Raw genomic sequence first — 115,343 nt, 5'->3', positions numbered from 1 at the left:
ATGATATGTTGCTAATTTCACATCTTTGAGATAGTCTTTCAATTCTCCTGTTTTGATGTTATAATGCCAAAAATGCAATGGACATTCTACTATGTCTCCATCTAATTTACCTGGTGCAATAGATCCGTCTTGATGAACACAAAGATCATCAATAGCATGATATCCATCTTGATTGAAAATTGCAATTTGTTTTCCATCAATTTTAAAGGCTTTTCCTTTGCCAATAGCTATGTCTCCTTTTTCTGCAATCTTTTTCCAAGTCATACTGTTAATTCGATAATTTGTCATTTATTTATATTCGCATGATAGAATTTTATACTCTTTTTTAACGTCAAAATACATGAGCAAGGTAAAATCTAGTGCAAAATTGATTCAAGATGGTAAACTGTCCTATGAATGGGCTAGATCTCATATGCAAATTCTTGATAACACAATAAATCGATTTAAAAAATCTCAACCACTCAAAGGTGTTACTTTAGGATTTTGTTTACATATTACAAAAGAGACATCTGTACTTTTAATGGGTGCAAAGGAACTTGGCGCAACTGTTGCATGCTGCGGTGGAAATCCACTTACCACCCAAGATGACATTGCAGCATTTTTGGCATCAAAAGGAATCCATGTTTATGCATGGCATGGTCAATCTGTAAAAGAATATGATTGGTGTATTGATCAAGTCTTGAATCACAAGCCAACTATCTTAACTGATGATGGTGCTGATATGAATGTCAAGGCACATTTTGATAATAGATATAAGAATATGAAAATTCTTGGTGCAACTGAAGAGACTACTGCTGGTGTTACTAGAATAAGAGCAGTTGAAAACCAAGGAAAACTCCGATATCCAGTAATTTTAGTAAATGAAGCATACACAAAACATATGTTTGATAATCGTTATGGAACAGGACAAAGTACAATCGATGGCTATCTACGCGCAATGAATCTTTTGATGGCCTCTAAGCGAGTTGTAGTTGTTGGTTATGGTTGGGTAGGACGTGGTGTTGCATCTAGATGTCAAGGAATGGGTTCTAAAGTAATTGTAACTGAAATTGATCCTATCAAAGCATTAGAAGCTCATATGGATGGTTTTGAAGTAATGCAAATGGCACAAGCCTGTAAAGTTGGTGACATATTTATCACGTGTACTGGAATGACAAGTGTAATTAGAAAAGAACACATCATAAAAATGAAAAATGGTGCAATCATGGGTAACGTTGGACATTTTGATGTTGAAATCGATAGTAAATTTTTGCTAAAAGAATCGAAATCAGTAAAACGAGTAAGAGCAAATCTTGATGAATGTACTCTCAAAAATGGTAAACATGTTTATTTAATTGGTGAAGGGCGCCTAGCAAATCTTGTAGCTGCGGAAGGGCATCCTCCAGAAGTAATGGCTCAATCATTCTCTAATCAAATTCTATCCGTCTTGTATATTCTCAAGAATCATGCAAAGATTGGTAACAAAATTATTAATGTTCCAGAAGAGATTGATAAACAAGTTGCAGTTGATGCACTAAAAGCCATGGATGTAAAAATCGATAAACTTACTCCACAACAAGTCAAATATGCTAATAGCTGGTAAAACTTCTTAACCTCAATTAGGTTCCAAATATCATTAATGAAAAACAAAGCAATCATTACTAGTGCATTACCTTATGCTAATGGAGAAATCCATCTAGGTCATGTTGCGTCAACATACTTGCCAGCTGATGTGACTACTAGGTTTCTGAAATTAAATGGTGTTGAGGCATACTATGTTTGTGCGTCTGATGATTTTGGTACTCCTATTTTGATACAATCTGAAAAAGAGGGAAAAACACCGTCAGAATATGTTGCTCATTGGAATAAACGAGACTATGACGATTTCACATCATTTGGTATTGATTTTGATTTTTTTTACAAAACTAGCTCATCAGAAAACATATCATTTGTTCAAGATGTATTTAACAAACTAAATGCCGCCGGTCACGTTTACGAAAAAGAAATCATTCAATTTTATTGTAATAACGATAAAAAATTCTTACCTGATAGATATGTGAAAGGAACCTGTCCTTATTGTAAAGCAGTTGATCAATATTCTGATCTATGTGAAAGTTGTGGCCGAGTACCTGAAGAGATATCTGATCCAAAATGTTCTATTTGTGGACAAACTCCAACTAAAGAAAAGACAACACATTTCTTTTTCAAACTAAAAAATTTTGGTGACTCATTATACAAATGGCTAGATGAAAATGAGAATCTGCAAAAAGATGTTAAAAAATATGTTCAAAATTGGATAAAGTCTGGTTTAATTGATTGGGATATTACGCGTGATATCTCTTGGGGCGTACATATCCCTCTTGAAAAATACAAAGACAAGGTGTTTTATGGCTGGTTTGATAATCATCTTGCCTACATTTCTACTGCTGTAAAATTCCTTAACGATAAAGGAATTGATGGAAAAGAATTTTGGAATTCTGCTGATATCTATCATTTTATTGGAAAAGACATTGTTTATCATCATTATCTGTTCTTACCTGCAATGCGTTTGGGAATAAACAGTGAATACAAATTGCCTGATTATATTCCAACTAGGGGCCACCTTACTTTACAATCAAAGAAAATCTCAAAGAGTAGAAACTGGTACATTGGATTGAAGCAGTTCTTAGAATATTACCCTGCTGACTATTTACGATACTATCTAGTTGCAATCAATCCCTACTCCCAAGATGATTTGAATTTTGATTGGAATGAATTTACAAATAGAATTAACTCTGAATTAATTGGCAATCTTGGAAACTTTGTTAATCGTGCATTAGGATTTACAAAAAAAGCGTTTTATGGAATAATTCCTGAAACTGAAAAGTATGATGATAAAGACATAGAGGCTGAAAATAAGATCAAGTCTCTATCTTCAGAACTGGGAGTTTTGATGGAACAAAATCATTTGGATAGGGCTCTCAAGAAAATCATGGAGTTTTCAACATTTTTCAATCAATACTTTCAACATAAAGAACCTTGGAAGAAAGAACCTGGAACTACGACCTGTGTATTCTTATCAGTAAATGCTGCACGTAGTATGGCAATTGCATTGTTTCCATTTATTCCGGAATCCTCACAAAAAATATGGAATCAGATTGGACTAGATGGTAAAGTAAATGAAAACAAATGGGAGTCAATCTCTGATATTGGAATTAAATCCGGACATGTCTTAGGTGAAGTATCACCGCTATTTGTTAAAGTAGAAGATGAAGATATTGCAAAATATAAAAAACAACTAGGCCCAATAGAATGAAAAAAATAATCCCAAGAATCTCTACTCGAGGATATTATGATTTGATGTATGGTAAAACTATAAAAAATAACCCGTATTTTTTGTATCCAAAAAAAGCATTTGATGACCTTGTGGGTTCAAAAGAACTTGTAATAATGATTCATGGGTTACGTAACGATAATGCAGGAGCTATTGCAAAAGTTGTTCTCGCAAAAAATAGATTGTCAAAATTAGGATATCGTCATCCTGTGATTGGATTTAGCTATGATTCTAACACCACTGGTGCTCACCTACTAAAACATGTCCGACGATCTCTCTCTACTGGTCAAATCATTGCAAAGAAAAATGGCCGAAACTTGGCAATGTTTATTGAAGATTTCAAATCTTCTAGTCCTAAAACAAAGATTCGTTTAATGGGTCATTCTTTGGGCTCACAGGTAATTCTTAGTACTGTTGAATACTTGGCAAAAAAATCTCAAAATACTGGCATTGTTGAAGGTGTATATTTTTTTGGAGCATCAATTACAAGCGATGTGCCATCATCAAAAAAATATGGTAAACTACTTGATAAAATAATTCGAAGTAAGATTGTGAATTATTTTAGCCCTACTGATGAAGTTCTAAAGTATGCTAATGTGAAAAAACTTGTCAAATGTCCTCTTGGACTAAACGGAGCAGTTGGTAAACCTATCTCTAAATATCATCAAAAATCTGTCAGACCTAAAAATCATAGATTTGCAAGCTATGTTGCAGTCTTGTCATCCTTTCCTTAAGTATTACACTAGTATGATTCCTCAGTCTTCTTTTTATATTTCAAAACAGGTTGTTTGATTAGATAAAGTATGACGCAATACCATAAACTAATCCTATACCATTTGAACGTGATTGATCAAAAGACTGATGATTCAGAAGATCTATCTGAGTATTCATGCTGATAAAATTTTTGTACTATCGTTGATTCCAAACTCTTTTAGTTTCTGGTCCATTGTACATTTACAAAAGGTTTGAATGATTTTTTCATTTACGAATTCTAAATAATGTTTATTATCTTGTAGTATAATCGACAATCTCGGAGGCAATTGTCTTGGATAAAAAGAAAAAGTAATCCGAAAACAAATCTAATCTAAAAAACCTCAATCAAACTAAATCTATAACCTCATAAACAAAATATTTCTTTTTTTATTTTTCCAACCTCCTACTTAATTCATAAAACCCGATTTTCACTCTCAACGTATGGTGAAGTCAATCAATTTTGTAGTCTTGGGAAAACAAGACATTGCCCTAGAATTTGGAAAAAAAGGAACTGTAACGGATCTTTCTCTTTATGATAGAAAAGAAGCAGATGTTATCAAAACTTGGGTGACTCCTAGCGGATTTCCTGATAAGATACAGCCACTTTTACAATCAATCAATTTGGCAGAATTTGTCATATTTCTTGTTGATAAACTTGACAAATTCACTGGGGAGCAAATTATTGCACTTGATACACTAAAAAAAACTCAAGGAATCTTATCCCATACTTTTGATGTTGATGAATCAAAATTAAATTCAATGATAAAAGGTACTGTAGTTGAAAAATACCTCAAAGTTGAACAGGACAAACTTAAAGAAGAGATGGACAAGATTCAGCCAACTTCAAACATTGACCCTCCTAAAATGGTAGTTGATCACTGCTTTGATGTTAAAGGCGTTGGGACAGTAATTCTTGGTAAAGTAACATGTGGAACAATCAAACAATATGATAACCTCAAACTATATCCTGCAGGAATTGATGTAATGATAAAATCAATTCAAATGCACGATGATCCTGTTGAGGAATCTGTATGTCCTGCAAGAGTTGGTCTTGCAGTAAAGGGTGCAAAACCAGATGAGATTGGACGAGGCGATGTCATTGCAAAGGAAGGAACTGTGATTGTTAAATCTGAAATTGAGCTTGATTTTACTAAAAGCCCATTTTATAAAACTGACATTGCTGAAAATCAAGGGTGTCTAGTTAGCGTAGGTTTACAAATAAAGGCTGCCAAGTTTTCGTCAATTATTCCTTTGAAACTAAAATTTGAAAAACCAATAGTTTACAATCCTGGAGATATTGCCGTCATTTTAAAACCAGAATCAACCACAATTAGAATTCTTGGTAGTGGTCCAATCAAATAGACTCATTTAATTAAATCAAAATTTATCGTATTTTATGCGTGGATTGATGATGGGTAGGTTTCAGCCTTTCCATTTGGGGCATTTAGATTTAGTAAAACAAATTCTTGAACAATGTGATGAAGTGGTAATTGCAGTAACTAGCTCTCAATTCAATTATTTAGAAAAGGATCCTTTCACAGCTGGTGAGAGAATCGAAATGATTCATGACTCGTTAAAAGAATCTAAAATTAATTTATCTCGATGTTTTATTGTTGCAATTGAAAATCAGTTCAATATTGCAACGTGGTCTTCTTTTCTAAAGTCAGCATTACCCCACTTTGATAAAGTATACAGTGGAAATGAATATGTCAAAATGTTATTGGCAGATTCTTCAATTGATGTAATTGAGCCCAAATTTCTAGATAAACCCCAATACAACGCATCTCATATCCGCCAAATGATAATATCTGATAATAATTGGCAAGCTTTAGTTCCTGGAGCAGTTGTTAAATTTTTGCAAAAGATCAATGGCAAAAAAAGATTAGAAGTTATAGCAAAATCCGATACAAAACCAACTGAATACTAATGGAACCAATACGTGCTTGCCCAATTTGCCCTAATTGTGGCTCAAAGAGATTTCAACGTCTGCCTGGTGATAAAGTCACAGTAAAGTGTCGTGGTTGCGACAAAATTATTGAAATCTGAAATTCTATAGTTAATATTTGCAATATTTTGAGTAATTATATGGCAAAAACATGGAAAGATAAAGATATCAGCTTAGATCCATTAAAAGATCAAACTATTGCCGTAATTGGTTATGGGATTCAAGGAGATGCTCAAGCAAATAACATGAAAGATTCTGGTCTTAACGTAATTGTTGGCCTAAAGAAAGGTGGAAACAGCTGGAAAAAAGCAGAATCTGATGGTCATAAAGTAATGTCTGTATCTGATGCATGCAAAAAAGCCGATATAATTCACATTTTACTTCCAGACATGATCCAATCAGAAGTTTACAAAGCTGAAATTGGACCAAATCTCTCTAAAGGAAAAGCATTATCGTTTTCACATGCAGCTGCAATTCATTGGAAATGGATTGATGCTCCAAAAGATATTGACATTATCATGGTTGCACCAAAAGGACCTGGTTCCAAAGTACGCGAAACATATCTTGAAAATTTTGGTACTCCGTCAATTGTTGCAGTACATCAAGATTTCACAGGAAAAGCTTGGGACCGAACACTAGGAATTGCAAAGGCAATTGGTAGTGCACGTGCAGGATTGATTCAAACCACGTTCAAAGAAGAAGTTGAAACTGATTGGTTTGGAGAACAAGCAGATCTTTGTGGCGGTGCTGCATCAATGATACAAGCTTCATTTGAAACGCTAGTTGAGGCAGGCTATCAGCCCGAAATTGCGTATTTTGAGGTATTACACGAACTAAAATTAATTGTAGATATGATTCAAAGATACGGAATCAATGGAATGTGGAGACGTGTAAGTGAGACTGCAAGATATGGTGGTTTAACACGTGGTCCGATGGTAATTACTAGTGAAAGTAAAGACAACATGAAAAAAGTTCTAAAAATGATTCAGGATGGAACTTTCAATAAAGAATGGATTAATGAATATCAGAAACATGGTAAAGATTCATTTGATAAATACATGAAAGAGACTGAAGCACATCAAATTGAGAAAGTTGGAAAGCAAATGCGTAAGATGATGTGGCCTGACTCTACTGAGTAATTTATTATAATTTTCTTAATTTTGAAACTCCATTGGTGATATGTTCAATTATTTCATTTAATGGTGTACCTGGACCAAACACCTCATCGACACCTGATTTTTTAAGATCTTTTTTATCTACTTCAGGTATTACGCCGCCTCCTACTACTAGTACATCTTTGATTCCTTTTTTGTTTAATGCCTGAACTACTCTTGGAAATAATGTTCCATGTGCACCATTAAGTAAACTCATTGCAATTGCATCGACATCTTCGTCTTCAGCAATTTGTGCAATTCTGTCCGGGGTTGCAAATAGACCTGAGTAAATTACTTCCATCCCTGCATCTCTAAATGCTCTACATAATACTAGGGCTCCTCTATCGTGGCCATCCAAGCCCAACTTAGCAACTAGAATCTTGACACGTCTTGAAGCCGTTTTTTGTTTCATATCTTGTGGTTGTTATTCATTATTTTAAAGGCTTTATTTGATTTTCGAAACCTCAAAACAATGCAGGAAATTACCTTTGGATCTTTGATTAAGTTTTTTTAAAATAACATTAGATATGTATCTAAAAATTAAATGGCTGTAATGCTTGCCATCACGTTTTGTCTTATGGCCTTTAAATGATTTTTTTGTTTTTCAGTTAACTCTTGTTTCTGTAATAGCATATCCACATGAACTAGTAAAGGTACAAGGGAATTTGTATTCACTACGGGTAATTGTGCATCATCAGCCTGTTTTTTACGCTCTCTTTCTAATTCCTCTAAAAGTGCTTTTTCTTGCCTTGCCTCTTTATCTTTAAACAATTTATCTTCTTCAAGAATTTTGATTTTATCTAATAATATCTGATTCATCTCAATAGCTAACATTGCAAGCTGTGCTTTTTCTTTTAGATTATGTTCTTGATTTTTTTCTCTAATTTTTTCCACGTTAATTTTTGGCTTATTTCCTGCCATTGATTGGAATTGTTTTACTCTTATCTCGTTGAGTTTTTTTTGATTCAATACAACTCGATTATGAAACTGGACACTGATTTTTTCTAAAGATTCATAATCGTCAATCATATTTTTTACAACAGAATATTGCATAAAATGATATCGTTTAAGATTTTTTGAAAGTTATAGTTCATGCAGATGTATTTTTAATCAATACTTGCATTTGATTTATTTTTACTATGGATAAATATCTGGAAACATTGTAAATGCACTGTTCACTTTTTTTATTACTTTTTCCACATCTATGTCTCTTTGCGCTGAAATTAATACTAGATATTCCTCAGTTGGGATGCTAATCATTGTAACCTTTCCTCTTCTAGAGGCAATATAGTCAATAGGACCTAACTCCTTATCAAAATCTTTTCTCATTAGATATTCTAATGTTAATTGAATATACATTCTACTGTCATTAGGATGAGTCAAATATGATTTGACATTTTTTTTAAAACCTCCAGCTATTCTCTTTCCCATTTTGTCTAATACTCCGACAAATCTAATCATGGGTAATTCCATTACCTTGTTACATGATTCATCTAATGCCTTAATTATTTCCGGGCTTGTCACATCTATTTTCAAAAATGCTCAGTTAAAAACATGAGTTATAATTTGTGCTTATGGATAATACTAAATTTTCCTTTTTATGTCAACATTTTTGCTTTTTAGAAATTTAGATAAAGCGCTAGAAAACTACTTCTTCTGTGAATGTAATTCCATCAAATTATGCCCTTGAATTTGAGCCTATTTTCAAAAATTTTACCTTCCATGGCAAGGAAACCATTACTGTAGGCTGCAAAACTCCTGTAAATTCTATAATCCTTCACTGTGCTGAGATCAAAATCAAATCATGCACTGTACGACAAAATGGAATGTCTCAGAAAGCAACTACTAAAATAAATTCAAAAAATGAAGAATTAACAATTATAATTAAAAATAAACTTAAAGGTACTTTTTTTATTGATATTGAATTTATTGGTCAGTTAAATGATCGTTTGCTTGGATTCTATCGAAGTCAATACAGACAAAATGGTAAAACAAAATATCTTGCAACTACACAGTTTGAGGCAGCTGACGCAAGAAGGGCGTTTCCATGTTGGGATGAACCTGAGGTAAAAGCAACATTTGAGATTTCTATAATTGCTGAAAATAAATTTACTGCCATTTCAAACATGCCAGTAACATCTAAAAAAAGACTAAAAAATAAAACTGTTTACACATTTGCAAAAACTCCAATAATGTCTACATACCTTATTTATCTTGGTGTTGGTGAATTTGAATATCTTACAGGTAAGATTGGTAAAGTTCAAGTTCGTGTAATTACAACAAAAGGAAATAAATCTAAAGGAAAATATTCGTTGGAATTAGGAAAGAAACTCCTTTCATCTTATGAGAAATATTTTGGAATAAAATATCCATTGCCTAAATTAGATTTGATTGCAATACCGGACTTTGCAGCAGGTGCGATGGAAAACTGGGGTGCTATAACATTTAGAGAAACAATTCTTCTTTATGATCCAAAGACATCATCAACTAGAACAAAACAATACATTGCTGAAGTTATCTCTCATGAAATTGCACATCAGTGGTTTGGAAATTTAGTTACTATGAAATGGTGGAATGATCTGTGGCTAAATGAAAGTTTTGCAACCTTTATGGCAACAAAATTTGTAGACAAATTTTATCCTGAATGGGATTTATGGGATCAATTTGTTGATGATGCGATGAACAATGCAATGGCTCTAGATTCGCTCAAAAATACTCATCCAATTGATGTTAAAGTTAATTCTACATCTGAAATTCGTGAAATATTTGATGCCATTTCTTATGATAAAGGTGGATGTGTTCTAAGAATGCTAGAACACTATGTTGGCGAATCAAATTTTCAAAAGGGATTGAAGCAATACCTTGCTAATTTCAAATACAAAAATGCTGAAGGTAAAGATCTTTGGGATGCAATAGGAAAAATTTCTAAAATGCCAGTTCGTGCAATGGTTCAGACATGGTTAAAGCAACCTGGATTCCCTGTAGTTGAGATAGAAAAACAAGATTCTACATTACATCTCAAACAGAGACGTTATGTTTTAGAATCTGATAAAAAATCAAACAAAGGTTTGTGGTCAATTCCACTCTCTGTAGGTTTACAAGATGAATTATTTCAAAAACTATTTACAAAAAAATCAATGTCTGTAAAATTACCGAAGAATAATCTAGGCTTTGTAGCTAATTTTGGAAGAAAAGGGTTCTATCGTGTAAAATATGATGAAGGTACTTTGATAGACCTTAAGATGCTAGTAGACCAAAAACAAATTCCTGCAATCGATAGATGGGCAATTCAAAATGATCTGTTCTCATTATGTGTTTCTGGTGACGAGACAGTACGTAACTATCTTGATTTCTCTGATGCGTATTATGATGAAGACAGCTATTTAGCAACAGTAAATGTAGCACATAATCTGTCCTCTTTGTATTTTAGAGCATTTGATGAAGACTTTTCTGATCAAATTAGAAATTATACGGTAAAATACCTAAAGAAAATTTTACATAATCTTGGATGGGATCCTAAAAAAACTGATAAACACACAGATGCTCTCATGCGTGGGTTTGTAATTTTTACATTGGGTAAATTAGATGACGAAGAAGTAACAATTGAATCTGAAAATCGATATAAACAATTCATGAAAAACCAAAACTCTCTTTCTCCTGACTTAGTTGAGCCTGTATGTTCTGTAATGGCATGGAACGGTAATTCTAAAACACATGATGAATTAACGCGTCTTTATAGAAATGCAAAATCTACTGAAGAGAAACTTCGCTTCCTTGGAGCAATGTGTAGTTTTAAGGATCCGAAATTACTTCTTAAATCATTGAATTTCTCTCAAACATCTGAGGTACGTTCTCAAAACATGCAGCTCCCAATCATGAAAGTTGCAGGAAATCCTTATGGTAAAAAGATACTTTGGCCTTGGTTAAAGAGTAACTGGCCAAAACTAAGTAAAAAAGTTGGTCGTGGTAATCCTCTGTTTAATAGAATTGTTGCAAGTATTTCATCAATTGCTGATGATTCTATGGAAAAAGAGATTCGTCAGTTCTTCAAAATGAATCCTACTCCGGGAACTGAAAGAACTCAAGAACAAACTCTTGAGAGAATTAGAATTAGTTCTAAATTCTTACGAAATATGAGAAAAGAATTTTCATGATTAATATGGCGAAAATTATTCCTTTGATTTCTATTGCGATAATTACTGTATTGGGTTTGTTTTTTATTTTTGATTCTGGTTCTAATCATGATGTTTTAGAATCTACATTTGAAATTGATGCTACCTATTATGACGGAGGATACGTTGAAATTTCATATCTTGATAAAACTTCAAAGACAAATCATGTGGTGCTTGAAGTTTTGGGAATGGATGAGTCTTTTCAAAAAACTCTATCTAGTTCTAAATTTGTAGAGATAGTTCCTTTTCCAATACTCCCAAAACATGGTTGGCAAGTTCACCCTGTTACTTTTTTAATAGATCATCAAGACCTGGGTAAAGTTTCTCTAAAAACTGAAATTCACTCATTTGGAGAAGATGCACCTCAGATTATCTACGGTTCTCCCTAAGATCACACACAAGATTTTATTGCAGCTAACAAAAATTATCTTATATTGGATATTTCTGATTTAAAAAAAGGTAAGAGAGGCGCAATTGCTAAAGCCATTAGTATAGTTGAAAATAATCCCTCAGAGGCAAAAAAATTACTTAAAAAAATATACAAAGATACTGGTAATGCATCTATAATTGGTATTACAGGACCTGCCGGTGCTGGAAAAAGTTCACTAATTAACAAAACATCTGTTGCGTTAAAGAAACTAAAAACAAAACCTGCAGTTCTTGCAATAGACCCTACAAGTCATGTGACTGGTGGTGCAATACTTGGAGATAGAGTTAGAATGACTGAATCTACTGACTCTGGAACTTATATCCGTAGTATTGCTTCAAGAGGTGCAACTGGCGCAGTTTCAAGATCACTTAGAAATAGTATTAGAATTTTAGAATATGCCGGATTTAATCCAATAATAATTGAAAGTGTTGGAGCAGGCCAAACTGAAGTCGAAATTTCAAACATTGCAGATATCACAGTTGTTGTCTTTAATCCAAATACCGGTGATAGCATTCAAACGATAAAAGCTGGTCTGACTGAAATCGGAGATGTCTATATTGTTAACAAGAGTGACCTTGATGGCGCCAATCAACTCTTTGATGCAATTCGTGAGTATATCGGCTCTACCAATTTGAATCCTGTATTTTTGAAGACATCGGTCAAAAAAAACTCTGGAATATCTGAATTTGCTAAGACTCTAAAAGAAATGATGAATGCAAAAAATAAAAATAAACATGATAAAGATATGCTTAGACTAGAAACCGAATTAAAAGATATTATTTTAAATAATATGAGTGAAAAGATCGAAGTGATGTTAAGTTCTGATAAAACATTCTCAAAGTATCTTAAAAAAATACAATCAAAAAAGATGGATCCTTTTGAAGCTGCTGATAAAATTACAAAATCATTGGTAAAGTGAAAAAGATGATAAAAAAACAAACTAGTAAAAAGACACCAAAGAATTTTGTTACTGATTCTAATTTTCCAGTAAAACGAATCTATCAAAGATCCTCTAAAAAATATGTTAAAGAAGACTCTGGAGTATATCCATACACTCGTGGAATTCATACCGAAATGTTCCGTGAACGATTTTGGACGATGAGGCAGTATTCTGGTTTTGGAGATGCAAAATTAACTAACGAACGATTCAAGTTCATGCTTGAAAAAGGACAAACTGGACTCAGTATGGCTTTTGATCTTCCGACTCAAATAGGACATGATCCAGATTCTGCTCCTGCTGAAGGTGAAGTAGGAAAGGTTGGCGTTTCTATTGCTTCACTTAAAGATATGATGATTGCATTTGATGGAATTCCTTTGGGTAAAGTTAGTTCTTCTATGACAATTAATTCTACTGCATCAACTTTACTTGCATACTATATCGTTGTAGGTGAATCACAAGGATTCAAAAGTAATGAGCTAAGAGGTACAACACAAAATGATATTTTGAAAGAATACATTGCAAGAAACACATACATCTATCCACCTAAACCGTCGATGAGACTAATTGGTGATATGATTGGTTACTGTGCTGAAAAAGTTCCACAATGGTATCCTGTTTCAATTTCTGGATATCACATGAGAGAAGCTGGATGCACAGCTACTCAGGAAATTGCATTCACAATTGCAAATGCTATTGCATATATCCAAACATGCATTGATAGAGGATTAAAAATTGATGACTTTGCTCCAAGACTATCATTTTTCTTTTGTTGTACAATTGAGTTCTTTGAAGAGATTGCAAAGTTTAGAGTTGCAAGAAAAGTATATGCAAAAATTCTCAAAGAAAAATTCCATGCAAAAGATCCTCGTTCATTACAACTAAAATTCCATACTCAGACAAGTGGAGAATCATTAACTGCTCAACAACCTGACAATAACATTGTACGTGTTGCCATACAGACAATGGCTGCCGTAATTGGTGGCACGCAATCACTTCATACTAATTCTAGAGATGAGGCACTAGCATTACCTACACAAGAATCCGCAAAGATTGCTCTTAGAACGCAACAAATTGTTGCACATGAAAGTGGAGTGACTAAGACTGTTGACCCCATGGCAGGCTCGTATTACCTTGAGGAATTATGTGACCAGATAGAAGAAAATGTTTGGAAGTATCTGAAACAAATTGAAAAAATGGGCGGTTCTATTAAGGCAATCGAAAAAGGCTTCTTCCAGTCAGAAATCAGACAAAATGCATATCGTCTTAAAAAAGAAGCAGATACTGGAGACCGAGTAATCGTAGGAGTAAACAAATACTCTGAGATAGAAGAAAAACCTCCTGAATTACTAAGAATTGATGATAGAATTGAAATCCAACAAAAGAAAGCACTCAAAGAACTTAGAGCAACTAGGGACAACAAGAAACTCGAAAAAGCATTATCTGCAATGAAGAGTGCAGCTGATTCTGATGAAAATCTAATGCCATACATTATTGCCTCTGCAAGAGCATTTGCTACAACCGGAGAAATCAGTAATACGTTTAGAGAAGTATTTGGCGAATATCGTCCAAAAGAAGTATTTTGATAAACAAATTGATTTTGCCTGATATATCCTTATTTTGTCACAATTTTAATCTAATATTGTGATGACATGAACAATACATTCGGTCTAGTAATTAACAGGCTGTCTGTGGGTTTTTTATTTGCAGTTGTTTATCAAATAGTTGTAGCTTCTGCAACATATCTTTTATCAATTCCACTGTCTGGGAATATTTCGGATCTATTTTTAGGAATCAAAAAGGCTGATTCTGAAGGAATTTTGTTGATTGCATGGTGGATAATATCTACCATAATTATTACTCTGATCTCTCTGATTATTGTAAAACATAAAAATTATTTTTCAGTTTACAAAAATGAAAAAAATATAGATATCCCACCAAAAATTTCAATTCTTACAATTATTGTTATTGGTTCAATAATATCTTTCATGTTTTTTTTGATGGATTCTGCTATTGGTATTTTTGTACCTTCTAACTCAGCTGCAGATGTTCAGGCAATTTACGAATCTGCACTTGATGGCAACTTCATCCCATTTTATTTCAGTGTTTTGTTTTCTCTTTTAACTGGATTTATCATAGTTGGAGTTGCAGCTAAAACATCCAATGTCTCAAAAATAACCGGTGATTTTGGAGTTAATAATTTCTCTTATCTTTCTAAATTTCTAACTAAGAAAAAATTAAATCGAATTACCATGACTGATACAATCGGTTTTCGTCCAGGTGCATTAATTCACATTGGAGAAAAAAAGGTAGAAAACATACGAATTGATCTTTTTGAATACGATGAAAAAAATGTGCTAGAAATACAAAATGCCACCATTGAAGCCTGTCTAGAATCTAAAAATAAACAAAATGTAACTTGGATAAATATAATTGGAATACATGATCCTAAAATAATTGAACAATTTGGTAATGCATTTGGTGTACATTCTTTACATCAATCAAATATCATGAATACTGAACTTAGACCGTCAATTGATATTCATGAAAACTATATTTTTTTGATGCTAAAAATGCCTCATTTTAACGAACAAAGTGGGAAGATTGACCTAGAACAAATTTCATTTGTAATATCAAAATATCATCTATTAACATTTCAAGAAATTGAAGCAGATTTTTTTGATCAAATTCGTAAAAGATTACGAGAAAATATTGGTAAAATCAGAACACTACAAACTGACTATCTTGGTTATGTGTTGCTTGATGCAATTATTGATAGTTATTTTTTAGTTTTAGAGAAAATAAGTGATATTTCAGAAAATTTAGAAGATGAGCTTATGACTAATCCAAGTACAAACACATTACATACGCTACAATTTCTGAAACGTCAGATGATCTTATTGAGAAAGTCTGTTTGGCCTGCTAGAGAGGTTTTGGATAATCTACAACGTAGTTCCACTTCTCTTATTTACGATGAAACTAAAACATACTTGCGTGATGTTTACAATCATGCTGTTCAAGTGATTGATACTACTGAAGGATTAAGAGATGTAGTGGGTAGTCTTTTGGATACATATCTTTCTAGTGTGAGCAATAAGATGAATGAAGTTATGAAAACACTAACTGTGATTGCAAGTATTTTCATTCCAATCACTTTTATTGCAAGTATCTATGGAACTAACTTTGAATATATTCCTGAATTACAATGGTATGGAAGCTACTTTGTAATGATTGCAGGTATGGGAGTTACCGTTCTTATAATGCTGATTTGGTTTAAGAAGAAAAAGTGGGTCTTTACAAAATGAATCAATTTTGCATTTTAAATCTCAAATAAATCTAAATACTCTGAATTGTAGATATGTTTTAGATGAAAATTGATCATATTGCAATTGCAGTAAATGATGTAGAAGAATCTGCTAAAATATACAAAGAAGCATTGGGAGTACATGAAGTTGAATTTGAGACGGTAGAAACTGAAGGTGTTAAGATTGCAATAATTCATCTTGAGAATGGACGAATCGAATTGATGCAACCGACTAACGATGCTAGTCCAATTAAGAAATTCCTTGATAAAAAAGGACCCGGCCTTCATCATATGGCTTTAGAGACTGATAATATTGAAGGTGAAGTTTCAAGAATGGAAGGATGTGGAATTCAATTTCTAGGAAAAATTCGACCTGGTTCTGCTGGAACTAAAGTCACATTCATTCATCCAAAATCACTTAATGGCGTTCTTGCCGAACTATGTTCTCATCCAAATTAATTTTAATTTTTAAATAAATAATAAAAATAAAAAATAAATTTATCAAGAATTATCTGATTCTTGAATTTGTTTTAAGATGTTATTCATGTCGTGTATCATCTTTTTTTGTTCAATAATGTTCTTTGAACTTACAAAGTCTTTTTGAATCTCGGAAAGCTTATTTTTTAGATTCACAATTTGGTCTGACTGTGAAATTGGCTTTAATTTTTCAGCAGTTATTGGTGATGTCTCAGTTGCAGTCACCTTTACTTTTGTGATGATTGCTTCACAATTATAACAAGGTGCATTTAGATCATTTTCTACTCTTGATAGTTTTCCATTTACATCAAAATATGACTGTGTTTTTTTGTCTGTGAAGTTATGTTTGATATTCAAATCTTTTATGACATTTAACATTTCTATTTTGGTCATCTTTGCATATCTTGAATATTCTTTCATTGCATCAAAATACGTACCGCCATTTTTAAGAACTGTATCTCTGGCATCTTTTGCAAGAGTTATTTTGGCATTGAGATAATCAAATTGGTCCCAGTAAATTCCTTGATAAGTGGCATTAAATCCTGATACATATTTTGCAAAAGCGTTTCTTGGTGTAAACTCTTCATATGTTTCATTCATTCTATCCACAGCTTGGTTTAAACTGGTTTGAGCGGCTATTCTTTGCTCTTTGATGTGTTTTTGATATTCATCCTCTTTCTGTTCTTTTTCTTTTATGGCTGCAAATTGTTTTCTTGCAATTTCAATATTCTTTAGGATGTTTTTTGTAATTGGGTTGTTTTCTAAGTCATTTCCTTGTATTTTTGTGAACTTTGTGTCTGTTTCAGCATAGGATTGGCTCGATGAAATCGAGACTGTAATCATTATGCTCAAAAGCATTACGAACAGTGTTTTTCTAAGCATTGATTTTACAACTATGTTTTTAGAATATCTAGTCTGCTGAGAATTCCTACTGATGATTGATACTAATTGTTTTAATAGTGATTTTTTAGAAAATTTTTGAAATTTAGATTTATTCCATCATCTTTAACGTATCTGATGCAGTAATTATCCCAATTATCTTTGATTTTTTTGATACTAGAATACACTTTGAATATCTGATTAATGGAACTAGAATGTTTGCTGGTGTATCATAATCTACAATTGGTGGAACCGGCTCCATCGTATCCGCTAGTTTTGCATTTTTTAGTTCAGATTCCCCTACATCTGCAAGATGTTTGACAATTCCATCTTCTGATATTACACCAACAAGTTCAGTTCCATTGAAAATAGGAATCTGACTGATGGATGATTCATGCATTTTTTTAATTGCATCATGTAAAGTATTGGTTGGTTTCAATTTTACAACATCTTTACTACAAAAGTCTCCCGCTTTATGAGATGATGATTTTCCTTCTAAATTTGCAAGACTGTCAAAAACTTTTTTTGCAGTGTCATAACTTGGCTGACTTCTACCTGATTCTATTTGATTAATCATTGATGTACTTACTCCAACCATTGTTGCAAGTTGTTTTTGTGTAATCCCTATTTTTAATCTCATTTGTTTAATTGAATCAATTCTTGGTAGCAATTCGTATTGTACTATGGTTAACTAGTTTTAAAATGTGTTTTATGCAATTATCTTCTTTTAGATTTGTTTTTTCTTACTGCTTTCTTTACTGGTTTTTTAGCTGCTTTCTTTACTGGTTTTTTAGCTGCTTTCTTTACTGGTTTTTTAGCTGCTTTCTTTGGTTGTTCAATTGCTGCCTGGGCAGCTGCTATTATTGCAATTGGAATTCTATGTGGTGATGCACTGACATAGCTCAGCTTTGCATTGTGGCAGAATTTAATTGAATTTGGGTCTCCACCATGTTCTCCGCAAATTCCTATCTCCATGTCTGGTTTGATGCTTCTGCCAGCTGAAATGCCTATTTTCATTAAACTTCCAACTCCGTTTACATCAATTGATTGGAATGGATTTCTCTCTAGGATCTCTTTATCCATATATTCTGGTAAGAATTTTCCTTCGACATCTTCCCGACTAAAGCTAAATGTTCCTTGTGTAAGATCATTTGTGCCAAAACTAAAGAATTCTGCAGTACTGGCAAGTTCATTTGCAGTCAAAGCTGCTCTGACAACTTCAATCATTGTTCCAAAGTTAATCTTTAATTTCATATTATATTTTGTTTCCATTTCCTTTTTGATATTGTCGTAGATTTTTTTAATATGATTTAATTCTGCAATACTGCTAATCTGTGGAATCATGATTTGTGGATGGGCGTCCACTTTATTCTTTGCTAATTCTGCTGCTGCTTCAAACACTGCTCTAATTTGCATCTCATAAATTTCTGGGTATGTAATTCCCACTCTTACTCCTCTATGGCCCATCATTGGATTAATTTCCGCAAGTTCTTTTGCTCTTTTTAGTAGGGTTTTTGTTTTCTCTAATTCTACTGTTTCATTTTTCTGTTCTAGCTTGTGGATTTTTTGATTCAACTCTTCTGGATTTGGTAAAAATTCATGCAATGGCGGATCCAATAATCTAATTGTAACTGCATATCCTTCCATCGCTTTTAGTATTTCAATGAAATCACTTTTTTGTAATTCTCCCAATTTGGTCAAAACTTTTTTTCTTTCTTCAATGTTTTCTGCCATGATCATATCTACAAATAATCCAATTCTGTCACTTCCGTTGAACATTCTTTCTGTTCTGCATAGGCCGATACCTTGACCTCCAAACTCTCTTGCTAATTTAGCTCCTTCTGGAGTGTCTGCATTTGCTCTAATACCTATTTGTTTTACTTTTTGGGCCCATTCTAGTATTGTTTTAAAATCTTCTGTAATTTTTGGTTCTGTTGTTGGAATTTCTCCTAAATAAACTGAACCAGTGCTACCGTCAATCGTAATTGCATCTCCTTCGTGAACTATTTTATCATCTACACTGAATTGTTTATTATCGTAATCAATTCTCAAATCTGAGCAACCTACAATACATGGTTTGCCCATGCCTCTTGCTACTACTGCGGCATGGGATGTTTTTCCACCTCTACTTGTAAGAATTCCTACTGATTCAAAAAATGCTGGAACGTCTTCTGGCTTTGTTTCTTCTCTGACTAGAATTACTTTGGCTCCATTTTCGCCCATCGCTGTTGCCCTTTTTACATCTAGTACTGCTATCCCACTAGCCGCTCCTGGTGATGCCGCTATTCCTTTTACCAATAATGTGTAATTTTTAATAGATTTTGAATCAATTGTTCTATGGAGCAGTTGTTCTAATTGTTCAGCGTGTAATCTGGTAAGTGCTCTATTTTTATCAATTAATTTTTCATTAACCATATCTACTGAAGTCTTTACCATTCCAACTGCATTCATCTTTGCATTTCTTGTTTGTAATAAATAAAACACACCGCGTTCAATTGTAAACTCTATGTCTTGTGGTTCTTTGTAATGTCTTTCTAATTTTTCACATGTCTGTTCTAACTGCTTGTATGATGCTGGCATCTCGATTTTCATTTCATCTACTGGTTTCCCAGTTCTGACCCCTGCGACAACATCTTCTCCTTGAGCATTCACTAAATATTCACCAAAAAGATGTCTAGTTCCATCTCCTGGGTTTCTTGTAAAAACAACTCCTGTAGCACTATCATTGCCCATATTTCCAAATGCCATTGAAACTACATTTACCGCAGTTCCATTTGCAATATCTTTTGTAATGTTATTTCTTTCTCTGTAAACAATTGCTCGTTCTCCCATCCAACTTCCAAACACTGCTTTGATTGCTAATTCCAATTGCTCAGAAGGATCAGAGGGAAATGAAATACCTGTATGTTTTTCACAAATCTTTTTGTACTCGGTAACTACTAATTTCAACGATTTTTCATTTAATGCACTATCTGCTTGTACTGCTTGATTTAATTTTGCATTTTCTAAAACTACATCAAATTTTTTATCATCGACACCAAATACCACTTTGCCAAACAGCTGAACAAATCTTCTGTAAGAATCCCACGCAAATCTTGGGTTGTTGCTCTTCTTTGCTAATCCCTCAACTGTCTCATCATTTAATCCTAAATTTAAAATAGTATCCATCATTCCTGGCATGGATATTGCAGCACCTGATCTTACTGAAACTAATAATGGGTTTTCTTTAGAATTCCATTTTTTTCCAGTTCTTTTTTCAATTTTTGTAATGTTCTTTTTTACTTCTGCCATCAATGTTTTTGGCAATTTTTTTCCATTTTGGTAATACTCATTACAGACTTGAGTAGTAATCGTAAATCCTGGTGGTACTGGTAACTTGAGTTGGGTCATTTCACACAGACCAGCTCCTTTTCCACCTAGAAGCTTCTTATTTTTCCCGTCTCCTTCATCATAAAAGTAAACTTGTTTCATTTTATCTAGATTATCAAATCAAAATCAGGGGTTTTTAAAGCATTGCCTTAGCAGATTTTCTAAACTATGCCTCTTCGAAACACAAGCCTTAGATCGTTTTTTAGATTATGGGATTATAATAAAAAAAATGTAAGATAAAAAATATCTTATACTGTTACTTTTTCTTTGTTGCTGATTTTTTTGCTGCTGCTTTTTTCTTTGCTGCCATGACTGACAAGTTATTTACTTTGATTTCTATATGGCACATCAAACAAATTACACCATATTTACAATATCTGAAAAATATTTTTTCTCTAAAAAAATATCTGATCGATAAAAAGATAAATTGATTCAGTTCCATTATCTTTCATGGTAAAACCAATTCCGGATGGATATCATTCTGTTACCCCTACTTTGACTATTCGTGGAGCATCTGACGCAATAGAATTTTACAAAAAAGCATTTGATGCCAAAGAGGTTTATAGATTTCCAGGCCCTGATGGCAAATCCATAATGCATGCTGAAATAAGAATTGGTGATTCCGCCATTATGCTTTGTGACGAAATGCCTGAAATGGGATGTCTATCCCCCAAATCTACAGGCGGTCCTAGTGGAGCAATTTACCTGTATGTGGATGATGCTGATTCTGTTTTTAGTAAAGCTGTTTCAGTGGGTGCCCAATCTATGTTGCCTCTTATGGATGGATTTTGGGGAGACAGAATTGGGATGCTGGTAGATCCATTTGGTCATAGATGGACTGTTGCTACCAGAAAAAAAGAAATGTCCATTGAGGAGATTCAAAAAGCTGGCGCCGAATTTATGAAAGGTAATCTTAAATAAATTTTAAATTAAATTTGTTTGAAAATTACTTGTAATTGATACAAATTTTCATGAAGTAATATTTTGTCTTAAATAATAATCGTGATTAGATATACCGTTATGGCAGTGGCTTATGTTTTGATTAATTGTGATCTTGGGCAAGAGGAGTTTGTCATTGAAAATCTCAAGCATATAGATTCTGTCAAAGAAGTTCAAGGTACTTTTGGAGCTTATGATATTCTTGCAAAAATGGAACATGCTGAAAAAGAAAAATTACGTGAAATGATTATTTGGAGTATTAGAAAAATGGAACACATACGATCAACACTTACCCTTGTGGGAATTGAGGGGCAAAACTAGAGTATGTCTAAAGCATATGTTTTGCTATCTAATGAATCTGGAACTGAAGATTCTATTTTATCTTATTTGAATCATATTGAGAGTGTAAAAGAGGCACATGGCACTTTTGGTTCTTATGATATTTTGACAAAACTTGAATCGAGTAACGAGCAAAAAATTCAAAATGATATTTCCAATGGAATTAGAAAAATCAAAAAAATTTCCTCTACATTAACATTGTTGGTAAATGAAAAATTTAGTTTTAAAAAAATAACAAAAAGTGAAAAAGAGATTTTAGATAAATACATGGCACAAGCTTTTGTAATTATACACTGTAACAGATCCAATGAATCATCCATTTTACAGGAGTTAGAAAAAATACCTGAGATATTGGAAGCTGACAATTTAATTGGTTCTTTTGAAATAATTTGCAAACTAGCAGCTCCTACTTATAACGAGATTTCAGATATCATTGGTAAAAAAATACGAAAAATTCCAAACATAAAATCTACAATTACTCTTAATGTAGTTGGAGATCAAGGTTTTACTAAATAATTTTAATGATAAATCAAGTATGGCATTTTATCTTTGGTGTCTGGGGTTGGATTTGAACGCTGTCCACATTTTGGACGAATGATCTCAGCATCAAAATTAACTTCCCAAATCGCTTTGTCGTATGTAATACACTTAATTGTTTTAGTGTAGTGGATATTCACCTTCTAACCTCCTGTAACTGTATCAAATAATGCATGTTCGTGTTCATCACAATTTCCACAATAAGGATACATGCAATGACAATGTGGTAGTGGTATGTGGCAATTATTGCAATTAGTATATGGTTCAATTTTTTCTAGAACTGCTTTTGAGTTCGTTTCTATAACTCCCTTCGTCATCCACAAGAAACACAAATTTGCATTCCGTCATTACACTCATAACTTTCTAAATCTGGTGTATGCTCACATTTTAGAATCTCACGCATGCTATAATTATTAATTCATAATGTTATAATTTATTTTCAAAATTCTTAAAAAATGTTTGTTTTTTTCAATAATTTTTGTATATTTATTCATATTTTATACAATGAATATAAATTCCAATAATTCCAATATTTTACATGAAAGACAAAAAAGAACGAGATAAAGAAAAGCTAAAAGAAAAAATGGATAAAAACGAAGTATTGGCATTTACTTGATAATATGTTTGGAATCTATCAAGACATTCATAAAGCCAGTTTCAATAGAAGATTTGAAACTCTATTCTTGAATAACAACATTTTTGTAAGGAGTTTCTAACAGGAACTTACCGTAAGTGACATGTTATAATGTAATATACTTATCAGGATGTTTGGAATCAATTTAGAAAATGTAATTAATTTGATATGGCATTTGACTGTTATTATCAATATGCAAAAAATAAATGTGCGTTATTGATTCATTATTAAATAATTTAAATTTTGTAGTGGGGTGTGATCATTTACAAAACAATTTATTATTAATGATGAAAGATGAGGTTACATTTTAAAATTAGATAAAATTTATCATCCGATTGTGTTGTTATTTTAAAAATAACACTAGCGCAGCTATTACACTAACTATCCCAGTAAAGATTAATGTATTCCGTATTCCATGATGTATGGTAATTAATTCACTCGTGCTTTTTTATTACATTTCTTGAATTTAAAATATTTTTAATCTATTCTTAAAATTTATTTAGAATTTGATTTTAAATTAAAATTATTTACATCCTATGATAGTCGAAAATCTTCTTTAACACTGTTTAATACAATATGTGTTTCTGTATTTTCTACATTTGCTATGGTTGATAGACTTTTTACAAATTTACTTAGATCATTCCTGTTTTTGAATTTACTTATGACTAAAATATCTGCTGGACCTGTAACATCATACACGGCACACACATTTTCATTTTCTGCAATTTTATTTTCTATCTCTAACATTTTCCCCTTTGTTGTTTTAACTTCTATTATTGCTGTAAGGTCGTATCCAAGTATTTGATGATCTAAACGTGCAGTGTATCCTGTGATTATCTTTTTTTGCTCTAGTTTTTTAATTCTACTAAGTACTGTGACAGTTGATAATCCAATTTTATGTGCAAGCTGTCTTGCTGATAATCTTGCGTCCACAAGTAGATTGTTGATGATTTTTGTATCTGTCTCATCAAATTCCATGTATCATATATTGTGAATAAATATTTAAGATTATGCTTAATATCTTAATGAATCTAAAGAAATATCAATATATTCCTTATATTTATCTAATATAATATGAATATAATGACTATGTTAATTACTGTCGATCCAGAAATTGTGATATTTTTTGTCTACACGTTGAATTTTTGCCCACGAGATTAAGATGTCTATCTCAAAATTTGAAAAAAATGATACTTTCCTGAAAAAAATTCTTGATGCTCCATTAGGACAAGTTGTTACCGTACTTGGCGAGAACCTAAATTGTAAAATCTGTATCGATTTAATTGAACAAAATACTCCCAAACCTGGTACAAAATTTGAGAGAAAAATTGTTGTATCTGCAGATGAATTACCAATAATCCGAGCAATAATAAAATTTGATAGAAATCACCTCCCTGATTACGTTGTTAATGAATTACTACAGAAACGCAGTCTTGTAGGCACGATTCTTAATAGATATTCTATTACAAATGACAAAAAAGTGATCTCTACAAATTTTGATAAAAATGGGAAAAAATTTTATCGAATTTATGAAATACAAAGTTATGGAAAAGTATTGTTTGAAATCGATGAAGAAATTAAATTGGACCATTTAGCTCTAATTAGAAAAAAGTATCATTTGTAAATACAGTTTATGTGATTATTTAATTAGTCGTTAATTCATTATGTTTCTTCATTGTGTTTGAAAATTCTTCAATTATTTTTGTCCAATTTTTTGCTTTAATTATCCCACTTGCAACCAAGATCCCTTCAGAACCTAATTCTAATGCTTTTGAAACATCTTTGCCTGATACAATGCCTGCACCACAAAGTAACTTTGTATTGTTATTTGCACTTTTTACTGCTTTAGCAGCTTTAACAATTATTTCTGGTTTCTCATTTGATACTGCTTTTCCTGAACCGATTAATTCTGGTGGCTCAATTGCAATATAATCTGGATTTAATTTTAAATATTTTTTTACTTCTGCAACATCTTTTACACACACTACTGACATCATTTTTAATTCCTGTAGCTTCCAGACAAGTTTTGAAACATCATCACTAGAAATCCTATGTTCACTGTGATTAATCAGAGAACCTCTCACTTTTGATTTTTTTAATAATTCTGGAATAACATATCCTGTGGTGCTACCAATTTTTGAATTATCAACGTGTTGCGATATGATTGGAATTTTGCTATTTGATACTAATCCAATTAGATGTTGAGGGGGTGCAATTACAATTTTTAACTTGTATTTTTTTGAGATCTTTTCAGCAATTTTTACAAACTTCAGTATTTTATCTCCTGAAATCTCTTCATAGTTTTTACAATTTATTATGAACACTCTAAATTGTAATAATAGTTATTTTATAATCTATTGTAAGTAATTTTGAGGCTAATTTGTGTGTTGAATACAGTTATTTTTCATATGGCCATCTGGAATTTTATAGTAAATAAAAAATGAATTTTGGGTAAATTTCTCAATAATTTATTTCAAATATGTTAACTTATTTGACTGTCCCAGCATTATAAGGCAAATTTACCTGATAACAGAGATGAATATTGAAAAAATATGGATACGCTACTTAATTTTCATATCTATTGGTCTTATCATTCTATCAATCATACTTTTTAGTTATATCCAATATTTAGAAACAAAATATCAATTTGTTGAAGATGATAAAGCACTTACAATAGAAAGAATTCGATATAATTTAGATAATCAAGAACAACGGATTCATTTAGTAGGAGAATCTATACGTAGTATTTATCTTGATTCAGAATATGATCCAGATAGCAATCATGAGCAATTTATGATTGGTATTCTTAGAACTTTTCCTGATATAAAAAATATTTTTATCCTGAATAATAGCCGAATAATCGAATCATACCCTGTTCAAAGTTTTAAAAATTCAAACGTTGAAGATATTTTTCAAACTTATTCGGAAGATAATAATTCCGGCAGTCTTGATATGTTGGAATTTCCAATAAATCATGAACTTACAGCTGTAATTGACATCCCTTTTGAATATCTAAACATAGAACAAACAATACATCAAAAAAATTTTAAATTGATTGTATATGCCCAAGACAAAAAAATTATCCCGTTTCAGCTAGAAAGAAATGATAATGAGATTTACACAGAAGATGTTGAATTTACCTATGAACAGCTTGATGATGTAATTCATATCAAAAAAGATACGACTCTATTTGCCTTTATAGATCACAGACCAATCAGTTTAGAATATGCTTTATGGTATCCGTCTCTTGCACAATCTTTCTTATATTTTGAAATAATTGCAATTGTCGTTGGAATATTCCTTTCTGCAATTTTTCCAATTTTATTTATTCGGGCTGAAAGATTAAGTAACTTCCTACAACACAAAACTATCCAATTACAGGATATCAATAATGACATGAAAATGTCAAATGACATTTTAAAACAAACCCAAAAACTACTCTTAAAATCAAAAGAAAAATTCCAGAATTTCTACAATGTATCTCCGTACGCAACATTCATTATTGATAATGATAAAAAAATAGAGTCATATAATGAAAAATTTCAATATATGTTTCAATATCGAAGTGAAGAACTTATTGGTCATCCCTTTTTATCTATAGTTTCAGATAAAGGTCAAAAAGATGCTGAAAAATATTTTGATGATTTAGAAAACATTGGTAAGATTATCGACCAAGAAAATTGGTTAAAGAGAAAAGATGGGACTGAGTTTCCTGTGCTTTTTAGTAGCGTGCGTATTCAGGATAGTTCTGATAAACAAAATGGATATCTGTGCATTATTCTTGATCAATCTGAATTTTATCAAATAAAAGAACTAGAACAAAAATATAATGCGTTATTACAAGAACAGCTAGTTACGCTAAAAGAAACTGAAAAACAAAAAGATGAATTTGCATCAATGGTTTCTCATGAGCTAAAAACTCCATTATTTCCAATTAAATTCCACGCAAAAATGATACGTGATCCAGATTTTGGAGAATTAAATGAACAACAAAAAGAATCTCTAAATCAAATTTACTTTAATGCAGAACGTCTTGAAACAATTATTGATGATCTTTTGGATTCTCAAAGAATTGAATTACATACTATGAAATTCAAATTTGCTGAAATTCATTTATCTAAAATTATGGATGAAATTTATCGTCAAAATGAAATCTATATGCATGACAAAAATATTTTATTTACAAATGCTACTTCTGATGATCTAATATTCAAAAGTGATCTTGGCAGATTAAATCAAGTTATCACAAATCTAATTAAAAATTCAGTAGATTTTGTGCCTGATATAGGTGGAAAAATTGAGATTGGTGCTTCCACGGAAAATAATTCTATTTTGTTTTATGTAAAAGATAACGGTATTGGAATTCCAAAAGAAGAGCAAAAACATCTATTTCACAAATTTTATCAAACAGATACATCTGTTACACGAAAACACGGTGGTACTGGCTTAGGATTGTCTATCTGTAAAGGAATCGTTGATAATTTAGGAGGAAAAATTTGGATTGAAAGTACGCCAAAAGTAGGGACCACCTTTTTTATTAGTCTCCCAATTATTAAGTAAAAACTATTCACTTACACTTAAAAAGCATAATACTTCATATGATGTAAATTGAATGTTATTGTAATAGAGGATAACAAAAGTATTCGTGACATGCTTTGTGCATATATCAACGCAAAAAATCATAATGCAGTCTGTGCTGAAAATGGAAAAACCGGTTTGGAACTAATTACACAAAAAAGTTTTGATGTATTATTACTTGATCTTGCTATGCCTGTTTATTCTGGATATGACGTCATCAATGATATGATAAAGCATCAACTTATGGATAAAATTAAAGTGGTCGTTTTAACTGCCTCATCAATTTCAAATGATGAAGAAAAAAATCTTTTTCAAAAGGGAGTTAAACAAATTTGGAGAAAACCTATTGAACCAAATGATCTAATTTCTGGTTTAGAAAGTTTGAATTCTGTTTAATATTTTAAATTTTTTTAAACTTGTTATTTTATTGATTTGTATTTGCAGCTTTTTCATATCTTTTTTTCATAAATAATACTGTCATCATAAGAAAAATTGCTGTTATGTTTGTGCCAATGATAAATACATCAGAAACAATCAATCCGTAAATTAGCCACAAAATTGAGCCTCCTGAGATAAATAACATCAAATATTTTGAAACATCTTTGAGGCTCTTAGTTTTATAACCTTTGATGATTTGGTCTAACCAGCCAGTTAAAATCAATATCCCTGCAGATATTCCCAATATTGTAAGTAAAGTTCCGTCAATTTCCACTATTATTCACTAATTCCAGAAAAACTCATCTAATCCTGTTTGCTTTGGTTTTCCTAACATAGTTGAAAAATCCAAATCCATCGAAGATGTAATTTGATCCAATGTTGATTCCATAAATTCCATGTATTTCTTTGAATCTATTTCTTCTTTTTTAGCCAGCTCTACTGGTTTGACCCCTGGTTTGTTTATGATTTTAACATATGATATTTTGTCTCCTTTTTTTACCTCTCTGATTGATTCAAGCAATTTGGCAGCCCGTATGTGTTGTGGAACTGTCTTAGTATATTCAGATGGTGCTTTGCTAATCATCACATTAAATGTCAAGTCTTGGAGTGGAATCTCCTTTGACTCGACTTTTTTTGCACATGTTGCAATCTTGTCTGTGATGGCTAATTTTGCTTTTTCAAAATCTTCTATTGTTTGTACAGTTGACAATACGTCTAGTAATTCATAAAATAATTTTCTGATAAACGGCGGTGTGTGAGATTTTTTTCCAGTTAAACCTTTTACATCTACTATTCCTGATTTAGTTACGCCAAGATAGTTTTTCTTTCTGTTGCTTAGGACGCAGTATCTATACACTTTGTCTATTTCTAGATCAACCCCGTGATCTTTTTTTGCCTGTTCTATTACTTTATGAACTTGTTCATCTGTAGGTTTTTTGATAAATAATGAATCTGTGTCGCCGTATAGTACATCGATTCCAATCTCTTCGCATTTTTTGATTGTTTCTAAAATAGTGAATCTTCCAATTGCCGTTGTTGCTTCTGCCGCAGGAAGAAAATACAATGGAAATATCTCGGCACCCATCACACCATAGCTTGCATTTAAAATGACTTTGAGTGCTTGACTGACTACTGTGTACTGCTGTCTTTGTTCATCAGTTAGCGTCTCTTTTTTTGAGAGGCTCTTATAGTAATTTACTCTTAAATCTCGCAATGAGCCAATGATTATTGCTGTTAACCCATTTCTTTTGGTACATGCCCAATGATTAGTTTGAGGAATGGTATTTTTTTTACATTCACTATGAGAACACCTTACTGTTTCATATGATATGTTTCTCACTTTGATTATGCTTGGATATAGACTTGCAAAATCCATTACCACCACATCAAAATGAATTCCTTCTTTTGGATCAATAACTAGACCTCCACGATATTTTTTATCTTTGATTACTGCATCAGATGTTACCCCTTCTGATCTTCTTTCTAATTCCTCTCTTTTTGGAATTAACGCATTTCTTTGTCTGTGTTCGTAATACAATAAACTTCTAATCCATTGTGATACCCCCATTCGTGCAATATCGTCAATTGGCATCCTACCAATTCTTGATATGATTACAAGCAAGTCCATCAAAAGATCTTTGTTGAAACTTGACAGCTCATATGTTAGTAATGCATCATTGTAACAATAATTTGCAGTTTGATATAGTGTGAGTTGATCAAAATCTAATCCGTAATCAATTTTTTCTTTGTTTAATAGCGCTTTTGCTACACTGTTTAATGAAAAATCTGTGTACTTTTGACTAAATGCGTAAATCTGAAACGATCTATTTGATAAAGTTCTATACAAATCAAGATGAACTCCATGTTTTAATGTTGCAGAATCTTTCATCATGTATAATGGATTATCTTCTTTTTTAATTCCAAGTCTTTCTGCTCTGTTAAACAAATATGGTAAATCAAAATCATCTCCGTTGTATGTTAGTACAAAAGGAAACTCTTCAATTATCTTAAAAGCGTCTAAAATCATCTCTTTTTCTTTATCTGGTTCATAAAATACAATTTTGATATTTTTATCGAGTTCGTTTACGCCTTCTTCAGTTCCTTCAGTTCTTAATACAAAAATTTTATCAAACCCATCTGTTCCTTTTAGGCCAACAGCGGTGACTTTTTTTTCTGCAATTTTTGGGTCTGGAATTCTTCCGATTTCAGCCTCCACTTCAATATCGACACTTAATCTTTTGATTCTAGGGATTGGTTGATTCAACAAATCAGCCCAATTCGAAATTAATTCCTTGAATTCTTTTGGGTCAACCATATTCTCACTATCTACTTTATCCCACAACAAACTTTTCAGAGCGAGCTTGACTTCGTCTGATATTTCTAAATCATGTGGTTTTATTTTTCCATCGATTATTTCGTAATACTTTCCAACAATTAATGATCTATCATAAAGATAGTTTTCATAATATTTGATATCTGACTCCCATGTTTCAATTATGTTTCTGATACTTTTGTCTCCTGCAGTTCCTCCGATTGTAAGTGGATCAGCTACTATTATTTTTGAAAGAAGTACTTCTTCGTCTTTCATCAAATCATGTCTTCTCTCTGTTTTAATCTCTAAAATGTCATCTCTCTCTTGTAAAAAGTCAAGCTCATCTGGAGTTAATCTTGAATAACAATATGGTTTATGTCCTGATTCGTCATTCCATAAAATTAATTTTTGTGATATTGGTTCATAGAATTTCAAAACTGCAGATCTAGTTATGTTGTCATATGTTGCAGATACTAACATTGATGGTGACATCGTTGTTATTTTTTCCGTTTCTTTAATGTCCACTTGCATATGATCACTTAGAATTTTCGTATTTACTTACTAGCTCCTTTGCCCACTTAGTAATTCTACTTTTATCTAATTGAATAACTTCTACTCCAGCTTCTTTTAATAATTCAAAATCTGTTTCTGGATACGAATCAAGACATACAAATTTTTTAATTCCAATTGTTATTGCCATTTTTGTACACTCTAAACATGGGACAAACGTTGTGTATAGAATAGCTCCTGCTATGCCAGCTTCAATACCTAAAATTGCACAATGCATTATTGCATTTGCTTCTGCATGATTACAAAGACATCTATCCAACGATGCTCCTGATTCTATCTTGCCCTCCATTCTTAGTTGACAACGTTTGCATCCTCCGTCAAAACAATTTTTGATTCCGGGAGGTGTTCCGTTATACCCTGTTGCTAATTGTCTATTTTTACGAACAATCACTGCACCTACTTGTCTAGTCATGCAATTTGAACGAAGTTTAGCCAATTCTGCTTGAAGCATAAAATATTCATCCCAATTTGGTCTCTCAAAAGATTTACTCACACAAATCATGCCTATTTGTTCAATATATTGATTCATACAATTCGTTAAATTTTGACTGTCTGAACAGCTCCCATTCCACAAAACTATCTAATTTGTATAATATCTTCAACTCATTTGATTATGATCTTGTTTATTCATATAAAATAGAATTTCATGACAAATTGGAATAACCCTCAATCAAAAGGAATCTCAGACCATATTCGCGGTCTAAAAAAAGAAGCACCGATTAAACCAAGAATTCAAAATTCCCTTGTACAATTAAACAAAACCGTATCTACTCTTGATTACAAAGTAAAAACATTAGATGAAAAAGATGCAAAATTATTTAACCGAATTGTAATGGCAAAAAAAAGTCATGATATTTCCACTAGCAGAGTTCTTGCAAATGAATTAGTGGAAATCAGAAAAAATAAAAAAATTCTAAACACTTTAAAGATCTCCTTAGAACAAGTTAATCTACGATTATCTACTGTCTCTGATTTAGGTGATGCAATGGCATCATTAGGCCCAGTCATGGCAACCATGAATGCCTTAAAGCCAGCTTTAGGAAAAATCATGCCAGAAGTAAGCCGTGAATTTGAATCATTGTTTGGCATTCTCAATGAATCAATTTCTGGTTCATTTGAAGGAAGCTTTGAATTTGATGGAGCATCAAATGAAGAGACAGAAAATATACTTAAAGAAGCAGCAGCAGTTGCTGGAACTCGTGTTGGTGATAAATTCCCATCAATCCCAACTGGAATTTCATCTTCCAACTCTATCGGTCTTCAATAGACAATTAAAAAATTCATATTTTTAAACAATTTTTAAGTAAAAAAGTATCTAAACTTGATATAGTTGGTATAATTTGTTCTACTCTCTTATTAATGAGCAATGCAATATTATCTTAGGTTAAGTAAATTATGTCTAAATTAGCACCACTTCCACCAGCACCTGTTTTGATGATTTGTTTTGGTCATTGTGGAATAGGACTTGGGGCTGAATCATATCGAAGATTGCTATTAGACGTTGGAGCAGACCCTCTAAAACCAACATTGAATTCAAAAGATGAATCACGAGTTTTAAAAAGATATGGAAGCACAATTTTGAGATTTTCACCTTCATATGGTGATGGAGATATTCCGCTTATTCCAAGAGCATTACTTGTTGATCTTGATCCAAGAGCGGCTAATCTAATTTTACAATCATATCCTGACCTTTTTGCACTACGTGATCAGCATGTAATTCATGGTGCAGGAGGAGCTGCAAGAAACTGGGCAGAAGGAAAGACAAGATTCCTTGAAGAAATGAAGACAAAAGTTGATATCAAAAAACAATTGTCTGCAATTTCACCAGAACCCGTTAGAGGGTATGTTGTTCCATTTGCTATGGGTGGTGGGACTGGAAGTTCATTTTCAAGTGCATTTATCGAATACATAAAAACTAACACAAAAGAACATGCAACAATTGCCACTTTTGGATTAATGCCTGAATTTGGATGGGACCCAGTAATTTTTGAGGCAGCTGCAATTAACATCGTAATGAATTTGGAATATCAGATCAAATACAGTGATTGTTCTATTTTGGTTTCAAATAAAGCACTAAGAAAACTTGCACACCAACATGATAAGAAATTACAAAAAATTCCTTCTATTATAGATGATCTGCCAAAAGAACATGAAGTTGGTTGGAAAGATTACAAGGGAATGAACTTGATAGCTGCAAACACTATTTCGATGTTTATTTCTTCATTTGCCAGAGAAACTGAATGGGATATGTCTAACTATCGTACATGGCTTGCAACAAAAAAACCAAAATTTGCAATTCCATGGATTATGCCAGTTAGTCCGTCTGAAAGTCAATGGGGCAAAGATATGTTGACCTCTACAAAAAATAACACCATGGAAGATGTTTTAAATAAACTTGGCAAAAAGGAAGATGCATTACTATTTGATATTGATGAAAATGATATTCGAAACAATGGAAGCTCACGTGATTCTTGTTGTGTTTTAGTTAAAGTGAAAGGCGAATTTGATATTAAAGAGAGAGAAGCCATTAAAAGAATAATCAAAGATAAATTCAACATTGAAGAGTCTAGAATGATCTTTGTAAAAATCCCAATAATGGATGGGGAACAAGCAAGTATTGCGGTTCTTGTAAATACAAAGGCAATTGGACCAAAGATTTTGGAGATAGCAAAAGAAGCTGAAGAAGCATGGGACGGATACAAAGATGAATATGGTCGATGGGGTCTCTCAACTGAAGAATTTAAACAAGGCTTGATGGATGTAGTCCACCAATTTAGCTAAAAAGACATGTCTAATTTTGAATTTCTTGAAAATCTAGGCATACAAATTAAGGAAAATCGCCTAAAATTACATGATGTAGAAGACTCATTATCTAATGTAAATGTCCAACTCCATGAAATTCCTCTTAAGCGTTCAACTGAGTCGACTTTTGCAAAAATGATAGGTGTTGGATATGATGATAAGTTAGTTGAACTAGAAAAAGCAAAAGAACAATTAGAAAGAACCAAAACAGATCTTAGAAATATTATCGATAAAGACATCAACACATTCATCTCTGAGGTAAGCTCTCCGAATTTGATAATCCCTCTAGATGCAAATCCAAAAATAGTTGATGGAAAAACTGTTTACAAGTATCGAGATAACTCAAAATTCCAAAACGTTTTTGACATCTTATGTGAAATGTTGGGTCTGAGCTCTCCGCTTGTTGTTAAAGATGTAATGCTATCTCCAACTGAAATAGTCATTGCCGTTAAAGATGAATTTGAAGCAAAACAAAAATTCATCAATAGTCTTCATGAAATACAAAATACATTGTTAATTAAAAAAAAATAATCTAATTTTACAATTTAGTATGTTAAAAGCATGAAGATAAAGATGGATATACTGCGATGTATTTGTATTAATGTGGCAAATCAATTATACTGTGAAGTTTGTCATAAACTAAAGTACACTCGTTCAGACAAACAAAAAAAGTGTGAATGCAAAGATGTTATCTAGATAACAACTTTAACTCACAAGGTATAATAATCCGGCACCTTTCACGAAGAAATCCATGCAAAGCTCAAAAAAATATTTGATTGCAATATTGTCCATTTCATTAATCTTCACTAGTTTTAACTCTGCATTTGCCCAGGAAAGCTTTGTTGAAGGAATCTATGTGCCTACAACTGATGCATTAAAGGAATTTGCAATTAGCATTGCAGATAGTACTCCAAAAATAATCGCGGCAGCTATTTTACTGATTATCGGTTTTATTGCTGGTAAAATCGTAGGTAGAGTTACAACAAAGGCTGTAACAAAATTACTCCAAAAAACCAGTCAAAAGAATCAGGAACTAAACCTGGCAGAAGAGGTATATGGCAAATTTAATTCTGTAAAGCTAATTTCAGCCACAATTCGTTGGTTCGTTTACCTGTTCTTTATAGTAGCAGCAGTTAATGCATTACAGTTTGAACAACTCTCTACTGCTCTTACAAGCCTCTGGTTATGGGTTCCAAATCTCTTAGCTTTCGTATTGATAATCGTTGTTGGTTCTATCGTTGTTAATTTTGTTAGCAAATGGATTGAACACCAATTACTAGATCATCATATTGGCAGTCCACGATTAATAATATCTGTAATTAAAGCAGTAATTTATGGAATAATCTTTGCAATTGCTTTCACACAATTAGGTGTAGGTCAAGACATTATACCAATATTGGTGTCTGCATTCTCTTGGAGCATCGCAGTAGCTATTGGTGCATCAATTGCAATTGGTTTGGGATTTGCACTAAAAGACTTGATTCCGGCATCCATAATGGGTGCCTCAACTCAACGTTCTATTCTTAAGGTAGGACAAAAAGTGAAAATTGGTGACGTATCTGGAACAGTTACAGCAGCACATTTACTACATGTTATTGTGACAAATGACCAAAATGAAAGTATTGTAATTCCAACAAAAACTTTGATGAATCAAACAATTAAAATTTTTAATTAACTTTTTTAGTTAAATTCTTCATCTTATCTTAAAATTCAAATTTAATTTATTTTGTAGTATTTAGCATATTCTAATCATTTATGTGAATGATTTCTACGTGATTGTTATATTCAAAAATCACTCTATATTATTTATGAAATCCTGGAAATGTTATAGATGTGATCTTACATTCAAACAAGAACAACATGCTGCTATACACCACGATATAACAAATCACCCTTTTAATCAAATTGGAGCATAGATTCTGGCATTTACCATCCCACTTGTTTGTATTGAAAATGTAGTTGCAACTGCAACCATTGATCAAAGTTTGGATTTACATGAAATTAAAAGAAAATTTCCAAATTCAAGCTATAATCCACAACAGTTTCCTGGTGCAGTTTTTAAGATAAATTTACCAAAGACTACGACATTAATTTTCAGAACCGGCAACATGGTATGTACTGGCGCAAAATCAGAAAAACATGCGTATATTGCTCTAAATAACGTCATAAATCTTCTACGTTCAAAAAATATCAAAATTAAAAATGACGCAAATATTCTGATTCAAAATGTAGTTACAGCTGTAAATTTAGGAGGAAAAATTCTCATTGAGGAAGCAGCTAAGAAACTCCCTCGTAGTATGTATGAGCCTGATCAGTTTCCAGGACTTATCCATCGACAACTTAATCCCAAAACTGTGATGTTGCTATTTGCATCTGGTAAATTAATTTGTACAGGTGGCAAATCATCTGAACAGGCATTTAACGCGATTCATCAGATTCATTCAATGTTGGAAGAAAAGAAATTGATCTCATATGGTTAATCTCTGTTTTACTCTACTCTGATCCTAATTTTAGCAGATCTTAATTGATTTGTATAGGATAATTAATATAGAAACACTTTACAATATATGAAGTGCTCAAGATTGCTTTGCTAGTTTTAATTGCAATGTCTATTCCAGTCTCTGCTTTTGCAGAACCTATGATAGAATTGGCAACTGCTCAATCTGAAATTCATTCTTTGGATTCTGTATTAGTTACCGGTAAAATAACTGGCGTTGCTACATTCAAACCTCTTACTTTGACTGTTATCTCGCCTGATGGAGAAACTGTTTATGCTCCACAAATATCATTTGATAAAGACGGTATCTTCAAAAGATTGTTTCATCCAACACTTCCAAGTTTTAAGGATGGAACTTACACTGTAATTGCAAGTCATCCTGATACTCAAAAAACTGCAGAAATACAATTCACCGTAATAGGTTCAACAACTCTACCAAAAGGAATTCCTGTTAAATCCTCTGATTCTGGAATAATATCGACAAAACCGAGTGTCATTACTTTATCCGCTGACACTGAATTTGGTAGTGATAGAATTCTTGTATCTGGCAGTACCACTAGTTCTATAACTGATATTACATTAATTGTAACTTCGCCTCAAGGAAACTTGGTTTCAATTGCCCAAATCACGCCTGACAATACAGGTAAGTTTTCTCTTGAGATGAAATCTGGAGGTCCTCTCTGGAAAGAAAATGGTTTTTACACTATCACTGCTAATCAAGGACTTTCATCAGAGCACAAACAATCAATTAAAGTTGAAATAGATAATGGAGTTGTAGTTCCGGAATTTGGTGCAATCGCAGTGATGATCTTAGCAGTAGCAATTATCTCGATAATTATAGTGTCTGCAAAATCTAGATTAAACATAATGCCACGATTGTAGGCTAGTAATTTTTTAATAAAATCTTTTTATCTGTATTCTTGTTTTTCTACAAATTTGGTATTTGTTAAACAATTCTATGAGATAATCTATGTTTTAGATAAATTCTAAACATTAAAAGTGAAAATAATAAAATGAAAATTGCGATTAAGAATGCAGCTGAATAGCTTAATGCATTTGAAACGTAACCTGCAGTTAATGCTCCTGAAAATATCCCGACTCCAACCATGAAACTATTTACTCCCAAATACCTCCCTTCGAAACCTTTAGGAATTGCTTTGAAAAGAATTATTGAATTTGAAACACTAAAAACTGAAAATGCTGAAACCATCAAGCTAGTTGAAATTATTGCTGTTAGTAAAGAATTGATTCCAACCATACTTGGAATTAATGATGCAGCAATTATGATTCCTAAAATTCTTGGTAAATATGCTATCTGTGTAGCCCGCTCTTCTGTTATTTTTGAAATCAAACGAGGAACAAAGAAAAATATCACAAGTAATACTATTGTCTGAACCATATATACTAGAAAAACTTCAGAATTTGTAAATCTAAATTCTTTTAAAAATGGTATAAATGCTGTAAAGAAAATATTACTACCAAAATAAAATAAAAAGTTTGTAAGAAACAGTATCCCTATTTCATGAGATATTTTTCTTTGGAAAATTGATATGATTGGTTTAAAGTCATGTGGATGGGGAATCTTTGTGAATATTAGCTGAAAATGTAATCTGTTATGATTGAAAATATGCCTAATTCCATGAATTGAATGAACTACGGTATGTCTTTCAATGGTGCTTTTACTGCCCACTTTGATACTTAGAATTGTTGCAGCAAAACTCATAATTGCACAAAAAAGGAAATATGGTTTAAGATCAAAAAAAGAATCCCATATCGAACCTGCTAAAAATGCAGTTAGACTTCCCAAACTAGTTATGATTGAAATTTGTGTAAATAATTTACTCCACTGATTGTTTGGCACTGACTCCATTACAAGTACTTGTGTTACTGGACTCTTTCCGATGATGAAAAATCCTGCAATTGATGAAATTACAAAAACTAAATTCAAATTAGTTGTAAAAAATAATCCCATACTACAAATTGTAATGGCTGAAAAACAAGTAATCAAAATTGATCTTTTTATGTGAAACCTATCAATAATTTTCCCCCAAAAAACTGCACCAATAGCAGATAATGCATAATGAAGTCCTACTACAATACCGACATCAACTACATTACCCCCAAGAAAAAGCACGTACAGAGGTATGACTATGTGTAGTCCCTCAGCTGTTATGCTAGATGGCAACACAAAAAATATCCATTTTTTACTGGTTTCCAATTTCTTGCATCTCTTTCTAACCTTTTTTGTTATCTGACTTCAAAAAGCCATCATGGCTTGAAGATTTGACAGATTAACAAAAAGAATTGATTTGATAATCTCACACATTGAATGCTCAATTGGCTTGTAATTAGTTTTTGATGATTTGTACTCACAAATAATTCTGATTTAGGCATTGGTTATGATAGTAGTACATACTAGCTAATACTTTACTACACGAAAGCATAAAATCGATAAAACCCAAGTTTAGTTCAGTATATGGAATTGGAATATCTAAACAGAAAATATATACAAAAAAACTCTATTGAAAAAAGAGATTATCAAGTAAATCTTGCAAATCAGGCAATTCAAGAAAACTGTATTGTGGTATTGCCAACTGGATTGGGAAAAACCGCTATTGCATTACAGGTAATTGCGGAATATTTATCAAAAGGTATTGGTGGTGTCTTGTTTTTAGCACCCACAAGAGTCTTAGTTAACCAACATTATGAATTCCTAAAACAGCATCTTGCCATTGATGACATTGCTTTGATTACTGGTGAAGACCCAATTCAAAAACGAACAAAACTTTGGGGCAACAGTGTTATATGTGCAACTCCTGAAATTGCAAAAAATGATCTGGATCGACAAATAGTTTCTCAAGATCAATTTTGTTTAGTAGTTTTTGATGAAGTTCATCGAACTGTTGGTGATTATGCATATTCTGGGATTGCCGATAGATTTGCAAATTCTAATCTGAGAATTCTTGGAATGACTGCAACACTTCCAAGTGAAAAAGACAAAGCAACTGAATTGTTAATCCGACTACGTATCTCAAATGTTGCTGAAAGAACCGAGGATAGTCCTGATGTAAAGCCATATACTCAAGAGACAAACACTGAATGGATAAATGTTGAACTTCCTCCTGAAATGAAGGCAATTCAAATATTGCTCAAATTAGCTTTAGATGAACGATATGATATTCTTAGAAAAAATGGAATCAAACTTGCTGATCAAAAGTCATTATCTGCATTGTTACGTATTAGGCAATTTGTGTTAAATCAAAACAGACGATCTGCAAAACCACTATTCACCGCAATTCGAATTCATTATGCATTAAACATTTTGGAAGCTCACGGTATTACCTCTTTTTTGAAGTTTTGTGAGCGTGCAAAAATAAAAAAAGGTGTTGGTGTGAAAGATCTATTTGAAATTGATCCTAATTTTACAAGAGCAATACATCTTGCAAATGATGCACAATCAAAAGGAATAGAACATTCTAAAATTTTAAAATTAAAAGAAATCATTGAATCAGTTCCAGGTAAAGCCTTGATATTTACTAGCTATCGTGATTCCGTCGATGTGATTTTTAACAAGTTGACTGAAATGGGTATCTCTGCTGGAATATTGATTGGAAAGTCTGGTGAAACCGGTTTAAAACAAAAAAAACAAATCCAAACAGTTCAAGACTTTCGTGATGGTCTTTTTAGAGTTTTAGTTGCAACACGTGTAGGTGAAGAGGGATTAGATATTTCTGAAGTTAATCAGGTGATTTTTTATGATAATGTACCAAGCTCAATTAGATATATTCAAAGACGCGGTAGAACTGGAAGAAAAGATACTGGTAAGCTAGTTGTACTTATTGCAAAAGATACAATCGATGAGACATATTATTGGATTGGAAAAAGAAAAATGACTTCTGCTAAATCAATGGGTGAAAAAATGACAAAGGTACTAGAAAAAAATCAAGGTATTGAATCTAATAAAAAAGGATTAGATGCATTTTTGTAATTTTAAAAATTAAAAACTAAAGCATAATTGCTCTTTATCCGAATCTTTTGATGATGTGATATCCAAATTCTGATTTAATTGGTTCAGACATCTCGCCAATTTGTAATTTGAATGCAGCCTCTTCGAATGGTTTTACCATCATTCCTTTTGTAAAATATCCTAGATTGCCATCTCTTTTTGCACTGCCTGAATCTATGGATAATTCTTTGGCTAATTTTCCAAATTTTTCACCTTTTTTTAGACGTTCATAGATTGTAATTGCTTCACTCTGTTTTGTTACTAAAATGTGAGAACATTTGATTTTATTTGACATAATTTGTGAAATAGCAATTCATCTTTTTATTTCTTTTTTAATCTTCAAATTTTTCAATGATGTTAATAATATCTTCAATTTTAAACGGCTTGAAAATTATTGCCGTTGCATTGAGTTTTTCTAGATCCTTTATTGTGTTTGTGCTATTGTCCGCGGTGACCATTATTACCTTGGCGTTTGGATCATTTTCTTTAATTGCTTTCAAGGCGTCTATCCCATTCATCACAGGCATCATTACATCAATGAAAATAAAGTCTGGTTTGTGTTTCAGAAATAACTCTAAAGCATCTCTTCCATCGTGACCTACCCCTACTACCTTGTTACCTGTTAACTCGAAAATATCTGCAAAAACTCCTGTAATGTCAATATTATCATCAACAATTACTACTCGTTTGGATTTTTTCACATGTTTTCACATTTTTTAGAGTAAATAACTCTTCAAAATTATGATGATCGCTATTTATACAACAAATGCATTTGTGTTGATCTGTGTTACTTTGTAACAATTTGTAAAAATGAACATTGATTTTGTTGTGGTTCATTTAGCAAAACACTAGCTTTGATTTTGTTTGAGCTTATGTCTATTTTCAGATTCTTAATTATGCTTGAGTATTTGTATATTCGCTTATTTTCTTTAATTTCAAATTCAGTTGGAATTAAAAATCCCTCATCAATTAATGCATTAACTTTTCTATATCCTGATGTCTGAGGTAGACTACAATCTTTAATTATCTCATAGATTATTTTTGGTGACTCCATTACTGATTCTATGATTTTCTTTTTTTCTAAATCTCCAAATGTTTGAATTATGTTGGAATTGATATCTGGATCACAAATTATAATCCAATTCTCTGTGTTTTTCTTTGATTTTGTATCGAATATGGCATTACAAAATCTTTGTTCTAGACCTTTTGCACCTATATTTCCAAATAATTCTTTTAAAACAAAATCTAGTTTTTCAAATTCCTCCAGTGATTGATTCCACGAAATTCCGTATTTTTCAAATAATCTATTTTCGATCTTTTGGATGGTTTTTACCCCTAAATTTTGTTTAATTATATTGTTTAATGATTTTGCAATAAGATGATCTAATCCTGGCATGATTACATTAAGATATTCATACTAATTAATCTTAGTTGCATATTTTTTAACTGATAAATCTATTTTTTACTCATTTTGATATGATCTTGACCATACCCAAGCTTTCTTCATGCTATCGTTTCCAATTTTGGCAAATATTTGTTATATTCTAATATTTTGATTATTAATACGATGACTGTGATAAAGATCGCAAAATTGCCTACTTTTTTAAATAAGATTATTGATGATGTCACTGTTATAGGACTATCTGCTCAAATGCTTGAACTTCGCTTTAAAAAATCACTTGATGACGAAACAAAAATGTATTTTCAACAAATTAAAAATCGCTGTAATGTAATATCAAAAAATATCTATGAAAATGCAAATCACTTTCCTTCTCACAATTAATTATCTAGTTTATAATTTTTAGTAGGTTTATCCTGTCTTGGAATATATTTTTCAATGTTTAACTTATGAAAATCTTATGTTATTTAATAAAATAACATACGGTAGAATATTGGGTATATATGAAAAATTATTGTATGAATGGCTCAGTAATATTAATTGACGACGACGAAGATATACTGGATTTGCTCTCTGAATATCTCCTTCTTGAAGATTTTAATATTATGGGAACTGGCACTGATGGATTACAAGCAGTTAATTTGTATGCTAAATTAAAACCTGATTTTGTATTGATGGATATTGCAATGCCTAATTATGATGGACTGTATGGTCTAGAACACATAAAAAAAATTGATTCAGACGCTTCTGTAATAGTGTTAACTGGAAATAGTGATAAATCAATAACTCAAAAAATTATGCAATTAAAACCAACTATGATTTTAGAAAAACCATATCCCGTTGAAAAACTAGTTAGTCTTTTAAAGTCTATAAAGAATCCTATTCCATCTTGATATTCTTTTAACTACCTGTCTCAAAAGTTATTAGTAATATCAATTATCATAGTTTTGATTGCCTTTTAAGATTCAGTATAAATTTAATGACGATCCAAAAATCTATCACTGCGTAGTTTCATATGCTCAGTATAGGAATTTCTGTGGACTGCCAATAATTCAGGAATGCAAAATAATTAAAGGAAATGAAACAACCACAAAAAAGAGCCTGGATGAAATTCAACGAGCTCTTGATTTGGCATATCAAAAAGATACCAGTCATATTCGTAAATTAGCTGAAAACACTTGATTGTTATCTTTCGTGCGTAATCTTTATCTGCAACATTAAATTAAATTTCAGTTTGCGCAAATGCACAAACTAATTTTTATGAATATATCTATACATAGAACACTATGAAAATATTACACATCGAAGATGTTCCAGAAATCAGTGAAGTATTTGCAGATATACTTATGACTAAAAATCATCATTTTGAAAGTGCAACTGATGGAAAAAAAGGCCTGAATATGGTGTTGAAAAATAATTATGATCTAATTTTGCTTGATATGTGCATGCCTAATTATAGTGGGATTGATTTTCTTCTGGATTTAAATGATAAAAAATCCTCTGAAATTAGAAAAGTTGTTGTAGTAAGTGCGCTGGAACTTGATAAATATCAGATTAAATTTCTCAAAGAACTAGGCGTTCGTTCAACACACCAAAAACCAATTTCAGTTCAAGGTCTTTTGGCTCAAATAGAACCTGAAATTGCAACTTAATCATTAATTTTTCCATTTATTTCTTATTTATTCCCCAACTTGTTTTGTTTGTAGATATAATTTTAAGAAACGGTGCTTCATTTTCTTTCCATGGTTCATTTCTAACCCATGGGAATTTATCTTCAAATTTTTTGTATATGTCTAAAAACTCTTTTCCTTTTTCTAATATTTCCACTCTGCCCTGAATACAAACCGCCTTGTGCTTTCCTGATTCATAAATATCAATTGTTACACTTGTTTTTGGATTTATCTTCAAATTTTTAAACGTCCTAGTTTGATAATCTGTTGCAATGAAAATAAATCCATTATGAAAAATATATGATACTGGCTTTACATGTGGAATATCTGAATGAGATGTTGCAATTCTAGCTTCTTCTATAGATTGAAGAAATACTTCTTCATCTCTGGTAAATTCTATCAACTAAAGATCTTTTCTCTTATCTCTGGGATGTATTTGTATATGATGTCTCTTACTTTCATTTGTTCTTCGGCTGAAGGCATTTCTGTTTGCGTGCTTAATAATGCCCCTGTCATTCCAAGTGCCATACCCATAATCATTCCATAAACAAATTCTTGTGGATTTTCTACTTTAAGTGATTCTTGATTTTGTTTTATGTCTTCTAGATATGCAGGAATTGTTAATGCTGCCCCGTTGATTGTTTGAGTAATTAATCCTTCAATTTCTTCTTCATTCATAATATTTCATCAAAATTAATGATAATAAATTTGCACCTAAGATATTTAATCAAGTGCGAAGTGGTTACAACATGTTTTCATATTTTACCATAAATGAAGCAAATCAAGCCCTACCAGATGTAATCAAGAAATTTGAGTTTACACTAGCAAAAAAGAATGAGATCTCTAAATTGGAACATGAAATCCAAACAAGTATGTCTACTGACTCATTTGAAGTCTATATCTTACTTAAGCAAAAACTCAATTCTGCAATTACTACATTTTATGAAGCACTAGAAATGCTTGAAAATACCGGTGTAGTAGTTAAAAGTGTAGAGCAGGGTTTACTTGATTTCCCATCTAAACGATTTGACCAAGAAGTTTGGCTCTGTTGGAAATATGGTGAAACTGAAATAAAATTTTGGCATGAAAAAGATTCTGGATTTATGGGAAGAAAACCCATTGAAGTAAGTGACGAGTCTTTAATTTAGAATCGTTTTGCTATCTGTTTAATGAATGATCTTTTCTAAGATCATACCACCCATTAACTAAGTGTAATACGAAACTATCTTTGTCTTCTGTACAATATCCACAACTGCATCTGCTCAATTTGAATCTCCTATGCTTTCGTTTGACCAATAATTGTTAAACAATAAAGATTTTGAATAAATTATTGTCTCTGAATTGGTACAAATTGCTCTCATCTCTCTATTGCTTCCTGTTGAATTTTTAATAAAAAATAACACTTCATCATCATCTTTGATCAGAAAGCACAAATTATCTTTTACAGTTGGGCATAATTCTTTAATTTTTGTTTTATCCATATTTTTGAAAATGTATTGTGATTTTTTTGAAACAGGTGATAGTATTTTGTAATCAATATTGCGCTCTTTTAATGCTTCTAAGAAATTTGCATGGTAAAATTTTATCATGTCTTTTTCTGAACCGAGTATTCTGCATTCATTTTTTGCATTTAATATCATGTCAAATATCTTGCTATTTACCTGATTACCCCCTTGAAGTACTTGGAATTTCTCTTCTGGTTCTTCATTGGGATCTATTGAGACTCCTGGAATTTTTTCCCATAATTTTTCTAAAATTGGGCCTGATTTTTTTAATTTTTTTAGGCGCTCAGTTTCTGTACTGACCAAAACATGAATTGCTTCCTGTATGGGTAATGCTGAGAATTTAATTGGATGCTCAAAAGTTGCAGAAACTATTCCTTTGTTTTGTAATGCAGTTAACAAATGATATGTTTCGCTTCTTGGAATATCTGCAGCCTTGGCAATATCTGATGCTGATCGTTGACCTACCTTTCCAAGGTAAAAAAACACCTTTACTTGATTTGGGGTCAATCCAAATGTACTGAAATATTCTTTTATCTCTTCATAATTGGCTTTATCTACGGGAAAATTGCCTAATTGTAGCATGCTTGTGGCTGTTTCCATTATTGGAAATGATTATTTTTTGCTTATAACTCTGATCGCGTAATTGTGTACACATACATACACTTCACTACATTTGAATTATTTTCTGAATTATTCATGCCTGCTTTGTCTTGAAGTAAAATGAAAATGATGCGTATTTTTTATCGTATATCGAAACTGATTTTATAAAATTATTTTTGAGCCTAATTTCATTATGTGGTAATAATGGTATTTTTTAGGATTAACCTATGCCTGAATTTGGAAATACTTGACTGATCTTTTCAGCAACTTTATTGTGAATCCATTTAGAAACATTTGATGTTTTTCTCTTCTTTGTAAACGATACATGGTTTGCATGACTACGGTTACTAGTTTTATGCTTTGGACCAATAGTTTCTGTCTCTGCAAGTCTGTTTCTAAGCAAAAATATTCCTGATAATACTAGAACTACTGATATGATATCTGTAAATGTGACTACTTCTGAAAGAATTAATCCTGAAAAAATAATTCCAAATATTGATGTGGTTGAGTATAACAATACTGTTCTTACTGCTCCTATTAGCTTCAAACCCATCAAGAAAAATAATGTAGACATACCCGTACCTGCTATTGACATTACCAAAATATTTGGAATTTGTGCCAATTCAATATCAATCGGAATCTGAAATAGTGCAATAATTGAGATTGTAATTGCAGCGCATGTAAATGATACAACTTGTACTGTTTTTTTTACATCAAATCGTTCACTTAGATATTTACATAAAGTAATGTCTATAGCATACAATAATCCTGAAAATATTATTAGTAAATCTCCTGTTACTAGACTAAAACTGAAATCATTCTGATAAAGATCATTTCCTATTGGAATTATCATCATTCCTATGATGATCATTGAAAAAGGTATGCATTCTTTGATGTGTAGTCTTTCTTTGAATACTAACATTGCAATAACTAGTGCAAAAATGATTTCACTATTGCTGAATATTGATGCGTTTACTGCCGTAGAAGTACTTATTCCATAAAAATAAGTAATTAATCCTGCTCCTTCTGTAATTCCAATTAATAACATGAATGTGATGTCTCTTCTGCTTATTTTGGAAATTTTTGGTGATTTTTTTACAAGCGGTGTGAAGAATACCCCACAGATAAAATACACTAAAAATGCCATGACGATGGGATTGATCTCAATTTGACTGGTTCCAACTTCTAACATTGGTTTACTAAGTACGTGTACTAATGCTGCTAATGCTGCCGCTATGATAATGAAGTAATACCCATAATGGGATTTCCTTGCAATATCCAATACGCTCATTCCCATATTTGGAAATGTGCCGATCCTTAAGAATATTATCCTTTGAGTCTAGAAAATTTGAGTTTTCTTGAGCCTAGGTTTTCTATTCATCTCCTATTTTGACAATTTCAAATGAGAACCCTTGACTATTATAGTCCTCATTGATGATTCTATACTCTATCTCGTTTAGTATTGAATTCATCTGTTTAATTATAAACAATGGCCAATTTTTGCCAAGATCATGCTGAATGATGATTTTAATTGAGGTGTTGATAGGAATAATTCTTAACTGTACATTCATACTTTGACATCTCTTCTTGAAAAGATCTAAAATTGAATCTAGATTGATGTGCCCGTAAAAGTAATTTAAGGAATTTTTTAGATCAACTGTTCCAGTAGTTTCAGCAATTTTTTGAATTTTTTCTTTTGTATTTGAATCCATTAATTCTCTAAATGTAGATCTAAACATAGATACCCATCCCATTTCATTTGCTAATTCATTCCAATTGACTTGTTTTTCTAAAAGATGATTGATCAAAGTATTGAGACTGATTTTTTGCTCATTTGATTTTTCATGTAGCTTATTGCTAAGGTCTGAATCTATTCTAATGGACACATTATCTGTCTTTCTTAATATACCATTTTCTTGTAATGTCAATTAACTCGATCTCCTTTTCTATATGCTAAATTCATATTCCTAACTACTTATTTCCACTTTTGGTGATATGCATTGGTATGTTATGTTGAGACACTTACTACTTTGTACAAATTACTACATGATGCTCACTTGTGTTGAAATGTAATTATGTGTGCGTGATCATCGAAATTACGTGCAACTTTTTTAAGCGATCACTTTTTTTTAAATAATGCATATGAATGATTATTATATTATTTTATGATATTTTTCAATGTGTTATTTCAAAATAATTATGACAATTAGTTTAATAGACATGATGTTTACATTCAAACATTGACAAATAGCTTGGATAATTTATTGGCCCCAACGTTACGTAAATCGATCGAGATAAATCTTGGTAAGCCCACATTAAATAAAATTGAACAGCGTTTAATGGAACGCTATGGGTTGGGTCTAGTTCAGGCAATAAAGGATTTTCACAAGTTTGATGGTGTTTTAAGAGAATTTTTTGGAGCTGGTGCAGATGGACTGGAAACAAAATTCTTACAAAATATAATTGATCTTAAACAACAAAAGAAAGCAGTTGATAACTGGATTATAATTAAAGATCAAGAATTGGCTAAAGTATTTTTAGAATCATTTGCAGATGAAGACAAAAAAGCAATAATTGGAACTGTTTTAGACAGATCTCTTATCATCGCTGATATTTTAGATGCTTGCCATGTTCCACAAACATCTGGATATCGAAAGATTAACCAACTAATTGAATCTGGATTGTTAATCTCCAATGATTACACAATATCTTCAGATGGTAAAAAGATAAAAAAATATGAATCCATATTTGATAATGTGAAGATGGATATTGAAAAAAATGTAGTTGTAGTTAAAGTCCAACTGAAGAAGACTTCACTCCATGATAGTATGATACTACAAACTATTCCTGCTAGATAGATTTTAACAAATACGTTCAATAATTTCTATTTTTGATATTTGTTGTAAAAAATTTAGTATATTATAATTTAGATGGATGTTTTATGTTTGTAAAGTGCATAAAGAATTAGAAGATATGCTGCATACCAACAAAGATTTACTGGATGTCCTAAGGAATATGATTCAATTACCTCGATATAATAATACCACACATCTCCAATCAAATTAATTGTGATTCCTAACACTAGGACAAGCCATGCTGTTCCTACTAATCCTCCTCTGAAAATACTTGCTGCATGAATAGCTAATCCTAATGTTGCTGATGATGCCGCTACAAAAATTATTCCATAAAAGAAATCAAAACTTCCATAGTCCTCAATTGTTAAACCAAGATATGTTGACGTGGCAATTAATGGAATACTTATAATTATCAGTACGCCTAATTTTGATAATTTAGGAGCAAAAAATCTTACATTGATAATTAAATAAATCACTATCATTGGATAAAACATAAAGAAAAACACATCTGCAATTGATGGGTATGGTTCTAAATCTAACCATTGTTCATATATGAAGTAAGTGAACTCTGCAAATAACATGAATAGAAATGCTATTGCTAACATGTTGTATGCTTTGGCATATACCAAAGTACCCGTGTATCTTCTTGCAACTATAAAACCAACAATTGCAACACTAGCTGGTATACTCATTGAAAACATGTATACTAATAGATCTGATTCTTCTGTATTGTTTACAAGAAAATGAAATCCTAATACTAATCCAATAATGATCGCTAATATTTTGTAATTAATTGAACTTACTAGCTTATCTGGAACAATCTCAGGACTCATGATGTCAGTATTGATTAATTTTATTTAATATTTTAAGTTTGAAATTGATACATGATAGTCAATTTTTATCATATTGTATACCAATGTCTTGTGGTATACTTTTGTGTTTGTTTCAAACTGTTTTTATTATTGCATATTTCCTAACAATCTTAACACAGTTCTTACTTCCACAGTTACAGTTAAAGACTTGAAATGGATTCATAAATGGTAAATAATTCCACGTGATCTCTTCATCTTTTTCAATATCTCTTGCAGCAATTATTGCGTTTGGATCCTCTTTAGGAAAATCAATTGTGTTTGGTTCACAACTATGGTTCATTAATCTTGTATCATCAATATCCATATGATAATAATCTCCAATTTGATAACAATGGTTTATCCAATCTTGTCTTTCAATATCGTTTAGTTTTTCAAGTTCCGACATGTGAATTGTTTTTACATATTTTTCACTTGATATCCAAATTATTTCGTCTTTGAATATTTTTTCTTTAGCAAATAACCCAAAACGACTAATTCTTGAAATATCGCGTTTTTCAATTTTCTTGTTTAACATTTTATGAGTCATTTTTATTTAATAATCTTAGATAAACTTTTGCCGTACGTTATTTTCATTCATGGTGTTGGCGTTTAGAGCCTACCTTTATTATTCTCATATCTTATTAATTCGGTAGTTTTAAAAACCATTAGTTTCCAAATGTGAGAATGGGAATAGAATTACTTGATGAAAACAAGATTCGTTCACTGCCATCTAATGAGCGATTTTTAAAATGTGAACAAATACTAAAAAATGAAACTGATGAATCAAAACGCTGGGATGCTGTTTGGTTAATTGGTGAACTAGCAGAAAATAAAGATCAAAGCGATCCTTTGTTTCAAAAAGTTTCTGATGTTCTTGAATGGGTACTACAAAATGATTCTAACGGTGTTGTAAAACATGAAGCATGTTTTCAAGTAGCTGCAAGAAACATGAGAAATAAAATTCCAGTATTGGTGAATACTGCATTGCATAACCAAAGTATCTTGGCTAAACATGAAGCCATTGAATCGCTTGGATTGATGCGAGCATTTGAAGCTGAATCATTGATTAAAAAAGCACTAGATGATCCTAGTCCTGATGTCCGAGAAACCGCATTATTTGTTCTCAAGAGGTTTGAACGTGTACGAAACCAGGGTGATTACAAAACCTATGAAATACTATAATTTTAATCCATCATTACAATTTTTTTAAATTTTAATTATGTATTTTATTTTTTAATATAATTTTTTACATCAAGTGATGTTATTGGTTGTGCAGTATCCCACAAAAGACTACACAGACTATGTATGTTGCTTACCATCTCAGATGAATTTGTACACAAAGAAAAATCTGATTCTGAATTTGAAGACATTTGACTAGCAGCTGTTGAATCTGACATGATCATTTGTTTATCTTTCTGAACAACCATTCTTCCCTTTGATGGTAATTTACAAATTTTAGTTTCAGTTGCGTTGAATCTTTTAACAAACGAAATTAATTTTGGATCATCTAGTTCTACAAGTAATCTCACTTTACCCCCTTTTTTTTCACACACGGTGATCTTTTCAGGTATCGCACTATGATACATTCTGGAAATATCTTCAAGTGTAGTTGAGATGTATATTATTCCTGACGAGTTTTCAATTAGCTGTGCAATGTCTGCATAAATATTTCCCCTTCCTTGTACCACTCTAAATGTAGGCACGTTTGTGCCCTGTTTAGTTGTAATTTCACTATTGATTTTTTCAATAATTGCTTCTCCATCTTTTTTAATTCTGTTTACTTCATCTTCTTTTTTTCTTAGTGCAATTTTTAATGCATCTTGTGGTTCTGCAGCAATACATAATTTAGGACTAGATAATGTTGTTGAAATTATGTTTCTGCTTACTAGCTTGTCTACCGTTCTATACATTCTTGCTCTGTCTATGTCCAGCTCTTTTGCTAGTGCACTTGCTGTAATTGGTCCAGCCCGTAATAAATTCAAATATACTTTAGCTTCTAGTTCATCCAGATCCAAAATCATTTCCAATTCTGATGCAATGCCTGTTATTTGATCTTGAAATGTCATCAAATTAATTTCTCTCCTGTTTTTCTTGCATGAGGATTTTTTGTGTGATTGCATTTAGCACTTGCGCATAATTTCCCAGTTTGATCGTTTTCATCTATGTCTAATGACTAATCGATGAGAACTAAAGGATCAGTGTGTTAGATCATCTACTAACAACTTGTTGAATAAAATTTTATGACTGTTAATTACATTTCATACATTTGTAATCAAAAATGTCTGAAATGAAACTATGATACATTAAATGCAATTACTGCCATGATTATCATTACCACAACGTGTTTTGTTCCTGCAACATACGACCCAGATCCTATCTTTCCTGCAGCTACTCCTCCAAAGACTGCTTCAATTATTGCCATGTTAAATAACGCTGATTCTAATTTTGATACATCTAAATCTGCTAATGATCCAAACAATCCATCTTTTCCACTACCTGCAGCTAACAGTCCATCTTGAACTTTTTCAATCTCAGTAAAAAAGCTAGTAGTTAGTAATACTGCAACTGCTAAAAACACTGCAAATGAAATGTAAATTGTATATGTATATGGTTGCAAAGCTGACTTTCTACTTTTTTCAATGTTTTGCATCTCTGAGACGTGTTTTTGAATCATCTCCAAGTTCTCACTTACATCTCCTCCTATCTTCATGGCCATCTCAAGTAGTACAGTTACACGTCGTGATACTCTTGTGCCTGTTCTCTTTGCAAAATTCTCAAATGCGTCTTCTAATGGCGTTCCCCAACTGATGTTTGCTTTAAGATTCTTTAATTCAGGAGTTAATGCTCCCAAGTTTCTATCTGCTGCTTGTTCTATTGCTTTGATAAGATTGGAGCCGCTTTGAACAGAACTTAGTAATGCTAATAAAAATACTGGCATGTTCCTATCTACACTATCTCTTCTTTGCACTTCTCTTAATTGATGAATTGTTAATGGAATGACTCCAACCATGATTCCAAATATTATCCCGACATCTTTGATCATAGTTGATTCAACTACACTTGAGATTTCTAAACTAATTACAATTACACTAATTGACGCAACAATTGAAAACATGATTGATTTTACAATCTCATTTTTTAAAATGGACTTTTTTGGCATTATTTCATTTGTTGAAATCTCTTTTTGGTTTCTATCAATTTTTTGCATGTTTTACCTCTTTGGCACCATGGTATCCATCATTACTAACATCAATACCCCACTTAGTGGAATTACTGCAAATGTCAGTATGTTCATTAGTGTAAGCAAGTCAAAACCTCCTAAACTTGGACTCATAATGCCCATGATTGATAACATGATAACTGCAAGCAGTGGAAATACTATTAAGAGAATTGTGTATATTTCTGCAACAGAACCAAGCGATTCTGTAGTTTTTTGTAATAACATCTTTTTTTCTTCTAGCTGAACTTTTGCCGTAGCGTTAAAGTATTCTTTCAAATCCCCACCTGATTGAGATGTAACAATAGCTCCTTCCAGTAATTCTGAATATGGTCCTGGTGGTGTTCTATTGATTAGATCTTTTACTGCTGTGATTAAATCCATTCCCAGAATCTCAATGTTTCTGGTAATGAAACGTGCATCCTTTACAATGTCTTCATCTGTCTCTTCTTTTGATATTGCTTTGAAAATATCTTCTAATGATAACCCACTTGTTGCAAGCGTCGACATGTATCCAATAAAATGTGGAATTTCTTCTAGCAGTTTTGTTGATCTGTTTTTTACTTTGACTGGAGGAATGATTTGCAAAACCCCAAATGTCATTGCCATTAAGACTAATCCTGCAATTGGTGGAAGAAGATAACCCACAATCACAGGTTGTATGTTGATTAATTGAGATGCCATTAGCCCTATTATTGCACCGCAAACTCCACCAATAATGCTAAAGAAAACCATGCTTGAAACGTATACTTCAAAAGGAATTGGCATCATTGCTTGTTTGATTGATTTTTCTAGCGGTTTGAATTTTGGATATAGAAATTTTATATGTTCATTAAGCAACTTGTAACTATACACATGAATGACTCCGACTGATTCTTCTTGTTGTTTTTGTTTTGTTTTTGTCATGTTACATCTCTAACCTCTTTCTTTCATAGTATCTTTCAGGATCCGAGTAATACTCCATGATGTTATTTGAGACTTCTTTGTGATCCCGAATGTCTTTTTTTGCCATCCATTCTAATGCTAGTCGTCTTTTTGTTAATTCATAATTGATCTTTTCATCCGTATCCCCGTCTCTTTCTTTTATTTTACTAAACACTACACTATCTCCCATGAATTCATGTCTGTCTTCTTTTGGATTCCATTTGAATATCTCATGAGTTTTAATTTCTCCAGTTTTTTCATCGATACCGTTTATTTCTGATACTTGAATTATTCTTCTTGCAGATTTTTCACCAATTCTGATTTTTAGCTGCAATGTAATCAAATCAAGACTGTTTGAAATGAGCGATTTTGGAACGTCCATTGGTGAAGATGTTAATCTTGTTAATGTTGCATCAACTGAATCCGCATGTATTGATGAAAATCCTCCGTGACCTGTAGCCATTGCCTGAAATAATGTATAAGCCTCTCTTCCTCTAGTTTCTCCTACAATAATTATATCTGGTCTTTGTCTAAGTGCTGCTCTGAGTAGATCAAATTGATTGATTTCTCCAATCTGTGTATCTGTAAAGCTCTGCCTTGAAACAGCTGGGATCCAATTTTCATGAGGTAGATTCAATTCTTGTGTGTCTTCTATGCTGACTACTTTTTGTCCAGGTCTGATAAATGTCGCAAGAGCGTTTAGAGCAGTAGTCTTTCCACTTGCAGTACCTCCTGCAATAAGCATTGTAGCACGTTTTTCAGCGAGATACCACATGTATGCCGCAATATCTACTGACATTGTCCCGAATTTGATTAAATCAATTACTGTAATTGGATCTGCTCTGAAACGTCTGATTGTAAATGTACTCCCTCTTTTTGTAATTTCATGACCTAATGTTAGATTGATTCTACTTCCACCCGGTAACGATGCATCTATGATTGGATCTGCAACTGATACATGTTTTCCACAAACATATGCCATTTTTCTTGCAAAATTATTTAACTCAGCTTCATTTTTGAAGATTATATTTGTTGGAATTGATTCGTGTTCTCTATGCCATACATAAATTGGAATGTTTGTCCCATCACAACTTATTTCTTCAATCATATGATCTCTCATAAGCGGTTCAATCTTTCCAAGGTATACAAAATCTCGAACTGCAAAATAATTTATCCTTTCGATATTTTTTGGTGGAATTTTTAATCTGTATTTTTTAATCATTATTGCGATTTTATTTTTTAGCCTTCTTTCTGCATCTTTTTTTGATTTAATATCTCCAAGTGATACTGAAAGTTCTGTCATTAACAGTTTTTTAATAATGTCAAAAGCTTTTTGGTCTCTTTCTGTTAATATTGGCTCTATGACTTGATATCTTAATCCTCCTTTTGCTGTTGGATCTTTTATTATTCCTGCATGAATCTCATTATTGTCCCAATCTAACTTTGAAAGTGTCATAAACTGTGGAACTTTCTTTTCATTTTCTTTAACATGTTGAGATTTCTCTTCTATCTTATTTTCATTTGATTTTACAATATTTTTATGCTCATATTGTATTTTTTGTACTGCTGAAATTTTATTCTTAAATATATTTAGCCTCATTTTTAGGTATTTTTATAACTGCTTTGTCTTTTAACGCTTGTTCGTTCATTTGAACAACATTTTGCTTTTACTGTGGTTTTAGTTAATACATGTAGCCATGGTATGTGTTACGCTCTTATCTTATGAGGTGTGTACTTGATGTTTGGACGAAAACCTAGTGGAACTAAATCCAAGCCTGATTCTAAATTTCCTCACGTTGGTGGAATCTCTTCATTTCTAAAAAAGGAGTCAGATACTATTGATGAACCTACAAAAGCAAATTTTGAGCCTGATTTGCCTAGGCCCTCAACTAGTAAATCTGTGAATCTGATTCAGGAGGTACAAAAATTAGATGATAAAACGATTAAACCATTTATTGATTATACTAAGGGTCACATCTACTATCCAATTCTGTCCAAAATAGGAGAACCTCATGACAATGTATTATATTTAGATGATCTAGTCTCAGATGGAATTTTAGCTAAACACATCTATGAAAAATTAATCGTCTGTCCATTACATCCTACAGTTTTTTCATCAAGCATGAGATTGTATTGCCCTAAATGTCATTCCATGAATGTAGAAAAATTAAACCTGTTTGAACATAAAAAATGTGGATATATTGCTGAAAGTAAAAAATTTGATTTTTCAAACATCGCGCATTCAATTTGTCCCTCTTGTATGAAAGAAATCAAAAATTTTGATAAAGAAATTCGTGTTCCTGCGATGTGGTATCAATGTGAAGATTGTGTAGAAAAATTTGATAATGCAGTTATAAAACTTCATTGTAGAAATCATGATCATGATTTTGATACCAATTCTGGAAAATTCATCACTACATTTTGTTACAAATTAAAGAATTCTGATATCTCTAATGTTTCTGATACAACTCAAATCAAAGATGAATTGATGAAATTGTTAAATGGTTTTAATTTTTCAGCTGAATTAAATGCTCGTGTTAAAGGGAAGAGTGGAAATGTACACGAAATTCCAATTTTTGGTAAAAGTAAATCAAATGACGATTCAATTTTAATTTTTATTAAAAATCAATCTTCAGGGGTAGATGAGTCTGATATGAATTCTGTTTTAATTCCTAAGTTGGATATTGATCCAAAAAATACTTTCTTTGTCACTGTATCTGATGTAAAAGATGGAGTCGAAAATTTAGCAAAACATTATGGAATAAACTTGATTTCTGATCCTGATTTTTCAAAAATTATTTCACGTGTAGAGGAATTTGTTTCTGTTTGGTATGCAAATAATGGTGGTCGTAAATGAAATACCCATTATCTAACTCCCTAAAAAAAAGACGTGCAGTAAGTCAAGTCATGGGCAGTGTTGTAATTTTGGGAGTTGTTACGTCTATTGGTTCTGTAGTTCTGTTTAATGGCATGAATCAAATCAATGCATTTTCATATGACTTGACTTTTCATGATAAGGCAAAAAATGAAGCATTTCGAGAAAATTTAATGTTTGAACATGTTCGATTTGAGCCTGGAACTGATCAAATCATATTGTATCTGGCAAATATTGGTACGACAGAATCAACAATTGAAAGTATAACCGTTGTAAAACTTAATACCCAAAATATTCTTGTGAATTGGGATGAGAGTGCTGGTACTACCATCCAGATAAAAGAATCAAGTGATCCTGTTATTGTCAATGCAAATCTAAATTCACAAACTTGGGATGATCCTTTATATCGTACATCTGAATATAAAATTTCTATTACCACCTCAAAAGGTAATTTCTTTTCTACTGTAGCTAGTCCGTACAACACATAGGATTGAAATGAAAAATTATTTGATGTTAAACTTGGGAAAACAATCTCATGGATCTAAACGGAGAGGCATCACAGATATTATTTCGACAATGTTGCTAATGGGAATAACTGTGACTGGTGCCACAACTTTAACTTATTTTGTAAACGATTCTTTTATCTCTGGAAATTTGGCTACTGCTTCATCATTAGATACTGCAACAAAATCAATCAAATTGTTGGGATATGATACACGCGATTCTACTACCTTGTTGCAAATATCTAATCTTGATAATCAATTTGATAATAAAATATGTGGTGATACATGTTCTGTAATAAATTCAGATAAACTTCCATCAAATGGAGGTTCTGAATTTATTATAATTAAAATTAAAAATAACAGTATTAATTCAGTTTTTTTGGAGAGTATTCAATTAAATAACGTCCCTCATCCTTGGGATATTCAAACATCTGGTGCTACTTTGAACACTTTACAAGATATCTCTTCTGGAGGTAACTATCCTCGCGATGGAATGTTTTCAATAATTTCTGATTCGTCAACTATTCAATCTGGTAATAATGAAATTAAAAGTGGTGAAACTGTTAATCTTTTGATTAAGCTTGGCGATGATGATTCAGATATTTTGTTAAATAAGGGAATACGTACTTTTCTAAATATTGGTAGTATTAGCCTTGTAGAATTTTTAATTGAGAGTGGTAATGCAAGATGATCAATATTTTATTACATACTTCAAATTCTAGGCGTGGAATTTCATCTGTTGTTGGTGCGTTAATTTTTACTGTTTTGATGATTGCTGGTTTTTCTGCAATGAGTCTTGCTCTTGATTCTCAAACTGATATTGTAAATACCCAAAGAGTGGTTGCGGATATTGAACTAAAAAAACAACAAGAACAATTTGGAATTGCAGTTTTTGCAGATGCCGATAATATTTTAAATGTCTCAGTTGATAATAATGGCCAAAACCCCGTAGAGATATCTCGTATATGGATTACAAATAAAACTCTGCCAACTCAACCTGCAACACCTTTTACTGTTACTTCTGATGATGCTTTTGTTCCAACTGGTTTTACATCCAATGTTTTGTCTACTCAATCACTTTACATGGTTCCTGATACATATGATGTCAAAGTAATTTCTACATTGGGTACTGTTAGAACTGCGGAACTAACTATAGGTACTGGACCTTCTTCTAATGGTTTGCGTGCAGAAATGATAACAAATCCTCCAGATGTAATTATTGGACAAAATGTAACTGTTGCAATGGTAGTGACTAATACTGGCTCGACAATTATTGAAGATGTTTCACCTGGTTCACTAACTGTTACTCCTGCACTTGCAGTTGTTGCATCCTCTTCTCCAATTCCAGTATCTGTTGATCTTACACCTGGAGAATCTGTTTTATTTTCTTGGGATTATACAATATCTGGTTCTAATGGTGATCCTGTTAATTTTTCTAGTTATGCTAGTGGTACAGAGCTTGACGGTCCTACTGTTATCAGCAATACAATTTCTGATGTAAGTACGTTGAGATTACCTACAGAAAGTACTGGAGGAGACCAAAATTATAATATCATAAATGAAGATTTACTTGCCAGACCAAAATTATTTTTGATAATTCCTTCTCCTCAAGGGGATTCAAATGATAAAGCATTATGGGGTATCAATGTAGCCAACCCTGTAAATGCTCCAATGGAAGTAAGTAAATTATCTATCACTGCATTTGCTCCTGGGGCAAATAACAATGATAAAATATTTGCTGCAAGTTGTGGAGCAGTTAATATTTTTCCAACTGGAACAAACAGCTGGAATTGCCCTTCTGAGAATGTAATTATGTGGCAAAATTACGCTAATCCTGTGGTGATTGCTCCAAACTCAACGCAGCAATTTCTTGTAAGAGTTTTACCAGGAACTATTGCTGGACAAAATATTTTAGAAACTGTAGTGGTACAGGCATCCGTATTTACAACAGTTGGTTCATTTGGTAAATCTGGATATCAGACTACAATGTATGATGGTACTGAAGTAATTGGTAATGTCTACCTCTCTAGTAATGTGGATTCTAGAAATAATGCCGATATACAATCTACAAGAACAGGAATAGTTCCAGGTAGTACTCAAACATTTAATATTGTTTTTGCTGATCTTGATACTAGCACAAGTACTTGGATAAAATCTGGAGCACAGTTAATTATCAATGTTCCAAAAGATTGGACTGATGTGCAAATTGTAAATAATTATGGTTTTGTAAATCCTCCAACAATTACTACATTTGGTGATGGTTCTACTCAAATAATAGGTGTAACCTCGACCAATTTGGGAGATGCATCTAATCAAGCAGATACCATCCAATTTAGTGCAAAAGCTCCTAGTGTGACAAATGATCAAATGTATGTGATGTATGTTTTAGCACAAGGGCAGACTACCAATAATTTTTCAATTGGCCCATTAAATGAGATTGTTTTACAAGTAAACGGTTCATAATTTTGTTCATTTTTAATTACAAATGCACACTTTTGCAAAATGTAGTGCATTTTGAACACAGATCTCTTTAACATCTTTTTTAATTTTATACAATCAAGAATGACATACATAACGTCAAAAAAACAAAAAATGACCTCTAGAAGAGCAGTTGCTCCAATCATTGCAACACTTCTTTTAGTCGCTATCGCAGTTGTAGGTGGAAGTATTGTCTTTGTGTTCTCACAAGGATTCTTTAGTTCTGCTCAAGTAAGCGGTTCCCCAAACATCGAATCTCTGAAATTCACTGGTTATGATGCCTCTGATGGTACTGATTTGTTAAACCACGATGGTACGACTTATTCTGCTGGTAATACTCCAGGTAATGGTCTTGTACTAGGCGAGGAAGTAACAGTCTATCTACAGAGTAATAGTGTTAGTAAAGTCACATTAGGTGAAATTAGATTTGGTGGCTCAGTGTATAATTACACTAGTGGTTCACCAACTAACGGTCAATACCGTGTTCTAACAGCTGGACCTGGATCTTTCTTAGGTACATCATCTGCTGAACTTCAACCAGGACAACAAGTATCAATAGTGATGCAGCTTGGTGAAAACATCAAAAATGGCAGAGATACCCAGTTCAAACTGACAACAGCTAATGGTGCAGTGTTTGTAGGGACAATTATAGCAGGTCAACAAAGTGGTTAACCCCACCTTTTTTACTTTTTATGGTAAACAAAAATGACTCACAAAAAATCTCTCATCTTTCTTTTAACAATTATTGTTCTATTGCCTTTACATTTACAATCTGCATCTGCTCAAAATCTTGATTCACTTACTGATTATTCTATCAAGTTATCAATTACTCCATCTCATATTGATGAAGGACAAGGCGTTCATCACATTGGATATATTTTCATTCTAAGTAAGAGCGGAACTCCGATTACATCTTCAAAAGATGTGACCTTTATGCTATCCTCTGATAAACCTACTTTGGTATCTGTTCCGGAAAAAATTATCTTAAAAGCAAATGAAGAGTATGCTTCATTTGATGTATTTGTTGGAAATTTGACAGGTAATGCTGTAATTACTGCATCATTAAACTCAAAAACATCTTCTCAAAAAATTCAGATAGGTAACAATGAAACTCATCTTCCAGATGATCTTATCTTGGAATTAAATTTGCCTTCAGATGACATGCATGTAAACTCTAAAATGCCTTTTTCTGTTTATTTGAGAACATCTGATAATTACATAATTAGAGCACCATTTGACGTAGATGTTAATTTAGAATATGAAAAATCCTTAGCTATGCCAAATTCTGATACTCTGACAATAAAAAAGGGTGAATATTATGCCTGGGGAACTCTTGAAACTCATCAAAAAGTTGGAAATACATTCCTACGTGCAATTCAAGATGAATCTAATTTAGATACTGCAAAAAGCATAAAGATATCTTCAACACTTCCTGCTTCTTTAACCATTAACGTTTTTCCAAAATTAATTAATGCTGATGTTAAAAAACAAATAGATATTTTTGTAAGTGTAGTTGATTCTGATGGAAATCCTACAATCACTCCTGAAGATATTAAATTAAATTTTTTCTCAAATGATCAATATTCAGTTGGTGATAAATTAGATGATACTATGAAAGAAGTAAAAACTGTAATTAAAAAAGGTCAATTTGGCTATTATCTCAGACAGAATTTAGATCTATCTCATTTACTTGCCAATGATATCAAAATCGGGGTTAGTGCAGAAGGATATGGAATTGCTACTGACACATTTTCAACAGTGGGAAAGTCAATTAACATTGATAATGATAAAATAACTGAAAAAGACATACAATTATTCATTCCAGAAAGAATTCCTAGTAATGCTACTAGTATTGTGACTTATCAAGTAATCGCAGTAGAAGAAGATGATGATGATGTTGATGAAAATGGAAATCCAATTACTGAAGAAACAGAAGATGCTGAGGATGAAGATATAATAATTTTAACTATAGATGATCTCAAAGACGGTGAATTTTATCCAATTCAAACAAATGAAAATTATTATGCTGATGGATATGTCAAAAAATTAAATGTTATCTCTGGTGATTCAAAACTAGTTACAATTAAGGACATTGGTAAAATTGAGGTTGGTAATTCTTTTGGTACTGCTACAATTACTTCGGGACAAAAAAGTGGACCTGTTTTAATTTCTGCATCTGTTCAGGGTGTGGGCTCTGATTCTGTTTTAACTGAGGTTGTAAATACACTTGAGCAAAAAGAAGCTAGAATTTTCTCCCCCACTGGTCAGAATACCATCCTATTTGATCGTGAGGGGAATTTTGATGTATTTTTGATTGCAATAGATAGCCAAGATAGGCCAAAAGTACTAAAACATGATTCAAAGTATCTTGTTACCCCTACCAATGGTATAATTGAAATCAAAAAAGATGCTACTTTTGCATTTGCAACACTTCGTAGTGATTCATTTACTATAACTGAAGATGAAAATTTTATTGATCTGAAAGTAGTCCCAATTGGAGAAGGTGCTGATTTATCCCTTGAAACCAAAAAAACCTTTGTTACTCAACCCTCATCTAAGATGATCGTGTTGCTTCCTGTGAATAAAATAAATGCAAATCATGACAAAAATTTCGGCATAGTGCAAATTGTTGATCTTCAAGGCAATCCAATTATTCCTACATATGATGTAAAATCCAAAATTACTTCATCTAAAGAAAGTCTAGTTCAGGTAATCGATGATGCTGTAATCCCCTCTGGTGTCTCTTATGCCTTATTTCCGATTGAAACTACTGGCGTAATTGGTAATTCTGTGATTTCAGCAAGTGCAAAAGGTGTGATCGGAACCGAATCTGAAATTAGCACTGATTCTTCATTGACAAAATTAAAAATATTCACAAGTGGTTTATCTGATCAAATTCCAGTTGATAAACCAGTTGAAATTAAATTATTTATCGATGATGAAAATGCTGAATCCGTTGCAGGCGCATCTATTAAAATAAACACAGATGGAAATTCTCTGGTTGTTCCAGATGTCATACAAACAGGTCCTGATGGGAGTGCAGTTGTTAGATTGACTGCGACAAACGGTCCTAGCATTTCATTGAATCTTATTGCAACTGCTGAAGGGTATTCTGAAGGAAAGGATACTTTAACAATTAATGTTGATTCTCCAGATAAAACTTTGAATACCGTGGATCTTGATTTGCCTGAATGGATTGTTTATGTAATTATTGCTGCAATACTTTTGATTGGTGTACTAGTCGTATTGTTTTTGAAAAAATCAAAAGCTCCACTTGAAGAAGATTGGGAAGAAGAGGAGCTTTAATTTAATAAATTTTCAAAAATGTTGTGCATTTCGAGCTCACATTTTTATAATAATTCCTTACTGTGATTATTTTTAATGACTAATACATTACATCTTATGTCGATACTTGTAATTGCTGGAATCTTGATTGGTTCTGTGTCAGTTAGCAGTAATGTTTTTGCAACATATGACAAAAATGAAAATAGAGGGAATGGCGTACAAAGTAGTTCAAATGCCAATCTTTATGTAAATTCACTGTCTTTTAATTATGAAGACGTTCTTAGTTTTGACAGCTGTGATTTGGTTGTACCTCCCTGTATATTGATCAATCCATTTGATCCTGATAATCATGATGATGTTTTCATTGCAGATCCTGCACTTCTAAATACCAGAACATTGGTTGCAGTTAATGTTCATGAACAAGACAATTTTCCTACTGATTTGGGAGATATTGTTGATTTTCCAGAATGTTTTACAATGGCATTGGCAAACATCAATGGTATCAATGGAATTTACATAGAATGTAATTCTATTGACACTGGAATAATAGATGTCACTTATTCGTTCACAGATCCTCTAGATGATGACGCAAAAGATGATGACCGCGGCGATGATCATGATGATGATCATGATGATGAACATGACGATGATTATGATGACCACTATGATAAATACAAGAACGACGATAAATACAAGAACGACGATAAATACAAGAACGACGATAAATACAAGAACGACGATAAATACAAGAACGACGATAAATACAAGAACGACGATAAGAATAAGAAAGATTAATCCTTTTTTCTTTTTTTATTTTATTAAATTTATAATTTAACTCTGATGTTTTAATGTATTTTTTATATTGAACATTATTTTTTTACTATTTTCATTATGTTTTTACATAGAAATATTATGTTGTATTTGTTTAATCCTTTGATGATCTCTGTATGGTTAAGAGTGATACGTGTCAAGTTTCTTTTAGCCTCAGTTATAGCTGTATTACTTGGTCTTGCAATAAATTGGAATCAAAATCATACTATTGAACTATTTGATGCTTTTTTGACCTTTGCTGGTGTAATGGCACTTCATGCTAGTGTTGATTTATTGAATGATTACTGGGATTACAAAAGAGGAATAGATACCACTACTAAACGAACCAAAATGAGTGGAGGAACAGGTGTTTTGCCAGAGGGATTACTCAAACCATCTTCTGTTTATCGTGCAGGAATTGGATTTTTAATTTTAGGTTCCATGATTGGATTTTATTTTGTATTTACTGATGGAATAATTATTGCTGCAATTTTGGGATTCGCAATTTTATCTATCTATTTTTATTCTACAAAAATTGTAGATTCTGGACTTGCTGAATTTTTTGTAGCAGTAAAGGGAACAATGATAGTGCTTGGAACTTTTTTTATTCAATCAAATCAAATTATCCTTGAATCAATTTTAGGAGGAATAGTTATAGGAGTTTTGTCTTCTCTGGTCTTATTTATCACATCTTTTCCTGATCATGATGCCGATAAATCTAAAGGACGAAAAACTCTGGTTATTGCAGTTGGTAAAAAAAGGGCAACATCTATTTTTTGGGTTTTTCCTTTAATTTCATATTTTGTAATTTTTACTGGAATCTTTTTAGGACTTTTTCCAATACTGTCTCTTATTACGATACTTGGTATTCCATTATTGATGAAAGCAGGTCTTGATCTTAGAAAAAATTTTGATGCTGTAGATGAATTAATTCCATCAATGTCTAACACACTAAAGTTTAGCCGAATTACTGGTGCATTATTTGTACTAAGTTTTTTGTTTGATGCACTATTAATCAACTAGACATAAATTCAGTAACGTTTGATGATTTTTATGATTACTGGATTTGCTACATCTGAAGGTACAGCAAAATTTGCTAAAAACTCAAGCGTAAATTCATTAAATTTTAAGAAAATACACGGCCTTGAATTATCTAATGTTGGTATTGGTACCTATCTTGGAGATCCAAATGAACAGACAGACATGCTTGTAAAAAATGCAGTAAAACAATCTGTTTTATCTGGAATTAATGTGATTGATACTGCAATTAATTATAGAGCACAAAAAGCTGAACGTTCTGTTGGAAAAGCAATCTCTGACTTGATCAATGAAGGAAAAATTACTCGTGATCAAATTTTCATTAGTACAAAAAATGGATATATCACAAATGATGCTGATGTAAAACAAGAATTTTGGGAATATATTAAAACTGAATATACTCAAAAAGGGATACTAAAAGAAGGTGATGTGTCCTCCGGATACCATTGCATGACTCCTAGATATCTTGATAATCAACTAGAACGTAGTTTGAAAAATCTTGGTTTAGATTGTGTTGATTTGATATACTTGCATAATGCTGTAGAGGGTCAAATCAAAGATATCTCAAAAGAAAAGTTTTTGGAAAATCTAAAACAGGTCTTTGAATTATATGAGCAAAAACGAAGCGAAGGAAAAATAAAATTTTATGGTATGGCAACATGGGAGTGTTTTCGAGTTTCTTCTGATAATCCACAATATCTTTCATTAGAAGATACAGTAGAATTGGCAAAAACTATTGGTGGTGAAAATCATGGATTTCGCTTTATTCAACTTCCATTTAACATGTATTATGATCAAGCACTACTGGCAAAGAATCAAACACTTGCTGGAAAATCTATTTCTATATTGGAAGCTGCATCCAAGTTGAATGTTGGAGTATTTACAAGTGTGCCATTAATGCAAGGAAGATTACTAACACCTGGTGCTATGCCAGAGTTTAACGAACTAAAACCATCCATTCGCGCCTTACAGTTCATTCGTTCATCCCCTGGTGTAATATCTCCACTGGTAGGACAAAAATCACCATCACACGTTTCTGAAAATCTTGAGATAATGAAAATTCCTCCAATGCCTGAGGAAGAATTTCTTGCATTAGTTAAGAAATTAACTTCATGATTTCAAAAATTGTTTATTCATGCGTTAAATATATGAATTCTATGGAAAGATAATAAATGGGTAATTTGAGATTATAATCAGAAATTTGTCTTCTAAGATTTTTGATTATTCTGCTATTTGTAAAACAATTTTGGCGTTAGACCCCAAAATAAGATTTGCCGGAGTAATTAATGAGCGAGGAAGATTAGTTGCTGGTGGAATGAAAGAAAATGTTGAACCATTAGAAAATGAAAAAGATGACGAGATGATCTTTATGGAGCTTGCATTGAGAGTAAAAATGAGAAAAGAATTTGATAAACAATTGGGTCCAGTAAATTTTGCATTAGCATCAAGAGAACGTGCATTAGCAATTAGTTTTCTAGTTAATGATGATATTTTGTATGTTGTTTCAGAACCTGACGCTGATTATGGCATACTTCCAAAAAAAATATTGAAAATAATTCATTCATAATTTTTACCCTGTCTTTTGTTCAAATCCAACATATCTATAAATAGAAATGATCTGTGAAAAAATTTGTGCCAGTAGATCCAGTTTGTGGAATTGAACTTTCTGAAGAATTAGCAGTAACTCATGAATATGATGGGAAAAAACTATTTTTTTGTTGTAATGGATGCAGGAAAATTTTCATTCGAAAACCAAAAAAATGGAAGAAAAATATCTAAATTGGAAAAGCTCCACACATACGACAAAATTTTGATTTTTCTACATTGAAATTGCAATAAGGGCATGACTCTGTGTCTTGATTCTTTGTAGGCACCTGATACATTTTTCTATAAATTTCATAATAATACATGGATTCCTTTGTTCTTATTGTGACTTCATCTGCATCTTGTATTTTCTTTTTCTTTTCTAAAAACATTTGATCGTTTATCACAGAATCAAACAAATTTGAAAGTCCTGCAGTACCTGATCCATCTTGCATGGGTGCTTTTTCTCTCCATGCAATTTGCATTGGGATGTTTTTCTCAAATGTTTTTCTGAGAATCCACTTTCCATATCTCTTTGCTTTTTCTTCTCTAACTTTGAGGTTTGATGGAATTGTCTTTGCAAATTCTATGACATTTTCATTCAAAAACGGTGATTCTACTGTTATCCCTAGTGATTTACCTATCTCTTGCGTTGGAAAATGCATTACAGAACATACTCTTTGTATTTCTTTTTCTAGTTCTTCTTCGGATTTTTTTATCAAAAAATTATATCCTGCAAATAACTCATCTGCGCCATCGCCTGTAATAATTCCTGAACTATTTTGATCCTTTGCCCACTTTATTGCCAGGTACATGACCACATTATTTCTAATTTCTATATCGTTAAAGTTTCTTAGAATTTTTATGGTTTCTTCTATGGCATTTAAAATATCTGTAGTGCTTACTTGATTGATTGTTAATGGCATGTTAAATTCCTTTGATGCTCTTTGAGAGTATGTAAGATCACTTGCAACAAAGTCTTTTGCTATTATTGCAATTGACTTTGGTTTTCGTTCTTTTAGAAAATATGCTATAATTGTACTATCTAATCCTCCCGATATTGCTATTGAATTTGATTTGCATGACTCACATGACTCTTTTAAAATATTATACAGTTTTTTAGAAATATCTTCCAACGAGTCAATTATATTTTTGAAGCTAAAATAGGTTAGCCTAATTAATTATTGGCTAATCTGCCGTTTAGGCAACTTTGTGTATTGCAAACTTTAAATCCTTTATCAAAACTTTGTGGAGTAATGTTACTTCCTGCAGAAATTGAATCCAAGACATTGATTCCTGCATTGCGAGCAATTCTTGCTAAAAAATTAGCTGAAGATCATAATATTCGTGAAGACGAAATTTCAAAAATGCTTGGAGTTACACAAGCAGCTATTAGTAACTACATCCGTGGAACTCGTGGTGATCCATCTTTAATTGCAAAACTTTTGGCAGAAAAACAAGTCTCTATTCTAATTGATGAGTTAACTGATAACTTATCATCCGATATGGCTTATACCCCATCTAGTCTTTCAAAATTTATTGGTCTTTGTAATTATATCAAATCAAGCTTGTTGATTTGTGAAATTCATCACAATTTAGAATCTGATATAGATGAACAAGTTTGTAAAGAATGTGAAAACATGCTTCTAAAGGGTCCTGGTAGTGTTTACTAGGTTTTAATTAAAATAATTTCTATATTTGAAGTCATCCTTCCAATCCCCGCGGCTGCTTCAGTATCTAGTTTTATCTTCTCGACTTTTGAATTCCCATGTAGCATCTTTTCAGTAATAATATTTGCAACTGCAACTGCATTTGGAATCGAATTTCCAACTGCTCGAAGTATTACTTTCTTTTTATTTCCTAAAATTGGTAATACATCTAGAGCTACTTGCATCACTGGATCATTTCTGATATGAAGTATAGTCGTCTCAGGTTTGTTGATCTGTTCTTGACCGTATTCTTTTTTAATCTCTTCCATGAGCATTATTCAATAATCCGCAATTTTGTGTTCTATTAAGTTTTATCGACGATTGATTCACTTAATCAAAGTATTCTATTGGTATGTTTTGATAATCTCCATTAGGGAGTACTCTTCTTATGGTGATTGGTATCACTTTTTGTTCTAATTCCTCCATGGATATGTCTAGTGATATTCTAGCAGTTTTTGGAATTGGAATGAATGGAGGTGCTCCTAATGATAATTGTAATGCTCTTGCACCCATAATTCTTGCCTTTTCAAATCTTGTTAGTGTTGGTGGTCCAATTGTTATCTTACCCTTTTCACATGGGATCTCTACTGGGTCGTGTTCTGAAATTGTTTCGACGACTTCTCGTGATTCAATTTCTTTAATTCTTTTTTCTAGTGCCTCTTGTTGTTTTTCAGTTAATGGTTCTAGACCTTCGTTTTTTTCAATTAATTTTCGATAAGTGTCTAACGCTTTGTTTAATCCAGTGTTAATCTCTACATCTCCTTCAAAAACTTCCTCTACTTCAGGAGCTTCTACATATTCTTCTGGTTCTTCTACAATTAATTCAGCTTCGTTAGAATCCGACAAGTACCCAAATTCTCTCAAAGCGTTATATAATCCAATAATTTTAAACTACAAATTGAGCTCGCCTTCAGTCTCGCGAAAACAGATAATTTTGGAAATTAAGGGAAAAACAAAGATCCGATGTGATCTAAAACGCCATTTGTCTCCCCGTACAGTTGGGACAATAATGAGATCTTTGCCATTGGAGGGACACGCTCATTTTCTGGGAAAACATATTGCTTATTTTGAAACTGTACTTGATTCTGGAATTGAAAGATCCACAAAAGAATTCAAAAAAGGAGATATTGCTTTTTTGTCTTCTACCGGCAGTGTCTGCTTTTTTATCGATGATGTTTCTCCCGGAAAAATTATGACTCCTATTGGAAAAATGTTAGAAAACATTGATGCACTAAAAGATGTGAAATCTGGAGACGTTTTTTATCTCTATGAGGAAACTGCTTGGTAGATGTAATGTCCGCTATATCCACCGGCACGCTTTACAATGCCTTTCTTTGTTGATTCTATTAAAAATGCGTTTGCTGCTGAAATTTTAACTCCTGTTTGTCTTGCAAGATCATGAACTGTTACGACTTTGGAATTTTTGATTATTTTGATTGCTTCTGCTTCATTTACCATTACTGTAATCTCTGCTTTACGTGGACCGCTCTCGCCTCTATCTTTTCGACTCTTCTTTGAATCTTTTGGATCCTTTCCATCCTTTGAATTTTGAGTCTTGTCCTGTTTTGCTGGACTGACTTTTTTTGTTCCACCCATATCGTCAGAAAAAAATATTCCTCTTATAAACGATGTATAATCTTGATTTTTTAAATTATAAATTGAAAAACTATGTTGGCATAATTTTTCTCAAATATAAATAACCTCGAATTTATCTATAATCATGGGTATTGTTTCAAAAGGTGCAAAGTGTAATGTCGATGGCTGTGACAAAGAAGGAGCCCGTTCATTAAATACAACCAAAGTAGAAAATGCCGGATTACGTGTAGTTTCTGTAGGCAAAAAAACAGTTCTTTGTAAAGAACATTACAAAGAATGGAAAAAAGAATCTAAAGATGATAGAGATCTAGAACGTGCTCGTTTTGACAAGTTTTAGGCTTTCTTTGTTCTTCTTGTTTTTTGTTTTTTGGTTTCAGTAGGTTTTTTCAAATAATCTGCTTGAAGCTTGTCATAATATTTTCCTAATTTCTTGTACAATCTTTTTGGTTCTCTTGATTTTTGATTACTAAGAACATATAATGCTAAAATGGGAAATGCAATTGTTGAATCTGCATATACTGTAATCATATCATGATGCGCATCTTGTACCTTACCCCAACTTTTTCCTTCTTGTAATGTTGCACCTGATAAACCTCCTGTGTCTGGTCTTGCATCTGTGATTTGTATCACATAGTCTTGACCTCCATCGTTTCTTTGCAATATTTGGTCTAACATTGGGCCTGTTTGTTGAGCCGTATTCTTTGGAACTCCCCCTCCAAGCTCCAATATGCCTGATTTTTTTGAATTATATAAAATCGCAGCTTGTTCAATTATCTCTTTGACAAAATCTAATTTGTATACCTTATCATGTAATCTATGTACTGCTAAATTCATTGCTATAGATGAATCCTTCATTGTGGAGATATACACTGGAACATCATATTCGTATGCTGTTGTGATGAAACTTTTTTCTGGATGTTTTGCTTTTTCTTTACTCATTTTTCCCAACAAATTACAAAATTCTGCAGTTGTAAATGGTTTATCTGTAAAATCATTTGCAAATAATTTCTGAATGATTAAATCTTCAGCTTCTAATGTCTCATGAAATTTTATGTATACGTCTCTAATTCGCACAATTTCATTTTCATACAACTTCATATCGTCAACATCAAAATGTCCTTGTTTAACAGGTAAGCCCCAAGCAAAATGATCCTCGTGATAGACATTGGCGCCAGTTGTTATGATCCAGTCAATGAATCCTCGTTCTATCAAAGTTTTGATAATTCCCCCAAACCCTACAGGTGTCATTGCTCCTGATACCGTTAGGCATATGGTTGCATCTTCTTTGATCATTTTTGCAAATAGCTTTGCAGCTTCACCTAACTGTCTGCCATTGTACCCCGAGCTTGCAAAAACATCCACAAGATCTTCAATTGTCATATTTGGATCTAATTTTATGTGAGGAATATCTTTACCATGAAATTTGTGTGGGTCCACTTCTATACGCAAAATTTAACTGTAAATAATACTTGCGCTCATATTTACCCAGTATTTTGAAATTATTTTTGGAATTAATATTTGTTGAATAGTTTTTTCCAAACCCATTATGTTATGTCTTCGATTTTACTTCATCAGTTTTGGAATGAATAGATACACCAGTAAAATTATCTCAATTCTTCCAAGGATCATCAAAAATCCAAATATTATCGTCATTGTAGGATCCAACTCTGAGCTGACAGTTCCTGCACCATGTCCCGTGGTTGTAATAGCAGAAATTCCGTCAAAAAACGCATTTTGAAAATCATATCCTATTGTATACATGTATGTGGCAATTAAAAGTGGAACAATAACAGATACTGCCAAAATTATAATTCCAACTATGATGTCTTTTTTATCTGATTCAGATATATGTGCATTTTTTCTATTAAAGACATGTCTGATTTTTGCTAGATGCATAAATCTGAAAATCTTGATACCTCCCGCCGTAGAAAATCCACATCCTCCAATTACCATGGCAGTGGTGATTATTGTAAGTGCAAGTGGATTTATGTTCTCTAGATTTGTTGTTTGAAATCCCGTAGTTGTACTTGCTGAAATCATATTAAATATTCCTTCTTGCCAATTTAGCCCCATTGATAATGTGAATGTAATACAAAAAATAACTAGTAGACTTAGATACACTAATACTTCTCTAGTTAATTTAACTGTGAGAAATTTTTTTCTAACAAATGCATAATGCACACTAAATGGCAGTGACCCAAGTATCATTGCAGCCATCAATACTGTATATTTTGGCGTAGTAAAATCATCAAATATTTTTGAATCTGGACTAGTACCACCTGTTGATAATGCACTAAATGCTAGTGCAAAATCATCTAGTATTTCACCTTCACCTAAATAAAATAACAGTAAAGTAATTGATATTGCATAAATTGAAAAAATTATTGTAATTGTTGCAAGTAAATTTTTTAGATGTGGGACATTTCCTGAAATGAACCCTCGCATCATTTTGATTTGTCTTTCTGAATAAAACACAGTAACAATCAGATAGATAAAACTCAAACCTCCTACAAACTGAGCATATCCACGATAAAATGTAAAACTTCTTGGCAAGTCTTCAGGATTTTGTACAAGCGAAAATCCACCAGTTGTAAATCCCGCAGAACTTTCAAAAAATCCATCTGCAAATAATTCTAGAAGATCATTAGACCCAAAATCAATTACAAAAAGTTGAGGTATCATGCCAAACAATACTAAAATTATGAAACTTGCAAAAACTAGAATTGCAGTTCCTCTTAATGTCAAAGGATGCTTTTGGCCATAAGAATTCATGAAAAAACCAGAAATGATTAATAAAATTGACATTAGATATATTCCCGTTGCAACAACAGAGTCGTTTAGTATCGTTGCAACAATTCCTGGAATGAACATCAATACTCCAGTAAACTGTAATATGACACCGAGATTCCAAATAATTCCTAAAAACGTGGATTGTTTTTGTTGCTTGATCAATGATCTTTTGACAAGATTAGCTATTGTATCCAAGTAAAGCATTCCTACTACCATCTCGCTATTTGATAATACTGCTAATTTTCGAATTTTTTTCTCACGCATTATTGCAAGCGCTTCAGAAATAGTTTGATTTTCTCTAATTGTGATTAATGGAAATATCATGATATCTCCTAGTGTTGTCTTTGTTGGGTTGACAAATGACTCACTTAATTTTGTCAAAATATCTTCGTCTGTAACTATTCCTAATGGATTGTACAATTCATCCACTACGATAATTTCATCTAGATCTTTTTTTTTTAATATTGTACATGCTTCAGAAACTCTGACATGTTCTGATAACATTAGAATATTTGTTCTATAATACTGTGATACTTTTTTATTAAAATAATCTGTCTGATTATTCTCTTGAGACAATCACGCTTCCCCTAGAATCCCTATTGATTAAGTTTGTGGCATGTAGTCAGAAAATAAATACGTTATACTATTGATCTGCTTTAACTGTCATGTGAATTTTAGACTAATCTTTAAACTAGAACAATTAACTGGTAGTTGAGATTAAAATGAAAAATTCTAATGCTGAGATTGGGTTTACTTCTTCTGAATTATTAAATTTGATTAAAACTGATAATAATATTGTGATTTATGACTTGCGAAAAAAAGAAGAGTTTGCTAAAGGGTATATCAAAAAATCTAGTTTAGTAAAATACACTGAAGGGAGTTTAATTGATATTTCAAAACATTCAAAGATAATTTTGATAAGTAAAGATGATGAACAATCAAAACAGATGGTGATATCTTTGCGTTCTCATGATATTGATGCCTATTATTTGATTGGTGGGATAAACAATTGGCCATATCGACTTTATTTTACAAATATTTCTTATGTGGGAACAAAATACTCATAACATATTATGAATATCATTGATTTACATGACCCTCAGAGAATAAACCGAAAACCTGATGAAGTTGTTGTATTGATTTCAGCTGGTAGTTTTGCTGAACAAGGGTTTCTGATAAACACAGTGGAACTTCGACTTTATGTTGAAAAAAATGATGAGAAATTAGGACCTTATTCGTTAATTACTTCTTTTGTTGGTACTGATAAGGGTTCAGTAGAGATGATTTATGACGAAGGATTTCGTGGTGATGATTCTCTTAAACGTGCAGCATTGTTTCTAAAATCTAATCTGGGTATTTCTGGATTGATTTTACGTTCAATAATTACCTTAAGAGATAAGATTGAAAATCAAAAATAATTGTTTTTGAAAAAATCCACATAAATTCACGCCTGTACCAACTTTATTTTTAATGTAAAACAATACCGTGTCAAATAATTCAAAAAGTAAACTTTTCAATCATATTTTATTATGATCCCGGATTAAATTCCCCTTGTTTTTAATAATGTTATGAAAGGCGATGTATTATTACAAAATATCAAAGTTAGCGAACTTGTTCCATTATCTACAGGGAAAAAGGCAAAGGAGACAAAATTACTAATTCGTGAAGCAATACTAACAAAGTTGGGCAAAAACATTAGTAATGTAAAGAAGAGATGTGCAGGAAAACCCCTGTCTCTTAGTATTACATTTTATCTACACACGGCAAAATATTCAAAAAAAGATCTTTCTGGTCTTTCTGATGTTGTTGTTAAAATTCTTGGAGAGGAAATGTCTACCAAGAAAGATGCGCTAAAAGGGCTGGAAATCATAACTGACCCAAGTTTGATTTGTAGGGTTATCCTAGAAAAAAATCTAATTAAAAAAGACGTAAAAGAAGAATTTTCATTTTCTATATATGAATGGGGTTAGTGTAAATATTGTATTCTTCTAAAACCTGTTTTTCAATTGAATCTTTTTAGGTAAATTTAGGCACGATCTAACCGTTTCTCATTTCTATATGTGACTGAACTAGCCAAAGATTTAATTCAATTATTATTTGGTTTGAGATTATGCGTATACTGCAACTGCACTGTGATAGCATAGAGTACACTCCAACAAAAAAGGAGATCAAAAGTGCTGAAGAGATTGTTCCTGAAACAAAAAGATTGGAAGAAGTTGTTGTTGTTTTTGTAGCCATTGAAAATGGCGACGATTCATCTGTTGCTCAAAGTGCAATTTCACAAATAAAAAATTCTATGACAAAAATTGGATGTAAAAAATTACTATTATATCCATATGCTCATCTTAGCTCAAATTTAGCAGCGCCATCTACTGCATTATCATTACTTAAAGAGATGGAGTCTTCTGCAACTGAACTTGAAGTATCTCATTCGCCGTTTGGTTGGACAAAATCATATCACATTCAAGTTAAAGGACACCCATTAGCTGAAAGTTCCAAAGTTGTAACAAAAGAAAATCTTGGTGAAAAAACACCAACTGAAGAAAAAGAGATGACTTCTGAAGCGCTAAAAGGAGAATCAAAAATTACTTCGTATTGGAAGATACTTTCTCCTGACGGAACTCTTGAAAATATTGGAGATTTTAATTTCTCAAAATACCCTAAACTTGAAGTACTTGCAAAATATGAATCAGCAAAAAAACGAGCAGTAGATGAACCGCCACCCCATGTTGCATTGATGAAAAAAATGGGAATTGCAGACTACGAACCAGCATCTGATTCTGGAAACATGCGTTTTTTTCCAAACGGTCGTTTGATAAAATCCCTCATTGAAAGATTTGTTACCGATAAAGTCAAAGAGTACGGTGGTTACGAAGTTGAGACTCCAATTATGTATGATTCGCATCATCCAAGTATGGTTAGCTATTTCAATAGATTTCCTGCAAGACAATACAACATTGACTCTGAAGGAAAAAAACTATTTTTAAGATTTGCAGCCTGTTTTGGGCAATTTTTGATGGCAAATGAATTTCAAATGTCCTACAAGAATCTGCCTTATCGATTATACGAGTTAACTCGTTATAGTTTTAGGCGCGAGCAATCCGGAGAGTTGGTAGGATTAAGACGACTACGAGCATTTACTATGCCTGATTGTCATGCATTTTGCAAAGATATGACACAATCAATAGAAGAAATCAAAGTTAGATTTGATTTATCTTGCAATGTCCTAAAAGAACTTGGAATTGTAGAGTCTGATTATGAGATGGCAATTAGATTTACTGAGGATTTCTATAATGAAAACAAATCATCAATTAATGAATTAGTAAAGAAACATGGTAGACCAGTGCTTGTCGAAATGTGGAAAGAAAAATTCTTTTATTTTGTTTTAAAATGGGAATTTAACTTTGTAGATTCTATGGGAAAAGCATCTGCTCTTTCTACTGATCAAATTGATGTTGAAAATGGGAATCGTTATGGTATTGAATTTGTAGATGAGCATAATACTCGCAAAAATCCTATCATATTGCATAATTCTCCAAGTGGGGCAATTGAGCGAGTAATCTATGTAATTTTAGAAAAAGCAGCTCAGGAAATTAAAGAAGGAAAAAAACCCCAGTTTCCATTATGGCTTGCACCAACACAAGTTAGAGTAATTCCACTTAAAGAAGAATTTGCTACAATTTGTGATAACTTAGCTGATAGATTATCATCTCAAAATATCCGTGTAGACATTGATGATAGAAACGAAACTATAGGAAAGAGGATCAGAGATGCTGAAAGAGATTGGATTCGCTATACTTTGGTAATTGGAGAAAAAGAAGCAAATTCGGAAAATCTAAGTATTAGGGATAGGCAAACAGGAAATGTTAGAGAATTGACATTTGATGATTTTATTAATGAAATTAGTGAACAAACAAAAGGTAAACCCTTTGCCGGACTAAACCTTCCAAAATACCTTTCACACAGACCCCAGCTGATGGTGTAAACATGAGTTTTCTTGATTTATACATGAATAGAAATCCGATGATCACTGCTTCATCTGATGATTCAGAGCCTGTGGCTATTGTATTTGGAATTCCATTTGATTCAACTCATTCATACAAGCCTGGATGCCGATTTGGACCAGATGTGATTCGTGATGCTTTTAACAATATTGAGATATTTCATCCACAATTTGGTATTGATTTAGAATCTGTAAACATTGAAGATCTGGGAAATACTACTCATACTGTTGTTGCAAGTGAGATGATTGACATGGTTGGTAAGATCACAAAAGAACTAATTGAAAAGAAAAGACAATTGTTCATTTTAGGTGGGGAGCACTCACTTACATTTGGTACATACATGAGTTTTCCAAAAGAAACTGGCTATGTCGTGTTTGATGCTCATTATGATCTACGTGATGAATTTGCAAATACAAAATTAAGTCATGCTGCATATCTTAGAAGAATTGTAGAACAGAGAGGTGCAGATAACATATTGCATGTTGGTGCTCGTGCTTTTGTAAAAGAGGAACTTGAATTTCTAAAAAAAAATAACATCAAAACAATTTCTGACAAACAAGTAAGAGAAGGGAATGGCCCAAAAATGCTAAAAGATTTTACATCTTCTTTTGATTCTATGTATGCTAGTTTTGATCTTGATGTGTTAGATCCTGCATATGCCCCTGGCGTAGGAAACCCCGAAGCTGCAGGTATGACTTCTCGAGAATTATTTGATTTGATTTACTCACTTGAAAACAAGAATATAACAGGTGTTGATATCGTAGAATTAAACCCTCAATATGATAACGGTGCTACTGCCTCTATTGCTGCAAAGATAATGTCTACCTTAATTGCTATGAATCTATCTCGATTAAATTACAAATAAATTATTTTTTGATGTGATAGTTTTGAAATTTAAAATCATCAAAAATAAAATCCTCTTGAAAATACAATTGGGAAATTTACAATGCTAAATAATCTAAGGGAAACACTGCAACCAATACTTGAAAAGATTGGAAAGACATTTGCATCTGCTGGACTTTCACCAAACTTTTGGACAGTTATTGGTTTATTGTTTGCGCTTGCATCTGCCACAGTATATGGTATGGGGATTGAATTTGGATTAGTTATTGGTGGTGTTTTATTGTTAGTATCTGGATTTTTTGATATGGTAGATGGACAAGTTGCAAGAATTACTGGAAAAACTTCAAAGAAAGGATCTTATCTTGATTCAATGTTTGACAAGATTGCCGAAGTTGCAATATTTCTTGGATTGTTAATTGGCGGGTATGCTGAACCATATCTTGTAATGCTTGCAATCACATTATCGTTATTGGTAAGTTATGCTAGAGCAAAATCTGATGCACTTAACATCAATCTACAAGGAATTGGCATTGGTGAGAGAGCAGAACGTTTGTTGGTAATTGCAATAATTGGAATTATAGGGTATATGGAACCTGCTGTGATGATTGTTGTTGTAATTGCAGGAATTACGTTAATTCAAAGAATGATAACTACTGCTAAAAATATTAAAGAAAAATCTGAATAAATTTCTGATATTTCAATATTATTTGGTCACTAACGTTTTTTTATATTGAATAAATTTAGTATATTGCCCAACAATGAAGAATACTAGAGCATTGATTGTAGTACAAAATGATTCACTGTTTCACGATCTGAGAAGGGCAAAATTTTAACATGTGTCTAATTTTTAAATTGATAATTCAATTACGTTCAAGAAAAATTCTAACGCAGTTTTCCACGTTGTCTTCTACTGTCTTCAGATCTAATTTTTAAAATTTTAAAGTGAATTGCACAAGAGATACAATACCATTTCAAAACTGTTGGTGATGCGATATATGCCCCCTGAGCTCGTAGTTCTTTTGCCAAAGTATGTTCAACTAGATTGATTCTGCCAGTGACTTTCTTTGCTTTATCTTTTGGAACCGTACATCCGCAGTTTGTACATTGCACTGTTCCAGAGGATCCTTTACCTCCTTTAGTACGACCTCGACTTGCACGTTTAAGTGGCATGAAAATCATCGATTCCCCCTCCTTATATTCTTGTGTGCCTTTATTGTATTCTACCTAAGGTGTAAATGAATTCTGACATACTCTACATAATATATCACGATGATGAAATTATCTAGTATTGCACAAAACATTCCTAGAAAATGTTATTCAAAATTATTTGATCGATAAATGCATGTTTCTAGATTCCTTGACCTTTTTGCATATGGTAAATTTGGTTGGTGTAAATAACCGTGAAAACTCATAAAGGCCTTAGTGCAATTATTGGAACGGTTTTTCTTGTAGCTATTGTAATTGGAGCTCTATCTTATGTTACTTATAGCATGAATATTTTAAGTGATTTTTCTGAATCTCTAATTACTGAAGAAAAAAGACAAAGCGATAAACAAAGTGAGAAATTTGATATCACTTCAGTAGAAATAACTCCTGCAAACAAACTTGATGGTGTAATTAGTAATACTGGTCAAATCCCTGTAAAGATAAAAACACTTTGGATTGAGGAAGCCGGAAGCCCGGATACTGTTAAAAAATTTGATATTGGTGAAATCATTAGTCCTGGAAATAAATTGGATTTACTAAATAGCATTGATTTTGATATTGATTCTACTAAAGCATATACAATGAAAATAATTTCAGATAGGGGTACGACTCAGACATTTTATGTAAATTCTGTTGGCACAAGTAGTCTATACATGAATACTAGAACTATTCCACCAACTATCTCAAACTCGTTTGATGCAACTATATTGATGACAGTAACAAACAATGCTACAAGTACTGCTCCTATTTTGAATTTAACTCCCACCCCATATCCTGTTGTAGATGATTCTGTTTGTGCTCCTGGATGTGTTGCAACTTATGTATCTGGTCCTACCCCTGCATCATACCCACGTCTTGCTCCTGGGGATACTGCAACATTTGCATGGGTCTATACAATTGACGGTGTTGATGCTGATCAGATCACATTTACTACATCTCTTCAAAATGGAATCTCTACAAATACTTCAACAGCTGTAGTTGAAGTTAGAGATATTTTATCTGCGCTAGAATCTGGTACTGCAATATCTTCACTCGGATTACAATCAAATGGTATTGATAGCAGTATTCTCTTATTTCATCGGGAAACAGATCGAACCCCTTCCGCAAGATATCAAATGTTCTCTGCTAGTGCTGATGGTGGTAGTAATGGTCAAAGAATAACCCTTGATACCACTCCTGCCATATTTTTTGCTCAAAACACATCTAACACGGTAACTATTCCTGCTGGTGATTGGGTGTCTTCACTTCGTTTGCAAAGTGGGGCAGTGCCTGCTAGTTTGGTTGGAGACGGTGAGGATATGCTATTTCATTTTAACACAAACTCTGCAATTCAAGATAACTCTGAAGGTACAGCAAATGCTGATCTTGAAGGATGTAATCCAATCTTAGTTGGACCTATAGCTATTTCAGCAAGTAGTGATGATGCAGAACAAACTAATCCATCTGGTACTACTAACATAAACAATGATGATTTGGAGATGCCTTATGATGGTTCTACAAATCAATATGTTGGAATGCGATTTACCAATATTCCAATTCCAAGAGATGCCATCATAACACAAGCATATATTACATTTACAGCGGATTTTACTGATTCGTCAGCAATTACTCTAAGATTTAACGCTCAAGCAACAGATGATGCTACTACTTTTACTGCAACTTCAAACAATCTATCTCCACCACCTAGTGGTTCTAGAACTCGTACAACTGCAAGTGCAACTTGGTCGCCAGGATCATGGAATAATAATAATGATTATTCTACTCCTACTAATCTTCTTAATCCTGTTATACAAGAAATTGTAAATAGACCTGGATGGATTTCTGGAAATGACATAAACATCTTTGTTGAAAGAGTTTCTGCATCATCAAGTGAAAAAAGAAGAGCAGATTCATGGGATAATGGTTCTGGGGCTCCTAGACTAACAATCGAATATTCCATAGCTAACGGTGGACCACCAGTATACTCTTCAATTGGTGGCCCTCATAATTCTGGTGCATATAATTATGGTGTAGGAAATGCATGTTTTAGAAGCATAACTGATGTAAGTTCTGGAAACGGTAATCATCTTGGAAGTGCACCTCATTCTACTGCTTTATGGTTCAAGACTAACGCTGTAGTAGGTTCTATTGATCAGTATTTTGTTTCTTGGGATGATAATGCGGTGTCTGGTGATTATGCTCGAATATACTTGGAAGCAAACACTGGAAAAGTAGTTTTCAAGTATAGTACAAGTGGTTCAACCGATGTGACAACTTGTACAAGTACTAGCAGATATGATGATGGACAATGGTATCATGTAGCTGCTATTAGACCAGGAAACAATAGTTGTACTTTGGTTATTACAAATCTTGCTGGTACTACTCTTGAAACAAGAACTTCAAGTCCTTCTTATGGTACATCTTCTGTTGATGTAAGTGGTAAGTGGTATGTTGGAAGTAATTCTGATGAAAATGGAAATTGGTTTAATGGTTGGATTGATGATATTGTTCATTGGAATTCTTATGCTGTTAAAACCAGCTCTCCAAATGAAGTGTATGATTTAGCTAGAACACACTATGGTCCACAATCTCATATGGTGAATATTTCTGTTAATAAAGCAGATGCATCTTCAGGAACTAATTTATCTAATGTTTTTACAGTTAATGATTTTCCAGTACAGTTTTATGATCCTGTTGGAACTAGTTTTGATACTGATTCTACTTATGGGACTTTAAATTATACTGCTGCACTTGGAAGTGTTGTTGTTTATCCAAATGAGCGACTGAATTATACTGTTAGTACTACTCCTGCAACTAGTACATGGGTTCCATTGCCTCTAAACCTGAAAATAGATGATGAAACAATTACTCCCTTGACAAGTCTTTTACAAATACCTCCTCCTGATACTCCGTTTCCATCCTATTGGGTATATGATAAAAGTAACAGACTTGAAGTATCAATATACAATGTAGGTCCACAAGGTAGTTGGTTTGTGTATCAAGGAACTCGAGCAGTATTTTATAATCCAAACGGTGCAATATCTTATGCTGGAGTAATCTGCTCAGTTAATTCTACCGAATCTGATCCATGTAGTACAGGTGGCGGTAACTCTGCTTGGAGAGTTATGGAGGATAGAGATAGTATCTTTATTCCTGTTGGGGCAAAAGCTAAAGTGTATTTTTGGAGTCCACAAGATAGACCAGATCGTGATGTTCCTGGAGGTAATGTGATTCCTGCAGGAGAATATGATATGTATGTCTTCATTGATGGGTATGATGAAAAAGGTGCTAAATTCCTCAGAAATCTTGAGATGGGAAGAGTAAAAGTTCAGGATTAATTTTATTTACATTTTTACTCTGAATATTCTATTTTCTTACGCTGTTTTTGAAATCCGATCATGTTTTAATGTTAGAATAAGTATTGTTGATATGTAATGCGTGGCCTGTGTCATGTTTGCTTTAGATCAAATATGGAGTTGGTAATAATGAAAGGAAATTTGCTTTGTCAGGAATGTTTTGATAAAACCAATGCAAAAAACTAAATCATTAATCTTTGGACTCCATTTATGAAATTAGCATTGTTTTCACACTGTGCAATTGATTCTATCACACTTGAAGACCAAACCCATGAACAAATTGGGGGTGCTGCTTGTTATGCTGGTTTGACTGCAAGGGAGCTTAAGTTTGATGTATCTCTTTATACCAAATTTGGTAAGGATTTTCCACAACAATATCTTACTCAAAATAAAATTAAATTTGAAAATGGTTTATCTGAGAAACTTACTACTAGATTTGCAATAAACATTACAGGATCTGATAGAACTCTTAAACTACTTAATCAATGCGAACCAATTGAATACGTTGCTAATGATGCAGATGGTTCATTGATTACTCCAATTTTTCATGAAATTTCATCTGAAACATTTTCTAAAATAAAAAAGGATTCTAGTTTTACTCTAGTTGATCCCCAGGGGTTTTTGCGCAGAGTTGATTCAGACAAAAATGTAATTTTAGAAAATACTGAACTTGATCTAACTGGCGTTAACGCAATTAAGGTAAATCCTGAAGAGTCTCAAAAAATTGTAAATGGAACAAATGATGAGATGATGATAGCATTGCAGAAAAAAGGTGTTGAACATGTCCTTTTTACAAACAAAACTGAAGTATCATTACTGGTCAAAGATAAAATTTATTCCATTACTTTGCCAAACAAGGAAGTATACGATACTACTGGTATTGGTGATATTTTTTGTGCAACCTTTTGCTGTACTATGTTAAAAGAAAAAGACTTTCTCTGGGCTTTGTGTTTTGCAGGTGGTTCGGCCCAGGCAGCACTTGACTCAAAGCAGGTAGGTCTGCTAAAAATACCCCAAAAACATACAATTGAGACTAATGCTTCATATTATTACAACTTGGTAAAATATAGAACAATTTAGTACTTTATCCTTTTATTGAACTCCTAGTTTCATTTCACTGTGCAAATAGGTATCTATGCTTCTGGTACGACTGACTCTGCAGCAAAAACAATTAAAAAAATTCTAGATGATGAGGAAATTGAATCATTTGTAATTACTGCAAAATCAAAAGCAAAACAATCTGATTGTGTTTTGGTGCTTGGAGGAGACAAGGGTGTTAGAAATTATTTTCATAGACATTTTGACTCTACAGTACCCGTACTTGGAATAAGCGAGGGTGAATCAAGTGGATTTTTAGCTCAAATTGATCTTAGAGAATTTTCGTCTTATGTGAGAATACTAAAAAAACAAAATTACACAGTTGAGGAAGTACCAAGACTAGGTGTAAAAATTGATGGAAAAAATGTCTATCCAGTCTTAAATGATGTCGCAGTATTTTCATCAAAAAGTGCAATGTTGATGGAACACACACTACGTGTAAACGATGAAGAAGTTTGGCACGATAATAGTGATGGAATAATTATCTCTACTCCAATTGGTTCATCTGCATATTCGATGTCTGCTGGAGGTCCTATGCTGTTTCATGATTCTGACGTATTTGAAATAATTTCTGTCAACTCTTTAGATATTACACGAAGACCAATCATAGTATCAAACAAAAGTTCTATTCAAATCAGTGATATTTCAGCTAGACTTCACTGTGAGGTAGTTCTTGATGGTCTTGATAGGTACAAAGTAAACAGCATGGTTGAGTGCACTCAATATTTACCACCAGCTAAGATCATTCGTCTAAAAAAAGACTCTGCTGCAATATCTGCACTTGCAAAGAAAGTTCATCTTGCTGAAGAGTTACTTAGTATGCCGCCTAGTTCTAAATTATTGCTAAAAACATTAGAGTATGAAGGTGCCCTTACTCAGAAAGATCTTGCAAATAAGACATTACTGCCAAGCAGAACCGTCAGATTGGCACTTAGTCATTTATTAAAAAAAGGCTATGTGAAAAAGAAAGTCTCAATTCGAGATGCACGACAAAAAATCTATGAAATATCAAAAATAGAATAATCGACTTTTATTTCTGTGATGCAGCTCTTACAAACGCCTCAAATGTTGGCTCTGGATATCCTGGCCTGCTGTTAAACTCTGGATGAAACTGAACGCCCAGATAGAATTTATGTGTTGGAATCTCAAGCATCTCCATTCTCTTTCCTCCGTCACTGTCTGCTGAAAATATCATTCCTTTTTTCTCTAGTTCTGGGATGTATTCTTTGTTGATTTCATATCTGTGTCTATGTCTTTTGCTAATTGTATCTGCATTGTATATTTTATGAGATATTGTATTTGGTTTTATCTTGACATCGTTTGCACCTAGCCGCAATGATCCTCCCATATCTGAAATGTTTTTTTGTTCTGGAAGTAAGTCTACAATTGGATTTTTTGTATCTGCTTTTATCTCTGTAGAGTTTGCATCTTCTAATTTCAAAACATTTCTTCCAAATGCAATTGCTGCTAGCTGAAATCCAAAACATATGCCAAGGTATGGTATGTTTTTCTCTCTTGCATAGTTTGCAGTTTTTATTATTCCTTCAGAACCTCTTGTTCCAAATCCTCCTGGTACCAATATACCGTCATATTTTGATAGAATATTGTAATCTGTAATTGTTTCAGAATCAATCCAGTCAATCTCAACTGAATTTCCTAATTTTGCACCTGCATGTTTTAGTGCATGATTTACACTAACGTAACTATCTGCAAGTGTAACATATTTTCCAACCATGGCAATTTTTACTTTTTTGTCTTCATGATTTATCATTGATTCTGCTATGGCATTCCATTTATCCCAGTTTGCTGATGCATTTACCATTCCAACTTTTCCAAATTTTGTAAATAATGAATCCATAATTCCTTGATCATATAGTATTTGTGGTACTTGAAAAATTGATTTTACATCATGGCATGATAGAACATCATTTGCAGTAACGTTTGTAAATAATGCAATTTTTTTCTTTGTCTTTTCTTCTAAAGGAGTACTGCATCTTACAGCTAAAAAGTCCGGCTGAATTCCTATTCTTCTTAATTCTTGTGCACTGTGCTGCGTTGGTTTTGTCTTTTGTTCACCTACCACATCAAGTGATGGTGCAAGTGTTACATGCACAAAAATTACGTTTTGTGGTCCTTCTTCTACTCTAATTTGTCTTAGCGCCTCTAAAAATGGAAGCGACTCTATGTCCCCTACTGTTCCTCCACATTCGACAATTAAAAAGTCGAGCTTTTCATCTTCTGCAATTTTTCTAATTCTGTTTTTTATTTCATCTGTAATATGAGGGATGATCTGAACACATGCCCCTAGATATTCTCCTCTTCTTTCTGCTTCGATAACTGTAGAGTAAACTTGAGCTGTTGTTATGTTGTGGCTTTTTGGGATATTTTGATTTAGGAATCTTTCATAATTTCCAATATCCATATCACATTCACCTCCATCTTCTGTAACAAAGACTTCTCCATGAGCAACTGGGTTCATGGTGCCTGCATCATAATTTAGATATGGATCTATTTTGATACATGATACTTTTTGATCTGCTAATTGTAATAATTTTGCAATCGATGATGTTGTTACTCCTTTTCCAAGACCAGACATTACCCCCCCTGTTACAAAAATTAGCTTAGTCTGCACATTAAGAAAACAATTCTCCTGTTTTTGTATGTTTTGCTAAACAAATCATAATCTATGCGATCTAATATTTCAGCATACTGTCTTACATTCGTACGAAATTCTTTAATTTTTTTAACGAGTGTTTGGCATTTTTACCGTGTATTTTTTATTTTATGATGTCTTTAGTTAACTGAGAACATCTAGTTAGTGGTCTTTACCTAAAATAAAGTTCCCCCCTATTTCCCTTCAAAAATGACAGACCACTATTCTTTAACGAAAAATTCAGTTTTTTCTTTATAGTATATTTAAACTAGTATTTGTTTTTAATTTTAAAATTAGATTTCCTCAATATCATGTAAAATGATTTTGTATTCATACTCAAAGTTTTCATCATCATTCAATAATATTGAGATCTTTTAGAGCCAAAATAATGATGGTAGAGACTGACACTTGTAATCATGAGTATGTTTCTAATGGAACAATTTCTTGTAGAAAATGCGGTAAAGTTCGTCTCTAATTTCAGTTTTATTTATTATTCCAATTGTTTTTTGTTATCTTTTAGGGTTATTTGAGAATTGTTTGTTTTTTGAGACTCTTTGTAAATGACGCGATGCTTTTTTCAAGACTGTTCTTTGGCGTCTTTTCAATTATTTTCAAAAATACACTACCTACAATTACTGCATCAGCTCCTGCTATGATGTATTTTTTTACATCCTCTGGCGTTGAAACACCGAATCCTACTCCTATTGGAATTTTTCCATTGGCGATTTTTTTTACTTCCTTGATTGCCTTTAGTGTATAATTTTGGATTCCTGTCTTTATTCCCGTGGTGCCATAAACTGCAACTAAATATAAAAATCCTGAAGACGCCTTTACAATTTTTTCTATTCTTGATTTTGTAGTATTTGGAGATATCAAAAATATAGTATCTGCCATATTTCTAGCCGATTCAATGTATTCTTTTGATTCTTCAATTGACATGTCTGGAAGAATAAACCCATCAATACCTGCTTTTTTAGCTTCGGAAATAAAATTTGCATATCCTTTATGATACAAAATATTGGTGTATGTCATTAAGACTAGTGGGATATCTGTTTCACTTCTAATCTTTTTTACAATTTTAAAAAAACTCTTGATCTTTGTTCCATTGTTTAGAGATATTGTGCTTGCATTTTGAATTACTGGTCCATCTGCAAGAGGATCTGAAAATGGAAATCCTAATTCTATTATGTCTGCTCCTCCTTTGATTAGACCTCTTACTATTGATATTGTTGCACTTTCATTTGGATATCCTACCATTACATATGTGATCAATGCTTTTTCATTTTTAGCAGAAAGTTCTGCGAATTTTTCATTAATTCTTGTCATTTTTACTCAAATACCTTTGGACTTCTTCTACGTCTTTGTCCCCCCTTCCTGAAAGTGTAACTACTATTGATTCTGATTTTTTGCTTTTTCTTGCAACTTTCATTGCTTCAGCTATTGCATGGGCTGACTCTAAAGCTGGAATGATTCCTTCTGTTCTTGTCAACATCAAAAACGCATCTATAACTTCGGCATCTGTTGCAGAATGATACTTTACACGATTAGTATCTTTAAGATATGCGTGTTCTGGACCAACTCCGGGATAATCTAGTCCTGCTGAAATACTATGCGTCTCTGTAACTTGTCCTTCATCATCTTGTAATAGATAAGTCATCATTCCATGAAGTACGCCCTTACTACCTGCAGATAATGTTGCAGAATGATATTTTGATTTTAATCCTTTGCCTGCGGCTTCTACTCCTATGATTTCTGTATTTGTATCAACTAACGGATAAAATGTCCCGATTGCATTTGACCCACCGCCAACACAAGCAATTACCGTATCTGGTGTTTTATTTGATAATTTTTTCATCTGGGTCTTGATTTCTTCTCCAATTACACTTTGAAAATCTCTTACCATCACAGGATATGGATGTGGACCTACTGCAGAACCAAGTAAATAATATGTATCTTCAACATTTGTAATCCAATCTCTGATTGCCTCATTGATTGCATCTTTGAGTGTTTTTGAGCCTGATTTTACCGGGTGAACTTTAGACCCTAACATGTTCATTCTGTATACGTTTAGTTTTTGTCGTATAGTGTCTTTGTAACCCATGTATACTTCGGATTTCATTCCCAAAACTGCACATGCCATAGCTGTTGCTACTCCATGTTGACCTGCACCCGTTTCTGCAATGATTCTTTTTTTATTCATCTTTTTTGCAAGTAATGCCTGACCTAATGTGTTGTTTATTTTATGAGCTCCTCCATGCAGTAGGTCTTCTCTTTTTAGATAAATTTTAGCACCGCCGCATTTTTCTGTCAAATTTTTTGCATAGTACAATGGAGTCGGTCTTCCAGCGTATTGTTTTAGATAGTAATCTAATTCTTTTTTGAACTCTTTATTCTCTTTGAATTTAAGATAGTTTTCTTCTAACTCCTCAATTGCAGGAACAAGTGTTTCTGGAATGTACTTGCCGCCAAACTCTCCAAATTTTCCATCTTTAGGATATTTCAATATGCATTCACCAATTTTTTGACATGTTCTTCGATATTATCGCTTTTCATTATGCTTGAACCTACTAGAAATGCATCAGCGCCACACTTTTTTAAATATTGAATATCCTCAACAGTCTCAATTCCGCTTTCAGCAAGTATTGGCCTTGTTTTTTTATACCCTTCAAGCACTTTTTGTGTAGTTTTAAGATCAATTTCTAATGTATCGAGGTTTCTGTTGTTAATTCCAATCAAATCAGCTTCTGTATTGAGTGCATTTTCAAACTCTCGTTTTGTATGGACTTCTAGCAATATTTTCAATCCTTTACTGTGACCATATTTGATGAATTCATCAATGTCTTTGAGAAATCCTTGGTCAAATAATGATTGAATGACTAACATGTAATCTGCTCCTATTTTTTCAGCAGCATCAATTTGGACTGTATCAATCATGATATCTTTCATTAGTAATGGAACATCAACTGATTGTCGTACCTGCATGAAATATTCTGGTGAACCATTAAACAAATGAGGCTGGGTTAGCACAGATAATGCTTTGGCACCACCTGCAATCATTTGTTGTGCTATGCTTGATGGATCTGATAACGTTCTGATCTTGCCTAATGATGGGGATGAAAATTTTATTTCTGTAAGAAGAGTTGCATGAATGTTTGTTTTTATTATTTGTAAAAAGTCCTTATTTGATTTTTGTAATTTAATGTTTACATCATATACTCCATCATCAATTGCAGCCTGAGAATTATTTACTAATTTTCTCAGTATGTTTTCAACCATTTGTTATCTCCTTTAATTTTGAAATGTCCCCTGTATCTGCAACAAATCTTTCTAGTAATTTTAGCGCTTTGCCTTCTTTAATTATATTTGATGCCAATTCTACTCCTTCTTCAAAATTCTTTGAGATATTTGCAACGATTAATCCTCCTGCTGCATTAAGTACTGTAGTTTCAGTCATTGCTTGATTTGCTGTGTTGTTTAAAACCCCTACAAATGATTCTATTGCATCTTTTTTTGTTTTAATTTGAATATCTTTTAATTTTGATTTGTGTAATCCTACAACTTCTGGATCTATTGCATTCATTAGCACTTTGTCATTTTTTAAAATACATACTCTGTTAGTTGCACTGGTTGAAAATTCATCCATTCCATCATCTGAACGAACTGTCATTATGTTTTTAGCTCCTTTTCTCTTTAGAATTAATGGTAATCTATCAAGATATTCCGTTGAAGATACTCCGATAAGTTGATTTTTTACACTTGCAGGATTTGACAATGGTCCTAAAAGATTAAAAGCTGTTCTCTTTCCTAATTTCTTTCTTGCAGCTGCAACATGCTTCATTGCAGGATGAAACTTTTGTGCAAACATAAAACAAATGTTGTGTTTTTCTAAAACATTTGCAATTTGAGTAGATTCTTGATTCAAATCATATCCAAAATATTCAAAAATATCCGCACTTCCTGAAATTCCGGAGCTTGATCTATTTCCATGTTTAGCTACAATTCCTCCTGCGGCTGCAACTACAAATGACGCTGTAGTTGATACATTGAATGTTTGAAGTTTGTCTCCCCCCGTTCCGCACATGTCTATTGTTGTCCCGTTGTTTCTAGGCTCAACTTTGAGGGAAAACTCTTGCATTTTATCTAACATTCCTAATAACTCATCATCTGTTTCCCCTTTTTCAGTTAAACCGGATAAAAAATCCAAATTTTCTTGATCATTTGTTTTTCCAGAAAGAACATCAATCATTACAGAATTAATTTCGTCATATGTAAGATCAATCTTTTGTTGTAGTTTTGAAATTAAATTTGATATCATTTTCTATCCTTTACCTGTTTTATGAAATTTGCCAGAATTTTTTTCCCATCTTCTGTCATAATTGATTCTGGATGAAATTGTACTCCTTCTATAAGATACTCTTTGTGCCTTATTGCCATCACTTCTCCATCATCTGCAGCGATAGCTGTAACTTCTAGCACATCTGGAATTATTGTCTTATCTCCTACAAGTGAATGGTACCTTGTTGCCCTAAATGGATTCTTGACATCCTTGAACAGATCTGAGTTTGTATGATCTACTGGACTAGTCTTTCCGTGTCTGACACATCCTGCATTTGTAACTTTGCCGCCAAATGCATGAATAATGCCTTGATGCCCCAAACATACTCCAAGTATTGGAGTAGTTGGTCCCATGTCTTTTATTACATCACTACATATGCCAAAATATTTTCTATCGGTAGGTGTTCCTGGACCTGGTGATATTATTACAGCATCGTAATTATTTTGTTTTATCTTCTCTAATGTTATCTTGTCGTTTCTAATGACATCGCAATCAACTCCCAGTTCCCCCAAATATTGTGCAATATTGTAAACAAATGAATCGTAATTATCTATTATTAGAAATTTCATTTTGTTGCCTCTCTTAATGCTTGAAGCATCGCTCCAGCTTTGTGCTCTGTTTCTTTGAATTCATTTTCTGCAATAGAATCTGAGACAATTCCTGCTCCTGATTGAACAAATCCTCTGTTTCCTTCTATGAATATACTTCTAATTGCAATTGCAAAATCACAGCACCCGTTATAAGAAAAATATCCTACTGCCCCTGCGTAAGGGCCTCTTGCCTCAGTTTCCAATTCGTCAATTATCTCCATTGCTCTGACTTTTGGTGCGCCTGAGACCGTTCCTGCGGGAAAAACTGCTTTAAACGCATCAAACATGTCGTTTTTAGGAGCTAAATTGCCAACAACATGTGTTACTATGTGCTGAACATGACTGAATCGCTTAATCTCCATTAATTCTTCAGTATGGACAGTTCCATATTTGCAAACTCTTCCAATATCATTTCTTCCTAAATCTACTAGCATTGTATGTTCTGCCAACTCTTTTTCGTCATGGAGTAATTCATCTGCTAATTGATTATTTTTTTCTTCATTATCTGTAATCTTTCTAGTTCCTGCAATTGGAAATGTTTCTACTTTATCATTAGTTATTCTTACAAGCATCTCTGGAGATGCGCCAATGATTGTTTTATTGTCTTGTTTTAAATGATACATGTAAGGTGATGGATTTAATTTTCGTAGTGTTTTGTATAGTGTTAAATTATCTCCTTGCGTATCAAATGCAAATTTCCTAGATAGTACTACTTGGAATATATCACCATCATGTATGTACTGTTTTGCTTTGTTTACAATATTTGAAAATTTTTCTTGATTCATGTTTGGTGTTATTTCTGTTGCTTTAAAATCCCCGAATGAATCTTCACTCATTTTAAATTGTTCAAATCTATTTTGATTATTATAAAAATAAAACAATTTTTTGTGTATGTTGTCGTATAATATTCCGTCATCATAAATTCCAAATTCCATTAATGGTTGTGGTGAATCATGTGTATCTGGGATATTTTCTACTAATCTTATTGCATCATAATTTACAACCCCTACTGCACCTCCCAAATATCTATAACTTTGATCCTCTGATTTTCCTAATAGTTTTTTTAACTCTCCAAATGGATTATCTGTTTGAATGGTTTCAGTTTTGTTATTTTTTATTATTTCAATTTTGTCTGAGTATCCTTTGAGAATTATTTTAGGATCAAATCCCATGACTGATGTTTCAGCTAATACTTCTGGACCTGTTAATGATTCAAAGAGAAATGAATGAGAATAATTTCTTGATATTTTATTATATATTTGAAATTGGTTTTCAGTTAGCTCTAGAGGTATTACTTTTGGTTGGGATTTTCCAAAGATGTCCACCCATAAACAAAATTTTACTCGTTTATTATTTAAATTGATTAGTTGTTTTTTGGTTTATTTTTACGATATAGGCATCAAAATTTTCTATAATTACGGTATGGTACGGTACCTTTATATGATGATCTGATGTATTCTAATTTGATATGCCCAGTGCAAAATCTATGATGCAGGATCTTTATTTTAAAAAAAATTCTCTAGCACAAACAAGTGTGACTGAAGTTGAATGTTATATCTGTGGTAGAGGATTACGTGATGGTTGTAGTATTTCTGCCAAAACACTACCAAATGGAATGGCTTTGTTTTGTGAATTGCATTACTCATTACAATAACTCAGAATAAAAATAAATGCATACTAGAATTTCATATATTGGTTTGTTTTAGGGTAGTCTATGTCTAGAACTGGTATTATCACTATTCTTGGCGGTGTTCTGTTGATTGTAATGGGATTGGCACTAATTGGTCTTTTCTAGTTTTAATTATCTTAAAATTTTTTGCTAAACGTTAGTGGAATTAATTTATTTTTAAAATCTGTTAACTCCAGACTTTTTCTTTAAATGTCCATTTTTTATTTAAGACAAAGTTACTAAATGCTGCAGTTGCAACAGCTGACACTAGTGCAATTGGATAAGACATGGTTAACTTATCAACTAGATAATACACCATTCCAAGTTGAACTAAAGCACCAATAGAGCTAAACCCTGCAAATTTACCATATTGGATAATGGTTCTTTTTACTGCAAAATCTCTATCCTCAAAAGTCCAGTATTTGTTTAAGATGAAATTACTAGTAATTGAAAACATGATTCCAAGTATGGTTGCATGAAGATACCACATATCCAAACTCGATGAAAACAGAATAGACATGATGTAATTTACTCCTAATCCTGAGGCTCCAACTGAAAAGAATCTAGCAGCTTTTGAAACAAACTTTACCGATGTTCTTTTCTCGTTTTTCTGTTCTCTCTTTCCATGTCTGTAAAGCTTCCATACCGCATGTCCAAATTCTAAAATTGTTTTGATTCCAAGTTTGCTCTTTCCGTTTTGTCTGTCTAAAAATGTATATGGAATTTCTTTTATCGATACTCCTTTTGCCTTTACTATCATTTCTAAAAGAAGTTTGTATCCTATTGCATCAAAATTAATTCCTTTAATCACATCTTTGTTAAATGCAAAAAATCCTGACATAGGATCTGATTGTTTAATCCCCAATCCTTTCTTTGCTATTATAGTTCCAATTTTGCTGATGATTTTTCGTTTTAATGACCACCCTTGAATATTACCTCCATTGAGGTACCTTGAGGCAACAACAATGTCTGTTTTTGATTGTTTTAAAACTTCGACAAGCTTTGGTATGAGTTGTGGGGGATGAGAAAAATCACTATCCATCACAACAACTATTTTGCCTTTAGCTTGCTCTATGCCATTTAGTATTGCCGAACTAAGCCCCTCCTTTGTTTTTCTATTTATTACATTAATTGTGTACAGCGTTTTTTCTTTTAATGATTTAAAATAATCTTCTGCAATTCTTCCTGTTCCGTCTGGTGAATTGTCATCTACTACTATTGCCTCTACCATAGTATTTTTTGGTAAGTGTTCTTTGATCAAATGTAGAATTCCTTTGATATTTTCAGACTCATTATAGGTAGGAATTACTATAGATACTTCAGTATTCATTACACTTGCCAATATCAATACGCTAATTCATCTCATATTAAATTTTTAAATTGAAAAATTTGACTATTGGCCATGAATCTACAAGTGGATCTCATTTTTTGATATTTGATAATTATATTGGATGTATGTGGATAATATCTCTTTTTTAATTAAACTGGAGTTAGTTTCTCATTGATACTTCATTTCCTACTGATGCTTGTAATCCAAGTCCAGCACCTGGTTCTGAAGTAATGATCATTAGAGTTTCACATTCTAGGCATAAAATAGATGGAGTATAATCCGTATTTTCTTGAGTTGGGCCAGTAGAAGCTAACACTGCATCTTCTACAATATTTTGGCTACTACAAATCATACAGGTAATAGGTTTTTGAGAAATACGTTTTATTTTTTTAATATAATAATGAGTCATATTGTAAATCTACATTCTTCTAATTCTTAAATTAATTGATTTCTACATGGATACTGTTGATATCCACGTTTTGCATACTCATAAAATAAAGTAAATTCTATATGTTTTATTGAGAATTCCAAAAATTGAACTAGCAGATGATCTATCTATTTGTCGAATTTTAAATGGAATGTGGCAAGTATCTGGTGTCCATGGGTATATTGAACCAAAAGATGCAATTTTGGATATGCTTGAATATCACAAGAATGGATTCACTACTTGGGATTTGGCTGACATCTACGGACCCGCTGAATCATTTATTGGTGAATTTAGAAAACAATTGCCGCCAAAAGACTTGCAACAATCACAAGCATTGACTAAATTTGTTCCGAATCCTGGACCTATGAGTAAATCAATTGTGGAATATTATATTGATCAATCATTAAAAAAAATGAACACTGAGACAATTGATTTGATCCAATTTCATTGGTGGGATTACAATAATTCTAGTTATTTTGATGCTCTTGATAATTTAACAAAATTACAACATGAGGGAAAGATCAAACATCTTGGTCTTACAAATTTCGATACAGAACGAATCAAGCTAATGACTAACCGTGGTTTTAAATTAATTTCAAATCAGGTACAGTATTCTATTTTAGATCAAAGACCAGAAAAATTAATGACCCCATTTTGTCAAAAACACAATATTTCTATTCTTGCATACGGTACTTTGCTTGGTGGGTTTTTATCTGAAAAATATCTGAATTCTCCAGAACCTAGCAGAGTCAATTTGAATACCGCAAGCCTGCAAAAATATTACAACATGATTGATGCGTGGGGTGGATGGGGTTTATTTCAAGAGTTATTGCAAATTTTATCGAAAATAGCAAAAAAATACGATTCAAGCATTGCAAATATTTCTACAAAATTTATTTTAGATAAACCTAGAGTTGCCGGAGTGATAATTGGCTCAAGACTTGGTCTCTCTGAGCACCGGCAAGATAATGGACGAGTTTTTGATATTGTTCTTGAGAATGATGATCTGACTATGATACGCTCTGTGACTAGTAAATCTAATGATCTTTTTGATTTGATAGGTGATTGTGGGGATGAATATCGCTAAAAACGGTAAAAATAAGATAGTAATCAAAACCAATCAGTTATCCATTGACAACTGAGCATCAACACTCTTTTTGACATACCATTGATGTTTGGTATTATTTGATTACTACCTATACCAATAGTGTCATAATGAATTAAAAATACTATTATGAAAATTCTTTACATTTGTTTATTTTTTAACTAGATTTTGTATGAAATTAAAACTTAATCTAATTTTTTTCCAAATTGATAATTTTCTATAGTTTTTTGAACATTATCTAAAATTATTTTTTTAATTTCATTATTTTCCATGCCTGATGTTTTCATAAGTTTGATTTGATCTAAAATTGCAAACTGCACTCTTCCTTGGATCTGATCTATTAAACTAAACCCTTCTTTTGGGAATTTTGTTATAAAAATTTTTGATTCGTCGTTATTCATTTTATGTCACTCAAAATATCTTGAAATATTTATTTGATGTCTTCATATCCGTGATAATGTTTTATTCGTTCCAAATTGGTTGTTTTTTTAACCATGAAATTAAATCTCTGTAAAGACGACTCTTTTGTACATTTAATACATTAATCTCCATATTGGTTGATAGTTTTGCTGTCTTGGTATAGTTGTCATATTTTGCAAATATGACTTTGTCAAGGTATGTTTGTCCTTGAATCTCTTTTTTTGCTAATTCTTCTGATTCCGTCATTGCAAAACATGCAAAGAGTACTCCATCGACCCAATATGCGCTACCTGATTCAAGCGATGCCATCATGCTAAGAAGGTCATCTAGACTCAATTTTATTAAATCTCTAACAAAGATGGTTTTGTATGGTTCATAAATGAAATCTGTCATTTTCTATCTTGTCTTTACTGGGTTTATTTTAAGCCTAGTTTAGAATGTTTTTCCTGATTTATGCTGAATTGTGAAATTTTTCTATAATGTCAATTAGTTTGTCCTTAAAATCAAATGGGATTTTAATAAATTCTGCAATATCTCCTGTCTCCTCAGATCCAATGATTACAATTTGGTCTATTTCTATTCCGGTCCTTTCTTTCCACATCAAAGAATATGCAGTTGCTTGCATGAAATATTTTTGAACTTTATCATAATGTTCAACTAGTTTACTTCTACTAGTTTTAAAATCAATAATTGATAGATTTCCATTATACTCTGCAATACAATCACACGTACCTGCAATTTTGAGCTCATCGCTATACAACGGAAGTTCAATTCCACGAATATTGTTCATTTTATGCAAATATGGTTTTAATCTTTCAAAATGATTTTTTGGAATATCAAGAAAATCTCCAACCGACTCTTTATTTTTTAGATAATCCTCACACAGTTTGTGAGTCATAGTGCCATGAATTTGAGCATCTTTCATTATCTGATCTGCCAAATCTTTTCCTACCTTTTCTCTCCATTGATCAAGACCTGATGTATCTGATGTTTTTGATAGTACGGTTGTGATCGATGGGTATAGTAATCCTTGTGGTGTTTTGTAATATCTTACTCCTTCTATTTCTGTTTGACATGCTTGAAGTATCGATGTCATAACGTGCGTATATTGCAATATCTTTTTTGTTATGATGTGATAATAAAATTAAGCGGTTTAATGTTAGTTTGAGGTTTACTTAATTTTCAAAACTTTTTTCAATTTCTTGAGCAAGTAATTCTAGTCTTGTTGTATCCCCTAATTTTCTATAAGTTAGCTTTTCTAATGTTTTGATTATGCTAATTGCTGCTCTGTATTGTGGAATTTCAGGCTGATTTAATTCTCCATACATTCCCATTCCTTGAATGCCATTTTGTTTAGCAAATCCTAAGATCAATCCATTGAATCCTGTAATTATTGACTTTTGTGGTGTCGTTAAAACACCTAATCCTTGCATTTGTTTAGTTATCTCAATCGATGTTGAAGTTACAAATGTTTTTGGGTTTTTATCTAATACTCTATTCGTGTGAAATCCTCCAAGCGTGTAAATAAATTTGGCAGAATATTTTTTTGAAATATCGATCACATCTTGGCACAAAGCATATAGTTCAGGTGTATCTTGTGGTTGACCCGTTCCTCCTCCAAAAATAATTAATCCATCTGCATATCTATATTCCCAACTTTCATTTGGTAAATTTATGTGACCTCCTTCATCTACCACATATGTTGGATATGGCGTTTTTGCAATTCTGAATTTTTTTGTTTTTAAACTATTGTTGATAAAATTAACTACAATGCTTCCAACATTTCCCATATCTTGCATTGCAGCAATAACTATGGGTTTTTCAATCTGTGGCTCTTCAATTTGAGAAAACTCCATCGTTTTTTCTAGAATTTACTTACTTAAAACTTAAGATTTGTATATTATATAAAAAATTCAAGTAATGTGAATTATGTATGATTATTGGAAAAGTTGGAAAGGGTGAAAAGAAAATCAAATTTGAACTTGATCTAAAATGCTCAAAATGTAATAAAAAAGTACCTGGAGGAATGAAGACTGGAGAAAATTATTTTGATACAGATGAATTTAAAATTGAGATTGCAAATTTTAAGCAAAATTATCTATGTGGTGTTTGTAGGGATAAAATGCGATAATAAAAAATATTTTTTAGTTTTTTTATAATTGATGTTATTTTATTTTTATTCCCATACCACGTGTACTAATTCTTTGAGATTTCTTCGTGGTTTTGGGAATTTGTCTTGTTTAGGATATCCGATACATAATACTGATGATGGAATCAATTTTGTATTGATGACTTTCATCACTTTTTGTTCATCAAACATTCCGATCCATATTGAACTCAATCCTAATGCTTGAGCTGCAAGCTGTGAATACGCAGCAGCTAACGTCGCATCTTGTATTGCAAATTTTTTGAGAATCTCTTCAGGAAAATCAAATTTAACTCGTGAAGGGTTTTTACAAAAAACTAGAACTAGAGGTGCATTTACGTATGGTTGATTATTGCAGGCTTCAACTAATTGTTGTTTTTTTACTGGACTTTTAACATAAAATATTTCAAATCCTTGAAAGTTTCCTGCGGTAGGTGCTGTGTCTGCAGCAGCTATTATCTTATCAATTTTTACCGTTTCTACAATCTTATCACTAAACTTTCTAGTTGAGCGTCTTTTTGACATCACCGTGAACAAATCGGTATTGATAAATTCAGTTGGTGATGTTTTTAGAATTTCAAAGAGTAATTGATTTCGAACATTACCATCATTTTGACTTTTTATGGTTGGTTCATATCCTATTGGGTATATTTTTTCAGGATTTTCTTTTGAATCCATGAATTGTATGTGAAAAATATCTTATTAAGTAATTCTTAAAATTTTTCTAATTATCCTGAATTTTATTTGGATATTTGATGTATAGGTGAACCACAACTGTTGCATTTTTTACTTTCGATGTACTTTTGAATCGTTTCTTCACCCCATAACAAGGCATTTCCTTTGTGACCTTTTTCACATTTTATCTTAAATAATGTACTAGCCATTATTAATTTTCTATTTAATTCTAAACTTAAGGATATTGTTTTTGGATGATGCACATTAATGACTAGACCTGGCATTGCCAGCATCACTTGATTCATCTTTCTTCTGAAATACTCTGTACTCTCCAATAATACTACTGCATTGTTGACATGTATATTGACCTCTTTCTACTAGAATCAAATTATCTGAAACTTGCTCATTGGTATTTTCTTCTAGATGTATCTTTGGTGGATTATCAAATTCTTTTTCGCAGTTTTTACAATAATGTTTTGACATTTTTTGTTCTTCAAGTTTGCCTATTGGTGCTAAAAATAATTTTCCAACACCTAAATCTGCTTTTTTGGCTTGTTCTTCAGTCAATTCAGCTATGACATATCCTCCTGATCCTTGTAGCTTATGTTCTGTCATCAATAAACTACTTTTTTCGGTCTTAAAATACTATGTTTTTGAAAATTGTTTATGGTTTGATTTTTGCTTTTCTTATTTGATATAATATTGAACAACTTAAACCTAGAATAAATAATCCGATTCCAAACATGCTCAAAAAAATCATGTTTGTAGTATTGTCTTGAGGATTCAAGAATACTGTGCCACCGAATAATGTTAAGGTTAATCCTGCAATTAATGATAAAATACTTGGATGCCTAAGTTCAGTGATTTTCAATTGATATTTCCTAAATTTGTTTTAATTTATTCCTAGTTATGCTATTAAAATTTGAAGCATCTGCAATGGCTACAAAGTATTATCGTGAGGACTTCACGTGACTTCTTTAGATTATAATGGATTAGTCATTCTATAATACAAATTTTAATTAGATGTGATGTTGAATGTGAATTTTTTAATTGATTGTTTTTAAATCTGATTTGATTCCTTTTGATTGTATTTGTCTGCCATTTTTTCATAGAAAAATTCTTGTCTTTTCAAGTCTTTTTCTGAAATAATTCTATATTTTCTCATAGGTACAAGTCTTGATATTTGTTCATATGTGTTCATATCTCTAACATCTGCAGCGTGTGCAATTTGTAATAGAGGTGATTTTTCTTCAATCATTGGCTTTACTTGTTCATATCCTCCACTTTGTGGCATTCCTGTACGGTATAGCCCGATATTTTTTTTACTCTTTGAAATTTGTGGATCTTGATAACAACAAATTGAGTATTCTCCATTCTCTTTTTCTATGATTGTTAATCTAGTAAATTTATCACTCCAATCCTCAATCTCTTTAGAGACTTCCACGGCCTCTTTTTTATCTTCAAAAACCATTGATACAACTAAGCGGTCTTTTTCATATGCCCATGATATGCCATAAAAATTTCCATGCCACTCTATATCTAAAGACATTATTCTTTTGTGATCAATTCTCAAATTAACACTTTCGAATTGTATGTTTGATGTTTTTTGAATCTATAGACCTTAAACAATTATTTTAAAAATACTGAATCTAGTTTACTTAAACATCTAAACTACAAATTTGTAGATATAAAAAATATTAGCAGAATTTATCACATTCACATTTTCTGCTAGTAAACATATTTTTCAGATAATCTAGTTTTGAATGAGACACTGAAGGTTTTTTACCCACAATTTTGAATAATGTAATCCCAGTGGCAGAACTAGTTCCTTTTAATGCCCATGACCCATTTTTCATAAGATATGGTTTTGGATTTTTCATGGTCACTTTTTTTCGTATTTTCATATCATATGCCTCGACTGTTGTCATCACTAAATAATTCAAAATTTGTATTACTATCCCTAAGTAAATTTTTTCACATAAATAAGCTCAAAAATAGTTTTTTTACAAAAATTGGAGCCTATTTTTCTAATGATGTTTTTTAATTTGATTATTAAACATTAGTTTTAATTTTCAGTCTTAACTAAACAAATGTTCGAAATCATATGGTGCCTAGTTTTATATCCCCTGCATTGTATAATGCTGACGCCTTCGTTTAGTGGTCTAGGCATGCTATAAACGACTGCTACTCCAAGACGTCAACTCAAAATTTCATCCAAATAATCTTTTAATACTTTTTTAATCTCATTTTTTTTTAATTCAACTTTTGTATCGCCAATCTTTAGACTATCTGCATCATCAATTGATGATAATCTATGTGATAAAAAATCTGATAATAATTCTAAATTAAAATCATTATTGTTTTTAAGATTTATTTTCAGATACTTTTCTTGTATTCCACCTTTTTTTGTTAATCCTCCTGATGGAAAAATTCTAATGTCTTCATTAACTTTATTTTCATTTTGTTTTTTACCAAAAATTATATTATCAATATCATTACCTTTATGAAAATGGAAAATTGTAATCATAAATTCCATGATTTATCCTATTTTATCTATGATAAAGACGCTTGCACTATTGTTTTTTCTTTAAAAGTGCTTCTTCTGGAGTTTTATCTTGATTGATTTTCCAATGCCATTCATGTTGTTTTTTCCAATGTTCGTCTAATTGTTGTGTTGAAGGTTCTTTTCCTAACGGTGTTCCGCAGATCTTGCATTGTATCATTGTTTTTTTGTATATCTATAGAAAATTAAGGTTTGTTATGACATATTCTGTGTTTTTTGATTTTTGTAACGTAGTAAAACTAGGAAAAAAATAAATTCTCTTAAAATATTTTTTTGATTATGTGATAGTGTTAATTCTAGTTTTTTAGATAATTCTAATGATATTTGATATATTTGTCCTAGATGGCTTCCTAATGTGAACGCATCTAGTGATTTGTCTGGAATTTCTTTAATGTTGTTTTTATACAGATTAGTTGCATTAATGTTTGTCCAGTTTGTTTTAAAAATTAAATCTGATGTTAATCTAATCAATTTTTCATCTAATTTTCCTTCAATTGAATACAAAATTTTATCAATCTCTATTTTATCTAGTTTGTTTAGTTTTATCATGACTTTAACGAGTCTGTCTCTATCTTCTTTTTTGGTTTGATGATTGGGTGGCACTGGGCTGGAAGGTTATCCTCAATTTCCATGATCTGCATTAAATTGTATAAAAATTAAAAGTTACCTTGAATAATTTTTTAAAATTCACGCCTGATCTATCTAAATATCTCTGTTCTTTTTTGATTTTTGAGTTTTAATTCTTTTGAATTCTTGGGATTTCTGTTTTTTCCTTTGTTGTTCTAAATTCATTATCAGATATGTTTTTCCGGCCTCACAGAGTTTCATTTCTCCGGTAAATTCATCATGTATTGACTCTAATGACCCGTCTATCAAAAGTCCTCCCACTATTTCCCATGCTTTTTCAATGGGTATTTCAAATTTGTAAGAGAGTGTTGAAACTTTGGTATAATATCCATTTTTTGAGTTTCGTAAAACAAACTCTCTAATTTTATCCTCATCTGTTTGGGTTTTTGGCCTAGACGTTCTATCCCCAAATCTCTTAAATGGTCTTTTATTCTCTGGCAATACTTTTTTTATAATTTGCTGCTATTTTAGGACTTGTAACTACAAATCTAAAGACTTTTTGAATACATGATATGTTACTTTTCATGAGTGATAAGGCAAGAAGAATTGAAGAATTAAGAATGAAAACTGGTCGAAGTAAACGTTGTCTAGATTGTAAACAAAATCGTTGTATCTCTGATAGTTGTCAATGTGGCTGTCACTGTAAATGATTGGTATCAAAGACCTTGTTTATCAGACCTGAGTGACGAGCTTCACTGCTCTAGTCTGAGAAAGGTTATGGGCATTGTTCATTTCCCAATCTATCCAATCAACAATATTGTCATTTTTTACCACTAAAGAATTTTTTCATTTATGTTCTGAATGTATTACATTTAGAGTAAATGGAATCCATTTTTTTGATTACATTATTGTTATCTTATGGCATTTACAAAAACAATTGGCATGAATCATATCATGTGCATTTCTATATTCACATTCTTTAGTGTGTTCCATATTCCATTTTGATTTTTACTCACTTAAAGTTTAATGAACTATGGTTGTTTGACTTGATCATTTGGAAGCCATCGATTCTGGATCATTATTTCCTGGAAGATATTTTTCACCTAGCTTTTCCTTCATTTTTAGATCAAATTCTTCTTGCAATCTTGTCAGGTACATTTCTGCTTCAGTTTCATCATCAGGAATTCCAGTGTTTACATCATAATTGAATCCAGTTGCTAGGTGATAAAATTCTTCAAAGAACTCTTTACAATCTATAACATCTGTCTGTGAATCAACTGCAACAACTAAGCAGTTATTTTCTTCTCTGAATTTTAAACAAATTTCTTCATCAATCATTGTATCTACTAACACTGCCATGATATACGGTATTAGTGAAGTATCAATTTTTTGATCATTTTTAGAACTAGTTATCCATAACTCATATCCATCTGCAAGATAATCAAAAGTATTCACTACAGTTTCTCTGATATCGCTATTTAAATGAGATAATTTTGATTTCCATGATATTGTGTCTTTATTTCCAGGCTCTACATACAACATGTCGAATTTAATATCTTCATGAATTTGCTCAAATTCCCATACTTGCTTATTTGTTAACATGGGCGAATATTTCTCAATAAGTATCTCTGTTAACTGATCCATTATTTTGAATTCAATTGACCACTGTTTATGCTTATCTTCAAAATGTTGTAACTTTTTTTATTTTGATTGTTTTTTAATTTTTAGAAAATTAAAAATCGATACTTTGTTTAATCCTGAATATTTGATTTAAAAAATGCTAATGTGCATTCTGCAAGTTCCTTATGATTGTGTTTTTTGATCGAATGTTTGCAATTTGGACATATTCCATGATCTTCTTCAGTAAAATCATCACCAATTTGTTTCATACAACACTCCATTAATTCTGCCGTAGAATGCGATTCCATGGATAATTTACAGGTGGGGCATTCAGTCATTTCGTAGACCTCTGTTTAAAATAATAACCATAATTTAAAAAAATCTCCTGTCTTAATTATATCTAGTTTTATGTTTGATTAATTTGATCATTTCTTCAAACTTGGAAATTATTTGACTATTTGAATCAATTATTACAAGTTATATTGTGATTTTAATAATTTGTTATGAGTTTAATGTTATGAAGAAAATTGATAATCTTCTCTTGAAATGTAGTTCTTGTAATGTTAATGTAATTTTTGATTTGATAGATGATATTGAATGTGATTGGGGTTCACATACAGTAATACAATGCCCAAACTGTGAAGAACTATTCTCTATTGATAATCCATGTCCAGCGTTTTCTAGTATGATTGCACTTCTTAAATTGAATCCAGATTTATTAAACTCAATTGAAAAATACAATTATTTATCAAAATCACATCCATGTTAGATGACTCTAAAAATAACCATGTGATTTAAAACACGATGCATTTTTACTATTTTTTAAATAATTCTAACTCTTCCAAAATTTTACCCATAGAATGTTTCCATCTTCTCATGGCTTCTATGTCATGTGGTCTATTTTTTTCAAATTCTTCTTTTTGTTTTATTAATTCTTGATATCTTTTATCATCAAATTTTTTGTTTTGCATATGTTTTCTCCTCTATTCAGAGTATCTCTTTATTATTTAATACTGATTAATAATATGCGTAAGCATGTGAAATTTTCAATTACTGTTATGATGTAATCAATTAATCTATAGAAAGTTTTACTTATTCCAATGACCTGTTTTTTTTAATGAAGGTACTGCTAATTTTGCTATTACTTGTAGTTGCTTTTGGTTATCTGTGGTATGCAAATTTTCTCCCCTTTGATGATCAAAAATCTACAGAGTTACAACATGCATCAGAAAATATTAAAGAATTATCAAAATTTGTGCCTAGTAATGAGAAAAAACTACTAACGTATTCTGTTCAGCCTATTCCGAGTTTACCTGATGAAAAAATCCCATTAAATGCATTACATAAAGCACTTGAAACTTGGGAATCATTAAACCCAAATTTGAATTTTATAGAATCTGATAAACCCGATTTTATTATTCGATGGCAAGTATATGCATCTGAAACTCATTCAGGTTTAGCTACTTGCAATTCAATGTTATTTGGAATTTTAAATCGATGTGTATTGGATATTTCTGTTGGTGATAAAGATTGCAATGGGAAATATGTTCAAAATGATGAAAATATGGTTTCAAATATAATAATGCATGAAATAGGTCATGTTTTAGGTTTAGGGCATAACACCGATAAAAGTAGTTTAATGTATTCAGATGAGTCACCTTCATCTGATTTTGATTCTTTGGGATTTACAATCCCCAAAAAATTTGAAGAACTTTATGTTGGTCAAAAATTACTACTTGAACAAGATAAACAACTCCGAATTCAAATTAAATCTCTTTCAGATAGTATATCTCGTAAACATCTACAGTATGATGAATATTATAAACACTATTCATATTATGAAAATAAAACATTATCTGCAGAAGAATTTGAAAAAGCACAAATAGCTTTAAAAAAATTAAATTCTGAAGCAGAACAAATCAATTTACTTATAGAACAACAACATAAATTAATTAATCAAAGTAATTCTATTTTGGATGTATTGGACTGTCATCCTAATTTTGATGTCAAAAATTAATTTCATTTGAATTTTTAATTTGTTTATTTTGTAATATCATATAATAAAATTAATCCTATAGCTAATGATATGATTGCTACACCCATCGAAATAATTAATTTTAAATTCATAAATTAATTTGAATTTGTCTGAAATTAATAGTTTAAGGGAAAGCAAGCAAATTTGATGTCTTTATTGCTTCAGTCCCTTTGGGGGATATATTAAAGCCATCAAATATGCAAACAGCCTTGCTTCCAATATTTTTGATGTTTTAATTATGAAAAAACTGTTAAAATGAAATATGTTTTTTTAATTGATCAAAATGGTTAGAAAAAATGATCCTTTCTTAAATTTGTTAATTATGACTAAATATTACATATTTTAGAGTGATAGGAAATTGTTTTTCAATTTAAACACACTATTTCTTTTAATCTATTTTGATATTATGATATTGAGTCATCATGTTTGACGGCATTCCTACGTTTGCCTAATCGACCATTCCCTAGAATTCATAGCCGTCAAACATCTCATTAATTTGATAAATTATCTTTTAATTGATTTATTTGCTTTTATAGAAAATGTCCAAAAATCAATAATTTTATTCCCATATATTGCTAAGAACTTTAATGAGTCAAAATAACGTTATTGCTTGGTCTAAAGATTATTTTTTAAAATTATCTGATTTTAAAGCGGATTCTAATCCTGCAGCATTTGAAGATTCTCATAGTACTATCAAATACTCTTACATTTGGACCATAAATTCTGAAGGAATTGGTGATGAAATTAAATTTTTTATAGAAAATATTGTTTTAACTGCTGAATTTTATCCAATGTTGTCTTGGATAAGACAATCTCAAGAAGCAACATCGCTTTTAAAACATGAACAAGGACATTTTGATCTTGCTGAATTACTTAAACCTAAAATAACTAGGCACCTAGAAGATGCTTTCTTTGGAAAAAAATTCTCTACCCGTGGTCAAAATCAAGAACAACAAAAACAATATGCACGTGAAAGTTCATCTTTAATGATAGCAAACGAAATGGAAAAATGGGAAAAATATCTTTTTGACGAACGTCAAGAATACGATGGACAAACAAATTATGGACAAACACTTGAAAAACAACAAAAATTTGATGATATATTTAAAAAATTACGGATGTAATTTTTTTACCACTCTTTACAATCTTGTTATATTGTAACTTGCTAATCTTATTCTTGTTTGATAATTTTGTTTTCAGGGATTGAACTGATATAATTGACAAGACTGCGATAATATTTTAGATGGAAATCTAAATCTCTAATTTCAGTTTGTTTTAGTTTTTCTAATTCTGGTCCAAAATCTCTCTTGTCTGTTTGTATGTGATTTAATGTGTTTTCATTTATCTCAATCATGTGAAACAAACTATGTAATACTTCACTTTTTGTTAGTGTTTTGTCGCATGATCTTTTTAAAAGTGATTCAATCCATTCCATGTTCTTTTATTTTAAAATCCATATTTCTATTCCTGAATGGACAAAATCTCACTATTACTCTAATTTTATTTAGTAATTGATTGTTTAAACTAAAAAATGAGGCTAGTCTTTTTTTGCCTTCTTTTTTCTATCCATTATTTCTTGATTTCGTTCAATATCTGAATGGATTTCAACATGATCATACAATGCTTCTTTTGAATCAAAAATTTGTTCACAATAATAACACTGATGCATTATACTTTTACGATGTTCTTAAATTAATTACTTTCTCTATTTTTATGCCTGAAACATACATTAGACTATAGATGATTTAACAAAAAATCATTAATGCGTTTCTAATGCAATCTCTGTATTGCAGGATGGTAATTTTCCTGACTGTTTTTTGAACTCTTCAATTAATTGAATTTGTCTTTCTTTTGGATTATTAGTGAATTCACGTTGATATGATTGTGTTTTCTGTTTGCATTCATTTCCTTCAAATTCCGTTTCTACGTATTTTGTGAACGTCTCTTCTAAATTACTACTTTCACCTATGTAGATCACATCTTTGTTTCTGTTATACAATACATACACCCCAGGAATAGCTTTAACAAATTTAGCACTTTCTAACCACACTCTCATTTTGTCTTCTAATAATTCCATGATTTACTGTGATCTTACTAGATATTAAACTACATCACATGCATTTGATAATAGTAGAACCTTCATGCTTTTAATATTAAAGAAAATCAGGTTTAATCCTGTCTCTTTTAGAAAAATTTCCAGATCAATTTTCTCCACGTGATATTCAAAAAAAAATAATTTTTGAAATTGAAGAGAAATTAAAATCAGGTTATAAAAAAATTATTTTATGTGCACCTACTGGAGTAGGAAAATCTCTAGTTGGAGCTACGGTATCTAGATATTTTGATAGTTCATTTACAATTACAGCCTCAAAACACCTTCAAGATCAATACATCAAAGATATTCCATTTCTCAAACCTGTAAAGGGTAAACAAAATTTTGCTTGTTTGAAAATGATGGAGTCTGAAAAAGTAGATAATACTAGAAGAGCTATGCGATGGGGGCTAACTTGTGACAAAGGACAATGTCAAGAAAAAATAATTAAAAATGGAAAAGAGGTAGTTGAAGTATGTAAATTCAAACCAACAATCAAACAAGTTGATGAACACACACAAAATACTGAATCATGTCACTATTATCTTCAAAAATATGATGCTCTTGTTTCAAAACATTCTCTATGGAACTACCATGCTTTTTTTCAAATTATGAAATTTAATAAAAAATTATTTGAAGATTATCTTAATAGGAAAGTTTCGATATTTGATGAGGCCCATAAAATTGAAGACCAAATAATGCAATTTATTGGATTTGATATTTTTAATGGTCAAATTGACGAATGTAATTTGAATTCTGGAAAATATGATTTTTCAGATTTAGATTCTATGATTCAACTAATTGATGATATTGCGTATTCTTATGCCAAAAAAATTAAAGACACTAAGGAAAGTGATTCATTTCAAAGAGAACCTGATTATGAATCTATAACAAGATTAGAGCGACGATATGATAGAGCCGCACAAGCTAAAATTGATATTCTTACTGGAAAAGATAATTTTGTTGTAAATGATCCTGTTAGAGATTTGAATGGAAACTTTAGATCAATTTCTGTGAAACCTATCGATGTGTCTTCATTTGCAAATTCTTTTTTCACCACAGAATATCAAATATTCATGTCTGCCACAATTGATCGATTCAGCTTTTGTGAAAATATGGGATTAGTCCAAGACGATGTTGCATTCATTGATACTCCTAAATCCCCATTTCCTCTTGATAATCGACGAATTGATCTCTTAAACATTAAACGATTAAGCTATGGCTCTACTGAATCCGATGAACTTGAAGTGATAAAAGTAATTGATAGAATAATGAATGAACATTCTGGTGAAAGAGGCTTAATTCTAACTTCTTCTGTTCCTCGATGTCAAAAAATCCTTAGATATCTTTCTCCAAAAAATACTAGACGAATTAGGATATGTCACAGTTATAATCAAGATGGAAAAACTCAAGATGAAATTATTTCAGAACATGCATCTGATCCTACTAGTGTCTTACTTTCTTCTTCATTATGGGAAGGAGTTGATCTCAAAGATGATTTGTCGCGATTTCAAATCATCGCCAAAGTTCCATATCCAAATTATAAAGAAAAAAGAACAAAAGCAAAAATGGACAAATTTCCATTATGGTATACATCGCAAACTCTGACTAAATTATTACAAGGATTTGGTCGTTCAATTAGAAGTGAAAATGATTGGGCAAAAACATACGTACTAGATACTGCAGTTAACAATGTGTTTTTCAAAGCACAAAGAATGATTCCACGTGCATATTATGATGTTTTAGGCATAGAAAATCAATGAATTAATGATTCTTACAAAAATTAATTTATCTAATATTATCGCCCACGTCGACTAAATGAGTACTGTATTTTTGAACTAGATGTGGAGGCTGTCTTGGCTTTTTTCTCATGTTTCTTCTTTTTTTGTTCTGTCTGTTCTGTTTGAATTTTGAATATTCTATCTGATGTTTGATTTTTTACATCGTCTGTATATGTGATGTTCAATGGTGATATTTTTTTTGTTTTTTCTTTACTCTTTTTTGATTTCTCGGTGGTATCTTGGTTTTTTTGGGTCCATTTGATATTGTTTATGTCAACAGATGATGATTTGGCAATTGTATAGTCTCCAAATGAACCCATATCACTATTCTGTTTAATACAAACATAAGCGTATTGATGAAATTTTAGCCTTTAATTTGGAGCTTGTTAATTTCTCGCTTAATTTTTTCAATATTGTTACTCCAAATTTTGATCATTTTATCCTGATTTGCAATCTCTTTATCTGAGCCTGTTTCTTTTAGTTGCTCCTTTTTGCAAATATGTGATTTGAGAGAATTTTCTGCTTGTACTAGTTTCTTTTGTTGATATTCTAGAATTTTTTTTGTAAGCAACCCCATATTTTTATAAATTACAGATCAGTCTTAAATATTTTGAAAGGATTAGAAACATATGGCAAATATCTTGATTTTAATTATCTTTAGTAGACAACAGTAATTCAATAATTGTAACGTAATTCTTTTTTCCTGTTATCTCTGAAATTAATTATAGATCGGTGATCTATAAACCTTGTGAGCGATTCATTCTTTTGTTTCTATTAAAAAAGAAATTCTTGGGATTTTTTTGTTAAATTATTGAAAATTATAATTTTGCACTAGTAATTGCACCTTGTGCAGCAGAACCAACTAATGTTGCATATTTAGCTAGTGCCCCTGTTGTGTAGTTTGGTTTTGGTGGACTCCATTGCCTTCTTCTTTTTTCTAACTCTTCTACCGATACATGAATGTCAAGAATGTTAGTTTCAGTATCGATTGTTATCTCATCGTCATTTTTTACTAGAGCGATAGGACCTCCAACATATGCTTCTGGAGCAACGTGTCCTACCATAAATCCGCGAGTGCCTCCAGAAAATCTACCATCTGTTACCATTGCAACTTTTTTTCCTAAACCTTGACCCACAAGTGCTGCAGTAGTTGATAGCATTTCTCTCATTCCTGGTCCTCCTTTAGGACCTTCATATCTGATTACAACAACATGACCTTCTTCAATTTCTCCTTTAGATACTGCGTCAAATGCATACTCTTCTCTGTCATACACACGTGCTTTTCCTGTAAATCGTGTCATTTCAACTCCAGCTGTTTTAATTACTGCCCCTTCTGGTGCCAAACTTCCTTTCAATATCACAGCAGTTCCTACCGAATGAATTGGATTTTCAACTGATTTTACTATTTGTTGTACTGGCTCAGATATGTTCATTGAAGCAAGATTTTCTCTGATTGTTTTTCCAGTAACTGTAATGCAATTATCATGAATTAATTTTTTTTCTGCTAATTTTTTTAAGACAAATGGAATCCCTCCGATTTTATCGAGTGAATTCATTACATAGTTTCCACCAGGTTTCATATCTGCTAAATGTGGTGTCTTTTTTCTAACTCTTTCAAAATCATCATATGTTAATTTAACTCCAACTTCATTTGATAATGCCAATAAATGTAAAATTCCATTTGTAGAACCTCCCACTGCATTTAGCATTGTGATTGCATTTTCAAATGCCTCAAATGTTAAAATTTCATGTGGTCTGATATTTTGTTCTAGTAATCTGACACACGCAACTCCTGTATCGTAAACCATTTTCTCTCTTCTGTCATCTTCTGCTGGAGGACTAGCACTACCTGGTAAAGCAAGACCTATAGCTTCTGAAATAGATGCCATGGTGTTTGCGGTAAACATTCCCCCACATGATCCTGCGTTTGGGCAAGCAGTATTTTCTATATTTTTTAATGCTTCAAGAGATAATTGACCTGCATCATATGCTCCAACTGCCTCGTAAACATCCACTACTGTTAATTCTTGACCATTTAGAATTCCTGGCATTATAGTTCCACCATAAACAAATACTGATGGTATGTTCAATCTGGCCATTGCCATCATAGTTCCTGGTAAACTCTTATCGCATCCAGCAATTCCAACTAATGCATCATATTGATGAGCTCTAACCATTAATTCTATAGAATCTGCAATAACTTCTCTTGAAATTAATGATGATTTCATTCCTTCATGACCCATTGCAATTCCATCACTTACTGCAATTGTTGAAAATTCTCTAGGTGTTGCACCACCATCACTGACTCCTTCTTTTGCTTTAAGAGCTAATCTAGGAAGATGGATGTTGCATGGAGTAGCTTCGTTTCCAGTATGACATACTCCTACAAACGCTTTTGATAAATCAATATCTGTTAATCCCATGGCTTTGTACATTGCTCTGTGAGGAGCTCTAGCTGTTCCTTCTACAACATTTCTACTGGAAATTTCCATAACATGACAAATGTAAATTGCTATAATTTAGACTTTATTGAGATTATCTTTTGAAAAAGTTTCAATGATTTAAATTGTAATCTTATTTGGGAATCATATGGAGCAAAAAACACTTGAATGCCCTGTTTGTAAAAGTAATAAAGCAGAAATTGCAGGTGAGAATGTAAAATTAAGCGGTAGATTTGAAGATAAAGAATTTCTTACTACTGAATTGACTGTTTTGCGCTGCACTACATGTGGATATTATATGCTGTTTGATAAAATGGCCCAATTCACAACACAAGAACTATCTGACGAATAATAATTAAAAATACTGAAAAATTATCTTTCTAATATTGGTTGTGTGCCCACTTGTTTTAATAATTCTTGAATCTCTTCAGGAGTTTCAGAACCGTATACAATGAGAATTCTGTCTTGATCCATTGGCTCATACCCTGTAACGTCATTCACTTCTTGACCATTGATGAAAAATCTCAATGAATAATCTTCATTTGAACAAAATTGTCTTCCATCTTGGAATATGAAGCATTTATCATCCACTTTTAATTTCATTGAATTAAACAAAAATCCTAAATTCACACCAGTTGCATGCTTGTGAACTGTGGTTCCATCTCCTCCTTCAAAATGAATCCAGCTTGTCTTAATTTGATAAGCAGGTAATGAAAAGTCAAACGTGTCTCCGAATATCTTAACTAACATTGCAGCGTGAGAGTGCTCACTTCCTAGTGGACCTGCTCCTTCTGGTGCGCCAGGTGCATTTGTTGTCATATTCATAAAAATCCAAACTGAATAACCTACAATTACAGCTATTACCGCAAATACTCCTATGGCTATCATCATGTTCTTTCTTTTCTCAGAAGAGCGCTTTGTAGCGTAATTTTCACGCTTTTGCTCACGTTCTCTTCTCTCTTTTCTTCCCATGATTAATCATAAATCAAAAATTTGCCCTAATTAACTGTTCGATGAAACAATAATAAAATCAAAAAATTCAATTTTATTATGAGTTGTATTTTTTGTGATATTTTATCTGGAGTTAAAGACGCTCATATTCTATATGAAGACTCATCACATGTTGCATTTTTAGACAAGTATCCAATAGATGTAGGTCATAGTTTGGTGGTTCCAAAAAAACATCACGAAAGAATCACCGATATGAATTCAAAAGCCGTTGGTGACTTGTTTTCCATAGTGCCAAAACTAGCTAACGCCATTTTATCTGCAACTAATGCTGATGCATTTAGTCTTGGACAAAACAACGGAAGGGCTGCAAAACAGATCATTCCTCATGTCCATGTCCACATTATTCCAAGGTATAATCACAAAGGAACGATTTGGACAAAACGTTCAATCTCAAATGCAGATGAACTTTCAATTCTTGCAAAAAAAATCAAGTCTTTGCTTCTTTAGTATGACCTGGATTATATCGAAGTATGGCGCCTACTTTACCCAAGCTTGATAGCATAGTTCCATGTTCTGCACTTCCTGAAACTACTTCTAATTTGCTTCCTGTTTTAGCGGCAAGAAGTTCTAAATAATCTACTATGTCTTGTTCATTTGGTTCAACTTCCATTGCATTGCATGCAGGGCAAGGTTTGCTTGAGTATTCTGTTTTTTTTGGAATAACATCTCTTCTTTCAACAATTATCTCTTGAATATTATGACATCTGCGGCATTTTCCTTCAACTCGATTTAAGTTTGTGTCATCTGTGATGATCAAAGTTTTTACTACATTATTTTTCAAAAGTTCAATCACGTCTTGTAATCCATATATCCCTAACCCTGAATGTGAGTTTACCTCTCTAAACAAGTCTTCAATTAACTTCTTTTCTTCTACCATTCTGAAATCTGATAAAAGCTCAGCAGATTTTGCAAATGCCTCTCTAATTCCCTCTGCTCCAGAATATCCACAATCTAGTGTATTGATGATCATGTTTTGTAATCTGTATTCTAAATAATTTCCATTGATAAAATCTTCTTTTGTAGGTCCAGGACCTGAAATTATTAGTCCTTTTACAGGATAAATGTCAATAAAGTATTCTCTTGTTGTTCCGGCAACCCTGTTGTAAAAATATGAAAGCTCCATTTCTCTTAATTTTTGGAATCTTTTTGCAGATTGTCCTCCCTGTCTGTGTTTACCTGCTACTCCAGAGCCTGTTTGTGAAAGTACTTCTATTTTATCGCCATGTAATAATCCCCACCCGGCATCTTTAGCATCAATAGCTAAGAAGCCAATCAGATTATCGTCTTTTAACATGTCTTTTAGAATGTCTACATGAAAATGATCATCACACCTGTAAAGATACTGTTTCAAGTCTTTTGGAGGATCAATTTCCCATACTTTTACCACTTCACTTCCTAAAGGACCTCCTCCTTCAGGTGGCAGTGCTCCACAAAACATCACAAGTCCTCTATCTGGTGTTTTTTTGAGCAGTTTTAATCTCTGAACTACTTTGCCTAGTGAATCTACTACATGTGATCTTGTCAAATCTGATTTGATATTGTCAGCTGTCCCTTGTTCTTGCTGTAAGGTGCTTATAATTTCGTGTAGTTGTTTTCCTTTTGGGATGTATACGCTGATCAATTCTGTCCCTCTCCCTGATTTTTGGGAAAGTTCTTCTAACATTTTTCTAATTTTATAAAGTTTAACAGAATCTACTTTTTCTATGTTGATCTTTTCCATTTGTTTTTGCTCCCTGTTATACGAATATTAAGTTTGGTTGGTTCAATTCATCATATTCCTAAAATTATAATTCATCGATGGATTTTAAAAAGACTTCAAGTGGTTGATTGCCTCTTATTTTGATTATTTTTTCATTATTAAAAACTAGAAAATATGGTGTGGCATCAACACCTATCTCTTTTCCAAATTGATATAATTGATTCACTTTATCTAAATATTTGTGATCATCAAGACATGTATTGAAATTATCTAAATTCAATTCCACAGTCGCTGCGAATTTATCTAATGAGTTTCGATTAATCCATCCTGTTCTTTCGCCTGCCCAGTTCTTGTATAGTTCGTTGTGGTATTGCCAGTATTTTCCTTGGTCTTGAGCACAATATGCTGCTTCTGCAGCCAAAATAGAATCTTCACCATTTAATGGAAAGTCTTTGAATATCATCTTTATTTTTCCAGTATTGATGAAATCTTGTTTAATCGTATTTAGTGTGGTTTGATGAAATTTATAACAAAACGTACATTGATAATCGCCCCACTCTAAAATTGTAATTTTTGCTGACGGATCTCCTAGAATCGGTGAACCGTTATGAATTAAATTTGTCTCAGTTAGTATTTTTGAATTATCATCTGTTTGTGGGTAAAATGCTAAGAACGACCCTACCAAAATCCCTATTATGATTGGAATTGTAAGTACGAAATTTCTCTTCATAGATTTGCTGATTTTATTTTCTAGTAAATAGTTTCCTTGTTTTATCCAATTGCTATTGTCCATAATGCCGCATTTTTTGCAGATATTTCTGCTACAAAAGGATCATCTGCTGATGAAATTATTATGACATCTTCTTCATATGGGCATAAATTCTCAATGATGTATTTTCTTGTTTTTGCGTCTCTGGGAAAACATTCTCTTTCATTTCCTGGAAAAACTAATTTTTCATTTTTGTATATCATTGTAGTGCAACCTAAAGACCCATACAAAATTGCATAGTCTCTTTGCTCAATACCTGTTTTGATCATTTTGGAATATTTTTTTAATAAAATCGCATGATTATGTTTTCCTTGTATTATTGATGTTTTTTTTACTTTACATTCTTTTGCTATTGTATTTTTTATTTGATTTGTTAGTTTTTTTCCTTTTTCTGTAAGAAATGTTCCAGATTTTGTTGACTCTGCAATCTCTGCTTTTTTTAAATGTGAAATTAATGTCTTGACTGCTCCTTCTCCTAGATGAATCTCTTTTACAAAGGTTGCTCTACTAACAAAACCTTCCTTATCTAATAATTGTAATGCCTTGAAAACATGTGGTATGCTAAATGTGAGTATTTTGCTTGAACCTTTTCTAGATACGATATCTTGTAACATTTGAATATTTTTACGCAAGATTCTTCTAGCCTAAGTTGATATATAAATTCAATAAATAATGATTGAAATATTTTTGTTATGGTTGAGAAATTGAGCTTGTGTTTTGATTTTTATTTATTTCCATTTTAATTGGTTCTAGGATTTTTGAATCTCCTATTTTCCCAAAAATTCTTTGAATTATGCTAGAAAAAAGTTCGTAATTTCCTGTAATTTCTTTTTCAGATTTATTGCACTCTTTCATCATTGTTTGAATAATCGATTT

137 protein-coding genes (2 of these 137 cut by a window edge) are annotated in these 115,343 nt (G+C 32.1%); 65 read left to right on the top strand and 72 right to left on the bottom strand.

Features of this window, described 5'->3' with window-relative positions; genetic code table 11:
• Positions 1–264: the 5' portion of a Rieske 2Fe-2S domain-containing protein gene (locus K5782_RS01755; RefSeq protein WP_366069274.1), read on the bottom strand. Its footprint begins 39 nt before the window's first position; 264 of the gene's 303 nt are visible here — the first part of the coding sequence; it begins with the start codon at positions 262–264; the stop codon falls past the left edge of the window.
• A gap of 76 nt (positions 265–340) precedes the next feature.
• On the opposite strand from K5782_RS01755, the gene K5782_RS01750 reads away from it, so the two are divergent.
• The 6 genes from K5782_RS01750 (at position 341) to ilvC (ending at position 7,129) form a co-directional block, all read left to right on the top strand.
• A complete protein-coding gene (locus K5782_RS01750) occupies positions 341–1,582 on the top strand; it encodes an adenosylhomocysteinase (protein WP_297463507.1) in 1,242 nt (413 codons plus the stop codon).
• A gap of 36 nt (positions 1,583–1,618) precedes the next feature.
• A complete protein-coding gene (metG, locus tag K5782_RS01745; protein WP_297463506.1) occupies positions 1,619–3,274 on the top strand; it encodes a methionine--tRNA ligase in 1,656 nt (551 codons plus the stop codon).
• A complete protein-coding gene (locus tag K5782_RS01740) occupies positions 3,271–4,026 on the top strand; it encodes a DUF726 domain-containing protein (RefSeq protein ID WP_297463505.1) in 756 nt (251 codons plus the stop codon). The genes metG and K5782_RS01740 overlap by 4 nt, the downstream gene beginning before the upstream one ends.
• 460 nt (positions 4,027–4,486) lie before the next feature.
• Positions 4,487–5,407, top strand: coding sequence for an EF-Tu/IF-2/RF-3 family GTPase (locus K5782_RS01735; RefSeq protein ID WP_297463504.1), 921 nt, complete (start codon positions 4,487–4,489; stop codon positions 5,405–5,407).
• A 34-nt stretch (positions 5,408–5,441) separates the two neighbouring features.
• The gene (locus K5782_RS01730; RefSeq protein WP_297463502.1) at positions 5,442–5,972 is read left to right on the top strand and encodes a nicotinamide-nucleotide adenylyltransferase; all 531 of its coding nucleotides are present in this window, start codon (positions 5,442–5,444) and stop codon (positions 5,970–5,972) included.
• Between the two features lie 146 nt (positions 5,973–6,118).
• Positions 6,119–7,129 (top strand): ketol-acid reductoisomerase, encoded by a 1,011-nt coding sequence (gene ilvC, locus K5782_RS01725; RefSeq protein ID WP_297463501.1) that lies wholly within the window; start codon positions 6,119–6,121, stop codon positions 7,127–7,129.
• Between the two features lie 4 nt (positions 7,130–7,133).
• Here the strand turns inward: ilvC and K5782_RS01720 are convergent, their stop codons facing one another.
• The 3 genes from K5782_RS01720 to K5782_RS01710 all read right to left on the bottom strand — a co-directional run bounded on the left by K5782_RS01720 (position 7,134) and on the right by K5782_RS01710 (position 8,680).
• On the bottom strand, positions 7,134–7,556 hold the full coding sequence (locus K5782_RS01720) for a cobalamin B12-binding domain-containing protein (RefSeq protein WP_297463500.1): 423 nt from the start codon (positions 7,554–7,556) through the stop codon (positions 7,134–7,136).
• 128 nt (positions 7,557–7,684) lie between these two features.
• On the bottom strand, positions 7,685–8,197 hold the full coding sequence (locus tag K5782_RS01715) for a hypothetical protein (protein ID WP_297463499.1): 513 nt from the start codon (positions 8,195–8,197) through the stop codon (positions 7,685–7,687).
• 84 nt (positions 8,198–8,281) lie between these two features.
• Complete coding sequence (locus tag K5782_RS01710; protein ID WP_297463498.1) at positions 8,282–8,680, bottom strand: DUF6659 family protein; 399 nt, start codon at positions 8,678–8,680, stop codon at positions 8,282–8,284.
• Between the two features lie 122 nt (positions 8,681–8,802).
• Here K5782_RS01710 and K5782_RS01705 point away from each other — a divergent pair, with 122 nt between their 5' ends.
• The 6 genes from K5782_RS01705 (at position 8,803) to mce (ending at position 16,446) form a co-directional block, all read left to right on the top strand.
• The gene (locus tag K5782_RS01705; RefSeq protein ID WP_297463497.1) at positions 8,803–11,298 is read left to right on the top strand and encodes a M1 family metallopeptidase; all 2,496 of its coding nucleotides are present in this window, start codon (positions 8,803–8,805) and stop codon (positions 11,296–11,298) included.
• Positions 11,295–11,705, top strand: a complete 411-nt coding sequence (locus tag K5782_RS01700; protein WP_297463496.1) for a hypothetical protein — start codon at positions 11,295–11,297, stop codon at positions 11,703–11,705. The genes K5782_RS01705 and K5782_RS01700 overlap by 4 nt, the downstream gene beginning before the upstream one ends.
• A 42-nt stretch (positions 11,706–11,747) precedes the next feature.
• Positions 11,748–12,665 (top strand): methylmalonyl Co-A mutase-associated GTPase MeaB, encoded by a 918-nt coding sequence (meaB, locus tag K5782_RS01695; RefSeq protein WP_297463682.1) that lies wholly within the window; start codon positions 11,748–11,750, stop codon positions 12,663–12,665.
• Between the two features lie 5 nt (positions 12,666–12,670).
• Positions 12,671–14,269, top strand: a complete 1,599-nt coding sequence (locus tag K5782_RS01690; protein WP_297463494.1) for a methylmalonyl-CoA mutase family protein — start codon at positions 12,671–12,673, stop codon at positions 14,267–14,269.
• Positions 14,270–14,335: 66 nt separating this feature from the next.
• Positions 14,336–15,988, top strand: coding sequence for a magnesium/cobalt transporter CorA (corA, locus tag K5782_RS01685; protein ID WP_297463493.1), 1,653 nt, complete (start codon positions 14,336–14,338; stop codon positions 15,986–15,988).
• A 62-nt stretch (positions 15,989–16,050) separates the two neighbouring features.
• Positions 16,051–16,446: a methylmalonyl-CoA epimerase gene (mce, locus tag K5782_RS01680; protein WP_297463492.1), complete on the top strand. Its 396-nt coding sequence runs from the start codon at positions 16,051–16,053 to the stop codon at positions 16,444–16,446.
• 42 nt (positions 16,447–16,488) lie between these two features.
• On the opposite strand, the gene K5782_RS01675 is transcribed toward mce, so the two are convergent.
• The 3 genes from K5782_RS01675 to ppdK all read right to left on the bottom strand — a co-directional run bounded on the left by K5782_RS01675 (position 16,489) and on the right by ppdK (position 20,814).
• Positions 16,489–17,307, bottom strand: coding sequence for a hypothetical protein (locus tag K5782_RS01675; protein WP_297463491.1), 819 nt, complete (start codon positions 17,305–17,307; stop codon positions 16,489–16,491).
• Between the two features lie 148 nt (positions 17,308–17,455).
• Entirely contained in the window at positions 17,456–18,013 is a 558-nt protein-coding gene (locus tag K5782_RS01670) for a CBS domain-containing protein (RefSeq protein ID WP_179365003.1), read from the bottom strand.
• A 47-nt stretch (positions 18,014–18,060) separates the two neighbouring features.
• A complete protein-coding gene (gene ppdK, locus K5782_RS01665; protein WP_297463489.1) occupies positions 18,061–20,814 on the bottom strand; it encodes a pyruvate, phosphate dikinase in 2,754 nt (917 codons plus the stop codon).
• A gap of 348 nt (positions 20,815–21,162) precedes the next feature.
• Between ppdK and K5782_RS01660 the strand changes: the two genes are divergently transcribed.
• From K5782_RS01660 to K5782_RS01650, 3 genes are all read left to right on the top strand, one after another.
• A complete protein-coding gene (locus tag K5782_RS01660) occupies positions 21,163–21,633 on the top strand; it encodes a VOC family protein (RefSeq protein WP_297463488.1) in 471 nt (156 codons plus the stop codon).
• A gap of 99 nt (positions 21,634–21,732) precedes the next feature.
• Positions 21,733–21,972 (top strand): Lrp/AsnC ligand binding domain-containing protein, encoded by a 240-nt coding sequence (locus K5782_RS01655; RefSeq protein ID WP_297463487.1) that lies wholly within the window; start codon positions 21,733–21,735, stop codon positions 21,970–21,972.
• Between the two features lie 3 nt (positions 21,973–21,975).
• Positions 21,976–22,506 (top strand): Lrp/AsnC ligand binding domain-containing protein, encoded by a 531-nt coding sequence (locus K5782_RS01650; RefSeq protein WP_297463486.1) that lies wholly within the window; start codon positions 21,976–21,978, stop codon positions 22,504–22,506.
• Between the two features lie 2 nt (positions 22,507–22,508).
• Here the strand turns inward: K5782_RS01650 and K5782_RS01645 are convergent, their stop codons facing one another.
• Both K5782_RS01645 and K5782_RS01640 read right to left on the bottom strand, forming a co-directional pair.
• Entirely contained in the window at positions 22,509–22,667 is a 159-nt protein-coding gene (locus tag K5782_RS01645) for a hypothetical protein (RefSeq protein ID WP_297463485.1), read from the bottom strand.
• 1,028 nt (positions 22,668–23,695) lie between these two features.
• Complete coding sequence (locus tag K5782_RS01640; RefSeq protein ID WP_297463484.1) at positions 23,696–24,139, bottom strand: Lrp/AsnC family transcriptional regulator; 444 nt, start codon at positions 24,137–24,139, stop codon at positions 23,696–23,698.
• Positions 24,140–24,323: 184 nt separating this feature from the next.
• On the opposite strand from K5782_RS01640, the gene K5782_RS01635 reads away from it, so the two are divergent.
• Positions 24,324–24,785, top strand: coding sequence for a hypothetical protein (locus K5782_RS01635; RefSeq protein WP_297463483.1), 462 nt, complete (start codon positions 24,324–24,326; stop codon positions 24,783–24,785).
• Between the two features lie 19 nt (positions 24,786–24,804).
• Here the strand turns inward: K5782_RS01635 and tpiA are convergent, their stop codons facing one another.
• Entirely contained in the window at positions 24,805–25,485 is a 681-nt protein-coding gene (gene tpiA / locus K5782_RS01630; protein WP_297463482.1) for a triose-phosphate isomerase, read from the bottom strand.
• 211 nt (positions 25,486–25,696) lie between these two features.
• Here tpiA and K5782_RS01625 point away from each other — a divergent pair, with 211 nt between their 5' ends.
• On the top strand, positions 25,697–27,721 hold the full coding sequence (locus K5782_RS01625) for a PAS domain-containing sensor histidine kinase (protein ID WP_297463480.1): 2,025 nt from the start codon (positions 25,697–25,699) through the stop codon (positions 27,719–27,721).
• A 48-nt stretch (positions 27,722–27,769) separates the two neighbouring features.
• The gene (locus K5782_RS01620) at positions 27,770–28,135 is read left to right on the top strand and encodes a response regulator (RefSeq protein ID WP_297463479.1); all 366 of its coding nucleotides are present in this window, start codon (positions 27,770–27,772) and stop codon (positions 28,133–28,135) included.
• A 28-nt stretch (positions 28,136–28,163) separates the two neighbouring features.
• Here K5782_RS01620 and K5782_RS01615 read toward each other — a convergent pair whose 3' ends face one another.
• Genes K5782_RS01615 through K5782_RS01605 form a run of 3 tightly spaced genes read right to left on the bottom strand, consistent with a single transcriptional unit; the run spans position 28,164 to position 31,587 of the window.
• Positions 28,164–28,451, bottom strand: coding sequence for a SemiSWEET family transporter (locus K5782_RS01615; protein ID WP_297463478.1), 288 nt, complete (start codon positions 28,449–28,451; stop codon positions 28,164–28,166).
• A gap of 9 nt (positions 28,452–28,460) precedes the next feature.
• Positions 28,461–31,019: a DNA-directed DNA polymerase I gene (locus K5782_RS01610; protein ID WP_297463477.1), complete on the bottom strand. Its 2,559-nt coding sequence runs from the start codon at positions 31,017–31,019 to the stop codon at positions 28,461–28,463.
• 4 nt (positions 31,020–31,023) lie between these two features.
• Positions 31,024–31,587, bottom strand: coding sequence for a dCMP deaminase family protein (locus K5782_RS01605; RefSeq protein ID WP_048109784.1), 564 nt, complete (start codon positions 31,585–31,587; stop codon positions 31,024–31,026).
• A gap of 117 nt (positions 31,588–31,704) precedes the next feature.
• Here K5782_RS01605 and K5782_RS01600 point away from each other — a divergent pair, with 117 nt between their 5' ends.
• The 6 genes from K5782_RS01600 to K5782_RS01575 all read left to right on the top strand — a co-directional run bounded on the left by K5782_RS01600 (position 31,705) and on the right by K5782_RS01575 (position 37,239).
• Positions 31,705–32,325 (top strand): Snf7 family protein, encoded by a 621-nt coding sequence (locus K5782_RS01600; protein WP_297463476.1) that lies wholly within the window; start codon positions 31,705–31,707, stop codon positions 32,323–32,325.
• Positions 32,326–32,453: 128 nt separating this feature from the next.
• Entirely contained in the window at positions 32,454–33,839 is a 1,386-nt protein-coding gene (locus K5782_RS01595) for a cell division protein FtsZ (RefSeq protein WP_007550732.1), read from the top strand.
• A 6-nt stretch (positions 33,840–33,845) separates the two neighbouring features.
• Complete coding sequence (locus K5782_RS01590) at positions 33,846–34,391, top strand: hypothetical protein (protein WP_297463475.1); 546 nt, start codon at positions 33,846–33,848, stop codon at positions 34,389–34,391.
• A gap of 220 nt (positions 34,392–34,611) precedes the next feature.
• Entirely contained in the window at positions 34,612–35,535 is a 924-nt protein-coding gene (locus K5782_RS01585; protein ID WP_297463474.1) for a mechanosensitive ion channel domain-containing protein, read from the top strand.
• 244 nt (positions 35,536–35,779) lie between these two features.
• On the top strand, positions 35,780–36,340 hold the full coding sequence (locus K5782_RS01580) for a TATA-box-binding protein (RefSeq protein WP_297463678.1): 561 nt from the start codon (positions 35,780–35,782) through the stop codon (positions 36,338–36,340).
• A 92-nt stretch (positions 36,341–36,432) separates the two neighbouring features.
• Entirely contained in the window at positions 36,433–37,239 is an 807-nt protein-coding gene (locus K5782_RS01575) for a PEFG-CTERM sorting domain-containing protein (RefSeq protein ID WP_297463472.1), read from the top strand.
• 64 nt (positions 37,240–37,303) lie between these two features.
• Here K5782_RS01575 and K5782_RS01570 read toward each other — a convergent pair whose 3' ends face one another.
• Positions 37,304–38,575, bottom strand: coding sequence for an MFS transporter (locus K5782_RS01570; RefSeq protein WP_297463471.1), 1,272 nt, complete (start codon positions 38,573–38,575; stop codon positions 37,304–37,306).
• A 258-nt stretch (positions 38,576–38,833) separates the two neighbouring features.
• Between K5782_RS01570 and K5782_RS01565 the strand changes: the two genes are divergently transcribed.
• Positions 38,834–40,345, top strand: coding sequence for a DEAD/DEAH box helicase (locus tag K5782_RS01565; protein ID WP_297463470.1), 1,512 nt, complete (start codon positions 38,834–38,836; stop codon positions 40,343–40,345).
• A gap of 34 nt (positions 40,346–40,379) precedes the next feature.
• Here K5782_RS01565 and K5782_RS01560 read toward each other — a convergent pair whose 3' ends face one another.
• The 3 genes from K5782_RS01560 to K5782_RS01550 all read right to left on the bottom strand — a co-directional run bounded on the left by K5782_RS01560 (position 40,380) and on the right by K5782_RS01550 (position 41,759).
• A complete protein-coding gene (locus K5782_RS01560) occupies positions 40,380–40,658 on the bottom strand; it encodes a peptidylprolyl isomerase (RefSeq protein WP_297463469.1) in 279 nt (92 codons plus the stop codon).
• Between the two features lie 37 nt (positions 40,659–40,695).
• Complete coding sequence (locus K5782_RS01555; RefSeq protein ID WP_297463468.1) at positions 40,696–41,064, bottom strand: response regulator; 369 nt, start codon at positions 41,062–41,064, stop codon at positions 40,696–40,698.
• Between the two features lie 86 nt (positions 41,065–41,150).
• Complete coding sequence (locus tag K5782_RS01550; protein ID WP_297463467.1) at positions 41,151–41,759, bottom strand: hypothetical protein; 609 nt, start codon at positions 41,757–41,759, stop codon at positions 41,151–41,153.
• A gap of 171 nt (positions 41,760–41,930) precedes the next feature.
• Between K5782_RS01550 and K5782_RS01545 the strand changes: the two genes are divergently transcribed.
• The 4 genes from K5782_RS01545 to K5782_RS01530 all read left to right on the top strand — a co-directional run bounded on the left by K5782_RS01545 (position 41,931) and on the right by K5782_RS01530 (position 43,414).
• The gene (locus tag K5782_RS01545; RefSeq protein WP_297463465.1) at positions 41,931–42,146 is read left to right on the top strand and encodes a hypothetical protein; all 216 of its coding nucleotides are present in this window, start codon (positions 41,931–41,933) and stop codon (positions 42,144–42,146) included.
• 134 nt (positions 42,147–42,280) lie between these two features.
• Positions 42,281–42,655, top strand: coding sequence for a response regulator (locus K5782_RS01540; RefSeq protein WP_297463464.1), 375 nt, complete (start codon positions 42,281–42,283; stop codon positions 42,653–42,655).
• A 58-nt stretch (positions 42,656–42,713) separates the two neighbouring features.
• Positions 42,714–42,944 carry a hypothetical protein gene (locus K5782_RS01535; RefSeq protein WP_297463463.1) on the top strand — a complete coding sequence of 77 codons (231 nt, stop codon included), beginning with the start codon at positions 42,714–42,716 and terminating at the stop codon, positions 42,942–42,944.
• A gap of 104 nt (positions 42,945–43,048) precedes the next feature.
• The gene (locus K5782_RS01530) at positions 43,049–43,414 is read left to right on the top strand and encodes a response regulator (RefSeq protein ID WP_297463462.1); all 366 of its coding nucleotides are present in this window, start codon (positions 43,049–43,051) and stop codon (positions 43,412–43,414) included.
• A 16-nt stretch (positions 43,415–43,430) separates the two neighbouring features.
• Here K5782_RS01530 and K5782_RS01525 read toward each other — a convergent pair whose 3' ends face one another.
• Together K5782_RS01525 and K5782_RS01520 are read right to left on the bottom strand one after the other, a co-directional pair.
• Positions 43,431–43,835, bottom strand: coding sequence for a pyridoxamine 5'-phosphate oxidase family protein (locus tag K5782_RS01525; protein WP_297463461.1), 405 nt, complete (start codon positions 43,833–43,835; stop codon positions 43,431–43,433).
• On the bottom strand, positions 43,832–44,110 hold the full coding sequence (locus K5782_RS01520) for a hypothetical protein (protein ID WP_007550713.1): 279 nt from the start codon (positions 44,108–44,110) through the stop codon (positions 43,832–43,834). Before K5782_RS01520 ends, K5782_RS01525 begins: the two co-directional genes overlap by 4 nt.
• A 71-nt stretch (positions 44,111–44,181) precedes the next feature.
• Here K5782_RS01520 and K5782_RS01515 point away from each other — a divergent pair, with 71 nt between their 5' ends.
• The gene (locus tag K5782_RS01515) at positions 44,182–44,580 is read left to right on the top strand and encodes a DUF2203 domain-containing protein (RefSeq protein ID WP_297463458.1); all 399 of its coding nucleotides are present in this window, start codon (positions 44,182–44,184) and stop codon (positions 44,578–44,580) included.
• Between the two features lie 114 nt (positions 44,581–44,694).
• Here K5782_RS01515 and K5782_RS01510 read toward each other — a convergent pair whose 3' ends face one another.
• From K5782_RS01510 to K5782_RS01500, 3 genes are all read right to left on the bottom strand, one after another.
• Positions 44,695–45,537, bottom strand: coding sequence for a helix-turn-helix domain-containing protein (locus K5782_RS01510; RefSeq protein WP_297463456.1), 843 nt, complete (start codon positions 45,535–45,537; stop codon positions 44,695–44,697).
• A 220-nt stretch (positions 45,538–45,757) separates the two neighbouring features.
• On the bottom strand, positions 45,758–46,834 hold the full coding sequence (locus K5782_RS01505) for a DMT family transporter (protein ID WP_297463454.1): 1,077 nt from the start codon (positions 46,832–46,834) through the stop codon (positions 45,758–45,760).
• Between the two features lie 76 nt (positions 46,835–46,910).
• Positions 46,911–47,465, bottom strand: coding sequence for a hypothetical protein (locus tag K5782_RS01500; RefSeq protein WP_297463452.1), 555 nt, complete (start codon positions 47,463–47,465; stop codon positions 46,911–46,913).
• A 312-nt stretch (positions 47,466–47,777) separates the two neighbouring features.
• Here K5782_RS01500 and K5782_RS01495 point away from each other — a divergent pair, with 312 nt between their 5' ends.
• The gene (locus K5782_RS01495) at positions 47,778–48,395 is read left to right on the top strand and encodes a transcriptional regulator (RefSeq protein ID WP_297463450.1); all 618 of its coding nucleotides are present in this window, start codon (positions 47,778–47,780) and stop codon (positions 48,393–48,395) included.
• Positions 48,396–48,463: 68 nt separating this feature from the next.
• Here K5782_RS01495 and K5782_RS01490 read toward each other — a convergent pair whose 3' ends face one another.
• On the bottom strand, positions 48,464–49,225 hold the full coding sequence (locus K5782_RS01490) for a histidine kinase (protein WP_297463447.1): 762 nt from the start codon (positions 49,223–49,225) through the stop codon (positions 48,464–48,466).
• Between the two features lie 112 nt (positions 49,226–49,337).
• The gene (locus K5782_RS01485) at positions 49,338–49,790 is read right to left on the bottom strand and encodes an SET domain-containing protein-lysine N-methyltransferase (protein ID WP_297463444.1); all 453 of its coding nucleotides are present in this window, start codon (positions 49,788–49,790) and stop codon (positions 49,338–49,340) included.
• Positions 49,791–49,927: 137 nt separating this feature from the next.
• Between K5782_RS01485 and K5782_RS01480 the strand changes: the two genes are divergently transcribed.
• Positions 49,928–50,425 (top strand): HEAT repeat domain-containing protein, encoded by a 498-nt coding sequence (locus tag K5782_RS01480; protein WP_297463442.1) that lies wholly within the window; start codon positions 49,928–49,930, stop codon positions 50,423–50,425.
• Between the two features lie 44 nt (positions 50,426–50,469).
• Here K5782_RS01480 and K5782_RS01475 read toward each other — a convergent pair whose 3' ends face one another.
• The 4 genes from K5782_RS01475 to K5782_RS01460 form a co-directional block, all read right to left on the bottom strand.
• A complete protein-coding gene (locus K5782_RS01475; protein ID WP_297463440.1) occupies positions 50,470–51,309 on the bottom strand; it encodes a helix-turn-helix domain-containing protein in 840 nt (279 codons plus the stop codon).
• Positions 51,310–51,536: 227 nt separating this feature from the next.
• Positions 51,537–52,451, bottom strand: a complete 915-nt coding sequence (locus K5782_RS01470) for a type II secretion system F family protein (protein ID WP_297463439.1) — start codon at positions 52,449–52,451, stop codon at positions 51,537–51,539.
• Between the two features lie 3 nt (positions 52,452–52,454).
• A complete protein-coding gene (locus tag K5782_RS01465) occupies positions 52,455–53,366 on the bottom strand; it encodes a type II secretion system F family protein (protein WP_297463436.1) in 912 nt (303 codons plus the stop codon).
• Between the two features lies 1 nt (position 53,367).
• Positions 53,368–54,984 (bottom strand): type II/IV secretion system ATPase subunit, encoded by a 1,617-nt coding sequence (locus K5782_RS01460; RefSeq protein WP_297463433.1) that lies wholly within the window; start codon positions 54,982–54,984, stop codon positions 53,368–53,370.
• A 138-nt stretch (positions 54,985–55,122) separates the two neighbouring features.
• Between K5782_RS01460 and K5782_RS01455 the strand changes: the two genes are divergently transcribed.
• From K5782_RS01455 to K5782_RS01405, 11 genes are all read left to right on the top strand, one after another.
• Positions 55,123–56,241 (top strand): hypothetical protein, encoded by a 1,119-nt coding sequence (locus K5782_RS01455; RefSeq protein WP_297463676.1) that lies wholly within the window; start codon positions 55,123–55,125, stop codon positions 56,239–56,241.
• Entirely contained in the window at positions 56,238–56,747 is a 510-nt protein-coding gene (locus K5782_RS01450; protein WP_297463432.1) for a hypothetical protein, read from the top strand. The genes K5782_RS01455 and K5782_RS01450 overlap by 4 nt, the downstream gene beginning before the upstream one ends.
• 22 nt (positions 56,748–56,769) lie before the next feature.
• Positions 56,770–57,453 (top strand): hypothetical protein, encoded by a 684-nt coding sequence (locus K5782_RS01445; RefSeq protein WP_297463674.1) that lies wholly within the window; start codon positions 56,770–56,772, stop codon positions 57,451–57,453.
• On the top strand, positions 57,450–59,225 hold the full coding sequence (locus tag K5782_RS01440; protein ID WP_297463430.1) for a hypothetical protein: 1,776 nt from the start codon (positions 57,450–57,452) through the stop codon (positions 59,223–59,225). Before K5782_RS01445 ends, K5782_RS01440 begins: the two co-directional genes overlap by 4 nt.
• A gap of 99 nt (positions 59,226–59,324) precedes the next feature.
• A complete protein-coding gene (locus tag K5782_RS01435; RefSeq protein WP_366069254.1) occupies positions 59,325–59,912 on the top strand; it encodes an archaellin/type IV pilin N-terminal domain-containing protein in 588 nt (195 codons plus the stop codon).
• Positions 59,913–59,945: 33 nt separating this feature from the next.
• Positions 59,946–62,546 carry a hypothetical protein gene (locus tag K5782_RS01430; RefSeq protein ID WP_297463424.1) on the top strand — a complete coding sequence of 867 codons (2,601 nt, stop codon included), beginning with the start codon at positions 59,946–59,948 and terminating at the stop codon, positions 62,544–62,546.
• A gap of 75 nt (positions 62,547–62,621) precedes the next feature.
• Complete coding sequence (locus tag K5782_RS01425; protein WP_297463423.1) at positions 62,622–63,320, top strand: hypothetical protein; 699 nt, start codon at positions 62,622–62,624, stop codon at positions 63,318–63,320.
• A gap of 141 nt (positions 63,321–63,461) precedes the next feature.
• Positions 63,462–64,358 (top strand): prenyltransferase, encoded by an 897-nt coding sequence (locus tag K5782_RS01420; protein ID WP_297463421.1) that lies wholly within the window; start codon positions 63,462–63,464, stop codon positions 64,356–64,358.
• A 30-nt stretch (positions 64,359–64,388) separates the two neighbouring features.
• Positions 64,389–65,489, top strand: a complete 1,101-nt coding sequence (locus tag K5782_RS01415; RefSeq protein ID WP_297463419.1) for an aldo/keto reductase — start codon at positions 64,389–64,391, stop codon at positions 65,487–65,489.
• A gap of 85 nt (positions 65,490–65,574) precedes the next feature.
• The gene (locus K5782_RS01410) at positions 65,575–65,940 is read left to right on the top strand and encodes a DUF6659 family protein (RefSeq protein WP_297463417.1); all 366 of its coding nucleotides are present in this window, start codon (positions 65,575–65,577) and stop codon (positions 65,938–65,940) included.
• 65 nt (positions 65,941–66,005) lie between these two features.
• Complete coding sequence (locus tag K5782_RS01405) at positions 66,006–66,152, top strand: YHS domain-containing protein (protein ID WP_007550681.1); 147 nt, start codon at positions 66,006–66,008, stop codon at positions 66,150–66,152.
• Here K5782_RS01405 and K5782_RS01400 read toward each other — a convergent pair.
• Complete coding sequence (locus tag K5782_RS01400; protein WP_297463412.1) at positions 66,149–67,093, bottom strand: asparagine synthase-related protein; 945 nt, start codon at positions 67,091–67,093, stop codon at positions 66,149–66,151. The two genes, K5782_RS01405 and K5782_RS01400, sit on opposite strands and share 4 nt — an antisense overlap.
• Before the next feature lie 120 nt (positions 67,094–67,213).
• On the opposite strand from K5782_RS01400, the gene K5782_RS01395 reads away from it, so the two are divergent.
• Complete coding sequence (locus K5782_RS01395) at positions 67,214–67,630, top strand: helix-turn-helix domain-containing protein (protein WP_297463410.1); 417 nt, start codon at positions 67,214–67,216, stop codon at positions 67,628–67,630.
• On the opposite strand, the gene K5782_RS01390 is transcribed toward K5782_RS01395, so the two are convergent.
• Positions 67,627–67,941, bottom strand: a complete 315-nt coding sequence (locus K5782_RS01390; RefSeq protein WP_048109753.1) for a ribonuclease P subunit p25 family protein — start codon at positions 67,939–67,941, stop codon at positions 67,627–67,629. The genes K5782_RS01395 and K5782_RS01390 overlap by 4 nt on opposite strands.
• A gap of 55 nt (positions 67,942–67,996) precedes the next feature.
• Positions 67,997–68,512 carry a DNA-directed RNA polymerase subunit K gene (locus tag K5782_RS01385; RefSeq protein WP_048109751.1) on the bottom strand — a complete coding sequence of 172 codons (516 nt, stop codon included), beginning with the start codon at positions 68,510–68,512 and terminating at the stop codon, positions 67,997–67,999.
• Between K5782_RS01385 and K5782_RS01380 the strand changes: the two genes are divergently transcribed.
• Positions 68,409–68,954 carry a cyclophilin-like fold protein gene (locus K5782_RS01380; RefSeq protein WP_297463406.1) on the top strand — a complete coding sequence of 182 codons (546 nt, stop codon included), beginning with the start codon at positions 68,409–68,411 and terminating at the stop codon, positions 68,952–68,954. The genes K5782_RS01385 and K5782_RS01380 overlap by 104 nt on opposite strands.
• Here the strand turns inward: K5782_RS01380 and K5782_RS01375 are convergent.
• A complete protein-coding gene (locus K5782_RS01375) occupies positions 68,933–69,262 on the bottom strand; it encodes a MarR family transcriptional regulator (RefSeq protein WP_297463403.1) in 330 nt (109 codons plus the stop codon). The two genes, K5782_RS01380 and K5782_RS01375, sit on opposite strands and share 22 nt — an antisense overlap.
• Before the next feature lie 124 nt (positions 69,263–69,386).
• On the opposite strand from K5782_RS01375, the gene K5782_RS01370 reads away from it, so the two are divergent.
• Entirely contained in the window at positions 69,387–69,599 is a 213-nt protein-coding gene (locus tag K5782_RS01370) for a hypothetical protein (protein WP_297463401.1), read from the top strand.
• On the opposite strand, the gene speY is transcribed toward K5782_RS01370, so the two are convergent.
• Positions 69,596–70,699, bottom strand: coding sequence for a deoxyhypusine synthase (speY, locus tag K5782_RS01365; protein ID WP_297463399.1), 1,104 nt, complete (start codon positions 70,697–70,699; stop codon positions 69,596–69,598). The genes K5782_RS01370 and speY overlap by 4 nt on opposite strands.
• A gap of 126 nt (positions 70,700–70,825) precedes the next feature.
• Positions 70,826–72,628: a potassium transporter TrkG gene (locus K5782_RS01360; protein ID WP_297463397.1), complete on the bottom strand. Its 1,803-nt coding sequence runs from the start codon at positions 72,626–72,628 to the stop codon at positions 70,826–70,828.
• Positions 72,629–72,774: 146 nt separating this feature from the next.
• Between K5782_RS01360 and K5782_RS01355 the strand changes: the two genes are divergently transcribed.
• From K5782_RS01355 to K5782_RS01330, 6 genes are all read left to right on the top strand, one after another.
• Positions 72,775–73,119, top strand: a complete 345-nt coding sequence (locus tag K5782_RS01355; protein WP_297463395.1) for a rhodanese-like domain-containing protein — start codon at positions 72,775–72,777, stop codon at positions 73,117–73,119.
• 6 nt (positions 73,120–73,125) lie between these two features.
• Positions 73,126–73,470: a hypothetical protein gene (locus tag K5782_RS01350; RefSeq protein WP_297463392.1), complete on the top strand. Its 345-nt coding sequence runs from the start codon at positions 73,126–73,128 to the stop codon at positions 73,468–73,470.
• Between the two features lie 150 nt (positions 73,471–73,620).
• On the top strand, positions 73,621–74,022 hold the full coding sequence (locus K5782_RS01345; protein WP_297463390.1) for a hypothetical protein: 402 nt from the start codon (positions 73,621–73,623) through the stop codon (positions 74,020–74,022).
• A 140-nt stretch (positions 74,023–74,162) separates the two neighbouring features.
• Positions 74,163–76,037, top strand: a complete 1,875-nt coding sequence (locus K5782_RS01340; protein ID WP_297463389.1) for a threonine--tRNA ligase — start codon at positions 74,163–74,165, stop codon at positions 76,035–76,037.
• A gap of 2 nt (positions 76,038–76,039) precedes the next feature.
• A complete protein-coding gene (gene speB / locus K5782_RS01335; protein ID WP_297463387.1) occupies positions 76,040–76,921 on the top strand; it encodes an agmatinase in 882 nt (293 codons plus the stop codon).
• A gap of 81 nt (positions 76,922–77,002) precedes the next feature.
• Positions 77,003–77,584 carry a CDP-alcohol phosphatidyltransferase family protein gene (locus K5782_RS01330; RefSeq protein WP_297463385.1) on the top strand — a complete coding sequence of 194 codons (582 nt, stop codon included), beginning with the start codon at positions 77,003–77,005 and terminating at the stop codon, positions 77,582–77,584.
• A 197-nt stretch (positions 77,585–77,781) separates the two neighbouring features.
• Here K5782_RS01330 and K5782_RS01325 read toward each other — a convergent pair whose 3' ends face one another.
• Positions 77,782–78,069: a 30S ribosomal protein S26e gene (locus K5782_RS01325; protein ID WP_048110421.1), complete on the bottom strand. Its 288-nt coding sequence runs from the start codon at positions 78,067–78,069 to the stop codon at positions 77,782–77,784.
• A 230-nt stretch (positions 78,070–78,299) separates the two neighbouring features.
• Here K5782_RS01325 and K5782_RS01320 point away from each other — a divergent pair, with 230 nt between their 5' ends.
• The 3 genes from K5782_RS01320 to K5782_RS01310 all read left to right on the top strand — a co-directional run bounded on the left by K5782_RS01320 (position 78,300) and on the right by K5782_RS01310 (position 83,561).
• Positions 78,300–81,422 carry a LamG-like jellyroll fold domain-containing protein gene (locus tag K5782_RS01320; RefSeq protein WP_297463381.1) on the top strand — a complete coding sequence of 1,041 codons (3,123 nt, stop codon included), beginning with the start codon at positions 78,300–78,302 and terminating at the stop codon, positions 81,420–81,422.
• A 228-nt stretch (positions 81,423–81,650) separates the two neighbouring features.
• A complete protein-coding gene (locus K5782_RS01315) occupies positions 81,651–82,520 on the top strand; it encodes a PfkB family carbohydrate kinase (RefSeq protein ID WP_297463378.1) in 870 nt (289 codons plus the stop codon).
• Positions 82,521–82,559: 39 nt separating this feature from the next.
• A complete protein-coding gene (locus K5782_RS01310; RefSeq protein ID WP_297463376.1) occupies positions 82,560–83,561 on the top strand; it encodes an NAD(+)/NADH kinase in 1,002 nt (333 codons plus the stop codon).
• A 7-nt stretch (positions 83,562–83,568) separates the two neighbouring features.
• Here K5782_RS01310 and pyrG read toward each other — a convergent pair whose 3' ends face one another.
• From pyrG to K5782_RS01275, 7 genes are all read right to left on the bottom strand, one after another.
• Complete coding sequence (gene pyrG, locus K5782_RS01305; RefSeq protein WP_297463374.1) at positions 83,569–85,170, bottom strand: glutamine hydrolyzing CTP synthase; 1,602 nt, start codon at positions 85,168–85,170, stop codon at positions 83,569–83,571.
• 543 nt (positions 85,171–85,713) lie between these two features.
• Positions 85,714–86,517, bottom strand: a complete 804-nt coding sequence (gene trpA, locus K5782_RS01300; RefSeq protein WP_297463372.1) for a tryptophan synthase subunit alpha — start codon at positions 86,515–86,517, stop codon at positions 85,714–85,716.
• Positions 86,504–87,694, bottom strand: a complete 1,191-nt coding sequence (trpB, locus tag K5782_RS01295; protein ID WP_297463370.1) for a tryptophan synthase subunit beta — start codon at positions 87,692–87,694, stop codon at positions 86,504–86,506. The genes trpA and trpB overlap by 14 nt, the downstream gene beginning before the upstream one ends.
• Positions 87,691–88,467 (bottom strand): indole-3-glycerol-phosphate synthase, encoded by a 777-nt coding sequence (locus tag K5782_RS01290; RefSeq protein WP_297463368.1) that lies wholly within the window; start codon positions 88,465–88,467, stop codon positions 87,691–87,693. Before K5782_RS01290 ends, trpB begins: the two co-directional genes overlap by 4 nt.
• On the bottom strand, positions 88,460–89,506 hold the full coding sequence (gene trpD, locus K5782_RS01285; protein WP_297463366.1) for an anthranilate phosphoribosyltransferase: 1,047 nt from the start codon (positions 89,504–89,506) through the stop codon (positions 88,460–88,462). Before trpD ends, K5782_RS01290 begins: the two co-directional genes overlap by 8 nt.
• Complete coding sequence (locus tag K5782_RS01280; protein WP_297463363.1) at positions 89,503–90,096, bottom strand: aminodeoxychorismate/anthranilate synthase component II; 594 nt, start codon at positions 90,094–90,096, stop codon at positions 89,503–89,505. The genes trpD and K5782_RS01280 overlap by 4 nt, the downstream gene beginning before the upstream one ends.
• Complete coding sequence (locus K5782_RS01275) at positions 90,093–91,442, bottom strand: anthranilate synthase component I family protein (protein ID WP_297463361.1); 1,350 nt, start codon at positions 91,440–91,442, stop codon at positions 90,093–90,095. The genes K5782_RS01280 and K5782_RS01275 overlap by 4 nt, the downstream gene beginning before the upstream one ends.
• Before the next feature lie 143 nt (positions 91,443–91,585).
• Here K5782_RS01275 and K5782_RS01270 point away from each other — a divergent pair, with 143 nt between their 5' ends.
• The gene (locus K5782_RS01270; protein ID WP_297463359.1) at positions 91,586–91,771 is read left to right on the top strand and encodes a hypothetical protein; all 186 of its coding nucleotides are present in this window, start codon (positions 91,586–91,588) and stop codon (positions 91,769–91,771) included.
• A 202-nt stretch (positions 91,772–91,973) separates the two neighbouring features.
• Here K5782_RS01270 and K5782_RS01265 read toward each other — a convergent pair whose 3' ends face one another.
• Positions 91,974–93,116 carry a glycosyltransferase family 2 protein gene (locus tag K5782_RS01265; protein ID WP_297463672.1) on the bottom strand — a complete coding sequence of 381 codons (1,143 nt, stop codon included), beginning with the start codon at positions 93,114–93,116 and terminating at the stop codon, positions 91,974–91,976.
• A gap of 160 nt (positions 93,117–93,276) precedes the next feature.
• Positions 93,277–93,525 carry a hypothetical protein gene (locus K5782_RS01260; protein ID WP_297463357.1) on the bottom strand — a complete coding sequence of 83 codons (249 nt, stop codon included), beginning with the start codon at positions 93,523–93,525 and terminating at the stop codon, positions 93,277–93,279.
• Positions 93,526–93,634: 109 nt separating this feature from the next.
• Here K5782_RS01260 and K5782_RS01255 point away from each other — a divergent pair, with 109 nt between their 5' ends.
• Positions 93,635–94,630 (top strand): aldo/keto reductase, encoded by a 996-nt coding sequence (locus tag K5782_RS01255; RefSeq protein ID WP_297463355.1) that lies wholly within the window; start codon positions 93,635–93,637, stop codon positions 94,628–94,630.
• 203 nt (positions 94,631–94,833) lie between these two features.
• Here the strand turns inward: K5782_RS01255 and K5782_RS01250 are convergent, their stop codons facing one another.
• The 4 genes from K5782_RS01250 to K5782_RS01235 form a co-directional block, all read right to left on the bottom strand.
• The gene (locus K5782_RS01250; RefSeq protein ID WP_297463352.1) at positions 94,834–95,049 is read right to left on the bottom strand and encodes a hypothetical protein; all 216 of its coding nucleotides are present in this window, start codon (positions 95,047–95,049) and stop codon (positions 94,834–94,836) included.
• Positions 95,050–95,110: 61 nt separating this feature from the next.
• Positions 95,111–95,461 carry a hypothetical protein gene (locus K5782_RS01245; RefSeq protein ID WP_297463349.1) on the bottom strand — a complete coding sequence of 117 codons (351 nt, stop codon included), beginning with the start codon at positions 95,459–95,461 and terminating at the stop codon, positions 95,111–95,113.
• Positions 95,462–95,519: 58 nt separating this feature from the next.
• The gene (locus K5782_RS01240) at positions 95,520–96,164 is read right to left on the bottom strand and encodes a PD-(D/E)XK nuclease family protein (protein ID WP_297463346.1); all 645 of its coding nucleotides are present in this window, start codon (positions 96,162–96,164) and stop codon (positions 95,520–95,522) included.
• Between the two features lie 79 nt (positions 96,165–96,243).
• A complete protein-coding gene (locus K5782_RS01235) occupies positions 96,244–96,924 on the bottom strand; it encodes a PAC2 family protein (protein ID WP_297463343.1) in 681 nt (226 codons plus the stop codon).
• 77 nt (positions 96,925–97,001) lie between these two features.
• Here K5782_RS01235 and K5782_RS01230 point away from each other — a divergent pair, with 77 nt between their 5' ends.
• The gene (locus tag K5782_RS01230; protein ID WP_297463340.1) at positions 97,002–97,199 is read left to right on the top strand and encodes a hypothetical protein; all 198 of its coding nucleotides are present in this window, start codon (positions 97,002–97,004) and stop codon (positions 97,197–97,199) included.
• A 45-nt stretch (positions 97,200–97,244) separates the two neighbouring features.
• Here K5782_RS01230 and K5782_RS01225 read toward each other — a convergent pair whose 3' ends face one another.
• The 10 genes from K5782_RS01225 to K5782_RS01180 form a co-directional block, all read right to left on the bottom strand.
• Positions 97,245–97,892, bottom strand: coding sequence for a nitroreductase family protein (locus K5782_RS01225; RefSeq protein ID WP_297463337.1), 648 nt, complete (start codon positions 97,890–97,892; stop codon positions 97,245–97,247).
• Positions 97,893–97,954: 62 nt separating this feature from the next.
• Positions 97,955–98,098, bottom strand: a complete 144-nt coding sequence (locus tag K5782_RS01220; RefSeq protein ID WP_297463334.1) for a hypothetical protein — start codon at positions 98,096–98,098, stop codon at positions 97,955–97,957.
• A 55-nt stretch (positions 98,099–98,153) separates the two neighbouring features.
• Positions 98,154–98,504 carry a hypothetical protein gene (locus K5782_RS01215; RefSeq protein WP_297463331.1) on the bottom strand — a complete coding sequence of 117 codons (351 nt, stop codon included), beginning with the start codon at positions 98,502–98,504 and terminating at the stop codon, positions 98,154–98,156.
• A 49-nt stretch (positions 98,505–98,553) separates the two neighbouring features.
• Positions 98,554–98,760, bottom strand: coding sequence for a hypothetical protein (locus K5782_RS01210; protein WP_297463328.1), 207 nt, complete (start codon positions 98,758–98,760; stop codon positions 98,554–98,556).
• A 189-nt stretch (positions 98,761–98,949) separates the two neighbouring features.
• Positions 98,950–99,438 (bottom strand): hypothetical protein, encoded by a 489-nt coding sequence (locus tag K5782_RS01205; protein WP_297463325.1) that lies wholly within the window; start codon positions 99,436–99,438, stop codon positions 98,950–98,952.
• Between the two features lie 148 nt (positions 99,439–99,586).
• Positions 99,587–99,817 carry a hypothetical protein gene (locus K5782_RS01200; protein WP_366069252.1) on the bottom strand — a complete coding sequence of 77 codons (231 nt, stop codon included), beginning with the start codon at positions 99,815–99,817 and terminating at the stop codon, positions 99,587–99,589.
• Positions 99,818–100,086: 269 nt separating this feature from the next.
• On the bottom strand, positions 100,087–100,425 hold the full coding sequence (locus tag K5782_RS01195; RefSeq protein WP_297463320.1) for a hypothetical protein: 339 nt from the start codon (positions 100,423–100,425) through the stop codon (positions 100,087–100,089).
• Between the two features lie 37 nt (positions 100,426–100,462).
• A complete protein-coding gene (locus K5782_RS01190) occupies positions 100,463–100,612 on the bottom strand; it encodes a hypothetical protein (protein WP_297463317.1) in 150 nt (49 codons plus the stop codon).
• 35 nt (positions 100,613–100,647) lie between these two features.
• Entirely contained in the window at positions 100,648–101,001 is a 354-nt protein-coding gene (locus K5782_RS01185; RefSeq protein ID WP_297463315.1) for a hypothetical protein, read from the bottom strand.
• 153 nt (positions 101,002–101,154) lie between these two features.
• Positions 101,155–101,520, bottom strand: a complete 366-nt coding sequence (locus tag K5782_RS01180) for a hypothetical protein (protein WP_297463313.1) — start codon at positions 101,518–101,520, stop codon at positions 101,155–101,157.
• Between the two features lie 83 nt (positions 101,521–101,603).
• Between K5782_RS01180 and K5782_RS01175 the strand changes: the two genes are divergently transcribed.
• On the top strand, positions 101,604–101,729 hold the full coding sequence (locus K5782_RS01175) for a hypothetical protein (RefSeq protein ID WP_297463311.1): 126 nt from the start codon (positions 101,604–101,606) through the stop codon (positions 101,727–101,729).
• A 340-nt stretch (positions 101,730–102,069) separates the two neighbouring features.
• On the opposite strand, the gene K5782_RS01170 is transcribed toward K5782_RS01175, so the two are convergent.
• Complete coding sequence (locus tag K5782_RS01170) at positions 102,070–102,663, bottom strand: hypothetical protein (RefSeq protein WP_297463309.1); 594 nt, start codon at positions 102,661–102,663, stop codon at positions 102,070–102,072.
• 107 nt (positions 102,664–102,770) lie between these two features.
• Positions 102,771–102,977, bottom strand: coding sequence for a hypothetical protein (locus K5782_RS01165; protein WP_297463307.1), 207 nt, complete (start codon positions 102,975–102,977; stop codon positions 102,771–102,773).
• 179 nt (positions 102,978–103,156) lie between these two features.
• Here K5782_RS01165 and K5782_RS01160 point away from each other — a divergent pair, with 179 nt between their 5' ends.
• Positions 103,157–103,408: a hypothetical protein gene (locus K5782_RS01160; RefSeq protein ID WP_297463305.1), complete on the top strand. Its 252-nt coding sequence runs from the start codon at positions 103,157–103,159 to the stop codon at positions 103,406–103,408.
• A 46-nt stretch (positions 103,409–103,454) separates the two neighbouring features.
• On the opposite strand, the gene K5782_RS01155 is transcribed toward K5782_RS01160, so the two are convergent.
• Entirely contained in the window at positions 103,455–103,610 is a 156-nt protein-coding gene (locus K5782_RS01155; RefSeq protein ID WP_297463303.1) for a hypothetical protein, read from the bottom strand.
• A 146-nt stretch (positions 103,611–103,756) separates the two neighbouring features.
• On the opposite strand from K5782_RS01155, the gene K5782_RS01150 reads away from it, so the two are divergent.
• A complete protein-coding gene (locus K5782_RS01150) occupies positions 103,757–104,656 on the top strand; it encodes a matrixin family metalloprotease (RefSeq protein WP_297463301.1) in 900 nt (299 codons plus the stop codon).
• Between the two features lie 605 nt (positions 104,657–105,261).
• The gene (locus tag K5782_RS01145; protein WP_297463299.1) at positions 105,262–105,798 is read left to right on the top strand and encodes a hypothetical protein; all 537 of its coding nucleotides are present in this window, start codon (positions 105,262–105,264) and stop codon (positions 105,796–105,798) included.
• A 47-nt stretch (positions 105,799–105,845) separates the two neighbouring features.
• Here K5782_RS01145 and K5782_RS01140 read toward each other — a convergent pair whose 3' ends face one another.
• The 3 genes from K5782_RS01140 to K5782_RS01130 all read right to left on the bottom strand — a co-directional run bounded on the left by K5782_RS01140 (position 105,846) and on the right by K5782_RS01130 (position 106,751).
• Positions 105,846–106,109, bottom strand: coding sequence for a hypothetical protein (locus K5782_RS01140; RefSeq protein ID WP_297463297.1), 264 nt, complete (start codon positions 106,107–106,109; stop codon positions 105,846–105,848).
• Positions 106,110–106,211: 102 nt separating this feature from the next.
• Positions 106,212–106,343, bottom strand: coding sequence for a hypothetical protein (locus K5782_RS01135; RefSeq protein WP_297463295.1), 132 nt, complete (start codon positions 106,341–106,343; stop codon positions 106,212–106,214).
• Positions 106,344–106,433: 90 nt separating this feature from the next.
• Positions 106,434–106,751 (bottom strand): GIY-YIG nuclease family protein, encoded by a 318-nt coding sequence (locus K5782_RS01130; protein ID WP_179366155.1) that lies wholly within the window; start codon positions 106,749–106,751, stop codon positions 106,434–106,436.
• Between the two features lie 95 nt (positions 106,752–106,846).
• On the opposite strand from K5782_RS01130, the gene K5782_RS01125 reads away from it, so the two are divergent.
• Positions 106,847–108,529: a helicase C-terminal domain-containing protein gene (locus K5782_RS01125; RefSeq protein WP_297463670.1), complete on the top strand. Its 1,683-nt coding sequence runs from the start codon at positions 106,847–106,849 to the stop codon at positions 108,527–108,529.
• A 35-nt stretch (positions 108,530–108,564) separates the two neighbouring features.
• On the opposite strand, the gene K5782_RS01120 is transcribed toward K5782_RS01125, so the two are convergent.
• From K5782_RS01120 to ilvD, 3 genes are all read right to left on the bottom strand, one after another.
• Entirely contained in the window at positions 108,565–108,867 is a 303-nt protein-coding gene (locus K5782_RS01120) for a hypothetical protein (RefSeq protein ID WP_297463290.1), read from the bottom strand.
• 44 nt (positions 108,868–108,911) lie between these two features.
• Complete coding sequence (locus K5782_RS01115) at positions 108,912–109,124, bottom strand: hypothetical protein (RefSeq protein ID WP_297463288.1); 213 nt, start codon at positions 109,122–109,124, stop codon at positions 108,912–108,914.
• Between the two features lie 241 nt (positions 109,125–109,365).
• Complete coding sequence (gene ilvD, locus K5782_RS01110; protein WP_297463286.1) at positions 109,366–111,039, bottom strand: dihydroxy-acid dehydratase; 1,674 nt, start codon at positions 111,037–111,039, stop codon at positions 109,366–109,368.
• A gap of 97 nt (positions 111,040–111,136) precedes the next feature.
• Between ilvD and K5782_RS01105 the strand changes: the two genes are divergently transcribed.
• Positions 111,137–111,340 (top strand): hypothetical protein, encoded by a 204-nt coding sequence (locus K5782_RS01105; RefSeq protein WP_297463284.1) that lies wholly within the window; start codon positions 111,137–111,139, stop codon positions 111,338–111,340.
• Between the two features lie 20 nt (positions 111,341–111,360).
• Here the strand turns inward: K5782_RS01105 and K5782_RS01100 are convergent, their stop codons facing one another.
• The gene (locus K5782_RS01100) at positions 111,361–111,960 is read right to left on the bottom strand and encodes a protein-disulfide isomerase (RefSeq protein ID WP_297463282.1); all 600 of its coding nucleotides are present in this window, start codon (positions 111,958–111,960) and stop codon (positions 111,361–111,363) included.
• Positions 111,961–112,038: 78 nt separating this feature from the next.
• Here K5782_RS01100 and K5782_RS01095 point away from each other — a divergent pair, with 78 nt between their 5' ends.
• On the top strand, positions 112,039–112,446 hold the full coding sequence (locus tag K5782_RS01095; protein ID WP_297463280.1) for an HIT family protein: 408 nt from the start codon (positions 112,039–112,041) through the stop codon (positions 112,444–112,446).
• Here K5782_RS01095 and prf1 read toward each other — a convergent pair.
• The 4 genes from prf1 to K5782_RS01075 form a co-directional block, all read right to left on the bottom strand.
• The gene (gene prf1 / locus K5782_RS01090) at positions 112,427–113,719 is read right to left on the bottom strand and encodes a peptide chain release factor aRF-1 (RefSeq protein ID WP_297463278.1); all 1,293 of its coding nucleotides are present in this window, start codon (positions 113,717–113,719) and stop codon (positions 112,427–112,429) included. The two genes, K5782_RS01095 and prf1, sit on opposite strands and share 20 nt — an antisense overlap.
• Before the next feature lie 64 nt (positions 113,720–113,783).
• Positions 113,784–114,428, bottom strand: a complete 645-nt coding sequence (locus K5782_RS01085) for a thioredoxin domain-containing protein (protein ID WP_297463668.1) — start codon at positions 114,426–114,428, stop codon at positions 113,784–113,786.
• Between the two features lie 41 nt (positions 114,429–114,469).
• Positions 114,470–115,099: a DUF4443 domain-containing protein gene (locus K5782_RS01080; RefSeq protein ID WP_297463275.1), complete on the bottom strand. Its 630-nt coding sequence runs from the start codon at positions 115,097–115,099 to the stop codon at positions 114,470–114,472.
• Positions 115,100–115,157: 58 nt separating this feature from the next.
• Positions 115,158–115,343 carry the 3' portion of a hypothetical protein gene (locus K5782_RS01075; RefSeq protein ID WP_297463273.1) on the bottom strand. 93 nt of this gene lie beyond the right edge of the window, so only the last 186 of its 279 coding nucleotides appear in the window; the start codon falls outside the window, past its right edge; the stop codon is at positions 115,158–115,160.

It is taken from the genome of Nitrosarchaeum sp. (assembly GCF_025699065.1).
Classification (GTDB): Archaea; Thermoproteota; Nitrososphaeria; order Nitrososphaerales; family Nitrosopumilaceae; genus Nitrosarchaeum.
The sequence above is the reverse complement of the archived record's forward strand: the minus strand, read 5'-3'. Positions and strand labels throughout refer to the sequence as shown.

Coding starts and splice junctions, on each gene's coding strand:
- K5782_RS01750 (WP_297463507.1), top strand. CDS start 341: ATGAGCAAGGTAAAATCTAGTGCAAAATTGATTCAAGATGGTAAACTG.
- metG (WP_297463506.1), top strand. CDS start 1,619: ATGAAAAACAAAGCAATCATTACTAGTGCATTACCTTATGCTAATGGA.
- K5782_RS01740 (WP_297463505.1), top strand. CDS start 3,271: ATGAAAAAAATAATCCCAAGAATCTCTACTCGAGGATATTATGATTTG.
- K5782_RS01735 (WP_297463504.1), top strand. CDS start 4,487: ATGGTGAAGTCAATCAATTTTGTAGTCTTGGGAAAACAAGACATTGCC.
- K5782_RS01730 (WP_297463502.1), top strand. CDS start 5,442: ATGCGTGGATTGATGATGGGTAGGTTTCAGCCTTTCCATTTGGGGCAT.
- K5782_RS01720 (WP_297463500.1), bottom strand. CDS start 7,556: ATGAAACAAAAAACGGCTTCAAGACGTGTCAAGATTCTAGTTGCTAAG.
- K5782_RS01715 (WP_297463499.1), bottom strand. CDS start 8,197: ATGCAATATTCTGTTGTAAAAAATATGATTGACGATTATGAATCTTTA.
- K5782_RS01700 (WP_297463496.1), top strand. CDS start 11,295: ATGATTAATATGGCGAAAATTATTCCTTTGATTTCTATTGCGATAATT.
- K5782_RS01690 (WP_297463494.1), top strand. CDS start 12,671: ATGATAAAAAAACAAACTAGTAAAAAGACACCAAAGAATTTTGTTACT.
- corA (WP_297463493.1), top strand. CDS start 14,336: ATGAACAATACATTCGGTCTAGTAATTAACAGGCTGTCTGTGGGTTTT.
- mce (WP_297463492.1), top strand. CDS start 16,051: ATGAAAATTGATCATATTGCAATTGCAGTAAATGATGTAGAAGAATCT.
- K5782_RS01675 (WP_297463491.1), bottom strand. CDS start 17,307: ATGATTACAGTCTCGATTTCATCGAGCCAATCCTATGCTGAAACAGAC.
- ppdK (WP_297463489.1), bottom strand. CDS start 20,814: ATGAAACAAGTTTACTTTTATGATGAAGGAGACGGGAAAAATAAGAAG.
- K5782_RS01660 (WP_297463488.1), top strand. CDS start 21,163: ATGGTAAAACCAATTCCGGATGGATATCATTCTGTTACCCCTACTTTG.
- K5782_RS01655 (WP_297463487.1), top strand. CDS start 21,733: ATGGCAGTGGCTTATGTTTTGATTAATTGTGATCTTGGGCAAGAGGAG.
- K5782_RS01650 (WP_297463486.1), top strand. CDS start 21,976: ATGTCTAAAGCATATGTTTTGCTATCTAATGAATCTGGAACTGAAGAT.
- K5782_RS01640 (WP_297463484.1), bottom strand. CDS start 24,139: ATGGAATTTGATGAGACAGATACAAAAATCATCAACAATCTACTTGTG.
- K5782_RS01635 (WP_297463483.1), top strand. CDS start 24,324: ATGTCTATCTCAAAATTTGAAAAAAATGATACTTTCCTGAAAAAAATT.
- K5782_RS01625 (WP_297463480.1), top strand. CDS start 25,697: ATGAATATTGAAAAAATATGGATACGCTACTTAATTTTCATATCTATT.
- K5782_RS01610 (WP_297463477.1), bottom strand. CDS start 31,019: ATGCAAGTGGACATTAAAGAAACGGAAAAAATAACAACGATGTCACCA.
- K5782_RS01605 (WP_048109784.1), bottom strand. CDS start 31,587: ATGAATCAATATATTGAACAAATAGGCATGATTTGTGTGAGTAAATCT.
- K5782_RS01600 (WP_297463476.1), top strand. CDS start 31,705: ATGACAAATTGGAATAACCCTCAATCAAAAGGAATCTCAGACCATATT.
- K5782_RS01595 (WP_007550732.1), top strand. CDS start 32,454: ATGTCTAAATTAGCACCACTTCCACCAGCACCTGTTTTGATGATTTGT.
- K5782_RS01590 (WP_297463475.1), top strand. CDS start 33,846: ATGTCTAATTTTGAATTTCTTGAAAATCTAGGCATACAAATTAAGGAA.
- K5782_RS01585 (WP_297463474.1), top strand. CDS start 34,612: ATGCAAAGCTCAAAAAAATATTTGATTGCAATATTGTCCATTTCATTA.
- K5782_RS01565 (WP_297463470.1), top strand. CDS start 38,834: ATGGAATTGGAATATCTAAACAGAAAATATATACAAAAAAACTCTATT.
- K5782_RS01560 (WP_297463469.1), bottom strand. CDS start 40,658: ATGTCAAATAAAATCAAATGTTCTCACATTTTAGTAACAAAACAGAGT.
- K5782_RS01550 (WP_297463467.1), bottom strand. CDS start 41,759: ATGCCAGGATTAGATCATCTTATTGCAAAATCATTAAACAATATAATT.
- K5782_RS01545 (WP_297463465.1), top strand. CDS start 41,931: ATGACTGTGATAAAGATCGCAAAATTGCCTACTTTTTTAAATAAGATT.
- K5782_RS01540 (WP_297463464.1), top strand. CDS start 42,281: ATGAATGGCTCAGTAATATTAATTGACGACGACGAAGATATACTGGAT.
- K5782_RS01530 (WP_297463462.1), top strand. CDS start 43,049: ATGAAAATATTACACATCGAAGATGTTCCAGAAATCAGTGAAGTATTT.
- K5782_RS01520 (WP_007550713.1), bottom strand. CDS start 44,110: ATGAATGAAGAAGAAATTGAAGGATTAATTACTCAAACAATCAACGGG.
- K5782_RS01515 (WP_297463458.1), top strand. CDS start 44,182: ATGTTTTCATATTTTACCATAAATGAAGCAAATCAAGCCCTACCAGAT.
- K5782_RS01510 (WP_297463456.1), bottom strand. CDS start 45,537: ATGGAAACAGCCACAAGCATGCTACAATTAGGCAATTTTCCCGTAGAT.
- K5782_RS01505 (WP_297463454.1), bottom strand. CDS start 46,834: ATGGGAATGAGCGTATTGGATATTGCAAGGAAATCCCATTATGGGTAT.
- K5782_RS01490 (WP_297463447.1), bottom strand. CDS start 49,225: ATGAGTCCTGAGATTGTTCCAGATAAGCTAGTAAGTTCAATTAATTAC.
- K5782_RS01485 (WP_297463444.1), bottom strand. CDS start 49,790: ATGACTCATAAAATGTTAAACAAGAAAATTGAAAAACGCGATATTTCA.
- K5782_RS01480 (WP_297463442.1), top strand. CDS start 49,928: ATGGGAATAGAATTACTTGATGAAAACAAGATTCGTTCACTGCCATCT.
- K5782_RS01475 (WP_297463440.1), bottom strand. CDS start 51,309: ATGACATTTCAAGATCAAATAACAGGCATTGCATCAGAATTGGAAATG.
- K5782_RS01470 (WP_297463439.1), bottom strand. CDS start 52,451: ATGCAAAAAATTGATAGAAACCAAAAAGAGATTTCAACAAATGAAATA.
- K5782_RS01465 (WP_297463436.1), bottom strand. CDS start 53,366: ATGACAAAAACAAAACAAAAACAACAAGAAGAATCAGTCGGAGTCATT.
- K5782_RS01460 (WP_297463433.1), bottom strand. CDS start 54,984: ATGAGGCTAAATATATTTAAGAATAAAATTTCAGCAGTACAAAAAATA.
- K5782_RS01455 (WP_297463676.1), top strand. CDS start 55,123: ATGTTTGGACGAAAACCTAGTGGAACTAAATCCAAGCCTGATTCTAAA.
- K5782_RS01450 (WP_297463432.1), top strand. CDS start 56,238: ATGAAATACCCATTATCTAACTCCCTAAAAAAAAGACGTGCAGTAAGT.
- K5782_RS01445 (WP_297463674.1), top strand. CDS start 56,770: ATGTTAAACTTGGGAAAACAATCTCATGGATCTAAACGGAGAGGCATC.
- K5782_RS01440 (WP_297463430.1), top strand. CDS start 57,450: ATGATCAATATTTTATTACATACTTCAAATTCTAGGCGTGGAATTTCA.
- K5782_RS01435 (WP_366069254.1), top strand. CDS start 59,325: ATGACATACATAACGTCAAAAAAACAAAAAATGACCTCTAGAAGAGCA.
- K5782_RS01430 (WP_297463424.1), top strand. CDS start 59,946: ATGACTCACAAAAAATCTCTCATCTTTCTTTTAACAATTATTGTTCTA.
- K5782_RS01425 (WP_297463423.1), top strand. CDS start 62,622: ATGACTAATACATTACATCTTATGTCGATACTTGTAATTGCTGGAATC.
- K5782_RS01420 (WP_297463421.1), top strand. CDS start 63,462: ATGATCTCTGTATGGTTAAGAGTGATACGTGTCAAGTTTCTTTTAGCC.
- K5782_RS01415 (WP_297463419.1), top strand. CDS start 64,389: ATGATTACTGGATTTGCTACATCTGAAGGTACAGCAAAATTTGCTAAA.
- K5782_RS01395 (WP_297463410.1), top strand. CDS start 67,214: ATGTTACTTCCTGCAGAAATTGAATCCAAGACATTGATTCCTGCATTG.
- K5782_RS01390 (WP_048109753.1), bottom strand. CDS start 67,941: ATGCTCATGGAAGAGATTAAAAAAGAATACGGTCAAGAACAGATCAAC.
- K5782_RS01375 (WP_297463403.1), bottom strand. CDS start 69,262: ATGGGTGGAACAAAAAAAGTCAGTCCAGCAAAACAGGACAAGACTCAA.
- K5782_RS01370 (WP_297463401.1), top strand. CDS start 69,387: ATGGGTATTGTTTCAAAAGGTGCAAAGTGTAATGTCGATGGCTGTGAC.
- K5782_RS01355 (WP_297463395.1), top strand. CDS start 72,775: ATGAAAAATTCTAATGCTGAGATTGGGTTTACTTCTTCTGAATTATTA.
- K5782_RS01350 (WP_297463392.1), top strand. CDS start 73,126: ATGAATATCATTGATTTACATGACCCTCAGAGAATAAACCGAAAACCT.
- K5782_RS01345 (WP_297463390.1), top strand. CDS start 73,621: ATGAAAGGCGATGTATTATTACAAAATATCAAAGTTAGCGAACTTGTT.
- K5782_RS01340 (WP_297463389.1), top strand. CDS start 74,163: ATGCGTATACTGCAACTGCACTGTGATAGCATAGAGTACACTCCAACA.
- speB (WP_297463387.1), top strand. CDS start 76,040: ATGAGTTTTCTTGATTTATACATGAATAGAAATCCGATGATCACTGCT.
- K5782_RS01330 (WP_297463385.1), top strand. CDS start 77,003: ATGCTAAATAATCTAAGGGAAACACTGCAACCAATACTTGAAAAGATT.
- K5782_RS01325 (WP_048110421.1), bottom strand. CDS start 78,069: ATGCCACTTAAACGTGCAAGTCGAGGTCGTACTAAAGGAGGTAAAGGA.
- K5782_RS01315 (WP_297463378.1), top strand. CDS start 81,651: ATGAAATTAGCATTGTTTTCACACTGTGCAATTGATTCTATCACACTT.
- trpA (WP_297463372.1), bottom strand. CDS start 86,517: ATGACAAGAATTAATGAAAAATTCGCAGAACTTTCTGCTAAAAATGAA.
- K5782_RS01290 (WP_297463368.1), bottom strand. CDS start 88,467: ATGGTTGAAAACATACTGAGAAAATTAGTAAATAATTCTCAGGCTGCA.
- trpD (WP_297463366.1), bottom strand. CDS start 89,506: ATGATATCAAATTTAATTTCAAAACTACAACAAAAGATTGATCTTACA.
- K5782_RS01280 (WP_297463363.1), bottom strand. CDS start 90,096: ATGAAATTTCTAATAATAGATAATTACGATTCATTTGTTTACAATATT.
- K5782_RS01270 (WP_297463359.1), top strand. CDS start 91,586: ATGCCCAGTGCAAAATCTATGATGCAGGATCTTTATTTTAAAAAAAAT.
- K5782_RS01265 (WP_297463672.1), bottom strand. CDS start 93,116: ATGAATACTGAAGTATCTATAGTAATTCCTACCTATAATGAGTCTGAA.
- K5782_RS01260 (WP_297463357.1), bottom strand. CDS start 93,525: ATGACTCATTATTATATTAAAAAAATAAAACGTATTTCTCAAAAACCT.
- K5782_RS01250 (WP_297463352.1), bottom strand. CDS start 95,049: ATGAATAACGACGAATCAAAAATTTTTATAACAAAATTCCCAAAAGAA.
- K5782_RS01245 (WP_297463349.1), bottom strand. CDS start 95,461: ATGACAGATTTCATTTATGAACCATACAAAACCATCTTTGTTAGAGAT.
- K5782_RS01240 (WP_297463346.1), bottom strand. CDS start 96,164: ATGACATCGATACTTCAAGCATGTCAAACAGAAATAGAAGGAGTAAGA.
- K5782_RS01235 (WP_297463343.1), bottom strand. CDS start 96,924: ATGGAGTTTTCTCAAATTGAAGAGCCACAGATTGAAAAACCCATAGTT.
- K5782_RS01230 (WP_297463340.1), top strand. CDS start 97,002: ATGATTATTGGAAAAGTTGGAAAGGGTGAAAAGAAAATCAAATTTGAA.
- K5782_RS01225 (WP_297463337.1), bottom strand. CDS start 97,892: ATGGATTCAAAAGAAAATCCTGAAAAAATATACCCAATAGGATATGAA.
- K5782_RS01220 (WP_297463334.1), bottom strand. CDS start 98,098: ATGGCTAGTACATTATTTAAGATAAAATGTGAAAAAGGTCACAAAGGA.
- K5782_RS01215 (WP_297463331.1), bottom strand. CDS start 98,504: ATGACAGAACATAAGCTACAAGGATCAGGAGGATATGTCATAGCTGAA.
- K5782_RS01205 (WP_297463325.1), bottom strand. CDS start 99,438: ATGTCTTTAGATATAGAGTGGCATGGAAATTTTTATGGCATATCATGG.
- K5782_RS01200 (WP_366069252.1), bottom strand. CDS start 99,817: ATGACAACAGTCGAGGCATATGATATGAAAATACGAAAAAAAGTGACC.
- K5782_RS01195 (WP_297463320.1), bottom strand. CDS start 100,425: ATGGAATTTATGATTACAATTTTCCATTTTCATAAAGGTAATGATATT.
- K5782_RS01190 (WP_297463317.1), bottom strand. CDS start 100,612: ATGATACAATGCAAGATCTGCGGAACACCGTTAGGAAAAGAACCTTCA.
- K5782_RS01185 (WP_297463315.1), bottom strand. CDS start 101,001: ATGATAAAACTAAACAAACTAGATAAAATAGAGATTGATAAAATTTTG.
- K5782_RS01175 (WP_297463311.1), top strand. CDS start 101,604: ATGAGTGATAAGGCAAGAAGAATTGAAGAATTAAGAATGAAAACTGGT.
- K5782_RS01170 (WP_297463309.1), bottom strand. CDS start 102,663: ATGGATCAGTTAACAGAGATACTTATTGAGAAATATTCGCCCATGTTA.
- K5782_RS01165 (WP_297463307.1), bottom strand. CDS start 102,977: ATGACTGAATGCCCCACCTGTAAATTATCCATGGAATCGCATTCTACG.
- K5782_RS01160 (WP_297463305.1), top strand. CDS start 103,157: ATGAAGAAAATTGATAATCTTCTCTTGAAATGTAGTTCTTGTAATGTT.
- K5782_RS01155 (WP_297463303.1), bottom strand. CDS start 103,610: ATGCAAAACAAAAAATTTGATGATAAAAGATATCAAGAATTAATAAAA.
- K5782_RS01150 (WP_297463301.1), top strand. CDS start 103,757: ATGAAGGTACTGCTAATTTTGCTATTACTTGTAGTTGCTTTTGGTTAT.
- K5782_RS01145 (WP_297463299.1), top strand. CDS start 105,262: ATGAGTCAAAATAACGTTATTGCTTGGTCTAAAGATTATTTTTTAAAA.
- K5782_RS01140 (WP_297463297.1), bottom strand. CDS start 106,109: ATGGAATGGATTGAATCACTTTTAAAAAGATCATGCGACAAAACACTA.
- K5782_RS01135 (WP_297463295.1), bottom strand. CDS start 106,343: ATGCATCAGTGTTATTATTGTGAACAAATTTTTGATTCAAAAGAAGCA.
- K5782_RS01130 (WP_179366155.1), bottom strand. CDS start 106,751: ATGGAATTATTAGAAGACAAAATGAGAGTGTGGTTAGAAAGTGCTAAA.
- K5782_RS01120 (WP_297463290.1), bottom strand. CDS start 108,867: ATGGGTTCATTTGGAGACTATACAATTGCCAAATCATCATCTGTTGAC.
- K5782_RS01115 (WP_297463288.1), bottom strand. CDS start 109,124: ATGGGGTTGCTTACAAAAAAAATTCTAGAATATCAACAAAAGAAACTA.
- ilvD (WP_297463286.1), bottom strand. CDS start 111,039: ATGGAAATTTCCAGTAGAAATGTTGTAGAAGGAACAGCTAGAGCTCCT.
- K5782_RS01105 (WP_297463284.1), top strand. CDS start 111,137: ATGGAGCAAAAAACACTTGAATGCCCTGTTTGTAAAAGTAATAAAGCA.
- K5782_RS01100 (WP_297463282.1), bottom strand. CDS start 111,960: ATGGGAAGAAAAGAGAGAAGAGAACGTGAGCAAAAGCGTGAAAATTAC.
- K5782_RS01095 (WP_297463280.1), top strand. CDS start 112,039: ATGAGTTGTATTTTTTGTGATATTTTATCTGGAGTTAAAGACGCTCAT.
- prf1 (WP_297463278.1), bottom strand. CDS start 113,719: ATGGAAAAGATCAACATAGAAAAAGTAGATTCTGTTAAACTTTATAAA.
- K5782_RS01085 (WP_297463668.1), bottom strand. CDS start 114,428: ATGAAGAGAAATTTCGTACTTACAATTCCAATCATAATAGGGATTTTG.